This is a genomic window from Ralstonia sp. 1138 (assembly GCF_040544795.1).
Taxonomy (GTDB): Bacteria; Pseudomonadota; Gammaproteobacteria; order Burkholderiales; family Burkholderiaceae; genus Ralstonia; species Ralstonia flatus.
Genome location: NZ_JBEPKQ010000004.1, coordinates 508398 through 621092, shown reverse-complemented (window position 1 = coordinate 621092; position 112695 = coordinate 508398). Strand labels below are relative to the sequence as shown.

Sequence of the window (112695 nt, the reverse complement as noted above, 5' to 3'; positions counted from 1 at the left end):
GGCATGGTCTGTGCCGCTTGCGTCCATGCGGGCATGGTGGATTCTGCGAAGGCGACGGCGGTTTGACGCGCCGATGCGTTGGCAGCCACAGCGCCCGCAGAGGCGACGATCAGAACGCCTGCCGCCAGGGGGCGAAGCAATGCGCGGATCGGCATGGCTATCTCCTGTCGGGCAAGGATTCGAAAGCGCCACGCGCTGCGTGCTTTTGGCAGTTGCAAGAGAGATCGACAGCGCGTGTTCATGCCTGTCAATGTAAGGCTTCACTCAGCGGGCATCCACTGTCCGAACGTTACCCATGTAACGAGATGTTTCGTGCACGCTTTGCCTGGGCGTTAGGCGACGTAGAGGTCATTTCCCGGTGTAGTGGATGCGATACACCGCCCCAGCCAAGTCGTCGGAGACCAGCAGGCTGCCGTCGGGCGCCACGAGCACATCCGCGGGGCGACCCCAGGCTTGTTCGCCTTGCAACCAGCCTTGGGCGAATGATTCCTGCCTCGTCACATTGCCCGCCGCGTCCAATACGACGCGCATGACGCGGTAGCCGACCTTCGCTGATCGGTTCCACGACCCGTGCTCGGCGATGAAGATGTTGTTCCGGTACGCCGACGGAAAGCTGCTGCCTGCATAAAATCGCATACCCAACGCGGCTACGTGGGCCCCAAGTTTTGCGGCGGGCGGCACGTAGTCGCCGCACGGATGCCCGGCGCCGAATTCCGGGTCCGGAACGTCGCCAGCGTGGCAGAACGGGTAGCCGAAGTGCGGATTGGGCTTGGTGATGCGGTTCAGTTCGTCGTCTGGCACGTCGTCACCCATGAGATCGCGGCCGTTGTCCGTGAACCACAATTCGTGCGTGCTCGGATGCCAGTCGAAGCCGACCGTGTTGCGGATGCCGCGCGCCACCAGTTCCAGTCTGCTGCCGTCTGCGTTCATGCGCATGAGGTTGGCGTACCGGTTTTCATCGGGGCGGCAGATGTTGCAGGGTGCGCCTACCGGCACATACAACCTGCCGTCCGGGCCGAACGCGATGAATTTCCACCCGTGATGGGTTTCCGTCGGCAGCTTGTCGGTGATGACAACGGGCTGCGGCGGATTGTCGAGCCGGTGGTCGATGCCGTCGAGCCTGAGCACACGCGAAACGGCCGACACATACAGATTGCCGTCACGCCATGCAACGCCGACGGGCAGTTGCAGGCCGGACGCCACCACGCGGACAGGCGCACCCGGCGTCCGCAACGACATCGCGTAAACTTTGCCAGCCCGGCTGCCGACATAAAGAATGCCGGCCGGGGAGAGGGCCATTTCACGTGCCGCCGGCATCGCGTCGGTGAGCACTTCGACATGGAAGCCGGGCGGTACTTGCACTGACTCGACGGGCAGCCTGGCAAGCGCTGCGGGCACAGCCGCAAGCCAAGCGGCGAGCATAACCGCCAGCCTTGCGTATCGCCCGTGCCACGAGCGCGGCCAGCCACATCGCTTCGTCACGCCTAAGTGTTTGTTTGGTCGGAGAAATTGCGCTATACTTGCGTGTTTCTCTGTACGCATACCCAGTTTTTCAAGGAAAAGATCCATGGTCGTGATCCGTCTGGCCCGCGGTGGCTCCAAGAAGCGCCCGTTCTTCAATATCGTTGCGACCGACTCGCGTAACCGCCGTGATGGCCGTTTCATCGAGCGCGTCGGTTTCTACAACCCGCTCGCCGGTGAAGGCGAAGAAGGTCTGCGCATCGTGCAAGACCGCCTGACCTACTGGGAAGGCGTGGGCGCACAACTGTCGCCGACGGTTGCCCGTCTGGTGAAGCAAAGCGCCAAGAAGGCTGCTGCCTAAGTTTTAGCATGGGTCGATCGACGGTGCCGTCCGAGCACATCCTGCTGTGACGCGCGCTGGATCGACACGGCCCGGTCCTGTGGCTGTTGCAACGCAGGCAATCTCACAAAAGGTTGCCGAGCGGTTGCAAGCCATGCGCCCGGGTACGGGCTCCAATCCGACCCTCCCCGACGATCTCATCGAGGTGGGCTATGTGGGTGGGGCCTACGGTATTCGTGGCTGGATCAAGGTCCAGTTGCACGGCGACGCCGATGCGCTGCTGAATGCCCGCACCTGGTGGCTCAAGCCTGCTTCCGGGCCAGCGGCGTCGGCGGACTGGCGGGTGTTTCCCGTCGGCACGTCGCGTGAGCACAGCGGTACGGTGGTGGCGGGTTCGCCTGCCGCGCCGGATCGGAATGTCGCGGAAGCACTGCGCGGCTATACCGTGTGGGTCAGCCGGGCCGACTTTCCTGAGCCTGAAGATGACGAGTTTTACTGGGTCGATCTGATCGGCGCCACGGTCGTCAACGAGCAGCAGGAAACGCTTGGCACGGTGAGCGGCCTGATCGACAACGGTGCGCATCAAATCCTGCGTATCGTTGGTGAAGGCGAGGTCGAGCGACTGGTGCCGTTTGTCGAGGTTTACGTGAAGTCGGTGGATGTGGCAGGCAAGCGCATCGTCGTCGACTGGGGTCTGGATTACTGAACATGCGGCCGGAGAATTCGGCGATGCAGTTCGACGTCGTCTCGCTGTTTCCGGACATGTTTCGGGCGCTGACGGACTGGGGTATCACCAGCCGCGCAGCCAAACAGCAGGTGTACACGTTACGCACCTGGAACCCGCGCGATTTCACGACGGACAACTACCGCACCGTGGACGATCGCCCTTACGGCGGCGGCCCAGGCATGGTGATGTTGGCCAAGCCGCTGGAAGCTGCACTGGACGCGATTCATGAGGCGCAAGCCCCGGCGGCGTCGCATGTGGTGCTGCTGTCGCCGCAGGGCAAGCCGCTGACGCACAAGCGGGTGATGGAGCTGGCGCAGTTGCCGGCGCTCACGTTGCTGTGCGGGCGCTACGAAGCGATTGATCAACGTCTGGTCGACCGTCGCGTGGATGAGGAAATCAGCCTTGGCGATTTCGTCCTGTCCGGCGGCGAAATTGCGGCGATGGCGATCATCGACGCAGTGGTGCGGCAGTTGCCGGGTGTGCTGGGCGATGCGCAGTCGGCGGTGCAGGACAGTTTCGTCAACGGCTTGCTCGACTGCCCGCATTACACGCGGCCCGAAGAGTACGAAGGTGTGCGTGTGCCCGATGTCTTGCTGGGTGGCCATCACGCCGAAATCGAGAAGTGGCGCCGCCAGCAGGCGCTGTTGAACACGATGCGCAAGCGGCCCGATCTGATCGAGGCGGCGCGCAAGCAGGGTTTGTTGTCCCGCAGCGATGAGGTTTTCCTCGCTGCCGCGGCGATAACGGCAAAGGGGTCAGAGGCTTCCAGTCCGGAAGGCTCGGCCAAGTGAAGTTCCCATCCTCTACCGGGGCCGCGGTCTACCGACTGGGCAAAACGCCGGCATGATGGTCAAGGAGAAAAAGATGAATCTCATCGAGCAAATCGAGCAGGAAGAAATCAAGCGCCTGACGGCCAACAAGACGATCCCTCCGTTCGCCCCTGGCGACACCGTGATCGTCAACGTGAACGTCGTTGAAGGCACCCGCAAGCGTGTGCAGGCGTATGAAGGCGTCGTGATTGCCAAGCGCAATCGTGGCCTGAACTCGTCCTTCATCGTTCGCAAGATCTCTTCGGGCGAAGGCGTGGAGCGTACGTTCCAGCTGTACTCGCCGCTGCTGGCCAGCATCGAAGTGAAGCGTCGCGGTGATGTGCGCCGTGCGAAGCTGTACTACCTGCGCGAACGCTCGGGCAAGTCGGCACGCATCAAGGAGAAGCTGACCTTCAAGCGCAAGGAAGCCGCTGCGGAGTAATCTGCGCGCGTTGCGAAAAGGCACCTTCGGGTGCCTTTTTTCTCTTTTGCGGCAGAAGATTGACCACATGTATGTCTTCCGCCCACAACCTTCATTCCCATCCGATGCGCCGTCCCGTGTTCGATCCTGAGCAGTTGCCGGTGGTGCCGACCGAGGCATCGTTGCCGGCGCTTGAGGGCTCGCGGCTGACGGCGGAGTTCGTGCGCGAGCGGTTGCAGAAGCAGCCCGACTGGCACCCGGAGCAGACGGATGAATCCCGCCTGATCGATGCGTCGCTTAAGCTGCGCGAGGCGGCGGTGCTCGTACCGCTCGTGCAGCGCGAGGCGGGGCTCACGGTGCTGCTGACGCAGCGCAATGCGTCGCTTAGCCAACATGCCGGCCAGGTCAGCTTCCCGGGCGGCGGACGCGAAGAGTTTGACCGCGACATGGTCGACACGGCGCTGCGCGAGACGATGGAAGAGGTTGGCATCAGTGCCGATCACATCGAAGTCATCGGTCGCTTGCCGGACTACATCACCGGAACGGGTTTTCACGTGAGCCCGATTGTCGGATTGCTCGCGCCCGATTTCACCCTGCAGCCGGACCCCAGTGAAGTCGCCGAAGTGTTTGAAGTGCCGCTGGCCTTTTTGATGGATCCGGCCAACCACCAAGTGCGGGAGCTGCGATGGGAAGACCGGGTGCGTCGTTTCTATGCGATGCCTTATCGACGGTCTGGACGATCCGACCACGCACCTGACGCCGGCCATCATTTCATCTGGGGTGCGACGGCCGGCATGCTGCGCAACCTCTATCACCTGCTGGCAGCGTAGCGTCGGCGCGAATATGGGCTTCCTGTGCGCTGTTGCGCGCACGCTGTGTGCTATCGTCTTGCACATCGCATTCACGGCGTAATCCGCGCCTTCGCAACGCCCTTCCAATGACTTTTTTCTCCGTACTCTGCGCGCTGATTCTCGAACAGTTCCGTGCGCTCAGCCGGGACAACCCGATCTACGACGTCGTGCGCGCACTGGCAGCGCGGGCAGAAGAATGGTTCGATACCGGCCATCGTCGCGATGCCGTGCTCGCCTGGTGCGTGGTCACGCTGCCGGCCGTGGTGGTCGTGGCGCTGGTGCACTACCTGCTGTCGTCGATCAGTCTCGGGCTGGCGTTCCTGTGGAACGTGCTGATGGTGTACTTGACGCTCGGCTTCCGCCAGTTCAGCCACTACTTCACCGATATCCACGAGGCGTTGCGCAGCGATGACGTTGTCACCGCGCGCCTGCTGCTCAACGAATGGTCGGGACGCGACACGACAGACATGCCGGTCAATGAGATCGTCCGCCATACGCTCGAATGCGCGATCGTGGCGGCGCATCGTCACGTGTTTGGCGTGTTCTTCTGGTTCCTGGTGCCGATTGGGCCGGCGGGTGTGGTGCTGTACCGCGGCGCTGAATACCTCGCTCGCCACTGGAGCGATACGTCGACGGAACGCAGTCCCGCGCTTGGTCTGTTCGCCCGTCAGGCGTTTTTCGTCATCGACTACATCCCCGCGCGCTTGACTGCGATCGGCTTCTCCATCGTCGGCAACTTTGAGGATGCCGTGTACGCGTGGCGCAACCGTGCGGCCAAGTGGAACGACGAAGTGAACGGCATCCTGCTGGCAGCGGGTGGCGGCGCGCTCGGCGTGCGTCTTGGTACGCCCATTCCGCAACGCGATTCGGCCGATAGCATTGCCGATGAGGACGGCGCTTATCCGATGGAAGTAGGGCAGGAGCCGAACGTGCGCACGCTGCAGTCAGCGGTGGGCTTGGTGTGGCGCGCGGTGGTGCTGTGGATGCTGCTGCTGGCCATGCTGTCGATTGCCGTCTGGCTTGGCTGATGGGGCACGGCAGCTAGCCGCTGAAGAATCGATCAATCACGCCGCGTTCTCGCGGTCTTTGCCGCAGCGCCAGCACTGGGCGAACTGCGGTTCATGACTCTCTCCACAATAGGCGCAACGCCATGCGGGGCCGGTCGGCGGGTGCTGCGCCTGCTCGAGCAGTACGCGGGCCTGCGCTTCCTGCGCGGGGTTCACCAGCCAGACCTGCGCTGCGCAATCCTGCGGCGGGACGTCGCCCGCCACACTGCTCAAGTAGATGTTGCGCAGCTCGGTGCGAATGCCGGCGGCGGACAGGACGTTCTGCCAGTGCGCCGCCATGCCGAGCGATGGACTGCTGATCAGCAACTTCATCCCACCCTCCACGAGCTTATGACGAAGCCGTTACCAAGGCTTCTGCTGTTCCGATTCGTGCAGCAATTGCGCGTAAAGCTGGTGACGGCGTGGATCGATCTTGCCCTCGGCCATCGCGCCGAGAATGCCACAGCCGGGTTCCTGCAGGTGCCGGCAGTTATAAAAGCGGCACTCGGTCAGGCGCGGACGGAACTCCGGGAAGGCGCGTTCCAGCATCCCTTCGCTGAGGTGATGCAGGCCGAATTCCTGGAAGCCCGGCGAATCGATCAGCACGCCGCCCTGGCCCCAATCTGCGGGTAGGTGATAGAGCCGCGTAAACGTGGTGGTGTGCTTGCCGGAGTCGAGCTTTTCGGAGATCTCGCGCGTTTGCGCGTCCACGCCGGGAATCAGCAGATTCAGCAGCGACGACTTGCCCATGCCAGATTGCCCGATCAGGATCGAAGCGCGCCTCGCCACGTGCGGTTCAAGCGCGGCATGCGCGGCTTCCGGCGCGCCGTGCACGGTCAGTTCGACGATGGTATAGCCCAGGTCTCGATAGAGCGCCAGGCGTGAGCGAGCCGTCTCCAGTCGCGCGGTCAGGTCGATCTTGTTGAGCAGGATCAGCGGGGTGATGCCGAGGGATTCTGCGGCGACGAGCGCGCGGCCGAGCAGGTCTTCCGAAAAACTCGGCTCGGTGCCCAGCATGATGATGACCTGATCCAGATTCGCGGCCAGCACCTTCGATTTGAACTGATCGGAGCGGTAGAGCAGGTTGCGGCGCTCGTCCACACGGACCACGACGCCTTGATCGACGGCGGTGGCTTCATAGACCACCCGATCGCCCACGGCGCATTCGCTGCGTTTGCCCCGCGGGAAGCATTGCAGGAAACCGCCCCCTTGGCGTTCGACTAGGTAATGGCGCCCGTGCGCGGCGATGACGAGCCCATGTTCGCCAGTGGCAGCCTGCTTATGGGCGCGGCCCGGTTTGCCGCGCGTCATGCCGCGCGGGCCTGCACGAGGCGCTCCACGCGCTGCGATGCAGTCGGGTGCGAATAGTAGAACGTTGAGTAAACCGGGTCTGGCGTGAGCGTCGATGCGTTGTCCTGGAACAGCTTGACCAGCGCCGAGACAAGTTGATTGGCGTCGGCGTGCTCGGCGGCAAAGGCGTCCGCTTCGTATTCGTCCTTGCGTGACGACAGGCTCGCCAGCGGCGAGATGAAGAACGTGAATACGGGCAGCACCAGGAAAAACAGCATCAGCGCCAGCGCATGGTTGTCGGAGAACAGATTGGGCGCCACGCCCAGACCGAGGTAGAACCACGTGCGCGTCATGAGCCAGCCGAGCAGCGCCAGCGCACCGAGGCTCAGCACGAAAGTCACGGCAATGCGCTTGGTGATGTGATGACGCTTGAAATGCCCAAGTTCATGGGCGAGCACGGCTTCCATCTCGGACGGATTCAGCCGGGCGAGCAGCGTGTCGAAGAAGACGATGCGCTTGGTTGCGCCAAAGCCGCTGAAATAGGCGTTGCCGTGGGCGCTGCGGCGGCTGCCGTCCATCACGAAGAGGCCCTTGCTGGCGAAGCCGCAGCGCTTGAGCAGGCTTTCGATGCGCGAGCGCATCTCTTCGTCCTGCAGCGGGGTGAACTTGTTGTAGAGCGGCGCGATGACGTTGGGGTAGATGGCCTGCACAAACAGCATGAACGCCATCCACACGACCCAGGTGTACAGCCACCAGTGCGCGCCCATCTTGTCCATCAGCCAGAGCACTGCCAGCAACAGCGGCAGACCCAGCACGGTCCCGATGGCCAGGCCCTTGAGGTTGTCGGCCAGCCAGAGCTTGAACGTCATGCGGTTGAAGCCGAAACGCTCCTCGACGACAAACTGCGCATACAGCGAAAACGGCAACTCGACCACGCTGCTGATCGCGATGACCGACGCGATGAGCGCCACGCCATACGCGTAGCCGGGGCCAAACACCCCCAGCCAGGCCTGGTTGATCCAGTTCAGCCCGCCGAGCAGCGTCAGCGCGATCAGGAGGGCTGCCTGAACCGGCACTTCCAGCATCGCCAGGCGCGTGCGGGCGATGGTGTAGTCGGCGGCCTTGCGGTGCATGTCCAGTGTGATCGACTCGGCAAACTGCGCGGGCACGGCATCGCGGTGACGCGCGACGTGACGGACTTGCCGCGCGGCCAGCCACAGGCGCGTGGCGGACATCAGGACAAGGGCGATCAGGAAGACAGCGGTAAAGGCGGGCATATGGGGAAACACCTATCAGATATGCGAAAATTATAGCCTTCAGTCATTTTCTCAAGGCCCTTGAGTGAGCACCCCAGTGAGTACCCCTGTTTCCCCGTCCGCCGCATCCCCCTCGACTCCGAACCGTGTTGCTGCCAAGAGCGACAACAACCTGGTCTGGCTCGACATGGAGATGACCGGCCTGAGCCCTGAGAACGACCGCATCATCGAAGTGGCCGTGGTGGTGACGGATTCGGAGCTGAACATCCTGGCTGAAGGCCCCGTGCTGGTGATCCATCAATCCGACGAGCTGCTCGACGGCATGGACGCGTGGAACAAGGGCACGCATGGCCGTTCGGGCCTGATCGACAAGGTCAAGGCATCGACCACGACCGAAGCGGAAGCGGAAGCGGAACTCCTGGCATTCCTCAAGAAGTGGGTGCCGAAGAGCAAGTCGCCGATGTGCGGCAACTCCATCTGCCAGGACCGCCGCTTCATGGCGCGCTACATGCCCAAGCTGGAGGAGTACTTCCATTACCGCAACCTGGACGTCTCCACGCTGAAGGAACTCTGCAAGCGCTGGCAGCCGGCCATTGCCAAGGGCTTTACGAAACACCAGCGGCACACGGCGTTCGCAGACATCATCGAGTCGATCGAAGAGCTGCGCTATTACCGCGAGCACTTCATCCGCGACGTGCCGCAAACGCCGGACGCTGAGGCGCTGGCGTCTTCCGTCGCCCCGTAATCAGACCTGCAGCGGTTTTGCGCGCACAGCGTGCTTGGGGCGCCAAGCCTTGACCACGCTGTCATGCGTCTCGATGTACGGGCCGCCGATCAGGTCGATGCAGTAAGGCACGGCCGCAAAGATGCCCGGCACCGTGGCGCGGCCCTCCACATCCTTCAAGCCCTCGAGCGTTTCCTTGATGGCGCGCGGCTGACCCGGCAGGTTGATGATCAGCGCAGCACGTGAGGGCGTCTCGCGGATCACCGCCACCTGGCGCGACAAGATCGCCGTCGGAACGAAATGCAGGCTGATCTGGCGCATCTGCTCGCCAAAGCCCGGCATTTCCTTGGTGGCGACGGCCAGCGTGGCCTCAGGCGTCACATCGCGGCGCGTCGGGCCGGTGCCGCCCGTAGTGAGCACCAGATCGCAGCCGGCATGGTCGACGAGGTCGATCAGCGTTTCGGCAATCGTGGCCTGGTCGTCCGGAATCAGGCGTTCCACCCCTTGCCACGGCGAAGACAGCACGGCGCCAAACCAGTCGCGCAGCGCCGGAATCCCTTCATCCTGATACGTGCCGGCCGAGGCGCGGTCCGAAATCGACACAAAACCGACGATCAGCTCGTCGGCGTGGCGGCGTGTGATCGGCGCGGAGGGGGCAGGGGCTGTCATGCTTCGTCGTCTTCGGCTTCGGGTTGATCGGCATCGTCTTCGTCGCGGTCGTTGCCGGACAGGGCCTGCTTGACCATCTGGAACAGTTCGCGCGACGACTTGGGCGGCTTGGCCAGCTGCGCTTCCTTGCGTGCATTGCGCACGAGCGTACGCAGGGCCTGCACGTCGGCATCCGGGTGCGCTGCAATGAACTCGGTGATGGCGTCGTCGCTGGCGATCAGGCGATCGCGCCAACGTTCGATGGCATGCAGGCGTGCAGTCTCGGCCTTGGAGGCGCCGACGAAGGTGGCGAGGACGCGGCGGATGGCCTCGACTTCCTCGTCGGTCAGCGCGCGCATCAGCTTGCCGATGTACTGCATCTGGCGGCGCTTGCCTTCATGCGCAGTGGTGCGTTTGGCCTCGCGCAGGGCGTCGACCAGCTTTTCAGGCAGCGGCACCTTGGCGAGTTTGTCCTTGGGCAGCGCTTCCAGGGCGGCGCCCAGGTCTTGCAAGGCGTTGACCTCGCGCTTGCGCTGCGATTTGCTCTTGGGCGTATCCGGATCGTCCTCGTCACCGATGTCGGTGCGCACGACGGGTTGCAGATACGTGGGGTTATGTCGGGATGCTCGGCTCATGGCGCGCATTGTATCTTGCTATGATGGGCGTTTCCGCCAGTTCTTGCCCGCTTTTGGCAAAATCGCGGCACCCGTTTCTCCCCTCCATTGCCTATGTCTCAAACGCTCGATTCCAAGACCGCCCCAGTGTTTGCCTACCGCCGCGAACAACTCGAAGAGATGGCCACCGATGTGCTGCGCATTGCACGCGAACTCGGCGCCTCCGATGCCGCGACGGAAATCTCCGAAGGCCAGGGCCTGTCGGTCACGGTGCGCAAGGGCGAGGTCGAGACCATCGAGCAGAACCGCGACAAGGTCGTTGGCGTGACGGTCATGCTGGGCAAGAAGCGCGGCAACGCCAGCACGTCGGATTTCTCGCCAGCGGCATTGCGATCCACCGTCGAGGCCGCCTACAACATCGCGCGTTTCACCGCCGACGATGACTGCGCCGGCCTGGCAGAAGAAGAACTGCTGGAGAAGCACCCGCAAGACCTGCAGCTGTATCACCCGTGGATGATCGATGCCGAGGCCGCCGTGGAGATCGCACGCGCCGCGGAAGCCGCTGCCTTTGCCGTGAGCCCGAAAATCCGCAACAGCGATGGCTCGAGCATCTCGGCGCAGCATTCGCACTTCGTGCTGGCCACGTCGCGCGGTTTCATGGGCGGCTACCCATATTCGCGTCACTTCATTTCGGCCGCGCCGATCGCCGGTTCGGGCGCGCATATGCAGCGCGACGACTGGTACTCGTCGAAGCGCTCACCGGACGATCTGGCCGCGCCGGAAGCGATCGGCAAATACGCCGCGGAACGCGCGCTGGCACGTCTGGGCGCGCGCCGCCTGACCACCCGCAAGTGCCCGGTGTTGTTCGAGGCGCCGCTCGCGGCAGGTTTGCTGGGCGCGTTCGTGCAGGCAGTGTCGGGTGGCGCGTTGTACCGCAAGTCGACGTTCCTGCTCGATACGCTCGGCAAGGAAGTCTTCGCACCGCATGTGCAGATCAAGGAAGACCCACATGTCCTCAACGGGATGGGCAGCGCGCCCTTCGACGAGGAAGGCGTACGTACGCAGCGCCGCGATGTGGTGAAGAACGGCGTGGTGGAGGGCTACTTCCTGTCGACGTATTCCGCGCGCAAGCTCGGCATGCAGACCACCGGCAATGCGGGCGGCTCGCACAACCTGACGCTGTTCTCCGACAAGACAACGCCCCAGGATGATTTTGCCGGCATGCTGCGCCGTATGGGTACCGGCCTGCTGGTGACCGAACTGATGGGCCAGGGCGTGAACTACGTGACCGGCGACTATTCGCGCGGCGCGTCGGGCTACTGGGTCGAGAACGGCGTGATCCAGTATCCGGTGGAGGAGATCACGATTGCCGGCAACCTGGGCGAGATGTTCCGCCAGATCGTCGCCATCGGCGCGGATGCGCTGGTGCGCGGTACGAAGGAAACGGGCTCGATCCTCATCGAACAGATGACGATTGCCGGCGAATAAATCGCCCCAGCCGAAATGAAAAACGCGCTCGAAACTGAGCGCGTTTTTTATTGCCTGCTGGCGTTACTGCTCGTCCGATGGCGGACGTTCATAGGTCACGAACGCGTAGTCGAAATCGTTGGGTGCTGCCGCGTGGTGCGTCTCGCGGGAGACTTCGCGCCAGATCTTGGGGTCCGGCGCGGGAAAGTGCGCATCGCCTTCAAAATCGGCGTCGATCTCGGTCACGATCAGGCGATCCGCGCTCGGCAGGGCATCCGCATACAGTTGCGCGCCGCCGATCAGGAAAATCTGCTCGGCGCCCACACACAGGCGCTGCGCGTCTTCCATCGAATACGCGATTTCGCAGCCGGGCAGTTCGAGCTTGGCATTGCGCGTAACGACAATGTTGCGACGGCCCGGCAGCGGACGGCCGATCGAGTCGTACGTCTTGCGGCCCATCACGATGGGCGCGCCCATGGTCGTGCGCTTGAAGTGCGCGAGATCTTCGGGGAGGCGCCAGGGCAGGGTGTTGTTGCGGCCGATCACGCCATTGCGGGCGCGGGCGACGATGAGCGTGAGGATGGTCATACGGTTACACGGCCACCGGCGCTTTGATCGCGGGGTGGCTCTGGTAGCCGACGATCTCGAAGTCTTCGTACTGATAATCGAAGATGCTCTCGGGCTTGCGTTTGATGATCAGCTTCGGCAGCGGCAGCGGTTCGCGCGCGAGTTGCGTCTCCACCTGTTCGAAGTGGTTGTTGTAGAGATGGCAGTCGCCGCCGGTCCAGACGAAATCGCCCACATCGAGGCCGGTCTGCTGTGCAACCATGTGCACGAGCAGCGCGTAGCTCGCAATGTTGAATGGCACGCCGAGGAAGATATCGGCGCTGCGCTGGTAGAGCTGGCACGACAGCTTGCCGTCGGCCACATAGAACTGGAAGAACGCGTGGCAGGGCGGCAGCTTCATGCGCGGGATGTCCGCCACGTTCCAGGCAGAGACGATCAGCCGGCGCGAATCGGGGTTGCGCTTGATCTGCGCGATCAGCTCGGCGATCTGGTCGATGTGTTCGCCGTTGGGCGTCGGCCACGAGCGCCATTGCGAGCCGTAGACGGGGCCCAGTTCGCCGTCGGCATCAGCCCATTCGTCCCAGATCGTTACGCCGTTGTCTTGCAGCCAGCGCACGTTGGTCGAGCCCTGGAGGAACCACAGCAGCTCATAGACGATGGACTTGATGTGCACCTTCTTGGTGGTGACCAGCGGAAAGCCGTCCTGAAGGTTGAAGCGCATCTGGTGGCCGAATACGGAGCGCGTGCCGGTGCCGGTGCGGTCGGCTTTGTCGGTGCCATGTTCGTAGACATGGCGCATCAGGTCGAGATAGGGCTTCATGCGAGCGCGGGCGAAGAGGCGGGGCGTCTGAAATCGTGAGCCGCATTGTAACGTGACCGGCGCGGCGTCGACTGTACCGGCAGTGTCAGGAAACTGGCCCGGTCGAATGAACGGCACAGCTGGGCTGACAAAGCGGGGAATTGTCGATGTTGCCAGACGCGCGGGGAGGGCAAGATGGCCCTATCGCGTCAACTGTCAGCTGGAGAAACCATGTCGCTCACTGCTACCTCTGCGTCGCTGGACTGGGCCGCCGAATTGCGACATCTGCGCGCGGCGGCCGGCGTGGTTCATGCGGTGATTTCGCCGACCCCGCAATATTGCTGGCCGTTGCTCTCGCAAGCCATGGGCGCAGCGGTGTGGGTGAAGCATGAGAACCACACCGAAGTGGGTGCGTTCAAGCTTCGGGGCGGGCTGACCTATCTGCATGCCCTGCGCCAACGCGAGCCTCACGTGCGCGGTGTGATCGCCGCGACGCGTGGCAATCATGGCCAGTCGATTGCATGGGCGGCGCGTCGCAACGGCATTGCGGTGACCATCGTTGTGCCGCATGGCAATAGCGTGGAGAAGAACGCGGCCATGCGCGCGCTCGGCGCAGAGTTGATCGAAGCGGGCGACGACTTCCAGGCCAGCCGCGAGGCGGCCGATCAACTGGCCGCTGAACGCTGTTTGCACTTTGTCCCTTCGTATCACGACGATCTGGTCGTCGGGGTGGCGAGCTATTGGCTCGAGTTTCTGGAGGCCACACCGTTGGATGTGGTCTACGTGCCGATCGGCATGGGTTCCGGGATTTGCGCGGCGGTACGGGCGCGCGATGCGTTGGGGCTGTCGACACGCATTGTCGGCGTCGCGTCGGCACATGCACGATGCTACGAGCAGTCGTTCAAAAGCGGTACGGCGGTGTCGGCGCCAGTGTCGACGCTGCTGGCCGACGGGCTGGCGTGCCGCACGCCGGACGCGAACGCGCTTGAGGTCATCCGTGCCGGTGTCGACGAGATCATTGCGGTGACGGACGACGAAGTGGCGGAGGCGATTCGCCTGTATTTCTCGACCACCCACAACGTGGCCGAGGGCGCTGCCGCCGCAGCCCTGGCGGGGGCATGGCAGCAGCGCGAGCAGGTGGCCGGCCAGCGCGTCGGCCTGCCGCTGACCGGCGGAAACATCGACCGCGCCAAGCTGGCGCGCGTGCTTGCCGGTCAGCCGATCCTGCCTTAGGCAGGCTGTTGGCGGCGACGTTGCACCAGCCAACCGCCGCCCAGCACGATCAGGAACACCACCACATACACGGCCCACTTGAGCGGCGGCTGCGCGGCAAAGAACGCCTTGAGAACCGGTTCGGCCACGATCATGTGCGCCGCCGTATAAGCCAGCACCGCAGCGCCGCCATAGATGATGATCGGGAAGCGCTCGATCAGGCGCAGTACCACGCCGCTGCCCCACACCACGACCGGTACGCTGATCAGCAGGCCCAGCACCACCAGCAGGAAGCTGCCGTGCGACGCACCGGCAATGGCGAGTACGTTGTCGATGCCCATCACCGCATCGGCGATGATGATGGTCTTCATGGCGCCCATCAGCGTGGTGCTGCCCGCGCCGTGTTCATCGCCGCCCTGGCCGTCGTCAGCGAGAAGCTTCCACGCAATCCACACCAGCGCCAGACCGCCGACGAGCATCAGGCCTGGAATCTTCAGCAGCCACACCACTGCCAGCGTCATCAAGGCGCGCACGACGATGGCACCCGCGGCGCCCCACATGATGGCTTTCTTCTGCAGCTCGGGGGGCAGGTTGCGCGCAGCCAGCGCGATGAGGATGGCGTTATCGCCCGCCAGCACAAGGTCGATCACAATGATCGATGCCAGCGCGGCAGCAAACTGCATGGTGAAAATGTCAGACAACCATTCCATGGTGGCTCCAAGTCAAACAACAATAAAAATCGGTTGACCGAACTGCATGGAGTGCTGGGGCGAGACGCTTTGCAGACCATGAAATCCGGTTGCAAAGGTCTTGCTCGACACGCACAGGTTGGGAACCTGCTGGTGCCGGCACGACCGGAAGCGTGCGCTTCGTCATGACGATCGTGCCTGGGGCTGAAGAACCCCCGAGCTACTCCCCTTTGAGGAAGTCCGCATTATATCGCAGCAGGCCGATTGTGCGCTGCAAAAACGCAACATTGGCATGCGTGCGCGTTGTGCGCGGTTTTTTCAGCGGCGTGGGTGATTTTTACGAACGGCGAGATGGTGCGTTGTGGCCGCCTCCGGCGAAAGAACGGTGGCGCTGTCACAAAGCGGCGTCTACGCTGCAATTTCATCCGCGCGCCACGGGCCTGCGGTGATGGCATGGGCGCGATGGCACATTTCTCGCTGTCGAAGGCCTTCATGACCATGCAGCACCGCGCCGTTCCACCCACACCGGGAGACACCATGCAGGCCACCAAGCCGTCCGCCGATGCCTATGCCCGCCGCGCGCTGGCCCGTTTGATCCAGCCGCAGCCCACGGTCGACGCCGTTGGCGCGGGCTTGACCTTCTACCAGCTCTTTACGGAAGACGACGCTGCGCTGCGTGCTGAGGCGGAGGCGGGCCTGCTCGCCTCTGCGGCCAGCATCAGCCCGAAGTTCTTCTACGACGCCCTCGGTTCGCGACTGTTCGAAGCGATTACCGATCTGCCCGAGTACTACCCGACGCGCACCGAAGCCGCCATCTTCAGCCTGCATGCGGCCGAGATCGCGCTGCGTGTGGGGCGCGGTGCCACGTTGATCGACCTGGGCGCCGGCAACTGCGAAAAGGCCGCGCGCCTGTTCCGCACGCTGGCACCGTCGCGGTATGTGGCGATCGATATCTCGGCAGATTTCCTCCGCGATACGCTGCGTGGGCTTGCGCGTCAGCATCCGCAATTGCCGATGGTCGGCATTGGCGCCGATCTGTGTGCGCCGCTGGTGCTGCCCGATGCCGTCGGCGACGGGCGCCGCGTTTGGTTTTACCCCGGTTCGAGCCTCGGCAACTTCACGCCGGAAGAGGCGGGGGCATTTCTGTCGCGCCTGCACGACGCTTCGGCTCCGGGCGACAGCGTGCTGATCGGCATCGACCTCATCAAGGACGCGCAACGGCTCGAAGCCGCTTACGACGATCCGCTCGGCGTGACGGCGGCCTTCAACCTGAACGTGCTGCGCAACCTGAATCGCCTCCTGGGTGCGAATTTCGACGTGCGGGATTGGCGCCATGTCGCGCTGTACCGGGCAGAGGCGCACCGCGTTGAGATGCATCTGGAAGCGCGTCGCGACGTCACGGTGCGGTGGGGCAAGCACGCGCGCGCCTTCGTCGCGGGTGAACGCATGCACACCGAGAACTCCGTCAAATACGACCTGCCGAGCCTGCACGCGATGTTTGCCGACGCCGGCTTCGAAGACCTGCATGCCTGGACTGATGTCAGCGGCGACTTTGCCGTCTGCCACGCGAGCGTGGGCCGCTAGGCCGGGCGGCAGAACACCAGGCGGGCCGGTGCGATAATGGATCGATTCCCGCCCGAGGTGTGCCGCGATGGCTGAATTCTTCATGCTCCCCGATCCGACGTTCATCGGATCGCTTCCCGACTGGACCGACGGCCGGCGCCTGCCGCGCCAGGGCATCGCGCACAGCCTTGTCGACGCGCGCAATCGCACGCTGGCGTTGTTGTCCGCGTTTGGCGACACGCAGCGCGGCTGGCAGATCGAACGCGTGGAGCATCACGCCCCGCCGCTGTGGACGCTGGGCCAGCTCGCCTGGTTTGCCGAATTCTGGTGCCTGCGCGAGCCGCGTCGCAACGGCAGCGACACCATCGAAGACGGCGCCGGAACGGAGTGGGACCTGGCGCGTTGGCAAGCCACGCTGCCGGCCGCGCTCGACGGTGCCGATACGTTCTTCGACATGGACCGCATGCCGCCGGAGGCCTGCTGGGAGCTGACGCTGCCGGGCATCGCCGCGATCAAGCAGTACGCGCATGACGTGCTCGACCGCGTGCTACGCAAGCTCGCCACGCTCGGCACCGACGACGATGCGGCGCTGGAGCCGTTTCGCTGGGCGGTGTTTCACGAAGACCTGCGCGCCGAACATCTGCACGGCCTGCTGCAGGTGTTAGGCCTGCAACCCGCCGGGCAACCGCCGCTGGCCGCCGTGGCCGTGCCGGCTGCGCAGACATTGTCGTTGCCCGGTGGTCGCTTCCAGATGGGCTGGCCCGATGCCGACGGGTTCTTCTTCGACAACGAATGTCCGCCGTACCGTACCTATGTGCCCGCGTTCGAGATCGATGCGCAACCCGTCACGAATGGCCAATTCCTCGAGTTCATCGAAGACCGTGGTTACGACCATCCGCAGTGGTGGTCGCCGGCCGGCATGGAGTGGCTGATGATGCAAGAGCGTTCGGCGCCCCAAGGCTGGCAGCGGGATCCCGCCACGCGCACCTGGCAGGCACTGCGCTATGGTCAGGCGCGCACGATCAACCGAGATGAAGCCGTGCGCCATGTGAGCCTGTATGAAGCGCAGGCATGGTGCCGCTGGGCGGGCCGTCGCTTACCGACGGAAGACGAATGGGAGATGGCGGCGGTGCAGGGGCGCGCCGGTTTCCATTGGGGGCAGGTATGGGAGTGGACGTCGTCGCCGTTCGAGCCGTATCCGGATTTCGTGCCGGGCATGCCGCGCGGCCGGGTGGCAAGCTTGTCGGCGCCGCACTTCCAAACGATGCAGACGGTGCGCGGTGCTGCTGTCCATACGCCGCAGCGCGCGCGTCATCCGCGTTTCCGGGGCTTTTTGCTGCCGGAGCGGGATGACGTCTTTGTTGGCTTCCGAAGCTGTGCGCTTTGACGGAAGCTTGTTGGACAGGATAGGCAAGTCGAATACGCAAACAAAAACCCCACGCTGTTAGACGTGGGGTTTTTTGTTGGCTGTCTGCGGAGGGCATCCAGAGAGGATAGCCCTTCATCGATCAACGATCGAAGTCGCGCGAACGGCCCTTGCTGCCGTAGCTGTCACGGTTGCCGTCGCGATTGCCATAGCTGCGACGCTGCGCGCCGTTGCCGCCGTCGCCGAAGCGGCTGCCGCCGTTGTTGTCGCCGAAGCGACGCGGGGCGCCTTCGCGGTTGCCGTAGCTTTCGCGGTTGCCGTCACGATTGCCATAACCGCCGCCGTTGCCGCCGGTGCTGTTGCCGTAACCACGGTTGCCGTCTTGCGTACGGGCGGGGCGCTGTTGCCAGTCGCCACGGTTTTGCTGGCCTTGGCCGTACGACTGACGCGGAGCGCGGTCGTCGCGGTTCCATTCACGTTGGCCACCTTGGTAGCCGCCGCCGTTACCGTTGCGATCGTCGCGGCGCGGAGCAAAGCCGTCGCGGTCGCCGCCGAAGCTGCGCTGGAAGCGGCCTTCGCTGTTGCCGCCATTGCCACCTTGGCGCGCGCCGTAGCCTTCGCGCTGGCCGCGATAACCGCCGCCATTGCCACCGTTTCCACGGTAGCCGCCACGGTCGCCACCGGCACGCGGGCCGCCGGTACGCGGCTTGGGCGAGCGCTTCGGCTCCAGGCCTTCCACCACGGAGGCGTCGATGCGGCGATCGACGAAGCGCTCGATGCGGCGCCATTGGAACGTGTCGTTGTGGTTCACCAGGTTGATGGCGATACCGCTGCGACCGGCACGGCCCGTACGGCCGATGCGGTGCACGTAGTCTTCAGCTTGCTTGGGCAGGTCGAAGTTGACCACGTGCGTGATGTCCGGCACGTCGATGCCGCGGGCGGCCACGTCGGTGGCCACCAGCACGCGCAACTGGCCGCGGCGCAGTGCCGTCAGCGTGCGGTTACGCGCGCCCTGGTGCATGTCGCCATGCAAGGCACCGGCGGAGAAACCGTGCTCGGTCAGGCGCTCGGCCAGCGAGTCGGCATCACGCTTGGTGGCCGTGAAGACGATGGCTTGCTTGAGCGATGCATCGCGCAGCAAGTGATCCAGCAGCTGCTGCTTGTGCGACATGTCGTCGGTGAAGTGCAGGCGCTCTTCGATGTGGCTCTGGTCGACCTTGGCTGCGGCGATTTCGATACGCTGCGGCTCGCGCATCATGCGCTCGGCCAGTTGCTCGATGCGGCGGTCCATCGTTGCCGAGAACATCAACATCTGACGCGTGGCCGGCGTGGCCCCGACGATGGCTTCGATGTCATCCGAGAAGCCCATGTCGAGCATGCGGTCGGCTTCGTCAAAGACGAGCATGTCGAGTGCCGACAGGTCGATGCGGCCCGAGTCGATGTGGTCGAGCAGGCGGCCCGGCGTAGCGATGATGATGTCCGGCATGCGTGCCAGCATGTCGAGCTGCTTCGGGTAGGGCATGCCGCCCAGGATGCTCGCGCAGACGATGCGGCGCAGATGGCGGCCGTATTGTGCGGTGGCGGTGGTCACTTGCAGGGCCAGTTCACGCGTGGGCGTGAGCACCAGCAGCGACGGCTTGGCCGGCGCCGGGCGGGGGCGGCGACCCTTCATGCGTTGCGGCGGGCCGTCCATGCGCGGACGCTGCGGCTCAGGCTGCTCGCTGATGCGCTGGATGGCCGGCAGGATGAACGCGGCGGTCTTGCCCGAACCGGTCTGGCTCGTGACCAGCAGGTCGCGGCCCGACAGGCAGGCCGGAATGGCTTGGGCCTGCACCGGCGTCGGTGTGGTGTAGTTGACTTCGCCCAGCGCGCGGACGATGCGGTCGTCCAGGCCCAGTGCAGCAAAGGCGCTGGCACGGGTCGCGGCTTCGGCGATCAGGTTTTCGGTATTGGTGTTGATGGTTTCAGCGTGCGCAATGGCGCCGCTGCCGTCTTGAGGCTGCGTCATGTCGAATAGGTAGTAAGGCTGCCGCGCCGCTACATCAACGGATGCAGACGACGGAAATGGGATACGGCGACCGGTTAATCACGGGCGTCGGCGCCAATCGGATAAGGCCGGTTCGACAGACGGGCTGCAGAACGGACAAGGCGGGGGAGTGGGCCGGCCTCAAGCTGAACAGGTCAGCGAGGTGGGGCGGCGGTCCCTTCGGCGTGATGTGAATCCACGCGGGAGATCGGAGACGATGCCAAGCACAATGGCAATCGGCTGCGCATGCATGCAACGGGCGGGGATTCAGACGATGCGCGCCGGTCGGAACCAGCACATCGGCCAACCGCGGACCGAAAAATACGGCAGTAAGCAGCCAAGCCACGGACTATAGCACGAATTTTTGCACTGCGCAAAAATTCCGCTGGCGCGGCGTGTGTCAGCGCCGTCGCTTGCCGGATCGAACGTGCGGCCTATACTCCAGAGACCGGCCACGCTTGGCCGGAAAGGGGCGGATGATGGAATTCCCGATGGCCTTCTCCAACCTATATCTGTTGCTCGCCGTTTGCGTTGCGGGCGTGATTGGACTGGCGTCTGCGCCACTGGTGATTCGAGGCGCGCGAGTAGGGATTCGCGTGCTGCTGACGATCATCGGGGTGTTGATCGGCCTGCTCGTGCTCGAAGCGTTGCCGGTGCTGACCTAGATCGCCCGGGGCCATCCGCAGCCATAGGCCCGCCCGCGTGTGGCGGGCCTCGTCGTTTTGTGCGGCTCAGAAATCAAAAGCCAGGCGTGCTGCCTGGCTTTGTCGTATCTGCTGGTCCCGCCGACAGGAATCGAACCTGTATCTCACGCTTAGGAGGCGCGTGCACTATCCATTGTGCTACGGCGAGTGACCGACCCCCGGGTGACGCGAAGGGCCGCCCGAGCGAGCCGCGATTCTACGCAATTTGCGGGACCAAGACCAGAGAACCACGGGGCCGGGCGTCACACGCGCAGCCAGTACCGGCGCCATATGAAACGATGATGACGCCATGGTTTTTGTAGGTTGCCGCCCACAGTTCAAGCGCTCTTGTGATGAAGCAAACGCTAAAGCGAACGAACGATCGGTCAAAGAATCAGATTTAAGTATTACGAACTTTCCACGATTGTTCACGGAAGTTATGCTTCATCACCCCTTTTCAGAAACCCCTAGGCGACCAACATGCTGACATCCGAAGAACGGGACGATCCGTGGACGGTGGAGCCGTCGCTGGAAAGCCTGCTCCCCAAGCATCGGCCCGGGACGATCGATCGGCCGATCTATTTCCGTCACACCGATACGCCCGACGGCCACGTCATCAAGCAGTTTCCCGACGGCTCCCGCCAGCTCGTGCGCTTTGTCGGCCTGGAAGAGCAGGTCGTCAAACACTTTCTTTGAATTCCCCTCCCCGGCAGGCAAGCACTTCCGGCACATCGCGCACGACATAATGCGTTGTGTTTCGTGACGATGCACTGAAGTGGTGAGCGTCCTATCATTCGCAAGTCTTACGTAAGCGATTGATAAGTTCATGGGAAGTATGCAAGCGTTTTCGCCCGCCACGCCGGCGGCGCGCAACCACCATTCCGAAGAGCGAACCCTCGCGACGCCGCCAGCCATCGACATGGTTGTGCCGTGGCCGGTGTGCGACTGGTTACCCACGGTGAAGGCGGATGAGGCCGCCGCCATGCGGTGCGCGCTGGAGCGCGGTAATGTGCTGCATTTTCCAGCGCTCGTCTTTCCACTTGAGGCGCCTGAGCGGCGCTTTCTGGATGCGCGCTGGTCGGACGGCAAAACGAAGAACATCAATCTGCGGGCAGACGAGGCCAACGTGCGCGGCGCCGTCGGTCCGCTGGCCGATCTGCGCGATCTGACGGCGCTGATCCGGCGTTACGCCGATGCTGCCGAGCGTCTCGTGCTGACGCTGTTTCCCGACTATGCCCCGCACCTAAAGCGGGCCGGCACTTCGTTGCGGCCGGCCGAGATTGCGGGGCGGCCGGTCAGTTGGCGCAAGGACGACACGCGCCTGCACGTCGATGCATTTCCGTCGAACCCACTGCACGGCCAGCGCCTCTTGCGGGTGTTCCACAACGTCGATCCGGATGCCTCGCGCGTCTGGCGCATCGGAGAGCCCTTTGCCGACTTCGCCCAGCGGTTTGTGCCAAAAACGCGCGGCATGCTCCCGGGGCAATCGTGGCTGATGCACAAGCTGCATATCACCAAGCGCCCGCGCTCCGAATACGATCACCGCATGCTGCAGTTGCATGATCTCGCGAAAGCGGATCTGGTCTATCAGCGCCGGGCTCCACAGCAGACGTTCGAATTCGCGCCGGGGGCGACGTGGATCGTCTTCAGCGATCAAGCCCTGCATGCGGCGATGCGCGGCCGGGCGATGATGGAGCAGACTTTTTATCTTGATCCAACGGCCATTGCCGATCGCACCCATGCGCCCGAAGCCGTCCTGTCCCGCATGCTCAACAAGCCCATGCTCGGGCCCCAGCGCTGACTGCACAAACAACAACGCCGCCGTGCATCACGGCGGCGTTGATGCTGCGCGCTGATCCGTTTAATCAGCGACCTTGTCGCTCGGATATTTGAACGAGTCGCGCAGCAAAAAGCTCATCGGGATATCCAGCTTGGCACTGTGCGGCGGAATCGGTTGCTGGAACCACTTCTTGTAGAGCTTCTCAGCGTCATAGTCGAGGATGATGTTCGTCATCGCGCGGTCTACCAGGCGCTTGAACTCGGCGTCGTCCTTGCTCAGCATGATCGCGTAGGGCTCGACCGTCAGCATGTCGCCGACGACGGCGTAGTCGCCCGGGGTCTTGGCGTTGGCGCGAAAGCCGTAGAGCAGCACGTCGTCCATGGCGAAGGCATCGGCCTTGCCGGCCTCGACCATCGCGAAGGCCTCGGCGTGGTCCTTCGCCTCGATGATGTTCATGCCCAGCACGCGCGCGTCGTTCACCTTGCGCAACTCGGTGATGTTGGTGGTGCCCTTGGTCGAAACCACGGTCTTGCCGCGCAGGTCGTCCCATTTGCGGATGCCTGACGAAGTCTTGACGATCATCCGGCTGCCCGCGATGTAGTGCGGGATGGTGAACGCCACCTTCTCCCGGCGCTCGCGCGTGTTGGTGGTCGAGCCGCACTCGAGTTCGGCCTTGCCTTCGGCAATGGTCGGGATGCGCGACGACGACGTCACCATCACGTATTGCACCTTCAGATCGGGCCGCTTGAGTTCGGTGCGCAGCTTATCGACCACGCGCAGGCAAAGATCCATCGCATAGCCGATGGGCTTTTTGTCGGCGTCGTAGAACGAGAAGGGCACGGAGCTTTCGCGATGGGCGATGCGCACGACGCCGGTGTCGCGGATGCGGTCAAGCACCGGCGTGGAGGAGGCCAGGACAGGGCCCGGCGCAAAACTGGACAGCGAAGCGAAGAGTAGCGCTGCAGCTGGCAGCGCACGCCTGAAGAACGGCATGGTTGTATCCCCCGGGAAAGAATCGGCGGCCCACGTTATCGTTATGCCCGGCTCGTGACCGGAGGGCCTGCCGCATGATACGGCGCGGCGCTGCAACCTGCAGGCCCGCGCCTTTCTGGTGTTGTAAGCAGGCTGCACGACTGGATTTCGGCCTCTAAAAGACAGCGGCCGTGAGTGCCTTGCAGTGGTGCGTCGCGCACACCGGGTGGGCGTAGCGCACCGGCCACACTGCTTCATCGGTGCAGTGAACTTGCCCGCGGTGCATGGTTGACGCAGCATGCGTTGCTGCGGTGCGAAGCCGCACTGGGCTTGGCGTTACGCGTTTTTCCCTACCGGGTTTGTCCTGACTGCCCGAGACTGACCAGGGGCGCTATGCTGCGGCCATGTCTTGTTCGCAAGGCATCGAGGAGAGACTCTTCCGGCCCGCCGAAAGCGGGCCGTTTTTCTTTGGCGCTCGCATGTTTCTGCGTGGATCAATTCTGATTCGGCAGCACGTTGCCCGGCTGAGACGCCTGCCGCGGCCAGTTCGAGAACGCGAAAATCCACAGCGCTATCAGGTTCACCACCGGCACCAGCACCAGCAGGGCCCACCACGGTGAGAATCCGGTCCGCAGCAAGATCTGCCGCACCGGAATGCCTGCCACGATCAAGATGATCAACACCCCGAAGAGTCCGCGCATCGTCATTCCCCCTTTCGTAACGGTATGGATGGCGCGGCCGGAAAAGGCGAGTCCGGCGGCACAAGCGTTATAGCACCAGCATCTGCAAGCGCAATCCCGCCGGTGGGCGACGCGCGGGGCGACTACAATACGCGCCTTCCGGCCGTACGCGGCCCGCACCTTTTTCACTCCAGCATGGCCCTGTTTTCCATTACCGATGCGCAACTGGCGTTCGGCCACGTGGCGCTGCTCGACCACACTGATTTCTCGCTGGAGGCCGGCGAGCGCGTTGGCCTGATCGGCCGCAACGGCACCGGCAAGTCGTCGCTGCTCAAGATCGTGGCGGGGACGACGTCGCCGGATGACGGCCTGATCGCCCGCCAGAGCGGCGTGACCTCAGCCTATGTGCCGCAAGAGCCAGAATTCGACCCCGAACAGACCGTGGCCGAAGCCGTGGCGATGGGTGTGCCGCATGCCGCCGGCCTCCTGGCTGAATACGAGGCGCTGATCACGTCGATGGGCGATTCCCACGATGAAGACGCGCTGCACAGGCTGCAGGCGCTGCAATCCCAGTTGGAAGCGGCAGACGCGTGGCAGCTGCGCACGCGCGTCGAAACGACCATCGCCCAGCTGGGCCTGCAGCCCGGCGCGCGCATCGGTTCGCTTTCGGGTGGCCTGACCAAGCGTGTGGCGCTCGCCCAGGCGCTGGTGGGCGCGCCCGACATTCTCCTGCTGGACGAGCCTACCAACCACCTCGACTACGACTCCATCCGCTGGCTCGAAGACTTGCTGTTGGCTTTCCGCGGCAGCGTGTTGTTCATCACGCACGACCGGGCGTTTCTTGACCGTGTGGCCACGCGCATCATCGAACTCGATCGCGGCAAGCTGCGCTCGTACCCCGGCAACTTCACGGCGTATCAGACGCGTAAGGCGCAGGAACTGGAAGCCGAAGCGCTGGAAAATGCCCGCTTCGACAAGCTGCTCGCGCAGGAAGAAGTGTGGATCCGCAAGGGTGTGGAAGCTCGCCGTACTCGCAGCGTCGGCCGTGTGGCGCGGCTGGAGCAGATGCGTGTGGAGCGTCAGGCGCGCCGCGACGTGCAGGGCAACGTGAAGCTGGAGGTTTCGCAGGGCGACCGCTCGGGCAAGATCGTCGCCGAGCTGATCGACGTGACCAAGCGCTATGGCGACAAGACCGTCGTCGACAACTTCACGGCCACCATCATGCGCGGCGACAAGGTGGGCATTCTCGGCGCCAACGGCGTCGGCAAGACCACGCTGCTGAAGTTGATCCTGGGCGAACTGGCGCCCGATTCGGGCACGGTGCGCAACGGCACCAACCTGCAGGTCGCGTACTTCGACCAGATGCGCGCGCAACTGGACCTGAACCGCTCGCTTGCCGACACCATCAGCCCGGGCAGCGACTGGATCGAAGTCAATGGCCAGCGCAAGCACGTGATGAGCTACCTGGGCGATTTCCTCTTCCCGCCCGAGCGCGCGCGTTCGCCGGTGGCCTCGCTCTCGGGCGGCGAGCGCAACCGGCTGCTGCTGGCTCGCCTGTTTGCCCGTCCGGCCAACGTGCTGGTGCTCGACGAGCCGACCAACGATCTGGACATCGACACGCTCGAACTGCTGGAAGAACTGCTGCAGGAATATAGCGGCACCGTTTTCCTGGTTTCGCACGATCGCGCCTTCGTCGACAACGTCGTGACTTCGGTGATTGCGGCTGAGGGCGAGGGCCGCTGGCGTGAATACGTGGGTGGGTTCTCGGACTGGAAGACGCAATCGGCACGCGCGGCGCAGATGGCGCAAGCCGCCAAGCCCGTCGCCGAAGAGAAGAAGCCCGAAGCCGCCAAGCCGCGCGAGCGCGCCACGGTCAAACTGAGCTACAAGGAACAGCGCGAATTGGACGCGCTGCCCGCCACCATCGAAGCGCTGGAGGCGGAACAGAAGCAGGTCGGCGGCGAACTGGAAGACGGCACGATCTACGGCCGCGACCCGGAGCGTGCGCAAAAGCTGGCCGAGCGCCACGAGGCTATCGAATTGGAGCTGCTGGAAGCGCTGGAGCGCTGGGAAGCCCTCGAAGCCAAGCGCGCCGGCACGGTGTGACGCTGCAATAACCACGCAATATGTCAGCGGGATGTCGGGCGAATGTGAGTTTTCGCGCGCATCCCGACGCTGACGATCCCTCCGCATTGTTCAGGACAGCTTCCTTTACAATGCGCGCTGCATTCCCGGTGCTTGGCGACAGACCCAAGCCTGGTCAGTTTTTCCGCCTTCCATGAGCAAAACCTCCCAATACAGCGAATCGTCGATCAAGGTCCTCAAGGGCCTGGAACCGGTCAAGCAACGGCCGGGCATGTACACGCGCACCGACAATCCCCTGCACATCATGCAGGAGGTCATCGACAACTCCGCTGACGAAGCGTTGGGCGGCTACGGCAAGTTGATCGCCGTGACGCTGCACAAGGACGGCAGCATGAGCGTCGAAGACGATGCGCGCGGCATTCCTGTCGGCATCCACCCCGAAGAGGGCGTGCCGGTGGTCGAGATCGTCTACACGCGCCTGCATGCCGGCGGCAAGTTCGACAAGGGCCGCGGCGGCGCATACGCGTTCTCCGGCGGCTTGCACGGCGTGGGCGTGTCGGTCACGAACGCGCTGTCGACGCGGCTGGAAGTGACGGTCTGGCGTGACGGCAATGTGTCGACGCTCGCGTTCTCCGGCGGCGATGTCATCGAGCCCCTGACCACCCGCAAGGCCGAACGCGGCGAGAAGAAGAGCGGCACACGCGTGCGCGCGTGGCCGGACCCCAAGTATTTCGATTCCGAGAACATCCCGCAGGCCGAACTGCAGCGTCTGCTGCGCAGCAAGGCCGTGCTGCTGCCGGGCGTGAAGGTCACCCTCACGCTGGAAAAAACCGGCGAGACGCTCGAGTGGCAATACGACCAGGGCCTGCGCGGCTATCTGATCGAATCGCTTGCGCAGGGCAGCGCTCAGGGGCCAACTCGCGAGCCGGTGATCCCGCTGTTCGAAGGCGAGCACTTTGCCGACCCCGACAAGCCGGGCGAAGAAGGCTTTGCCTTCGGTGAAGGCGCGTCGTGGGTGGTGGCCTGGACGGAAGAGGGCTCGCCGGTGCGCGAGTCGTACGTCAACCTGATCCCCACGCCCGCGGGCGGTACGCACGAATCCGGGTTGCGCGAAGGCCTGTTCCAGGCCGTGAAGAGCTTTGTCGAGATGCACGCGCTGCTGCCCAAGGGCGTCAAGCTGATGCCCGAAGATGTGTTTGCGCGCGCTTCGTTCGTGCTGTCGGCCAAGGTGCTCGACCCGCAATTCCAGGGGCAGATCAAGGAACGCCTGAACAGCCGCGATGCGGTGCGGCTGGTGTCGACCTTCAGCCGCCCGGCGCTGGAGCTGTGGCTGAACCAGCACGTCGATCACGGCAAGAAGCTGGCCGAACTCGTCATCAAGCAGGCGCAGGCGCGCACGCGTGCCGCACAGAAGGTCGAGAAGAAGAAGGGCTCCGGCGTGGCCGTGCTGCCCGGCAAGCTGACCGATTGCGAATCCGACGACGTCACCCGCAACGAACTCTTCCTGGTGGAAGGGGACTCCGCCGGCGGCTCGGCCAAGATGGGCCGCGACAAGGAATTCCAGGCCATCCTGCCGTTGCGCGGCAAGGTGCTGAACACCTGGGAAACCGAGCGCGACCGCCTGTTCGCCAACAACGAAGTGCACGACATTGCAGTCGCCATCGGCGTGGACCCGCACGGTCCGAACGATACGGTCGACCTGTCGGGCCTGCGCTACGGCAAGATCTGCATCCTGTCCGATGCTGACGTGGACGGCGCGCACATCCAGGTGCTGCTGCTCACGTTGTTCTTCAAGCACTTCCCGCAATTGATCGATCGGGGGCACGTGTGCGTGGCCCGTCCGCCGCTGTATCGTGTCGATGCCCCGGCGCGTGGCAAGAAACCCGCGCAGAAGCTCTACGCGCTGGACGACGGCGAGCTGGAAGCCATTGAAGACAAGCTGCGCAAGGACGGCGTGAAGGAAGGCGCTTGGCAGATTTCCCGCTTCAAGGGCCTGGGCGAAATGAGCGCCGAGCAGCTCTGGGAAACCACCATGAACCCCGACACGCGCCGCCTGCTGCCTGTGGCGCTAGGCGAACTGGGCCAAGACCAGACCATCAACATGATGAACATGCTGATGGGCAAGGGCGAAGCCGGTGCACGCCGCACGTGGCTGGAAGCGCGCGGCAACGAAGTCGAAGCCGATATCTGACCGCAAACCGACAACGATGAAGCTTTCCGTACGTTTCGCATTCGCATTGACGGCGCTGGCCCTGGTGGCCAGCCAGCCGGCGCGCGCGGACGTCTACGGCTACATCGATGAAAACGGTCTCGCGCATTTCGCTGCCGAACGGCTGGACGATCGCTACGTGCTGTTCATGAAAGGCGCGGCGGTGGCGAGCAAGGGCGACGACAAGGCCAAGGACGACAGCGCCATCGCCCTGCCGGCCACTGAGCTGCCCGACGCCGACGCCTATCTCAATGCCAGCAAGCGCGATGCACTCGACAATGCCGCCGGCATGCGCCAGCGCCTGGTGCGCGCGGTGCTGCAGCATCCGAACTTGCCGACGGTGGAACCGCTGATCCGCCAGGCCGCGAGCAAGCACGGTATCGACCCCGCGCTGGTGAAGGCCGTGATTGCCGCCGAATCGGGTTTCAACCCGCAGGCCGTGTCGCCCAAGGGCGCGATCGGGCTGATGCAGGTGATTCCGGACACCGGCGCGCGCTACGGCGTGACAGGCGACGCCCGCCGCTCGGCCGCCCAGAAGCTGGCCGACCCGAAGACCAATATCACCACCGGCGTGCGTTACCTGAGCGATCTGCTGCGCATGTTCTCGGGCAACCTGGAACTTGTGCTGGCCGCCTACAACGCGGGCGAGGGCGCGGTGCAGAAGCACGGCAATGACATTCCGCCGTACGCCGAGACCCAGAACTACGTGAAGACGGTGCTGCAGTTCTATCGCTACTACAACCCGGTCGCCGCCATGCCCGGGTTGATGAACGTGAGCGGCAACGGCGTCATCGCCACGCGCAAGCCGGGCCGCACGGGCCGGCCCGCACGCATCGAACTCGTATTGGACCCGGCCACCGGCGTGGCCACGAACGTACCTCAACATTGATCCCGGCGGCGCCGCCACGTTGAAGCGCGCCGCTTTCGCTTGAGCCTCCATGGAACAACAAGACATCCTCTTCGACCCCAGCGAGCCGGCCGAAGCGCTCACGCTTGGCGCCTATGCCGAGCGCGCTTACCTCGACTACGCCATCAGCGTGGTCAAGGGCCGCGCACTGCCCGAGGTGGCCGATGGCCAGAAGCCGGTGCAGCGCCGCATCCTGTTCGCAATGCACGAGATGGGCCTGCGCGCTGATGCCAAGCCCGTCAAATCGGCGCGTGTGGTGGGCGACGTGCTCGGTAAATATCACCCGCACGGCGATCAGTCCGCCTACGACGCGCTCGTGCGCCTGGCGCAGGATTTCTCGTTGCGTTACCCGCTGATCGACGGCCAGGGCAACTTCGGCTCGCGCGACGGCGACGGTGCGGCGGCGATGCGCTACACCGAAGCGCGCCTCACGCCCATCTCGCGCTTGCTGCTCGAAGAGCTGGACCAGGGCACGGTCGATTTCATCCCCAACTACGACGGCTCGATGGAAGAGCCGAAGCTCCTGCCGGCGCGCCTGCCGTTCGTGCTGCTCAACGGCGCATCGGGCATCGCGGTGGGGATGGCGACGGAAATCCCGTCGCACAACCTGCGCGAAGTGGCAAATGCCACCGTGGCGCTCATCCGCGACGACAAGCTCACCAGCACCGACCTGATGCAGTACATGCCGGGCCCGGACTTCCCGGGCGGCGGCCAGATCATCTCGTCCGCAGCCGACATTGCGCAGGTGTACGAGAGCGGTCGCGGCAGCCTGAAGGTGCGTGCGCGCTGGAAGATCGAAGAACTCGCGCGCGGCCAGTGGCAACTGGTAGTGAACGAATTGCCGCCCAACACCTCGTCGCAGAAGGTGCTGGAAGAGATTGAAGAGCTGACGAACCCGAAGGTCCGCACGGGCAAGAAGTCGCTGTCGCCGGATCAGCTCACCATGAAGCAGACCATGCTGGGCCTGCTCGATGCCGTGCGCGACGAGTCCGGCAAGGACGCCCCGGTGCGCCTCGTGTTCGAGCCCAAGAGCAAGAACATCGACCAGCAGGAATTTGCCAACGCGCTGCTGGCGCACACATCGCTGGAATCGGGCGCGGCCATCAACCTGGTGATGATCGGCACGGACGGCCGTCCGCGTCAGAAGGGCCTGGCCGAGATCCTGCGCGAATGGATCGCCTACCGCTTCGCCACGGTCACGCGCCGCACGCGCCATCGTCTGGGCAAGGTCGAAGACCGCATCCACATCCTCGAAGGCCGGCAGTTGGTGCTGCTGCGCATTGAGGACGTGATCCGCATCATCCGCGAGAGCGAGGAGCCCAAGGCCGCGCTGATCCAGGTCTTCAACCTGAGCGATCGTCAGGCCGAAGACATCCTGGAAATCCGCCTGCGCCAGCTGGCTCGCCTGGAAGCCATCAAGATCGAGCAGGAGCTGAAGAACCTGCGCGAAGAGCAGGGCGAGCTGGACGTGCTGCTGAAGTCCGAGACCATGATGCGCCGTCGCATCATCAAGGAGATCGAGACCGACGCGAAGCAATACGGCGACGACCGCCGCACCTTCATCCAGGAAGAGCGCCGCGCCGCTGCCGAAGTGAAGGTCGTCGACGAACCTGTCACGGTGATCGTCTCGCAGAAGGGCTGGGTGCGTACGCGCCAGGGCCATGGCCACGACGCCACGCAATTCGCCTTCAAGGCGGGCGACACGCTGTACGACACGTTTGAATGCCGCACCACCGATGCGCTGCTGATCTTCGGCACGCGCGACGACAAGGGCACGGGTCGCGTCTATTCCGTGGCCGTGGCGAACCTGCCGGGCGGTCGTGGCGACGGCGTGCCGCTGACGACGCTGATCGAACTCGCGCCGGGCACGCACATCGCCCACACGTTCGCGGGCCATGCCGAACAGAGCCTGGTGATCTCCACGCGTGGCGGCAACGGCTTCCTGGCCAAGGTGGGCGACATGGTCGGCCGCCAGAAGGCCGGCAAGGCGTTCCTGACGCTGGACGAGGGCGACCAGCCGAACAAGCCGGCACCGGTGCCGGCGGACGCTTACGGCGTGGCGTGCCTGTCCGAAGGCGGCCGCATGCTGCTGTTCCAGATCAGCGAGTTGAAGACGCTCGCCAGCGGTGGCCGTGGCGTGATCCTGATGGAGCTGGAGAAGAACGAAACGCTGCTTCAGGCGGTGGCCTTTGGTGCAGCGGGCTTTGTGCTCTCGGGCACCGGTCCGCGCGGCGGCAAGGCAGTCGAGCAGACCCTGACGACGCGCGCCCAAGAGCCGTACGCCGGCAAGCGCGCACGCAAGGGCAAGACGCTGGAGCCCAAGCTGCGCGATCCGAAGCTCTCGTTGCCCAAGCCCGCGCCGGACGCCGCTTGAACCCATGAGCGATCCGACCGCCGCGCCTGAAGCCAACATCGCAGCAAACATCCCGTCCTGCAGCAAGCTCTTCACCGAGTTTGCGCGGATGGGCCTGTCGGGCTTCGGTGGCGTGCTGCCGTTTGCGCGCGCCGGCATTGTCGATCGCAACCGCTGGCTCTCCAACACCGAATTTGCCGAGCTGCTGAGCCTGGGCCAAGTGTTGCCCGGTCCGAATGTGGTCAACCTCTCGGTCATGCTCGGCTACCGCTTTCACGGGGTGCGCGGCGCCGCTGCCGCCATGGCCGGCCTGGTGCTGACGCCCGCGGTGCTGCTGTTGCTGATCGTCATGCTGTACGACCACTTCAGCGCGCTGTCGGTGGTGCAGAACCTGCTCAAGGGCATGGCGGCGGTGGCAGCGGGGCTGGTGCTCTCAACGGCGGTCAAGCTGGCGCAGGGCCAGTCGCGCACCTGGCGCGCGCTCGGCATCGGCCTGGCGGTTTTCCTGACGATTGGCGTCCTGCAGTGGCCGTTGCTCCCGGTCATGCTGGTACTGATCCCGCTCGCGCTCGTGCTCGAATGGTGGGCAATGCGATGAGTTATCTCACCACCGTCTTCGACCTGTTCTGGCACTTTCTCGTGCTGTCGTTTCTCGCCATCGGCGGGGCCAGTTCGACGCTGCCCGACATGCACCGTTTCCTGGTCGACACGCGGCATTACATGACAAGCGAGCAGTTGAGCGCCATGTATGCCATCTCGCAGGCGGCGCCGGGCCCCAATGTGCTGTTCGTGGAGTTGTTCGGCTGGCAGGCGGCGGGCCTCGGTGGAGCGATTGCGTCGCTGGTCGGCATCTGCGGGCCATCGTGCGTGATTGCTGCCGTCATCGCGCGCGTCATGGACCGCAAGCCCGACGCACAGTGGATTGCACTGGTCCGCCGTGGCCTGGCACCGCTGACGATCGGCCTGCTGTTCTCCACCGGCTGGGTGCTCGCACGCGCCGCAGACAGCAGCTTCAGCACCATCGCGCTGACCGTGGCGACGGTCGTGGCGTGCTCCTTCACCCGTGTCCACCCGCTCGTGCTGGTTGGGTTAGGGGCATTGGTCGGCGGCATGGGTTGGGTGTAGCGCTCGTGCCGCACGGCCAGCGAAATCCAAGGCGGACGCATGTCCGCCTTTTTTCTTGACCCGCTCGCCAACGAGAGGGCACCACGGCCCTCGGGAATACCCCAATGCCGTTCATGATGTATATACAACAACATATCGATCAAAGCGATGTTGTCTGTATGTGAATTCCGGTCCGCTTAGCGCATGCGTCGAGCCCCGATCTGCGCGGACAGCCTCGCCGACATAAAGAGGAGACAGTTTGGAACACCTTCAACGCAACCTGCGCGCGCGGCATATCCGCTTTCTCGCGCTCGGTTCGGCCATCGGCACGGGCCTTTTCTACGGCTCGGCGTCGGCCATCCAGCTGGCCGGGCCGGCCGTGATCCTCGCGTACATCATCGGCGGCGCAGCCGTCTACATGGTCATGCGCGCGCTCGGCGAGATGGCGGTGCGCCAGCCGGTTTCCGGCTCGTTCGGGCGCTATGCGCGCGACAACCTCGGCCCGCTCGCCGGCTTTCTCACCGGCTGGACGTACATCCTCGAAATGGTGATCGTCTGCCTGGCCGACGTGACCGCCTTCGGCATCTACATGGGCTTCTGGTTTCCCGAGGTCCCGCAATGGATCTGGGTGCTGGGCATCGTCATGCTCATCTGCGGCCTGAACCTCTGCAACGTCAAGGTGTTCGGCGAGATGGAATTCTGGCTCGCGCTGATCAAGATCGTGGCGATCGGCGCCATGATCGTCGGCGGCACGGTCATCCTGTTCCTCGGCGTGAAGATGAACGGCGAGCACGCGTCGGGCCTGAGCAATCTCTGGTCGCACGGCGGTTTCCTGCCGCACGGCGTAGGCGGCCTCGTGGCGTCGTTTGCCGTGGTGATGTTTGCGTATGGCGGCGTCGAGATCATCGGCATCACTGGCGGCGAGGCGCAGAACCCCGACAAGGTCATCCCCAAGGCCATCAACGCCGTGCCGGCGCGCATCCTGTTGTTCTACGTGCTGACCATGTGCGTGCTGATGGCGATCTTCCCGTGGACGGGCATCGACGGCCAGGGCAGCCCGTTCGTGCAGATCTTCTCGGGACTGGGCATCCAGTCTGCGGCGGCAATCCTGAACCTCATCGTCATTTCGGCAGCCATCTCGGCCATCAACAGCAACATCTTCGGCGCGGGCCGGATGATGTACGGCATGGCCGAGCAGGGCCAGGCGCCGCGCATCTTTGCGGCCACGTCGCGCCACGGTGTGCCCTGGGTGACGGTGCTGTTCATGGCCGGCGCGCTGCTGTGCGGCGTGGTGCTGAACTACCTGATTCCCGAGAACGTCTTCGTGATCATCGCGTCGATCGCCACGTTCGCCACCGTGTGGGTCTGGCTGATGATCCTGCTCTCGCAGGTGGCGATGCGCCGTCGCCTGTCGGCCGAAGAAGTGCGTGCGCTTAAGTTCAAGGTGCCGCTGTGGCCCGTCGGGCCGGCACTCGCCATCGCGTTCATGCTGTTCGTGATTGGCGTGCTGGGCACCATGGAAGACACGCGCGTGGCGCTGTACGTTGGCGCAGGCTGGGTGCTGCTCATGTCGGCCGCGTGGTATCTGCGCGTGAAGCCCAACGCAGCAGCCGTTCTGGCGGAAGAGGCCAGCGGGGCGTGAGCCCGGCCCGCCCCCGCAAATAAGAAGACGAGTTTCGGAGACAACCCATGTCGAACCACACTTCTGCGCCGTCGTACGCCGGCCGCGCCGGCGCGCAGGCGACCGTCCACACGCAACCGCTGTCGCGCACGCGCGCCATCGCCGCCATCACCATCGGCAACGGCCTCGAGTTCTATGACTTCGTGGTCTACAGCTTCTTCGCCACGCTGATCGGCCGGCTGTACTTTCCCGTCGGCAACGCGACCGGCCAGTTGCTGATGTCGTTCGCCACGTTTGGCGTAGGTTTCCTGATGCGTCCGCTCGGCGGTCTGCTGATCGGCATGTACGCCGATCGCGCAGGCCGCAAGCCCGCCGTGGCGCTCACGCTGTGGCTGATGGGCCTGTCGTCGCTCGTCTTTGTCGTCACGCCCACCTACGCCCAGATCGGCATCCTCGCGCCCATGCTCGTCGTGCTGGCGCGGTTGGTGCAGGGCTTTGCCATCGGCGGCGAGATGGGTGCTTCGACTGCGCTGCTGCTGGAATACGCCGACGACCGCTCGCGCGGCTTCTATACGAGCTGGCAGCCGTTCAGCCAGGGGCTGGCCGCGCTGTTCGGTGCGCTGGTCGGCCTGCTGCTGAGCAACGTGCTGGCGCCCGCAGCGCTGGAGTCGTGGGGCTGGCGCCTGGCGTTCGTCATCGGCATTCTCGTCATCCCGGTCGGCCTGATCATCCGCCGCCGTCTGGAAGAAACCGCCGCACCGCCCAGCACGCGCGAAGCCGACGCCACGCTGCCGTTGCTGCGCGAACACCGTCGTGCGCTGGTCGCCAGCATCCTGCTGATGATCGGCGTGGCGTCGTCCACGTACATCATCGTCTACTACCTCAGCAACTACGCCGTGAGCGTGCTGCACATGCCGCTGTCGCTGGGCATCTGGGCGGCGTGCATTGCGGCGCTGGTGCAGGTGGTGCTGTCGCCGTTCGCGGGGCGGCTGGCCGACCGCGTCGGGCGCCGCAAGGTCGTGCTGTGGTCGCGCGTTGCACTGCTCGCGATGATCTATCCGGCCTTCGCACTCATCAACGCAGACCCATCGCTCGCCCGGTTGCTGATCGTGGTCGGCTGCCTGTCGGTGCCGATGTCGATGACCTCGCCGGCGTCCATGGTGCTCGTGAGCGAGGTGCTGCCGCAGCGGCTGCGCGCCACGGGGCTGTCGATCGCCTACTGCGTAGCCATTGCCATCTTTGGAGGCTTTGCGCAGTTCTTCTCGACCGAGCTGATCCACCTCACGGGCAACGCCAACGCGCCGGCGTTCTACGTGATCGGCTGCGGCCTCGTCTCCCTGATCGGGCTGGCGATGGTGCCCGAGACGCTCGGCCGCCGCCTGTCGTAGCGCTCAGTCCACCCCAACGAAACCGCCGGTCTGATGCGCCCACAGCCGCGCATACAGGCCGCCGTGTTCCAGCAGTTCCGCGTGCGTGCCGCTCTCGACAATGCGCCCGCCATCGAGCACAACCAGCCGGTCCATGCGCGCGATGGTCGAGAGCCGGTGCGCGATGGCAATCACGGTCTTGCCCTGCATCAGCGTTTCCAGGCTCTCCTGGATGGCCGCTTCCACTTCCGAATCCAGCGCTGACGTGGCTTCGTCCAGGATCAGGATCGGCGCGTCCTTGAGCAGCACGCGCGCAATCGCGATGCGCTGCCGCTGACCGCCCGACAGCTTCACCCCGCGTTCACCCACCAGCGCATCAAAGCCGCGTCGCCCTTGCACATCGGATAGCTGCGGGATGAACTCGTCGGCGCGGGCCCGACGCACCGCTTGCATCAACTCGGCCTCGGTGCTGTCGGGTTTGCCGTAGCGCAGGTTGTCGCGAATGGACCGGTGCAGCAGCGACGTGTCCTGCGTGACCATGCCGATCTGCTCGCGCAGGCTCTCTTGCGTCACGGCCGCAATGTCCTGACCGTCCACCAGAATGCGGCCGCGCTCCACGTCGTACAGGCGCAGCAGCAGATTCACCAGCGTCGATTTGCCCGCACCCGACGGGCCAACCAGGCCGATCCGTTCACCCGGGCGCACCACGAGATCCAGCCCTTCGATCACGCCGCTGCCCTTGCCGTAGTGAAAGCCGACGTGCTCGAAGCGCACTTCGCCGCGCGTCACGTGCAGCGGCTTGGCATCGGGCTGGTCGATCACGGCGCGCGGCAGCGCGATGGTCTGCATGCCGTCCTGCACCTGTCCGACGTTTTCAAAGATGCCGTTGACCACCCACATGATCCAGCCCGACATGTTGTTGATGCGGATCACCAGCCCCGTGGTCAGCGCGATGGTGCCGGCACTCACCCGGCCCTCGCTCCACAGCCACAGCGCGAGCGCCGACGTGCCAACGATCAGCAGGCCGTTCATGGCCGTAATGGTGAAATCCATGCCGCTGATCATGCGGCCGGACAGCCGGGTCTTGTCCGTCTGCTCGGCCATGGCGTCTCGCGCGTAGCTTTCTTCGTGCTGCGTATGCGCGAACAGCTTGAGCGTGGTGATGTTGGTGTAGCCGTCAACGATGCGGCCCATCAGCTTGGAGCGCGACTCCGTGGCGATGACCGATCGCGCCTTCACGCGCGGCACGAAATAGCTCAGGGCCGCAATGTAGCAGCCGATCCACACCAGCAGCGGCACCACGAGCCACCAGTCGGCCCGGGCGAACAGCACCATCGCACTGATCGCGTAGATCACCACATGCCAGAGCGCATCCACGGACTGCACGGCGGAATCGCGCAGTGAAAAACCGGTCTGCATGATGCGCTGGGCAATGCGGCCCGCGAAGTCGTTCTGGAAGAACGTCAGGCTCTGCTTGAGCACGTAGCGGTGGTTTTGCCAGCGGATCAGGTTCGACAGGTTCGGGTTGATGACCTGATGCACGAGCACGTCGTGCAGCCCGAAGATGACCGGCCGCGCGATCAGCGCCACAAAGGCCATCCACAGCAGCTCGTTACGGTGGCGGCCAAAGAACGCGGGGCCGGGTGTCGCCTGGATCATGTCGACGATGCGGCCCAGGAAGTCGAACAGCGCGACTTCAATCAGCGCACCCAGCAGCCCCACGATCAGCAGGAACGCAAAGACGCCGCGCACTTCGCGCAGGAAGTAGGCGTAGAAGCGCCAGACATTGGCCGGAGGCTGTGTGTCGGGCAGGGGACGGAACGGATCGATGAGCTTTTCCAGGCGGCGCAGCAGCATGTCGGGTCAGGGGGAAGAGGAGACCGACGCCCCAGGGCGGGACGTGCGCGGAAGCGCTGCCCATGATACGCGCGTGAAAGTGCCCTTGTTGGCGGGGTGGCTTACGGCGTGCAGGGCTCGACGATCGGGGTTCAGAACGCCGTGCCTGAGGTTTTGAACTCCACCATTGAGGTTCCGAACGCCACACGTGGGGTTGTTGAACTTGGCGATTGGGGTTCAGAACGCGACGTGTGAGGTTTTGAACCCGGCGGTTGGGGTTCAGAACGCGACGCGTGAGGTTGTCGAACCCGGCGATTGGGGTTCGAAACTCGACACGTGGGATTTTGAACTGTGCTGCTGGAGTTCGGAACCCGACGTGCGAGGCTTTTCGCTCGGCCGTCGGAGCTCAGAGCTCGGTGCGTGAGGCTTTTTGCTCGGCGAGTGGAGCTGGGAGCTCGACGCGTGAGGCTTTTTGCTCGGCGAGTGGAGCTCGGAGCTCGGCGCGCGAGGCTTTTTGCTCGGCGAGTGGAGCTCAGAGCTCGACATATGATGCTTTTTGCTCGGCGAGTGGAGCTCGGAGCTCGACGCTTGAGGCTTTTTGCTCCGCCGTTGGAGTTCGGAACCCGACTTGCGAGGCTTTTCGCTCGACGTGTCGGCTTTGCATGAAAAAAGCCGCTCGGTTGAGCGGCTTTCGGGTTCCGTCGGAGCGGGGGCTCAGTGCACCACCATCCGCGTGAACGGCTCCACATAGGCCTGCAGGGTAATCATCAGCCCGACCAGGAAGGCCAGCGCCAGCGAGTGGAAGAACACGTAGCGCAGGATGTCGCCCTCGTGGCCGTACCACTTGGTGGCGGTGGACGCCACGACGATGGACTGCGCGTCGATCATCTTGCCCATCACGCCGCCCGAGCTGTTGGCTGCCGACATGAGGATCGGCGACAGGCCAAGCTGTTCGGCCGTGGTCTTCTGCAGGCCGCCGAACAGCACGTTCGATGCCGTGTCCGAGCCGGTGAGCGCCACGCCCAGCCAGCCGAGCATCGTGCCGAACAGCGGGTACAGCACGCCCGTGTGGGCAAAGGCCAGGCCCAGCGTCGCGTCCAGACCGGAGTAGCGCGTCAGGTAACCGATGCCGAACATCGCGCAGATCGTCAGCAGCGAATAGCGCGTGAGCTTGATGGTGTTCCAGTACTCCTTCGCCATGCGCGGCAGCGAGTAGCCCATCAGCAGCCCGCCGACGAGGGCCGATACCAGGATGCCCGTGCCCGCCATCGAGAGGACGTTGAAGTTGAAGACCGCGCCTTCGGCAATCACCTTGGGTACCACCGGCGGGCCCTTGAGCACCATCTTGTCGAGGCCCGGGATGGCGAACTTGAAGGCCCACAGGCCGTCGGCAAACGCCTTGAACTGCGGTACGCCCCAGATGAAGACGAACACCGTCAGGATCACCCACGGCAGCCATGCCTGCACGCGCGTGATCTTGCCGTTGGTGGCCGTGGTGGCTTCGCGGGCTTCGGCAGCGGCTTCGGGGTCGACGCGGGAGTTGTCTTCGCGGTTGCGCAGGGCGGTCGACGTCCAGATCGTCTTGGGCTTCCACACCTTCAGGAACAGCGTGAGCGTGCCCATCGACACCAGCGCCGCAATCACGTCCACCAGCCACGGGCCGTGGAAGTTCGATACCAGGAACTGCGGAATGGCAAACGACACGCCCGCCACCAGGATCGCCGGCCAGATCTGCAGCATGCCGCGGAAGCCCGCGAACGCCCAGATCAGCCAGAACGGCACCAGCACCGAGAAGAACGGCAGCTGGCGGCCGACCATGGCCGAGAGCTGCAGCAAGTCCAGCCCCGTAACGGAAGCCAGCCCGATGAGCGGTGCGCCCAGCGCGCCGTAGGCCACCGGCGCGGTATTGGCAATCAGCGCCAGGCCCGACGCGGCCAGCGGCGAAAAGCCCAGGCCGATCAGGATGGCGCCCGTGACAGCCACCGGCGTGCCGAAGCCCGCTGCGCCCTCAAAGAAGGCACCAAAGCTGAACGCCACCAGCAGCAGTTGCAGGCGGCGGTCTTCGGTAATGCCGGAAATCGAGCTCTGTAAGACCTTGAACGACCCGTTCAAGGTGGTGAGCCGATGCAGGAAGATGATGTTGAGAACGATCCAGCCGATCGGGAACAGGCCGGAGACGATGCCCAGGCCTGCGGCCTTGCCGGCCATCGCGGTCGGCATGCCGAACACGAACGAGGCGATCCCCACCCCGACAATCAGCGCCAGGCCCGCGGCCAGATGCGCCTGCATATGGAAGAACGCCAGCGAGCACAGCAGCACCGCCACCGGTATCCCGGCTGCGATGGTCGACCACACGGCGCTGCCGAGCGGGTCATAGACTTGATTCCACATCTTGATCTCCTCCTGTTTGGGCGTTTCAGTTCTTCTCGATACCGAACGTCTTCTGTCGCCCCTTTTTTAAGGGGCAACCGCGGATTGTAGGAACAAGCGTGCCCGGGTCCCGGCAATATTCTGTCACTTTCGACCTGAAAAGTATTCATCGGCGCCGGTGCGTGGTATGGCGCGGCGCAAGCAATTGCACCGGGTAAATCCGGGTTGTGGAATCATTGCGCCTGCAGCGCTGCCTACCCACCCCCGACCCACTCCAATTCGCCCTCCATCCATGGCTTTTCTGACGGCCTTCCTGCTTCGCCGCCACGGCTGCCGATTGGCGTCCGCCGTGGTCACCGTGTTTGTGGCATTGGCGACGCTGTCGCCTGCCGTGCATGGCCAGACCGCGGCAGCGCCATCGCAGGCGAACACCGAATCGACGCGGCCGCGTATCGGCCTGGTGCTGTCGGGCGGCGGGGCGCGCGGCTATGCGCATATTGGCGTGCTGAAGATGCTGGAGCGCCTGCGCATTCCCGTGGACGTGATTGCCGCCACGAGCATGGGCGCCGTGGTGGGCGGCCTGTACGCCAGCGGCATGCGTGCGGACGCGCTGGAGCAGAAGCTCTCGCAGGTGGACCTGAGCGACATCGCCTTCGATCGCAACGATCGGGCCAAGCTGCCGCAGTCGCTGCGCGAGGATGACTTCCAGTATCCGATCGGGCTGTCCGCCGGCTATGGCGACGGCAGGCTCAAGCTGCCGGCCGGGCTGGTACAGGGCAACCGCCTGTTGGCGCTGCTCAAGAACTGGACGGCGCAGTGGCCCGACAACATCGAGTTCTCGCGCCTGCCGATTCCGTTCAAGGCCATGGCGACGGATCTGGCCACGGGCGACGGGGTGATTCTCGACCACGGCTCGCTGCCGCTGGCCATGCGCGCCAGCATGGCGGTGCCGGGCCTGTTCGCCCCCATCGAGGTGGGCGGGCGCACGCTGGTGGATGGCGGCCTCGTGAGCAACCTGCCTGTGCAGCTCGCGCGCGACATGGGCGCGGACATCATCATCGCCGTCAATATCGGGTCGGACTTGCAGCGGCCGGAAGACCTGGCCTCGCCGGCAGCGGTGACGCAGCAGATGATCACCATCCTCGTCGGCCAGAACGTGCGGGCGCAAAAGGCGCTGCTGCGCGGCAAGGATGTGCTGATCGAGCCGCAGCTCTCGGAGCTTTCGTTCACCGATTTCGCCAAGGGCCCGCAGGGGGTGCTGCAGGGGGAGCGCGCGGCGCAGGGCGTCGAGGCGAAGCTGGCGGCGTTGTCGCTGTCGCCGCAGGCGTATGCCGCGTACCGCACCGCCCATGAGCCGCAGGGCACGTTGGTGGCGGGCGCGCGCATCGACGCCATCGACGTGACCACCAGCGGCCGTGTGCCGCCCGCGCGGGTGCGTCAGTTGATCAAGGTGCGCGAAGGCGACGCGTATGACGCCGAGGCGCTGAATCGCGAGCTGTCAGCGCTGGCCACCACGGGCGACTTCGAAACCGTCACGCAGCAGCTGGTGGAACAGAACGGCGTGCATACGCTGAAGATCGACGCGCACGAAAAGTCCTGGGGCAACCAGTTCTTCCTGTTCGGGCTGGGTATGTCGACCAACTTCGACGGGCGCGGCGCGTTCAACGTCAACCTCGGCCATCGGTATCCGTGGCTCACGCAGAGCGGGCTGGAGTGGCGCAACGACATCGTGCTCGGCAGCAACCGGGCGAGCATCCATACCGAGCTGCGCCAGCCGCTGTGGCAGGCGCGCGGGTTCTACGTGGCGCCGTATGCCGAGTACTCGCGCCGCCGCTCCGATCTCTACTTTGACGACGAGGCACCCACCAAGGAGGCCAAGCCGTTCAACAGCATCACCATGGAAACCGCGCGTGCCGGCGTCGACCTCGGCATTCCGCTCGGCCGCAAGGGCGAACTGCGGCTGGGCGTGAACTACATGAGCAAGAGCGCGGCGTTCAACTATCTGGCGTTGACGGAGGAAGGGGCGCTCGATCTGCCGACACTGCGCGCCAAGCAGCCGGCCTTTCGCGCCCAGCTGACCCTGGATCAACTGGATGACCCGCTGTTTCCGCGCAGCGGCTATTACTTCTACAGCAGCGTGGAAGCGGGCTTCGGTTCGCTCGACAAGAAGTTCAACACCGCGCAGGCCAAGGGCCTGTGGGCCACGAGCTATGGCCGCCACACCTTCAATGTGGCGCTGGAAGGGGCGGGCCAGTTTGGCGTCAACAGCCCGACGCGGGAGAACGGCGGCAACACGGGCAACGGCGCCAACGAAGGCTTCTTCCTGGGCGGCTTCCAGCACCTGTCGGCCTACGCGCAGGATCAGTTCAACGGTCAGTACATGCTGTACGGCCGCCTGACGTATCTGTACGACCTGCGCGTCGACGATCTGCTCGGCCTGCGCGCGCCGGTGTTCGGCGCCAGCGCGGAGGCCGGCAACGTCTGGCAGCTGCGCAACAACTTCGGCACCGGCCCTTACCTGAAGAGCGGCAGCGTATTCGTCGGCGGCAACAGCCCGATCGGGCCGCTGTACTTCGGTTTTGCGGTGGCGCCGCAGGGCGTGTGGAACGTGTACCTGCAGCTGGGTCGCGTCTTCTGAGCTGACGTTCCGAAACGGCATCAGGCGACTGCGGTCTTGCGCGCTTCGTAAGGTCTTGATCAGACTGGGAAATCAATCGGTCAGGTCGCGGCGGATGTGCGTGCTAGCCTTCCGCTTCGCTTCGTTCAAGACCTCGGGCGCGGTCGCGCCCAGCCCCCTTTCTCATGATGTTCTCCGTGTTGTTCCGTCGTTACCGTTCGTCCCGGTGGTTGTTGTGCGCGTGCGCCCTGGCTGTGTTGCAGGCGTGCGGCAAGCATGCGGATGAGGCCGCCAAGCCCGCTGGTCCGCCGGAGGTCGAGTTTGCCGTTGCACAGCGCTCCGATGCGCCGTTGGTGACCGAATTGCCGGGCCGGCTTGAGCCATATCGCACGGCGGAAGTGCGTGCGCGCGTCGACGGCATCGTCCTCAAGCGCGCCTACGAAGAAGGCCAGGTGGTCAAGGCCGGCCAGGTGCTGTTCCGCATCGACCCCGCGCCGCTCAAGGCGCAGGTGGACGCCGCGCAAGGCGCGCTCGCCCGTGCGCAGGCGCAACTCGCCATCGCCCGCGACAAGGCGGCGCGCTACAAGGGACTGGCCGCCACGCGCGCCGTGAGCGAGCTGGAATACGCCGAAGCGCAAGCCACCGAACGTCAGGCCGCCGCAGACGTGGTCTCCAGCCGTGCCGCGTTGGAAACCGCCCAGCTGCGCTTGGGCTATGCCACCGTCACGGCCCCGATTGCCGGCCGCTCGCGCCGCGCGCAGGTCACCGAAGGTGCGCTGGTCAAGGAAGACGCTGCCACGCCGCTCACCACCGTCGAGCAGATCGATCCGATCTACGTGGATTTTGCGCAGCCCGCTGCCGAAGTGCTGGCCTTGCAGCGCGCGCTCAAGAAGGGCCAGGCCGCCGCATTGAGCGGTCAGGACATCGGCGTGCAGGTCATTCTGAGCGACGGCGTGGCCTACGAGCGCCCGGGCAGGCTGCTGTTCTCCGACTTGGCGGTGGACCGTGCGACGGACAACGTCTCGATGCGCGCCGTGCTGCCCAACCCCGACGGCCTGCTGCTGCCCGGCATGTACGTGCGCGTGAAGCTTTCGCACGCCGTGCAGCAGGGCGCGGTGACGGTGCCGAAGGGCGCGTTGCAGCGCGACCGCCAGGGGGCATCCGTGTTTGTGGTGCAGGCCGACAATACGCTGGCCGTGCGTCCCGTGGCTGCGCAAACGTTGGCCGGTGACCAATGGCTGGTGACGAGCGGCCTGTCCGGCGGAGAGCGCCTCGCCATTCCGGGCATGCAGACGCTGGAAGCAGGCATGGCCGTCAAGCCGGTGCCCGTTGCACCGAGCGCCGACACGAAGCCGAAGAAGGGCTGACCATGGCGCGCTTCTTTATCGACCGCCCGGTCTTTGCCTGGGTGATTGCGCTGGCCATCATCCTGGCCGGGGTTCTTGCGCTGCCCAAGCTGCCCGTGGCGCAGTACCCGAACATTGCACCGCCCAACGTCAGTATCTCGGCCAACTATCCGGGCGCGTCGGCGCGCACCGTGGAGAGTGCCGTCACCGCCATCATCGAGCGCGAGATGAACGGTGCGCCTGGGCTGCTGTACATGTCGTCGTCGTCCGATGCGGCGGGCAATGTGTCGATCAACCTGTCGTTCACGCAGGGCACGAGCCCCGATCTTGCCGCGGTGGAGGTGCAGAACCGGCTGAAGATCGTCGAGGAACGCCTGCCCGAGGTCGTGCGCCGCAATGGCATCCGCATCGAGAAGGCGGCCGAGAACTACATGATGTATCTGTCGCTGACGGCCGAGCGTGGCCGCTTTGACGGCATCGACCTGGGCGACCTTGCTTCGTCGGATCTGATTCCGCAGTTGCGCCGCGTGCCAGGCGTGGGCACCGCGCAGTTGTTCGATGCGGAATACGCCATGCGCATCTGGCCCGATGCCGACAAGTTGACCGCATTGGGCCTGACCGCCGGCGACCTGAGCGACGCCGTGCGCCGCTACAACGCGCGCATCACCGTGGGCGAGATCGGCAGCGGCGCCGTGCCGGGCAGCGCGCCCATCAACGCGAGCGTCACCGGTGACGATGGGCTGACCACGCCGGACGCATTCGGCCAGATCCCGCTGCGTGCGGACGCGCAGGGCCGCATGGTGCTGCTGCGCGATGTGGCGCGCGTGGAGCTGGGCGGCAGCGACTACCTCTACCTCTCGCGCATGAACGGCAAGCCGGCTACGACCATCGGCATCAAGCTTGCCCCTGGCGCCAACGCCGTGGGAGTGGCCAAGCGCGTGCGTGCGGTGCTGGACGAAGCGCAGGCGCATTTCCCGCCCGGTGTGCGCTACGAGGTGGCGTACGACAGCTCACGCTTTGTCGGCATCGCCATCGAGCAGGTGGTCAAGACGCTGCTCGAAGCCGTGGTGCTGGTGTTCCTGGTGATGATGCTGTTCATGCAGAACCTGCGCGCGACGCTCATCCCGACGCTGGTGGTGCCGATCGCGCTGCTGGGCACGTTTGCGGTGATGCTGCCGATGGGTTTTTCCATCAACGTGCTGACGCTGTTCGGCCTGGTGCTGGCCATCGGCATCCTTGTCGACGATGCCATCGTGGTGGTGGAAAACGTCGAACGCGTGATGCACGAAGAGGGGCTTTCGCCGCGCGAGGCAACGGCCAAGGCGATGCGGCAGATCAGCGGGGCCATCGTCGGCATTTCGCTGGTGCTGACGGCGGTGTTCGTGCCGATGGCGTTCTTTGGTGGCGCGGTGGGCAATATCTACCGGCAGTTTTCGCTGTCGCTGGCGGTGTCGATGGTGTTCTCGGCATTCCTGGCATTGACACTGACGCCGGCGCTTTGCGCAACGCTGCTCAAGCCGGTGCAGACCGGCCACGGTGCCGAGCGCAAGGGCTTCTTTGGCGCATTCAACCGGGGCTTCGCGCGGTTGACGGCACGCTACCAAGGCGGTGTTGCCAAGCTGCTGAACCGCACGGGCCGCGCGCTGATTGCGTACGGCGCCGTCATCGGCGTGGTGGTGCTGCTGTTCACGCAACTGCCAACGGCCTTCCTGCCGGAAGAGGACACCGGCGAGTTCATGACCGTCGTCATGCTGCCGACCGGCGCCACGCAGGCGCAGACGCTCGAGGTCGTGCAGCAGGCCGAGCAGCACTTCATGACGCAGGAGCCGGCGGTGGCGTCGACGCTGGCCATCACCGGCTTCAGCCTGTACGGCAACGGGCAGAACGCGGCCATGCTGTTCCTGACGCTCAAGGACTGGAAGCAACGCAAGGGCGCTGACCAGCACGTCGATGCCGTGGTGGAGCGTGCCAACGCGGCGTTCGGCAAGATCAAGGGCGCCATGGTCATGGCGATGAACTCGCCCGCGCTGCCGGAACTGGGCAGCAAGCCCGGCTTCGACCTGCGTCTGCAGGATCGCGGCGGCGCCGGCTACGAGCGCCTCGCGCAGGCACGCGACCGCGTGCTCGCCGAAGCCGCGAAGCATCCGGCGCTGTCGGAAGTCACGTTTGCGGGCCAGGGCGATGCCCCGCAGGTGCTGATCGATGTGGACCGCAAGAAGGCGCTGTCGATGGGCGTGTCGATTGAGGACATCAACCGCACGCTGGCCGTGATGTTCGGCTCCGACTATGCGGGCGATTTCGTCTACCGCAACCAGGTGCGCCGCGTGATCGTGCAGGCAGACGGCAAGCAGCGCGTCTCGGTCGAGCAGCTCGGCCGCATGCATGTGCGCAACGCAGCCGGCGCCATGGTGCCGCTCTCAGCCTTCACCACGACGAAGTGGATCGTCGGGCCGCTGAAGCTGGATCGCTACAACGGTTTTCCGGCCATGACGATCACCGGCTCGCCCGCGCCGGGTCACAGCTCAGGCGAGGCGATGGCGGCGATGGAGTCGATTGCGCGCGGTCTGCCCGAAGGCTTCGGCTACGAGTGGACAGGGCAGTCGTTCGAGGAACGGCTGTCGGGCGCGCAGGCGCCGGCGCTGTTTGCGTTGTCGATCCTCGTCGTGTTTCTGTGCCTCGCAGCGCTGTACGAGAGCTGGTCGATTCCGCTGGCGGTCATGCTGGTGGTGCCGCTCGGCGTGCTGGGCGCGCTGCTGGGTGCAACGCTGCGCTTCCTGCCCAACGACATCTACTTCAAGGTCGGGCTCATTGCCACCATTGGCCTGTCGGCCAAGAACGCGATCCTGATCATCGAAGTGGCCAAGGACATGGTGGCGCAAGGCATGGGCCTGATCGAAGCCACGCTGGAGGCCGCGCGGCTGCGCTTCCGGCCGATCGTGATGACGTCGCTGGCATTTGCCTTTGGCGTCGTGCCGCTGGCGATTGCGACCGGCGCTGCATCGGCCAGCCAGCGCGCCATCGGCACGGGTGTGCTGGGCGGGATCATCGCGGCGACGGTGCTGGCAGTGTTCCTGGTGCCGGTGTTCTTTGTGGTGGTGCGGCGCGTGTTCAAGGGCAGCGAGCGGCAGCGCCGGCTGGACGCAGCGCACGAGCACGAGACTGCAGGGCCGGCCGCCTGATCGGCCTCGTCATCAATCTGCGGCGGCTGGGCCCTTGCGCCTGGCCGCTGCCGGGTCGAAACCGAAAAAGCCGAGGACCTCGGCGGCGACCTGATCGCGGTCGTTGTCTACGCAGATCATGTGGTAGCTGTTTTCCAGCACCACGCTGCGCGCATGCGGCAGCGTGGCCTGCAGTGTTTGGGCCGAGCGCAGGCTGGTGAGTTCGTCTTCGCGGGAATGGATCACCAGCGTCTGGCACTGCGTCTCGGGCGCGCCGGACAGCGCCCAGCGTCGCAGCCGGTCCACCTGCCGAATGCACGCGAGCGGCACCCACGGATAGTGGAAGCTGTCGCCGCGGGCGAGCTTCGCCTTGATGATCCGCCGCAACAGCGGGTTCTTGATGCCGAACGGCTCGTCTTCTTCCACGCGCATGCGCGCCGCCATGCCCGGGATGCGATAGACCACGTAGCGCAGATCCCGATACCACGGCGTCGACCAGCCATCGATATGGATCGGCGTGGCGAGCAGCGCCAGCCTGTCCTGTGGGCGCGCAATGCCATGCCGAACCCGGTGCGCCAGCACCAGCGCGAGCAATGCGCCCATGCACATCCCAGCGATATGCACGGTGTCGTGCTCGGCGGCGAGCTGCTCATACGTTTGCGTGAGCGTTTCAAGCCACGCCTCGGCGGGCATGTGGATCAGGTCTTCGGGGCGCGTGCCGTGGCCAGGCAAGGTTGGCACGTGCGTGACCGCGCCGGCGTTGCGCAGCGCTTTCTGCAGCACGCCCACGTCGTAGGCCGTGCCGCCCAGACCATGGATCAGCAGCACAGCCGTGCTGCCGGACGCCCATGCCGTCACAGTGCGGTCTCGATCGACCAAGTACCAGTGACGAGCGCCATGTTGCCCACGGCGTCCATCAGCGGGCCACCGGTATCCACCACGGTGTGCAGCGTGCCGTCGCGTGCTGTGATGCGCAGCGTCTGGCGGCGCGCGGGCATGGCGGCTCCGTCGTCCAGCGAGGTCTCCCCGAGCCAACGTGCACGCAGCGCGTCGCGATCATCCGGATGCACCAGTTGCAGTACGGTCGAGATCGACGCCATGCTCGCCGCGTCATGCCCGAAGACGAGGACCACGTCGCCGCCCCAGTCGATGCGGCCGCTGGCCGGGTCGATGGTGTAGACGAGCTGCCCCGATGTTGCCAACGCCAGTTCCACGCGGTTCTGCCATTGCGCGCTCTGCTCGTGCAGTTGTTCGCGCGTGGTTTTGAGCGCACTCACCAGCAGCACCAGCAGCGCGGCAATGCCCAGGTACAGCTGCGCTTCCAGCAGCGACTGGCCATAGTGGTGATCGAGCACGGCGAACGGGCCGTCGCCCTCGGCGGTTTGCGTCAGCGCCACGAGGGTGAGCAGCAGCACGGCCATGGAGCCGCCGCGGCCGCCCCACAGCAGGGCCACCACCACGGCAAAGAACAGCGGGACGTAGGTCAGCGCAAAGCCGATGCCGTCGCCAAACTTGGCATCGCTGTTGCCATCGAAGATGACGTACGCCGACAGCGCCAGCGCAATCGCGGCCGCCAGGCCCAGCAGGAAATCCGTGCGGTCTGTGCCGCCCGAGCGGAATGCGCGAAAGCGCGACCACGCCGCCAACACCGGCGTGACGATCAGCACGCCCAGGAAATCCGACGCCGCCCAGATGCGCAGCACGTGGCCGAACGCGCCGCCCTGCGACCACGCAAACCATGCCGCCCCGAACAGGGCCCCGAGCAGCGCGCTGACCGCGCCCGCCACCAGCATCGCGCGCACGAAGTACAAGCCTTCGAGCGGTACGCGCGCGAGCCTCACCAGCGCCACGGCCAGGGCCGCGCTCCCAGCTTCGTCGAGCACGAACAACATGGCGTGCGCGGGGTTGGTGCGTTCAATCGCGGCCAGCGCCAGCTGCGCCACGGCAAACGCAGCGCCCAGCCCCGGCCATTCGCGGTACGGCCGCAGCATGAACGCCGCCATGGTCACGCCTGCCGGCAGCCAGATGTATCCCGTCATGTCGACCGGGCCATTCAGCCGGTGCGACACGATGGCGGCAACCAGGTAAAGCGCGCCCCAGAGAATCGTGGCGACGGTGGTGGAAGGTCGGTTCAATGGCATCCGGGTTTCCCTCGGTGAAAACAAAAAACCGCGCCGGCTTGGGTGCCGTGCGCGGTTGGTGATGCTACCGCAACCGGTTTCGGGCGGGCTTAGACGACAGGCAGCGCCAGGACTTCCCGCGCGGCGCGGCGGTCGCGCAACTCGGCCATCCAGCGCTCGAGGTTGGGGCGCGCCGGGCGGTCCATCGGCAGGCCGAGCCAGCGGTGTGTGGCGCAGCCGCAGACGATGTCGGCCATGGTGAAGCGGCGGCCGGCCACGTAGGGCTGCTTGGCCAGCACGGCTTCGAGGACGGCGGTGCTGCGCTCCGCGGCCTGGCGCGAGCGTTCGATGCGCGCGGCGTCGCGCTGGTCTTCCGGCGTGCGCACGAGCTGCATGAAGGCATCCACCATCGACGGGCTGTACGACGTGGTCTGCCAGTCCATCCACCGGTCGGCATCGGCGCGCTCGTGAAGCTCGAGCGGGTAGAGGTTGCCCGGGCCGTAGCGTGCCGAGAGATAGCGCACGATGGCGTTGGACTCCCACAGCACGAAGCGCGTATCGCCGGCATCGTTCAGGCCGTCTTCGATGACGGGGATCATCCCGTTCGGGTTCATCGCCTTGAATTCCGGCGTGTCGACGCCGCCGAAGGCGCCGCCGACGTCGATGCGCTCATGGTCCAGCGACAGCTCGCGCGCGCACCAGACCACTTTCTGAACGTTGACCGAAGAGAGTCTTCCCCAGATCCGCAGCATCGACGACGGCTCCTTTCTCGAATGGATGAATGGACAGTTAGGTAATTTAGGCGGCCTTGGGCGTGAGCGCAGCGATTTCTGCGCGGATCAGCTCGCCCAGCACGGCAATGCCTTGCTCGATGCGCTCCGGCGCCACCGTCACGAACGCCAGGCGCAGGGTATTGCGGCGCGGCGCATTGGCATAGAAGGGTGCGCCCGGCACGAACGCCACATTGCGCGCGACGGCCTTTTCCAGCAGCGACATCGTGTCGATGCCTTCCGGCACTTCCACCCAGATGAACATGCCGCCTTCCGGGCGGTTCCAGTGCACGCCGGCCGGCATATGGCGCGTGAGCGAGTCGAGCATCGCTTCGCATTGCTTGCCGTAGAGGTTCCGGATGCTGGGGATGTGCGTGTCGAGCAGCCCGGTCTTCAGCACCTCGTACGCCACGCGCTGCGTGAAGCTCGGCGTGTGCAAGTCCGATGCCTGCTTGGCCTGCACGAGTTTGAAGTGGATATGTTCGGGCGCGATGATGTAGCCCAGGCGCATGCCCGGTGCCAGGATCTTCGAGAACGAGCCCATGTAGACCACGCCGTCCGGATTCAGCGAGCGCAGCGAGGGCAGGGCGTCGCCGGTGTAGCTGAGTTCGCCGTACGGATCGTCTTCAACGAGGAGCACGCCGAGTTCCTTCGCGCGGGCCACCAGGGCCTGGCGGCGGTCCAGCGGCAGGCGGCGGCCGGTCGGGTTCTGGAAGTTCGGGATCGTGTAGAAGAAGCGTGCGCCGGCAGCCAGTTCGGGCGTCAACGCGTCGGGCATCAGGCCCTTATCGTCGGTAGCGATGGACGTATAGCTCGGCTCGAACAGCGAGAACGCCTGCAGCGCGCCGAGGTACGTCGGCGTTTCGACCAGCACCTTGCTTTGCGGGTCGATGAAGATCTTGCCGAGCAGGTCCAGGCCCTGCTGCGAGCCCGTGGTGATCAGCACACGCGAGGCGGTTGTGCCATGACGCTGGGCGATCCACTCGCGCAGCACCGACAGGCCTTCGGTCGGGGTGTACTGCAGCGAGGCCTGCGGGTTGTCGGCAAACATGCGGGCGCACGCCGCCTGAATCGCTTCGACCGGGAAGGTGACCGGGGCGGGCAGGCCGCCGGCAAACGAAATGACCTCAGGACGTTCGGTGATCTTGAGGATTTCCCGGATCGCCGAGCTGGTGAGTTTCTGAGCGCGGCTGGAGAAGGTACAGGCGGTGTGGTCCATGGTGTGGTCCTAGTGTTGCGGCGCCCACCTCGTGAGCGGGCGCCGTGGGTGGGCAAGACGGTGAGAATAGCAGGCAACCGGCCCGTCTAACACTGGCCGGCTGCCGGTAACACAGCAGGAAAAAGCGTCGCTCAGGCGACTTCGGCAATCAGTTCGATCTCGACGCACGCGCCGAACGGAATCTGGGCGACGCCGAAGGCGCTGCGGGCGTGCTTGCCGGCGTCGCCGAATACCTCGACGAACAGTTCCGATGCGCCGTTGGTCACCAGGTGCTGCTCGGTGAACTCCTGGGTGGAGTTGACCAGGCTCATCACCTTGACGATGCGCTTGACGCGGCCAAGGTCACCGCCCAGGTGCGTGTTCAACGTGGCGATCAGGTCGATGGCGATGGCGCGTGCAGCCGCCTTGCCTTGCTCGGTGGTCATGTCGGCGCCCAGCTTGCCCACCCACGGCTTGCCGTCTTTCTTGGCGATGTGGCCGGACAGGAAGACCTGGTTGCCGGTTTGCGCGGCCATGACGTAGGCGGCAGCGGGTGCGCCGGCGGCGGGCAGTTCGATGCCGAGTTGCTTGAGCTTGGCCTGAGCGTCGTGCGAGGCGGTCATGAAGACTCCTTGGTAAGTGCGGTCAACAAAAAAGGGAAGACGTTGCTATCGGCGGACCGAGGTGCGCCGGCCGATGCCGACCACGGCAATCACCGCCAGTGCAAACAGCACGGTCGGCGCATCGAGCGATTCGCCTAGCAGCAGCCAGCCGCCGATCAACGTCATGAAAGGTTGCAGCAATTGTATCTGGCCGACCCGCGCAACACCGCCCGCTGCCAGGCCGGAATACCAGAACAGGAAGCCGATGAACATGGAAAAGGCCGATACATAGGCCAGCCCCATCCAGGCCCGGGACGACGCATGGGCCAGTGCCTCGGCCTGATGTGTGGACGGCAGCCATGCCAGCGCGCCTACGAGCGGCAGCAGCACGGGCAGGGAGACGACCAGCGCCCAGGCAATCGTCTGCATGCCGCCCAGATCGCGCGCGAGCCTGCCGCCGGTGGCATAGCCGAGGGCGCCCGTCACCATGGCGGCGAAGAGGAGCCAATCGGCGCGGTGGAGGGCGCCCGCACCCTGCAGCAGTGCAAATGAAACAACGAGCACGCTGCCAATGACCGCGCACAGCCAGAACCCGGCGGACGGCCGCTCGCGCCCGAACCACGCGGCAAAGATGGCGGTCGCAAGCGGCAGCAGGCCCGTGATGATGGCGCCATGGGCGGCCGGCACATCGCGCATCGCCAGCGATGAGAACAGCGGGAAGCCGACCACCACGCCCATCGCCGTCACCGCCAATTGCCACCATTGATTGCCCCGCGGGCGCTTGCCGCCCGAGAACGCGCCCGTGGCTGCCAGCAGCACGAGCGCCAGAACGCTTGCCAGCACCGCGCGCGCCAGCGCTACGAAGGTGGCATCCAGTTCGGCGACGGCCATGCGCGTGAACGGTAGCGTCTGGCTGAAGATGGCCACGCCGATAAAGCCCAGCAGCAGGCCGCGGCGTTCAGCGTGGTCAATGTGTGGTGCGGGCAGGGTGACGGACTTGTTCATGGCGGCCGCTCAATCGGCAAACGCCACGGCGACGCGTCGGTTCTGGCGGCTTTTCTTTTCGATCTTGGTGACGACTACGCGGCCGATTTCACCGGTGGCCCGCACATGGGTGCCGCCGCACGGTTGGCGGTCGATGCCGTCAATGTGGATGATGCGGATGGCCGAGGCGCCCGCCGGCGGCGCCGCGCCGATGGTGCGCACGAGTTCGGGCTGCGCGACCAGTTCTTCCGGCGTGATCAGGTCGATGCGCACCGGCGTGTTGCGGCCGATGAGTTCGTTCAGCTGCGTGGTCAGCGTGTCGCGGTCGAGCGTCGATTCCGGCAGGTCGAAGTCGACGCGGCCGGCGTCCGGGGAGATACCGCAACCCGTGACCGGCACCGGAATCAGCGAACCCAGCAGGTGCAGGCACGTATGCAGCCGCATCAGGCGGTGCCGGCGCTCCCAGTCGATGGTGGCCGTGACCGGCGTGCCGGGCGTGAGCGGGGAGAGGTCTGCGCTGTCGGCAGGCACATGCAGAACGGTCTGGCGATCGGCGCTGTAGACGGTGTCGGCAACCGTAATGGTGTGCCCATCGGCCAGGACCAGCGTGCCGGTGTCGCCTGCCTGGCCGCCGCTGCGGGCGTAGAACACCGTGGCGTCCAGTTCGATGCCCTCCGGGTGCACGGCGACGACGGTGGCGTCGCAGGTGGCACGGTAGGCGTCTTCATCAAAGCGTTTCAACGTTGGCATCGGGGGCGTCTCCGGGTTCGCTGGGGGCGGAATTCTGACCTTGATCCTACCGAACTGCGTCTGTACAGTACCTGTACACTTTGTCGTGGCGCTTTCTGTACAGTTTTCGGCTCGCTTTCGCCTACCTCGTCATGAATTCCACCTCCCACATCATCAGCCTGGATGCCCGCCGCGCGGCCGCCCGCCCGGCGGCGGAGCAGTTGCCCGACCCGATTCCGTCGGCGCAGATGACGCTGGTGGATCAGCTCACCGAATGGGCGCGCATGCGCATCGACGAGCGCGTCTTCCGCGCCGGCATGCGGATGCCGTCGATCCGGCAACTGGCGCAGGAGAAGAGCATTTCGCGCTTCACCGTGGTGGAGGCGTACGAGCGGCTGGTGGCGCAGGGGTATCTGGAATCGCGCCGCGGATCGGGCTTCTACGTCAAGGAGCGCCAGGCGCCATTGCCCGAAGAGCCAGTCGCGCCGCCGCCCACCGCCGCCCGCAAGATCGACGTGACGTGGCTGCTGCGGAACATGTTCCATTCCGCCGAGCCACGCAAGGCGCCGGGCATCGGCTTTCTGCCCAACGGCTGGCTTGACGGCGAACTGATCGCCAACGCGCTACGCACGCTCGGCCGGCAGAACGGCAACCAGTTTCTGGCGTGGGGATCGCCGCAGGGCTTCTTGCCGCTGCGCCAGCAGTTGCAGACGCGGTTGGCGGAGCTGGAGATCGGCGCGCGGCCGGACCAGATCGTCATGACGTCGGGCATCACCTCGTCGCTCGACCTGATCGCGCGCCAGTACGTGCAACCCGGCGATACGGTGCTGGTGGGCGACCCGGCGTGGTTCCTGATGTTCGGTCGCTTTGCCGCGCAAGGGGCGCAGGTGATCGGCGTGCCGTACACCGCCGAGGGGCCCGACCTGGTGGCGCTGGAGGGGCTGGTGCAGGTGCGCCGGCCCAAGCTGCTGATCATCAACTCGATCCTGCATAACCCGACCGGCACGTCGCTGTCGGCGGCCAAGGCGTTTCAGTTGCTGCGGCTGGCCGAGCAGTACGGTTTCCTGATCGTCGAAGACGATATCTACGGCGACCTCGCCCCGCCCGGACACCCCGGCACGCGGCTGGCCAGCCTCGACCAGCTGCGCCGTGTGATCTACCTGAGCAGCTTTTCCAAGACGCTCGCGGCCAACCTGCGCGTGGGGTTCATTGCCTGCCACCCCGAGCTGGCCAAGAACCTCGTCGACGGCAAGCTGCTGACGGGCCTCGTCACGCCCGAGATCAACGAGCGCGTGCTCTACAAGATCCTGACCGAAGGCCATTACCGCAAGCATGTCGAACGCATACGCGCCCGTCTGGACCGCGCCCGCGACGGCGTGCAGCGCAGCCTGGAGCGCATGGGCCTGAAGCTGTTTGCGCAGCAGGGCGCGGGCATGTTTCTCTGGGCCGATACCGGTCAGGACACCAACGCCATTGCCCGCGCCGGGCACGAACAAGGCTATGTGTTTGCGCCGGGGAGCCTGTTTTCCCCGTCGCAGATGCCGTCGACATGGATGCGCTTCAACATTGCCACCAGCGCCGATCCGGAGTTGCTGCGGTTTCTGGCCGAGCAGCTCGATCGCGGGGCTTGAAAAACGGCCGCCACGCCTTATCTAGCCTCACAAATTCATGCGGGCGCACGCGCAAGGTGTAGCCCGCTTCTCTTTCCACTTTCCAGACTTTTTATGCACACCATGAGCGCACCGCACGAGAAGATGGCTTTCCAGGCAGAAGTGAAGCAGCTTCTGCATCTGATGATCCACTCGCTGTACAGCAACAAGGAAATCTTCCTGCGGGAGTTGGTTTCCAATGCGTCGGATGCGGTCGACAAGCTGCGCTTCGAGGGCATCGCCGATCCGTCGCTGCTGGAAGGCGGCGGGGAGCTGGGTATCCGCATCGGCTTTGACGCTGCCGCGCGCACCATCACCATTGCCGACAACGGCATCGGCATGAGCCGCGACGAGGCGATCCGCAACCTCGGCACCATCGCCCGCTCGGGCACGCGCGAGTTCTTCAGCCAGCTGTCGGGCGACCAGCAGAAGGATGCCGCGCTCATCGGGCAGTTTGGCGTGGGCTTCTACTCGGCGTTCATCGTGGCCGACCGCGTAACGGTGGAATCGCGCCGCGCCGGCGTGGCCGCCGAAGAAGGCGTGCGCTGGGAAAGCACGGGCGACGGCGAATTCACCGTCGACACCATCGAACGCGCCGAGCGCGGCACCACCATCACGCTGCACCTGCGCGAGGGCGAGGACGATTTCCTCTCCGCCTGGCGCGTCAAGTCGGTCGTGCAGAAGTATTCGGACCATATCTCCCTGCCGATCCAGATGCGCAAGGAAGCTTGGGACGAAGAGAAAAAAGCGATGGTCGCCCAGGACGAATGGGAAACCATCAACCAGGGCAGCGCCCTGTGGGCACGCCCGCGCGCAGACGTGACCGACGATCAGTACATCGCCTTCTACCAGCACATCGCGCACGAAAACGGCAAGCCGCTGGCCTGGACGCACAATCGCGTGGAAGGCCGCAGCGAATACACGCAGCTGCTGTACATCCCGACCAACGCGCCATTCGACCTGTGGGACCGCGAGCGCCGCAGCGGCCTGAAGCTGTACGTCAAGCGCGTTTTCATCATGGACGACGCCGAGCAACTGCTGCCGGGCTACCTGCGCTTCGTGAAGGGCGTGATCGATTCGACGGACTTGCCGCTGAATGTGTCGCGCGAAATCCTGCAGGAAAGCCGCGACGTGAAGGCCATCCGCGAAGGTTCCACCAAGCGCGTGCTGGGCATGCTGGAGTCGATGGCCGAGTCGGATGACGCCGCCGAGAAGGAAAAGTACGCCACGTTCTGGCAGAACTTCGGCCAGGTGCTCAAGGAAGGCATCGGCGAAGACCACGCGAACAAGGACCGCATTTCCAAGCTGCTGCGCTTTGCTTCCACGCACAACGAAGACAGCGCACAGACCGTCTCGCTGGCGGATTACATCGGCCGCATGAAGGAAGGCCAGGACAAGATCTACTACGTGACCGCCGAAAACTGGACGGCCGCCAAGTCGAGCCCGCATCTGGAAATCTTCCGCAAGAAGGGCGTGGAAGTGCTGCTGCTGACCGACCGCGTGGACGAGTGGATGCTCTCGTTCCTGCACGACTTCGAAGAGAAGGAACTGGTGTCGGTAGCGCGTGGCGATCTGGACCTGGGCGCCTTGGAAGACGAAGCCGAGAAGGCCGAGCACGCCAAGGTGGAAGGCGAGTTCAAGCCGCTGGTCGAGCGCGCCAAGGCGGTGCTGGGCGACAAGGCCAAGGACGTGCGGATCACGCATCGCCTGACCGATTCGCCGTCGTGTCTGGTGGCCGATGAAGGCGATATCAGCGGCACGCTGGCCCGTCTGCTGAAGCAGGCCGGCCAACAGGCGCCCGACAGCAAGCCGGTCCTGGAGCTGAACCCGACGCATCCGCTCGTGCGCAAGCTCGCGCTGCTGGAAACCGTGACCGGCAACGAAGCCGACCGCGCCGCGTTCGAGGATCGCGTTCACGTGCTGTTCGATCAGGCACTGCTGGCTGAAGGCGGCGCTTTGACCGACCCGGCGGCTTACGTCCAACGCGTGAACCGTCTGCTGGCCTGACGACGAGCGTGACGCTCAAGCGATGCTTTCCGCCTGTGGTCGACGCGCGCACGCGCGTGCTGATCCTGGGCAGCCTGCCCGGCGAAGCATCGCTTGCGCAATCGCAGTACTACGCCTACAAGCACAACCAGTTCTGGCGCCTGGCCGGCGAGGTGGTCGGCGAGGACTTGCCGAGCATGGAATACGCCGCGCGCCTGCAGGCGCTGCTCGCGCATCGCATCGGCTTGTGGGACGTGGTGGCTGAAGCCAAGCGCGAAGGCAGTCTCGACAGCAAGATCCGCGACCTTGCCGGGAATGACCTCGCGGGCTTGATCGCTTCATTGCCGGAACTGGCCGTCATTGCCTTCAACGGCGGTACCGCCGCGCGCATCGGCATGAAGGCGCTGGGCAATATTGGCGACCGCCACACCATCCTCAAACTTCCTTCCAGCAGTCCGGCCTATGCAGCCGTGCCGTATGCCCAGAAGCTGGCGGCGTGGCAGGTGCTGCGTGAGTGGCTGTCGTAGCGCGCGACCTGGCCAGCCGTTGTACTGGATAGTCGCGTCAGGTGGCGTGCAGCCGCGCCCTGCGCCGGCCGAATCGCTGGCCTACACTGTGCCCTGCGCGGGAAAGCGCGGCGCCGACGGATCGTTCGCTGCCACAACAACGGATACCAAGGAAATCAGCTCCATGACCACACCTTCGATGTACGAGTTTCTCGTTCCGACCGCCAACCGCATGCTTGGCAACCTGTCGGCGCTGCTCGACAAGGCAGCCGCCCACGCGGAAGCGAAGAAGTTCGACCCGGCCAACCTGATGACCGCGCGCCTGGCGCCGGACATGCATCCGTTCACGCGGCAGGTGCAGATTGCCTGCGATCAGGCCAAGGGCGGTGCGGCGCGGCTGTCGGGCAACGAGGTGCCGTCGTATCCGGATGTGGAGACGACCATTCCGGAGCTGAAAGCGCGCATTGCCAAGACGCTGGAGTTCGTCAACAGCATCGACCCCGCCGCATTTGCCGGCAGTGAAGATCGCCAGATCACGCTCAAGAGCCCGACGCGCGAGCTGCAGTTCACGGGGATCGACTACCTGCGCGGTTTTGTGCTGCCGAACCTGTATTTCCATGTCACCACGGCCTACGCGCTGCTGCGCCATAACGGCGTGGATATCGGCAAGATGGATTTTCTCGGGCGCCCCTGAGAAGCGCCGCAGAACCACGCCGGCCGCGTGATGGCAGGCGCCGGCGTGCATTGCCGAACGCGCGGTCCAACCGCGGCTCCATCCGGATTCCGGGCCGTCAATGCGCAAACGTTAAGGGCCTGACACACCCGCCCCGCAGCGCATCTGTCACAATCGCGCCCGAGGCCGACGCGGGGGGCGTCGGTGCATTTCACTACCGGGCCTTCACATGCCGTTTCTTGGAATCGGGTTTCACGTCATCGTCGCGCTGTTTTTTGCGGTGCACGTCGTGCGCAACAACCAGAACATGTACTGGTTGTTCATCCTGTTTGCGTTTCCGTTGCTGGGCAGCGTGGTGTATTTCTTCGCGATCTATCTTCCGGAGATGCGCCACTCGCGCGGCGCCCGCGTTGCCAGCCGCGCTGTGACACAACTGATCGATCCGAACCGCGCCGTGCGCGAAGCCCGCAACGATTTCGACCGTGCGCCGACCGTGCAGCACCGCCTGCGTCTGGGCGAAGCACTGCTGGAAGCCGGCGATGCGAAGGAAGCGCGCCAGCACTTCGAGCAGGCGGCGACCGGCCCGTTTGCTGCCGACCCGGCCGTGCTGCTCGGCCTGGCGCGCGCGCAGTTCGCCACGGGCGATGCGGCACTCGCCAAGGACACGCTCGACACACTGTTCGAAGCGCATCGCGTGACACGCCAGCAACCCGACCCCACATTGCTGTACGCACGTGCATTGGCCGCGACGAACGCGCCGAATACGCGCGAAGCGTTCGAACAGGCCTTGACCTGCGCGAACGATGCCGCGGCCCGTTGCCTCTTCGGCGAATGGCTGCTCGCCCAGAACAACGATGCCGACAAGCAGCGCGCACAGGCCCTGTTTGAAGAAATCCTGCGCGACGCCAAGCACTGGACGCGCTACGCCAAAGACCACAATCGCGAATGGCTGCAGCGTGCCGCGGCCGCTCAGTCTTCTTCCCGTTGATCCGCTTTATGACGCTGTTGAAACGTAAATCCATCGAGGCCGTCGCCTCGCGCCGTCCGGCCCGTGCCAAGCGCGAAGACCGCCACAGCCACGATGACGAACCGAAACGCATGGCCCCGCGCTTTGCGCCCGTCACGTTCTCTGAACTGGCGGGGGTCCGCTATCTGCACTTCGGTACCGAATGGGTGCAGGGCGCCATGCGGCTGTCCAAGCCCGATGCCATCGAGCTGGAATATGCGCAGCAGATGATGGCGTGGCTGCTGTTTCTCGACCCGGCTGCGCGAGCGGACTTCCACGTCGTGCAACTGGGTCTCGGCGCTGCCGCGCTCACCAAGTTCTGCCACCGTCATCTCGCGCCCGCGCAGGTGACGGCGGTGGAGCTGAACCCGTCCGTGATCGTCGCAGCGCGCAGCATGTTCGGCCTGCCGTTTGACGACGCGCGGTTGAGCGTGCTCGAACAGGACGCCTATGACTGGGTGACGGACGCCGGCCACCACGGCACCGTCGATGCATTGCAGATCGATCTGTACGACGCCACCGCGCGTGGCCCGGTGCTCGATACGCCGGCGTTCTACAAGGCGTGCCGCCAGGTGCTGCGCTCGCCGGGTGTCATGACGATCAACCTGTTTGGCGATCACACCAGCTTTCCGCGCAATATCGAGCGCATCTGCGATGCATTCGACAATCGCGTGCTGGTCTTCCCCGAGGTGCACGACGGTAACGTGATTGCGCTCGCTTTCAATGGTCCGCCGCTGCACGTGAGCTGGGAAGATGTGCAGGCGCGCGCCGCCGCGCTGCAGGCCTCGCTCAAGCTGCCGACCAAGGGTTGGGCTGACGGTTTGCGCAGTGCCAACGCCGGCCAGGAAGACGCGCTGTCTATCTGATCGCTGCCGCGTGCCGCCCATGCAAAACGCCCCGACTTTCGGGGCGTTTGCTTTTGTGCGGGGCGCTCAGGCGGCGTCGCCCATGCCCGGCATCTGGTCGATGAAGCCGGTCACTGTCTGCATGCGGTCGCCTTCGATGCGTACGAAATCGGTGCCCTTGACCAGCGCCTGCCCCTCGGGGCCGAGCGTCCAGCGGAAGCGGATCGTGTCCTGCACGACATCCGCGGCGCCGTCGCGCGCAAAGCGGAAACCGGGGAACTTGGCCTGCACGCCCGCAATGAGCGCTTCGATGCCGTCATGGCCGGCGCCCTGCATCAGCGGATCGACATACGTGGCGCTTTCAGTCCAGGTTTGCGCGACGAGGGCGCGGCGTTGTGCAGCGTCTGTTGCGTTCCACGCGGCGATGTAACGGTCGACCAGCGTATCGGCGAGCGTGTCGTTGGCGGCGAGTTGGGTGGCGGTCATGACGTTTCTCCGTTCGAAGTGGGAAGCTTGCCCAGCGCGGTGATGGGTCATGCGCTGGATGGCTTCATCTTCGGCGGCAGCGTGGATGGTGTCGATTACGCGTCAGGTAATCACCGTGTCCACGCCCGGAGACACGCTCGGAAGCGCGTTACTTCGATAACAGCCGCATCGCGGATTCCAACCCGGCAATCGTCACCGGATACATCCGCGTTTTCATGATCTGGTTGATGACCGAGATGGACTGCCGGTATTCCCACAGGCCCTCCGGCTCGGGGTTGAGCCAGACAAATTTCGGGAACTGTTCGATCAGCCGCTTGAGCCACGTGGCGCCGGCTTCGGCGTTGTTGTATTCCACCGAGCCGCCGGCCTGCAGGATTTCATACGGGCTCATGGTCGCGTCGCCCACGAAGATGAGCTTGTAGTCGGGCGGGTATTTGCGGATGACGTCCCAGGTGGAGAAGCGTTCTGCGTGGCGGCGCCGGTTGTTCTTCCACAGCCATTCGTAGACGCAGTTGTGGAAGTAGTAATACTCGAGGTGCTTGAACTCGGTCTTGGCGGCGGAGAAGAGTTCTTCCACGCGCTTGATGTGGTCGTCCATCGAGCCGCCCACATCCATCAGCATCAGCACCTTGACGTTGTTGTGCCGCTCGGGGCGCATCTTGATGTCGAGCATGCCGGCGTTGGCGGCGGTGGAGTGGATGGTGTCGTCCAGATCCAGTTCGATGTCGGCACCGTCACGCGCGAACTTGCGCAGGCGGCGCAGCGCCACCTTGATGTTGCGCGTGCCGAGTTCGACCGTGTCGTCGTAGTCTTTGTACGCGCGTGCTTCCCACACCTTGACCGCGGTGCGGTTGCCCTTCGATGGCCCGCCGATGCGAATGCCTTCCGGGTTGTAGCCTCCGTGCCCGAACGGTGACGTGCCACCCGTGCCGATCCACTTGTTGCCGCCTTCGTGACGCTCGTGCTGCTCGTTCAGCAGTTCTTTCAGCCGCTCCATCAGTTTGTCGAGGCCGCCCATGGCTTCGATCTTGGCCTTCTCCTCGGGCGAGAGTTCGCGCTCCAGCTTCTTGGTGAGCCAATCCAGCGGAATGTCCGCGCGCCAATCGACCGCGCCTTCCACGCCCTTGAAGTAGGCGCCAAATGCTTGGTCAAACTTGTCGAAGTGCTTTTCGTCCTTCACCAGCGTCATGCGCGCGAGGAAGTAGAACTCGTCGAGCGACGGCGCGATGACCTGCTGCTTGAGTCCTTCGAGCAGCGTCAGGTATTCCTTGACCGAGACCGGCAGCTTGGCGTGCCGCAGCGTGAAGAAGAAATCGATGAGCATGGTGGTCCTCCGGCGCTCAGGCGCGCGGTTGCTCGAGCTTGTATTGCAGATGGCGTTTCACGGTCAGCCACTCCGATTCAATGATCGAAAACACGACCGTGTCGCGGAAGCTGCCGTCCGGCATGCGTTGATGGTTGCGCAGCACGCCGTCCTGCTTGGCGCCCAGGCGGGCGATGGCGGCGCGGCTCTGGTGGTTCATCCAGTGCGTGCGGAATTCCACGGCAATGCAGCGCAGGGTTTCGAACGCATGCGTGAGCAGCAGCAACTTGCATTCCGTGTTGACGGCCGTGCGCTGTACGGATTTGGCGTACCACGTGTGGCCGATTTCGAGCCGGCGGTTGGCTTCGTCGACGTTGAAGAGGCGCGTCGCACCGACCACCTTGCCGGGCTGTCCGTCACGCATCTCGCGCACGACAAACGGCATCGCGCCGAGGCGTTCCCGCATGTCCAGCGCAATGGCCAGCCACTCGCCGGTCTTGTCGGGCGACGGGACGGACGTGTACCAAAGCTTCCACAGCTCGCCATCAGCGGCCGCGGCGCGCACTTCGTCCTCGTGCTCGGGGCCGAGCGGCTCCAGCCAGGCGTGCTGGCCGGACAGCGTGACGGGCTCGATCAGGCGCGGCATGGCGGGGCTCGCTCAGCGATTGGCGCGGTTCATGAACACCAGGCGCTCGAACAGGTGCACATCCTGTTCGTTCTTGAGCAGCGCCCCGTGCAGCGGTGGAATCGCGGCGTTCTTGTCCTGGCTGCGCAGCGATTCCGGCGGAATGTCTTCGGCCAGCAGCAGCTTGAGCCAGTCGATCAGTTCGGACGTCGACGGCTTCTTCTTCAGCCCCGGCAGATTGCGCATCTCGTAGAACGCATCCAGCGCGGCCTTGACCAGCGCGGGTTTGATGCCCGGGTAGTGCACATCGACGATGGCCTGCATCGTCTCGGCATCCGGAAACTTGATGTAGTGGAAGAAGCAGCGGCGCAGGAACGCGTCGGGCAATTCCTTCTCGTTGTTCGACGTGATGATCACCAGCGGGCGATGCTTGGCGCGGATGGTTTCGCGCGTTTCGTACACGTAGAACTCCATGCGATCCAGCTCGCGCAGCAGGTCGTTCGGGAACTCGATGTCGGCCTTGTCGATCTCGTCGATCAGCAGTACGACCGGTTCATCCGCCTCGAAGGCCTGCCACAGCACGCCCTTGACGATGTAGTTGCGGATGTCGTGCACCTTGTCATCGCCGAGCTGCGAGTCGCGCAGGCGCGAGACGGCGTCGTATTCGTACAGGCCCTGCTGGGCCTTGGTGGTCGACTTCACGTGCCACTGCAGCAGCGGCATGCCCAGCGCGGCGGCCACTTCCTCAGCCAGCATGGTCTTGCCCGTGCCCGGCTCGCCCTTGATGAGCAGCGGGCGCTGCAGCGTCATCGACGCATTGACGGCGAGCTTGAGGTCATCGGTGGCGACGTACTGGTCGGAGCCTTCGAAGCGGGTGCGCTGGTCGGATGGGGCAGGCGAGGTGGTGGTGTTCATCGTGCAAGCCTACTGGGCGGTAAAAGATTTGGAAACGGCCAGTATAAGAGCATTTGGGTGTTTGACGCCGGGCGTGAGCGGGGGCGGGTTGAGGGCGCCGCGCCGTGCCATTCCTTGCTGTCAAGTCACGGGAGCCCTAACTGGACTGGCAAAAAAACGGTGCGGTACAATGCGCCGGTTTGACGCACCTCAAATGACCGTCTTCTGGCTTGTTGCCAACGGCGGGTGAATGCGCCCAGCGAGACAGCCGGCTGAGACGAGCCAAGCCGGCAGGGCGAGCAGGATTCTGAAACTCCACGCTTAAGAACGAGATGAAAAAGATCCTCACCATGGTGGCCGCCTTGGGCACTTTAGGCGCACTGGCCGCCGCCAACAGCGCCGCCGCTGCCGACGTTCAGGGCAACGCTGCCGCCGCCGAAAACAAGGTCGCCATGTGCATCGGCTGCCATGCCATCCCCGACTACAAGACGTCGTTCCCCGAGGTGTATCGCGTGCCCTATCTGGGCGGCCAAAACGCCAAGTACATCGAAAGCGCGCTGCATGCGTACCAGAAGGGTGACCGCAAGCACCCGACGATGCGCGCCATCGCCGGCTCGCTGACGGATCAGGACATCGCCAACCTGGCCGCCTACTACGCAGCGCAGACGCCTGCCACCCAAAACAATCCCCAGAAGTGACGAGGAAGAATATGAAGAAGATCTCGCTCGCAATCTCGTTCAATCTGGGCGCGCTGATGCTGGCTGCCGCCGTGTCGGCGCAGGCTGCTGATCTGGAAAAGGGCAAGCAACTGGTGGAGAAGGGCGCCTGTGCGGCTTGCCACGGTGCTGGCCTGAATGCCCCGATCTCGCCGGACTATCCGAAGCTCGCTGGCCAGCACGGCGACTTCATCTATCACGCGCTGCTGGCCTACCAGACCAGCAGCAACCCGCTGGTGGGCCGCAGCAACGCCATCATGGCCGGCCAGGTCAACAGCAACCCTGCAACGATCGGTGCCGACGGCAAGCCGCGTCCGTTCACGCAGGCTGAGCTGAAGGACATTGCCGCGTACATCGAATCCCTGCCGGGCTCGCTGGTGCTCAAGAAGTAATGCGGCATCGCCGGTAAATAAAAACCGCTCTTCGGAGCGGTTTTTTGTTGGCGTCAGAGCGTCAGATTCAGCGGGCCGTGGCGCGTTTGCGCACGCATTCGATGTAGGCATCGCCGTCGGGCGGCAGGCCGGTGCGTTGCGCCGTCCACAGCATCTGGCCCAGGCATTCCATCACCTGGTGCTGGGCTTCGTGCGGGGAGTCGAGCCGCTGCGCCAGCGCCTCATAAGCGGCGCGAATGCCGCGCGGTTGATCCACCGACACCTGCTCGCTGATCGACAGGTGCATCGAGAGGTGGAGAAACGGGTTGCTCTGGCCGCTTTCTGGCGTGTAGTCGCGGGCGAGCGCTTCTTCGCCGGCTTCCAGGGTGTCGTGGTACTCGGGATGCTGCAGCATCCAGTCGAGCGCCATGGCTTCGAGCGGCGTGAGGATTTCTGCCTGGCGGTGCTTGCGCCACGCGCCGCAGAAGAATTGACGGACTTCGTCGCGGGAGGGATTGAACATGATCCCGGCATTGTACCGGCGCGCCTCGATGCCTGCCGGGCAGCTTCGCGAGACGGCAACGCTACAATGGCGGCCGCTCCCGCAGAGGTCGATTCCAACAAAAACGCCGCCCCTCATGAGACAAGCCGCCGATTCCCCCCTCGCAGCACGCGCCGGTGACAAGCTCCTCGGCGTGCTGCTGATCGCCGTGTCCGCCGCATCCTTCGGCGCGATGGCCATCTTCACGCATTACGCCTATGCGAGTGGCGCCAATGTGGTCGGTCTGCTGATCGTGCGCTTTGTGATCGCGGCCGCGGCGCTGATGGTCGTGATGCGTGTCCGCCGCATCGGCATACCGCCGTGGTCGCGCGTGGCGGGGCTGGCGGCCATGGGCGGCATCGGCTATGCGGGGCAGTCGTTCGCGTTTTTCACGGCGTTGAACTACGCACCGGCCAGCCTGGTCGCGTTGCTGCTGTATCTGTATCCGATGTTCGTGACGGTGCTGGCGGCGATTTTCCTGCGCGAGCGGCTGACCACCACGGCGATCATCGCGCTGGTGCTGTGCTCGGTCGGGGCGGGGCTGACGGTGGGCGGTGCGGGCCTGTCGGGCGGCAGCCTCCTGGGCATCGGGCTGGGTGTGGCCTCGGCGGTCATTTACTCGATCTACATCACGGTCGGTGCACGGGTCACGCGCGGGCTCGATCCACTGGCGTGCACGACCGTCATCTGTACCGCTGCGGCCGTCGTGTACACCGGGATGGCGTTGCTCGGTGCGCCGGCGCATCTGCCGGGCACGTTCAGCGGCTGGGCCGCGGCGCTGGCCATTGCCGGCTTGTCGACGGTGGTGGCCATCCTGACGTTCTTTGCTGGCTTGCAGAAGTTGGGGGCCGCGCAGGCGTCGATGCTGTCGACGCTGGAGCCGGTGGTGACGGTGCTGCTGGCGGCATTGCTGCTCGGCGAGTCGATCGCGCCCATGCAGATGACCGGCGGCGCATTGATTCTGGCGGGCGTGCTGTGGCTCACACGTGCAGATGCGAAACCCGCCGGCCACGGTGCAGACGACATGGCCTGAAGCCGAATCCACAGTCCAACCAACAAAAAACCGCCCAGCGTGAACTGGGCGGTTTTGCTTTCTGCCTGAGGCGATTACTTCTTGGGCCCGCTCGGCAGGCGTTGCAGGCTCTGCACCCGCATCAGGGCCGGACGATCGGCCATCACGCCATCGTAGAACGAAGCCAGGTCACCCTTGAGCGCGGTGCGCGACGCATCGTTCAGATAGATCATGTGGCCCGACGGGTAATTCTTGATCGTCAGGTTCTTCGCCTTCAGCGTCGGGTCGAGCGGCATTTGCGCCAGCGTCAGCTCGGTCTGGTGGAACGGCGTGACGGCGTCGAAATAGCCGCTGGCCTGCAGCACCTTCAGGTCGGGGTTCAGGCTCATCGTCGAGGCGAGGTCGCCAGCGGTGTACAGCGTGTTGCCGCCGCCCTTGTTGGCGCCCGTCGGGTCGATGTGGCTGAAGTCCCAGTTGTTGAACACGGCGTCGTTCAGGTCCACGAACGACGAGGTCGACGTGTACTTGAGCTGCGTGTTCAGGTAGCTGTTCCACAGCACCGTGTACGCGCCGCCGATGTTCGAGATCGACGGATCGTTGCTGCCCGAGTTCGGCAGGATGAACGGCGCGATGCCCTGGCCCGTGTAGTTGGCGCGGCCGTCATACTGGCCGATCTGGATACCCGGGTTGAGCGTCAGGAAGAACGTGTACGGCGGGTTGTTGTTCTGCGACGGCACGTTCCCCAGCGCCGCCGGATTGCCGAACGTCTGGATCAGCGAGACCGGATCGGTGCCGATGTACGAGCCCATCGTCTGCGCCGTAGACAGGTTCAGGTTCAGGCGCACGTTGACGAAGCCGCCGTCTGCGGCGCTCGGGGCCTGCGCCAGCGGTGCGAGCGTGTTGTCGGCGTAGTTGCGGGCCTGGACCATGTAGCTGTCGAGGTCGGTCGGCGCGGGGTTGAGCGTCGTCTTCTTCCAGTAGAAGGCATCTGCGGCCAGCGTCGGGAAGGTGCCGACGGCCGAGAGCGCATTCGCGTAGTCGAGGATCGACGATTGCAGCGTGATCCCGTTCAACTCGATGCCATCCTCATGCAGCACCCACGACAGCACCGCACTGCGCGCCGTACCGTACGACTCGCCATACAGGAACTTGGGCGAGTTCCAACGCGAGTTCTTCGTCAGGTAGCGCTGGATGAAGCGGTCGATGGAGCGCGCGTCCTGGTCGGTGCCCCAGAAGTCTTTGTTCTTGGCCGGTGCGATGGCCGCCGAGTATCCGGTGCCCACGGGGTTGATGAACACGAGATCGGAGCGGTCGAGCAGGCTGTCCGGGTTGTCGGGCAGTTTGTACGGCGCGGGCGGGGTGAAGTTCGGGAACGACGACTGCAGTCGCTTCGGCCCAAACGAGCCCAGCAGCAGGAACACCGACGACGAGCCCGGGCCGCCGTTATAGAAGAATGTCACCGGACGCGGTTTTGCCGGATCGGGGTTGTCCTGCGTGTACGCCACGTAGAACATCGTCGCGTTGGATTGGGACGTGACGGGGTCGATGGTCGTCAGGTGGCCGGCTGTGGCCGTGTAGGCGATGCTCTTGCCGCCGATCGTCACCGTGTGGTGCGTGATGGCCGCGCTTTCGCCCGGATCGGCAGCAAGCGCGTCATTGGGCCCGGTGCCGTAGACGTTCGGGTCGACGTAAGGCTGGTCGGGCGGCACGGCGGCCGTCACCGGTTGCGTGGTTGCGTTGCCGGCGTTGGTGGCAACGCCGCTCGGGTTTGCCGCGGCGGACGAGTCGCCACCGCCGCAACCTGCCAGCAGCACCGCGGATAGCGCTGCGGCCGCAAACGATACACCGAGGGTCCGGGACAATCCTGCAAAATCACTGGTCGATAACCTGGATTTTTTCATGGCGATAATGGCCTTTTTCAGGGTGACGAACGCCATCACTTAAAACGTGTGGTTTTAAGTGGGCTCCATATTCGATTTGCGTTTTGTAATTTCTGTGCGACGCGAAACGAATATTCTGATTTCCCGCCTTGTCTGCGGAAATTAATGCAATCGGTTTTTGTTTGGTAAAAGAAGCCCCTGAAATCCGATCGGATTTCAAAAATAGAACGGCTCTGGAGTCAAGCCCGCAGCGCGTTTGCGCAAAGTCTGTAACGGTCCATGCAAAAGCGTCGGGATGAATGCGGCTACGCGCCTGCTTTAACTCGGGCGCGAATCCGATACGTACAACTCTGCGGGTAATGCAATGACGAACGAAAAAGTAGTTCGTAAGGAAACCGTTGTAAAGGGCTGTTTTTTATCGTGTGCGATGCACTGTAAAAATGACCATGTTGATGCAGATGCATCGCGGCGGATGCGATTAAATACAAAGAAGGCATGCCGTTTCTTCTAAAGCCACCGGGCTGCCGATGGAAGGCAGGGCGCCCATCCGGAGCGTGCGGGTGTCCGGCGCGCGCGGATACGGCGCATTACAATGCGCTCCTCAACTTTTTCCGGAGCACCTTGCAATGCCGATGCTTGAACCGTCCGCGCTGGACCAACTGTTCCACGCAGCCCGTACGCATAACGTGTGGCTGGACAAGCCGGTCGATGACGAACTGCTGCACACGTTGTACGACACCGTGAAGTACGGCCCGACCGCCGCCAACAGCACGCCGGCCCGCTTCGTGTTCGTCAAGAGCGCTGCCGCCAAGGAGCGCCTGATTCCGTGCATGTCGGCCGGCAACCAGGAAAAGACCCGCCAGGCGCCCGTGGCCGTGATCGTTGCGTATGACACCCAATTCCACGAGCAACTGCCCAAGCTGTTCCCGCACACCGATGCGCGTTCGTGGTACGCCGGCGACCAGGCCAAGATCAACGCGGCCGCGCTGATGAACGGCTCGCTGCAGGGGGGCTATCTGGTGCTTGCTGCCCGTGCGCTCGGCCTGGACTGCGGCCCGATGGCCGGCTTCGATGCCGACAAGGTGAACGAGACGTTCTTCCCCGATGGCCAGTGGAAGGTCAACTTCATCATGAACATCGGCTACGGTGACGCCGAGAAGCTGCACCCGCGCAACCCGCGTCTGTCGTTCGAAGAGGCGTGCAAGATCATTTAAGCCACGATCCGTCACGCAAGGAAAACGGGGACGCGCATCAGACGGTGCGGTCCCCGTTTTTCATTCCTTCGGCGCCGGCGTCTTCGGCCTGAATTCACACAGTGGCTCGATGGCGCAGTGCCAGCATTCGGGCTTGCGGGCCTTGCACACATAGCGCCCATGCAGGATCAGCCAGTGGTGCGCGTCCTGCCGAAACTCTTCCGGCACCACCTTCAGCAGCTTCAGCTCCACCTCAAGGACGTTCTTGCCGGGGGCCAGCCCCGTGCGATTGGCGACACGGAAAATGTGCGTGTCGACCGCGATTGTCGGCTCCCCAAAGGCCGTGTTCATCACCACGTTGGCCGTCTTGCGGCCCACGCCCGGCAGCTCTTCGAGCGCGGCGCGGTCACGCGGCACTTCACCGCCGTATTGGTCGAGCAGGATGCGGCACGTCTGCAGGATGTGCTTGCACTTGGTGCGATACAGCCCGATGGTCTTGATGTATTCGGTGATGCCTTCCTCGCCGAGCGCCAGCATCTTGGCAGGCGTATTGGCCACCGGAAACAGCTTGCGCGTCGCCTTGTTCACGCCCACGTCCGTTGCCTGTGCGGACAGCAGCACCGCAATCAGCAGCTCGAACGGCGTGGTGTATTCCAGCTCGGTGGTCGGCGTCGGGTTGTTTTCGCGCAGTGTCTCGAAGATGGCGCGGCGCTTGGCGGGATTCATCGTCGGGGCCGGGGTCAGGGTTTGTCTGCGTCGGGTTTGGCGCTGCGTTCGATCTGGCTCGCGATGCGCTTGCGGCGCGCTTCGGCCTCGTCGATCTGCGCTTGCACATCCGCCGACACGTTGGTCACGTTGCGCGGACCTTGCCCGCGCGCGGCCATCTCGGCCTGCTTCTGGCGCGCCCGTTCGATCGCAGCCTGAATGATCGCCTTCTTGCGTGCCTGGGCCGCGAGTTCAGCGTCATCGGCCGGTTGCTCGGCGCTCACCGCTGCGAGTTTGGCCGCGGCCTTGGCGGCGAGGCGCGCTTCGTTCTCGGCTTGTTCGCGCTTCAGGCGTGCGTTGCGGAAGACGTAGCGGTCTCGTGCGACATCGGCCTGTTGCTGGCTCCAGGCATCCCAGCCTGTGCGGTCGCCGGTGACGGGGCGCATGTCGATGCAATCGACAGGGCAGGGCGGCACGCAGAGGTCGCAACCGGTGCACCAGTCTTCGAGCACCGTGTGCATTGCCTTGGGCGCACCCACGATGGCGTCGACCGGGCACGCCTGAATGCACAGCGTGCAGCCGATGCAGCGTTCCGGGTCGATGACGGCGATGGCGCGGGGCTGTTCGATGCCGTTGGACGGGTCCAGCGGCAGCAGATTGCCCGTGCGGCCAAGTGCGTCGGACAGCCGGCGAATACCTTCCGCGCCGCCCGGTGGGCAGCGGTTGGGCAGCGCCTCGCCGCTGGCCATGGCTTCAGCGTAGGGGCGGCAGCCGTTGTAGCCGCACTTGGTGCATTGCGTTTGCGGCAGGAGATTTTCGAGCCGGTCGGCCAAGGTTGCGGCCACAGCGGGGACCAAGGAAACCACGATGGGACTGATCGTTTGAATAGCCTGCCATTATCGCCGATTTGCCGCCCGCGCAAGCGGTGCATGCCCTGACATGCCATGCCGCGGGCATGTCTTAACCCTATGACATAATTCCTGCGTTCTAAACGGACCGAGGTGCCATGCCGTCTCACCCAGCCGCGCCGCTTGTCGACATCGAAGCCGATGCTCATGGCGAATCCGCCGCACCCCGCACGCGTCGCGACCCCGCCGGCACGCGCCGACGCATCCTTGCTGCTGCAATCGAGGAGTTTGCGCGCGGTGGATTTGCCGGCGCGCGCGTCGACGCCATCGCCCGTCGCGCCGAGACCAACGAGCGCATGCTGTATTACTACTACGGCAGCAAGGAAAAGCTCTTCCTCACCGTGCTCGAGCACATGTATTTCCGCTTCAAGGAGGCGGAAGAGCAGGTGCAGATCGAGTCGTCAGACCCGCGTGAAGCGGTCATCCAGCTTGCACGGTTCGTCTGGGATTTCTATTACGAGAACCCCGAGTTCATCCGTCTGCTCAACAGCGAAAACCTGCATGAGGCGCGGCACCTGAAGACGTCACCGCACCTGGTCGAGTTGGTGAACCCGGTCATCGAGGTATTGCGCGGTGTAGTGGAGCGCGGCCAGCGGGCCGGCACCTTTCGCGATGACGTCGATGTGTCGCGTCTGTATCTGACGATCTCGGCGCTGGGCTATTACGTGCTGTCCAACCGTTACACGATCAGCGCCGTGGTGGGTCGCGACATTGCCTCCGCCGACGAGCACGAAGCTTTCGCGCAACTGCATATCAAGATGCTGCTGGCGTATCTCGACCGGCCCAGGGGTTGATGGACCGTGCCCAGGCAGAGTCGTCGCCCAACAAAAAAGCCTCGCAGTTGCGAGGCTTTTTCTTGGGTGGCTCAGGCTCAGGCGACGGCCTTGATGCGCGGTGTGCTTTCTTCGTAGCGGCGGATGAAATCGCGCAACTGCGGATACACCTGCTCGCGCCAGCGGCGGCCGGAGAAGATGCCGTAGTGGCCGCACTTCGGTGCCGTCAGGTGCTGCTTGCGCGCATTCGGAATGCCGGTGCACAAGCCATGTGCGGCTTCGGTCTGGCCGCTGCCGGAGATGTCGTCCAATTCGCCTTCGATGGTGAAGAGCGCGGTGCTCTTGATGTCCTGCGGGCGCACCGGCTTGCCTTCCACCACCCACGTACCGTTGGCCAGGTGGAATTCCTGGAACACGTCGCGGATGGTCTCGAGGTAATACTCGGCGGCCATGTCGAGCACGGCGTTGTACTCGTCGTAGAAACGCACGTGGGCTTCGGCGTCTTCCGTGTCGCCTTCGACCAGGTTCAGGTAGTAATCGTAGTGCGATGACAGGTGGCGGTCCGGGTTCATCGCCACAAAGCCGGCGTGTTGCAGGAAGCCCGGATAGACCTTGCGGCCGTGGCCCGGATAGTTGGCCGGCACCGTGTAGATCACGTTGTTCTCGAACCAGCTGTGCGACTTGTTCGTCGCCAGGGAGTTGACGGCGGTCGGGCTCTTGCGGGCGTCGATGGGGCCGCCCATCATGGTCATCGTGCGCGGCGTCTTCTCGCCGTCCGAGGCCATCAGCGAGATGGCGGCCAGCACCGGCACCGTCGGCTGGCACACCGAAATCACGTGCAGCTTGTCGGCGCCAATGTAGTTGATGAACTCGCGGATGTAGTTGATGTAGTCCGACAGGTGAAACGCACCTTCTTCGACCGGCACCATGCGCGCATCGATCCAGTCGGTCACGTAGACTTTGTGATCCTGCAGCAGCGTGCGCACGGTGTCGCGCAGCAGCGTGGAGTGGTGGCCCGACAGCGGTGCGCACACCAGCACGACCGGCTCATCCTTGAGCAGCTTGATGGTCTCGGCGTCGTCGGCGTAGCGCTTGAAGCGGATCAGGCGGCAGAACGGCTTCTCGATGATGGTCTGCTCGACGATCGGAATGTCGCGGCCGTTGGACTTGACGGAGCGGATGCCGAATTCCGGCTTCTCGTACTCCTTGCCCAGGCGATACAGCAGCTCGTAGCCCGCAGCGTAGCGTTGCGCGCCGGGCATCAGGGACAGCGGACTCAGGGGGTTGGTGAAGGTCTTGGCAGTTGCCTGGGCCCAAGCCGTCATGGGGCTGAGCAGGGCGCGCTGGAATTCGTGAAGCTGGTAAAGCATGGCTGGACCGATCTCTGGTGGCGAAGGCGACGCAAACGATTATGCACCTGGGTGCAGGTTACTGCGATGCAGCATAAACCCTGATAACGGAGTGTTGCGCTGCTTCTATGATGCGCCCGTGTCAGTCTAGTCCGATGCAGCAAAAAAGCGGCCGAAGCCGCTTTTCTTTTTGCAATTGCCCGTGAGGCGTGACGCCTACCGCACCTTACAGGACATCAGCGATGGCATTCACCACGGCGTCGATGTTGTGCGTATTGAGCGCGGCCACGCAAATGCGGCCGGTCGACACGGCGTAGATGCCGTGCTCGGTACGCAGGCGATCCACTTGCGCCGAGGTCAGGCCCGAGTACGAGAACATGCCGCGCTGGGCCTTCACGAACGAGAAGTCGGTCTTCACGCCCTTGGCGGCCAGCTTGTCGACGAGCGCGTTGCGCATCGACTTGATGCGGTCGCGCATTTCGCCCAGCTCCTGCTCCCACATCGCGCGCAGCTCGGGGCTCGTCAGCACGCTGGCGACGATCGTGCCGCCGTGCGTCGGCGGGTTCGAGTAGTTCGTGCGGATCACGCGCTTGACTTGCGACAGCACGCGGGTGGCTTCGTCCTTGCTGGTCGTCACGATCGACAGCGCGCCGACGCGCTCGCCGTACAGCGAGAACGACTTCGAGAACGAGCTGGAGACGAAGAACGGCAGGCCCGATTCGGCAAACAGACGCACGGCCAGGCCGTCTTGCTGGATGCCGTCGGCAAAGCCCTGGTAGGCCATGTCGAGGAACGGGATCAGGTTCTTGGCCTTGATGACTTCCACGACCTGCTTCCACTGCTCGGTGGTCATGTCCACGCCGGTCGGGTTGTGGCAGCAGGCGTGCAGCACGACGATCGTATTCGGCGCGTAGCTGTTCAGCGACTCCATCATGCCGGCGAAGTTCAGGCCGTGCGACGGGGCATCGTAGTAGGCATAGTTGACCACTTCGAAGCCGGCCGACTCGAACAGCGCGCGGTGGTTTTCCCAGCTCGGGTCGGAAATCGCGACCTTGGCGTTCGGGTACAGACGCTTGAGGAAGTCGGCGCCGATCTTCAGCGCGCCGGTGCCGCCCAGGGCCTGCGCGGTGACCACGCGGCCTTCGGCGATCAGGGGCGATTCAGCGCCGAACAATAGCTTCTGCACGGCTTGGTCGTAGGCGGCAATGCCTTCGATCGGCAGGTAGCCGCGCGGGGCGGCGGCGGCCAGGCGGGCCTTTTCGGCTTCCTGCACGGCGCGCAGCACCGGAATTTTCCCTTCGTCGGTGAAGTACACGCCCACGCCCAGATTCACTTTGGTGCTGCGGGTATCGGCGTTGAAAGCTTCATTCAGGCCCAGGATGGGGTCGCGCGGGGCCAGTTCGACGGCAGAGAAAAGCGACATGAGATGTCTCGATCGGTTGGTTCGGAATTCGGTGGGATTTTGCAGGCGGTGCGGCGCAGACTCCGGGGCGGCTCGCCCGGCGCCGGATGTACAACGAGGCGCGCACGAAGATGGATTGTACCGAATACACGCTCTAATCGCCCGAAAAATCCTTGCAGAACAGGTGCCTAAAGCGTTTTCACGGGCGGTACAGATGCGTCCCGCCGCGGTGTCCAAACGATTGCCCGGGCCGCACGCTACACTAGACGATTGGTTGCAATTGCCGCTGCCGTCCTCATTTGCTGAGGACGTGCAAGTCACTTTGTCGACTTCCCGCGCTGCCATCCCACCCGCTGCCATGACCGATCTGAGCCAAGTCCCCAGCCCGCACGATGAGTCGAAGTTCGTGACTTTCGAGGGCTCGCCGTTCCAGTTGTACCAGCCGTATCCGCCGGCCGGCGACCAGCCGGAGGCGATCCGCCAGCTCGTCGAGAACATCGAAGACGGCCTGTCGTACCAGACACTGCTGGGCGTGACGGGCTCGGGCAAGACCTTCACCATGGCCAATGTGATCGCGCAGGTGGGGCGTCCGGCGATTGTGTTTGCGCCGAACAAGACGCTGGCGGCGCAGCTGTATTCGGAGTTCCGCGAGTTCTTCCCGCGCAATGCAGTCGAATACTTCGTCTCGTACTACGACTACTACCAGCCTGAGGCCTATGTGCCACAGCGCGACCTGTTCATCGAGAAGGATTCGTCGATCAACGAGCACATCGAGCAGATGCGGCTCTCCGCGACGAAGAGCCTGCTGGAGCGCCGCGATGTGGTGATCGTGGCCACCGTCTCGGCCATCTACGGTATCGGCAACCCGAGCGAATACCACCAGATGATCCTGACACTGCGCGCGGGCGACAAGGTCAGCCAGCGCGACGTGATCGCACGCCTGATCGCCATGCAGTACACGCGCAACGAGACGGATTTCCAGCGCGGCACCTTCCGCGTGCGCGGCGACACGGTCGACATCTTCCCCGCCGAACATGCGGAGATGGCGGTGCGCCTGGAGCTGTTCGACGACGAAGTCGAATCGCTGCAGTTGTTCGATCCGCTGACGGGCCGTGTGCGGCAAAAGATTCCGCGCTTCACGGTGTACCCGTCGAGCCACTACGTGACGCCGCGCGAGACCGTGCTGCGGGCCATCGAGACCATCAAGGCCGAACTGCGCGAGCGGCTCGATTTCTTCTACAAGGAAAACAAGCTGGTGGAAGCGCAGCGGCTGGAGCAGCGCACGCGCTTCGATCTGGAGATGCTGCAGGAGCTGGGCTTCTGCAAGGGCATCGAAAACTATTCGCGGCACCTGTCCGGCTCTGCGCCGGGCGAGCCGCCGCCGACGCTGGTCGACTACCTGCCGCCGGATGCGCTGATGTTCCTGGATGAGTCGCACGTGCTGATCGGCCAGCTCAACGGCATGTACAACGGTGACCGCGCGCGCAAGGAAACGCTGGCCGAATACGGTTTCCGCTTGCCTTCCGCGCTCGACAACCGGCCGCTGAAGTTCGCCGAATTCGAGACCAAGATGCGGCAGGTGACGTTCGTGTCCGCCACGCCGGGGGATTACGAAAAGAAGACCGCGGGCACGGAAGTCGTCGAGCAGGTCGTGCGTCCCACGGGCCTTGTCGACCCGATCATCGAGGTGCGCCCGGCCACGACGCAGGTCGACGATCTGCTGTCTGAGATCCATGTGCGCGTCGAGGCTGGCGAGCGTGTGCTGGTAACGACGCTCACCAAGCGCATGGCCGAGCAGTTGACCGAGTTTCTGTCGGAGAACGGCATCAAGGTCCGCTACCTGCATTCGGACATCGACACCGTCGAGCGCGTGGAGATCATCCGCGACCTGCGACTGGGCACCTTCGACGTGCTGGTCGGCATCAACCTGCTGCGCGAGGGGCTGGACATTCCCGAGGTATCGCTCGTGGCGATCCTGGATGCGGACAAGGAAGGTTTCCTGCGCGCCGAGCGCTCGCTCATCCAGACCATCGGCCGCGCCGCGCGCAACGTGAACGGTACCGCCATCCTGTATGCGGATCGCATGACCGATTCAATGAAGAAGGCGATTGACGAAACCGAGCGCCGCCGTGCCAAGCAGATCGCCCACAACGAGGCGCACGGCATCACACCGCGCGGCGTGGTCAAACGCATCAAGGACATCATCGACGGCGTGTACAACGTCGACGATGCGCGCGCGGAACTGAAGGCCGCGCAAGAGGCCGCCAAGTACGAAGACATGAGCGAGAAGCAGGCGTCCAAGGAAATCAAGCGCCTGGAAAAACAGATGCTCGACCACGCCAAGAATCTCGAATTCGAAAAGGCGGCGGCGGTGCGCGATCAGCTTGCCAAGCTCAAGTCGCAGCTCTTTGGGGCGAGCGGCGAAGACCACATCGTTCCGGCCGCCTGAACCGCGCGGTCGCCGCTTGAAACCCCGCCACCTCGTTGCAGGTGGCAGGGGTTGCTGTTGACGTCATTTCAGATCAAATTCGGGCCGTGCGCGTCGCCTGACTGGGGAGCCGGCACCTGCTGCAGCGCCTGCTGCACGCGTCTGCCATCAAGGGAGTTCGATGTTCAATTTTTTGCTTAACCCGTGGCGCAAGTGGCGCGCGTCCCGGCACGCCAGCCATCAACTCGATGCCATCCTGGCGCAGTTCGAGCCCACGCGCAGTCTGGCCGAGCGCAACGAATGGCTGATCGAGCTGGCCTATTGGTTGCGTCGTGCGGATCGGCCAGCGGGGGCCGCGTCGGAATCCTGGCGTTATGCCCGCCTGCGTTATCTGCTGCAGGTGCTGGAGAACAATCCGGCGGTGGCTGAACGCGTCGGGCGGACACTGCGCAGCATCGTGCAGGACAACGATCCGGTGTCGCTGCTGTGCGATACGGGGTTGTCGTCCCGCGCAGGCTTCTGGAGCGAGTTGCTTGACCGCTGGCAGGCGCGCCTGCTGCCGCCGGCACCGAACCAGCCCCAGCTGGCGACGCTGTTTGCGCTGATGTTTGTCGGGCCGACCGACGCGCAGTGGGTCGATGGCCTCGACGACGAACTCGTCACGCGCCTCTACGCGCTGTTCCGTGCGGGGATGACCGATGACGAGCACGCGGCGGGCCAGACACGGTTGGAGCGCAGCCTTGGCATCGGCATCCAGATCCTGGTCAGCCAGGTGCGCGCGGCGGGGCTGTCGCGCGGCATTCGCAGCCGCATGGACTATGCGGAGCTGACCGACTCGCCGTTCTACCTGTTGGCTGACGCAGCCAACGCGATCTTCCTTGAGCGGCCCAACGCCGCGCTGGCGAGCCCCGAGCGGTTCCTGCAGGAACTCAACTATTTCCGCGCCGTGCTGGACCGTTGCCGAACGGCGACGGCCAGCGTGTATCAGCATCTGGATGAGAACGGCGTCTCGGTGGAAGTTGTCTTCCAGGTCGAGCGGATGAAGGCTTGGCTGGGCCGAATCGATTTGCTACTTACCGCGTGGGCGGACACGCAGGGCTCACGCCGCTTCGTGCATATGACGGCCGAGCTGGTGTCGGCCAGCCAACACCGCCGCAGCGTTGGCTATCTGATCCGCTCCACGTTTGCCGATCTGGCGCGCAAGGTGGTCGAGCGGTCTGCTGAGAGCGGCGAGCACTACATTACGCGCGACGGCAAGGAATACGGCGCGATGGTGAAGGCGGCGGCCGGCGGCGGCGTCATCACGGCGGCCACCGTGTACATCAAGTTCTTCATCACCGGAGCGCACCTGTCGCGCTTTACCGAAGGGCTGCTCGCGTCGATCAACTATGCCGTCAGCTTTCTCGGCATCCATTTCGCGCATTTCACGCTGGCGACCAAGCAGCCCGCCATGACGGCGCCCGCGCTGGCGCACCGGCTCGACCAGGTGAGCCGTCCGGAAGGGCTCGACCGCTTTGTCGACGATACCGTCGCCATGATCCGTTCGAACGCGGCAGCGATTGCGGGCAACTTGGTGGCAGTGGCGCCGGTGGCTTTTGTGGTGCAGTGGCTGGCCGGGCGGTTCTTCCATGCGGATCTGATTTCGGCGGCGAAGGCGATGGCGACCATCGATTCGTTTTCCATTCTTGGACCGACGCCGCTGTACGCCATCTTCACGGGCGTACTGCTGTGGGCATCAAGCCTGGCGGCAGGTTGGGCCGACAACTGGTTTGCGCTGCACCGCGTGCACGACGTGATTGCCTACCACCGGCGCCTGCGGTTCATGGTCGGCACGCAGGGTGCGCAGCGTATTGCGAGCTTCTGGAAGCGCAATCTATCGGGCATTGTCGCTAACGTCTCGCTGGGCTTCATGCTGGGGTTGGGCCCCGAGATCCTGTCGTTTTTCGGCCCGCACATGGAGGTGCGTCACGTCACGCTGTCGACCGGCGCGGTGGCCACCGCCGTGGGCGTGCTGGGCCCGAGCGTCATGCATACCACGGCGTTCTGGCTGGCCGTGGCCGGCATTGCGCTGATGGGCGTGCTGAACGTCCTGGTCTCGTTTGCGCTGGCTTTCAACATGGCGATGCGCTCGCGCAACCTGCGCGGGGTCGACCGCAAGCGCGTGACGGGCGCCGTGTGGCGCCGCATCCTGCGGGATCCGCTGTGCCTGCTCGTGCCGCGTGCCCCGACTGCGAGCACGCCGCCGAGCGCCAGCACGCCGGTCTAGTGGGCTGCGGGCGCGACAGGTGCGCCCAACTCGCTGCGGAACGGAATGGAGGGCTGCGCGCCAAGCCGCGTGACCGACACGGCCGCCGCAGCCTGCCCAAACGCGATGGCGGCACTGGGCGCTGCGCCCTCTGCCAGAACCGCGGCCAGTGCGCCGACAAACGTATCGCCGGCAGCGGTGGTGTCGATGGCCTGTGCAACGGGCGCGGGCATCAGCAAGCGCGAATCGCCATCCACGTAAGCAACGCCGCGCGCGCCCAGCGTGACGATCACGCGCCGCGCACCCTGCGCGTGGAGATCCGCGGCGGCATCCAGCGCGCCTTCTGGCGAATCCACCGGCCGGGCCGTGAGCAACGCGGCTTCGGTTTCATTCGGGATGAGGTAATCGCAGGCAGCGATCCACGGGGTCGGCAATGGGCCGGTCGCGGGTGCCGGATTCAGGATGACCGTCTTGCCGAGCCGCTGGCCCAGCTTGAGCGCGCATTCCACCGCATCCGGTGGGGACTCCAACTGACAGACGATCACGCGCGCGCGCTCGAATGCGGCACGCTGCGCTTCGATCATGGCGGGCGTCAGCAACTCGTTGGCGCCGGCCACGATGACGATGGTGTTCTGGCCGCTGTTGGCCACGGTCACGCACGCGATGCCGGTGGCCGCCCCGGCGTGCACCGACACCATCGATGTGTCGACGCCTTCGCGGCGCAGGCCGTCGCGCAACGCGGTGCCGTACGCGTCATCCCCCACGCAGCCGAGCATGGCGACGCGGGCCCCCAGGCGGGCGGCTGCCACGGCCTGATTGGCGCCCTTGCCGCCTGGGATGGTTTCCAGCGCAGGGGCTGCAACCGTTTGCCCGGGACGCGGCAAGCGGGGCGTGCGGATCACGAGATCCATGTTCAGGCTGCCGACGATCAGCACGTCGGCAGCGGGGTGCGCGGAAGAGGCGGAAGGGCGCTTGGCCACCATGTCGGGACTACGTTGAAAGCGTGAAAGGAATGCGGAATCAGGCGGCGCGTGCCGGGCGCTCAGGCTCGGCGGTCGACTCGCGCAGAGACAGGCGCGGCGGCAGTACGATGCGGCGCGCACGCGGCTCCTCCACAGGATGCCGCAGGGCGTTGTCGCCGAGATGCTCGAGCAGCGTCTGCGCAGTGGTCTCGCCGAGTTGGCGGATCGATTGGCCGACGGTGGACAGCGCCGGGTAGACGTAGCGGCTCAGTTCGATGTCGTCAAAGCCGATCACCGACAGCGTTTTCGGAACGGGAATGCCCAATTCGGCAGCGGCGCGCAGTGCCCCGATGCCCATCAGGTCGTTGCCGGCAAAGATCGCGGTGGGCATCTCGCCTTCAGTTAGCAGTTGGCGCGCGGCGCGGTAGCCACCGGGGCTGGTGAAATCGCCTTCGGCAATGCGGGCAGAGGCTTCCGGCACGCCGGCTTCGCGCAGCGCGCGGTGGAAACCGGCCAGACGCTCTGCCGTCACACTCAGCGACGACGGCCCGCTGATGCAGGCGATGCGGCGGTGGCCGAGTTCCAGCAGATGCTTGGTCGCAATATAGGCGCCTTCTTCGTGGTCGACCTGCACCTGATCGGCCTGGATGCCTTCGGTGGGGCGGTCGACCATCACGATGGGCAGGGCGGATTCGCCAAGCGCTTCGATCAATGCCGTGTCGGGCCCTGCGCTGCTGACGATGATGCCGTCGACGCGTTTTTCCATCAGCACGCGCAGGTAGTCGCGCTGCTTGCGGGGGTCGTCGTCGGAGTTGCAGAGGATGACGCTGTAGCCGGCAGCGGCGCACACGTCTTCAATGCCCCGCGCCAGCTCCGCAAAGTACGGGTTGGTGGCGGTGGGCACCAGCACGCCGATCGTGCGCGTGGTGCGGTGTTTGAGCGAGCGTGCCACGGCGCTGGGCACATAGCGCGTGGCCCGGATGGCTTCTTCCACGCGCTTGCGCGTTTCGGCATTGACCGGCCTTGTGTTGTTGATGACGTGCGAGACGGTGGTGAACGAAACTCCGGCCAGTGCGGCCACGTCCTTGATGGTTGCCATGACGATCTCCTCTGTCTCTTAATGGTGCTTGCTGCGGTTGCGCTTGCTGCGATAGGTATCCATGACCACGGCCGCGACGATGACCGCGCCCGTGATGATGCGTTTGGTGGGCTCGGAGGCGCCGATCTGCGCAAGGCCCGATTCGAGCACCGAGATGATCAGCACGCCGAACAGCGTGCGCACGACCGAGCCACGCCCGCCCATCAGGCTCGTGCCGCCGATCACCACGGCCGCGATCACCTGCAGCTCCATGCCCACGCCGGCGTTCGGATCGGCGGCTTCCAGGCGTGATACCTGGAACAGTGCAGCCAGGCCGGAGAGCAGCCCCATCAGCGCGAACACCGCAATCTTGTAGGGGCGGGGGTTCACGCCCGCCAGCCGCACGGCTTCTTCATTGGTGCCGATGGCCACCAGGTAGCGGCCGAACACGGTGCGCACCAGTACGATCTGGCCAACTACCGTGATCGCAATCGCAATCAGGAACGACGGCGCAATGCCCAGCGCGATGGGGTTGGCCAGCCAGTCGACCGCGCTGCCGATGTACACCGTGCGCGAATCGGTGAGGCTGTAGGCGAGGCCGCGCGCCATTTCCAGCACGCCCAGTGACACGATGAACGACGGAATGCCCCAGTGGACCGTGACCGCGCCGGTCAGCATGCCGGCCGCCGTGGCCAGCGTCACGCCCGCCAGCGCTGCGGGCAGCAAGCTCCACCCGAACTTGGTCATGGCCACGGACAGCACCGAAGCCGACAGCGCCAGCACCGAGCCCACCGACAAATCAATGCCGCCGATCATCAGGATGAACGTCATGCCCACCGCCATCACCAGCAGGTCGGGGATCTCGTTGGCGATGGTTGTGAACGTGGGCAGCGAGAAGAACGTCGGCGACAGCGTGCCGAACAGCACCAGCATGGCGACCAGCGCAGCGAGCAACCCGCCGATGGTGCCAAGCGACATGCCGAGCGCCGCGCGCGTGCCGGCGGTCCCTGCGGGCGGTGCCGGGGGCAGGGTGGAATCAGAGCGCATCAGCGGTCTCCGAGGGGGATTGGGGTGCAGGTGACTCGGCTTCTTCCGATTCACCGAAGGCGGCGGCGAGCAGGGCGTCCTGGCTCCAGCCACCGCGTTGGAAGATGTGGGTGAGCCGCCCGGCGCGCATGACGCCGATGCGGTCACACAACTGCATGAGTTCGCGCAGATCGCTCGACACCACGACCAGCGCCTTGCCTCGCGCCGCCAGCGCCTCGAGCAGCGTGTAGATGTCGAACTTGGCGCCCACGTCCACACCTCGCGTGGGCTCATCGAACAGCAGCACGGGCGTGTCGCGCTCCAGCCAGCGGGCGATGGCCACCTTCTGCTGATTGCCGCCGGACAGTTCACCCACCGGCTGCTCCGGACCCGCGCACCGGACTCGCAGGGCGCCGATGTGCCGCTGCGCCAGCGCACGCTCTTGCGCGGGTTGCAGCCAGCCGCGCTTCGTGACGCCAGGCATGTTGCCCAGCGCGATGTTGGTGGCGATGGGCAGGCTCAGCATCAGCCCTTCGTCCTTGCGGTCTTCGGTGAGCAGGCTGATGCCGTGGCGTACCGCATCGCCGGGCGAGCGGATGCGCGCAGGTGCCAGCGGCGAGCCCACTTCGACGGTGCCCGCGTCTGCGCGATCCGCACCGAAGATCAACCGCAGCAGTTCCGTGCGCCCCGCGCCGACCAGCCCCGCGATGCCAAAGATTTCCCCCGGCGCGACGTCAAAGCTCACATCGCGCACGGCCGGCGCACGCGTGAGGCCGGTCACCCGCAACGCCGGTGAGCCGTCACCGGGCCACGGCGCGCGCGCGGTGCGTTCTGTTTCGGATGCGGCGGCCATGTCGCGACCGACCATCGCCTGGATCAGCGCATCCTGCGTGACGGTCGCAGCCGGCGCATCGGTCACGAGCTTGCCGTCACGCAGCACGACGATGCGATCCGCAATGCGCGCGAGTTCGTCCAGGCGGTGAGAGATGTAGATGATCGCCACGCCTTCGCGGCGCAGCGCGTCGATGCGCTCGAACAGCGTGGCGCTCTCGTGCGCGCTCAGCATTGCCGTCGGCTCGTCGAGGATCAGCACACGGCATGCGCTCGCCAGCGCGCGGGCAATCTCGATCATCTGCCGGTGGCCGATGCCCAGCGTCTGGACGGGCGTCCACGGGTCGAGGTCGAGGCCGACGCGAGCGAGCGCCTGTTCGGCCCGATGGCGCAATGTGGAGCGGTCCACAAAACCAAGCCGGCGGGGCAGGTCGCCCAGGAACAGGTTCTCGGCCACCGTCAGCGTCGGCACCATGCTCAGTTCCTGCAGCACCATGCGTACGCCCAGCGCTTCGGCTGCGTTGCGTGACTCGGGTGCGTACAGCGCGCCGGCCAGCGTCATCGACCCGGAAGTCGCCGTCTCCAGCCCGCAGAGGATCTTGGAGAGCGTGCTCTTGCCGGCGCCGTTCTCTCCCGTGAGCGCAAGCACCTCGCCCGCGTGCACGTCGAGATCGATATCTCGCAGCACGGGGGCGGCGTAGTGCTTGCTGAGCGCGGAGACGCGCAGCAGCGGCGTGCGCGGTTCGTAAGCGGCAGACATGGCTGGCGGCGGCTGGCCGGTCTGTAGGATCAGGAACGCGTGACGAGGTTGACCGGTGTCTCGACGACACCTGACAGCTTCGCCTGCGGCGTCTTGGAGGCCAATGCCTTCAGGGCGGTCTCGATGCCATAGACGGCTTGCTGATCGGCGTGCTGATCGGCCGTCGCAATCACACGCCCGTCAGCCAGCATGGCCTTGATGGCGTCGATGTTGTCATAGCCGCCAATCAGCACCTTGCCCAGCTTGCCGGCCGCGCGCACCGCCGATACGGCGCCGATCGCCATGTTGTCGTTGCCGCACAGCAGCGCCTTCAGGTTGGGCTCGGAGCGCAGCATGGCGGCCGCCACTTTGTTGCCCTTGTCGATTTCCCACTCGCCCGACTGCACGCCGGCGATCTTCAGCTTGGCGGCTTCGGCCGCATCCTTGAAGCCGGCGGTGCGCTGCTGGGCATTGGTGGTGGTCGGAATGCCCTCGATGATGCCCACGGCATCGCCCGGCTTGAGCGACTTGGCAACAAAGTCGCCCACCAGTCGCGCACCCTTGCGGTTGTCCGGCCCCACGAAAGGCACGTTAAGGCCCTTTTCCTTGAGCGCCGCCGGGTCGAGCCGGTTGTCGATGTTGATGACGAGAATGCCCGCGTCCACGGCCTTCTTGACGACCGGCACCAACGCCTTGGAGTCGGCCGGCGCCAGCACCAGCGCGTCCACACGCGCGACGAGCATCTGCTCGACCAGGCGAATTTGCCCGGCGGTGTCGGTTTCGTCGCGAATGCCGTTGGTCAGCAGCGTGTACTCCGACGCGTGGTCCTTCTGATGCTTGCGCGCGCCGTTCTCCATGGTCAGGAAGAACTCGTTGGCGAGCGATTTCATGACCAGCGCCACTTTGGGCGGCTGGTTGGCCGCGTACGCGAGCGAAAACGGGAACGGCAGAGCAGCAGCGACGGCAGAGCCCGCGCCAAGTTGCAGGGCGCGGCGACGGCGGATATCCATGGTGTCTCCTCCAGGAAGAGGCCTGTCTGGGGCGGGTGGGTGCGGGCGTCGCTGCCGTGTCACGCCGTAAGGCATTCCTAAGGGCAATCGCGCCTCGCTCTTCGCAAACGTTTGCGTATCTGACAGTCTCGGCTACCGCGTAACAGAAGTCAATGAAATTGCGCTTTTCACCGCATAAGGAAAAACCCGCAGTGACGCGGCGTTCGAGACGGATATCCAAGTTGCGTTGCGGGAGTGGCTGGATAGCCCTATCGGACGTGGTTGATTGTTTTAGTCCACAATACGGCCTGCCGCGTAGCCACCCCGTTTTTCGGGCTCTGCAAATCCCCTTGCTGCGACGCGGAATCCCCCGACACCTTAGTTGACCGATTTTGTCGGGTTCCTTTATACTTGAGCAAAACGATCAGGTATTTCCCCGACGCCATGAGATTGACCACCAAAGGCCGCTTCGCGGTCACCGCCATGATTGACTTGGCGCTACGCCAGGAGCAGGGCCCGGTCACGCTGGCTGGCATCAGCCAGCGTCAGAAAATTTCGCTGTCGTATCTGGAGCAGCTGTTCGGCAAACTGCGCCGCCACGAAATCGTGGAAAGCGTGCGTGGTCCCGGCGGCGGCTACAGCCTCGCGCGCCGTGCCGACGACGTGACCGTTGCCGACATCATCATTGCCGTGGATGAGCCGCTCGATGCGACCCAATGCGGCGGCAAGGGCAACTGCGGCGGCGAAGAGCATGTCGGCGGCCATACGGGCCGGTGCATGACGCACGACCTGTGGGCCACCCTCAATCAGAAGATGGTCGAGTATCTCGATTCGGTGTCGCTGCAGAACCTGGTGGATCAGCAACGCGAGCGTCAGCCCGAAGTGATCCAGGACATGCGTGAAGCGCGTCCGGCTCGCCGCGAACGTGCCCCGGCACGCGCGCGCACCGTCGACACGCCGGCCGCCGCCTCGGTCGCCGCCGAACCGGTCAAGCGCGCCCCGCTGGTCAACTCCGTTTTCAGTCTGGCGCAGTCGTAATTGCGCCAGCGTGAGGCTGGCCACGACGCCGGCGCCACACAAGAACATCGCCCCCCACATAAGGCAGACAAGATATGAGCACCCTGCAGCTTCCCATCTACATGGACTATTCCGCGACGACGCCGGTGGATCCGCGCGTGGTCGACAAGATGATCCCGTATCTGCGCGAGAGTTTCGGCAATCCGGCCTCGCGTAGCCACCCGTTTGGTTGGGAAGCCGAAAAGGCGGTCGAGACTGCGCGCGAGCAGGTTGCCGCGCTGGTGAATGCCGACCCGCGTGAAATCGTCTGGACGTCCGGTGCCACCGAGTCCGACAACCTGGCCATCAAGGGCGCTGCCAACTTCTACAGCAGCAAGGGCAAGCACATCATCACCGTCAAGACCGAGCACAAGGCTGTGCTGGACACGACGCGTGAGCTTGAGCGCCAAGGCTTCGAAGTGACGTACCTGGACGTGAAGGACAACGGCCTGATCGACATCGAAGTCTTCAAGCAAGCGATCCGCCCCGACACCATCCTCGCCTCGGTAATGATGGTGAACAACGAGATCGGCGTCATTCAAGACATCGAAACGCTGGGCGAAATCTGCCGCGAGAAGGGCGTGATCTTCCACGTCGACGCTGCGCAGGCCACGGGCAAGGTGGAAATCGACCTGCAGAAACTGAAGGTCGACCTGATGTCGTTCTCGGCGCACAAGACGTATGGGCCGAAGGGCATCGGTGCCCTGTACGTGCGCCGCAAGCCGCGTATCCGCATCGAAGCGCAGATGCACGGTGGTGGCCACGAGCGCGGCATGCGTTCGGGCACGCTGGCCACGCACCAGATCGTCGGCATGGGTGAGGCTTTCCGCATCGCCAAGGAGGAAATGGCGACCGAGAACGAGCGCATCCGCATGCTGCGCGATCGCCTGTACCGCGGCCTGAACACGATGGAAGAGGTGTACGTGAACGGCGACATGGAAGCCCGTGTGCCGCACAACCTGAACATCAGCTTCAACTTTGTCGAAGGCGAGTCGCTGATCATGGCAATCAAGGATGTCGCCGTGTCGTCGGGCTCGGCTTGCACCTCGGCCTCTCTGGAGCCGTCGTACGTGCTGCGCGCCCTGGGCCGCAACGACGAACTGGCACACAGCTCGATCCGCTTCACGGTGGGCCGCTTCACGACCGAAGAAGAAGTCGATTACGTGGTCGAGCTGCTCAAGAGCAAGATCGGCAAGCTGCGCGACCTGTCTCCGCTGTGGGAGATGTACAAGGACGGCGTGGATCTGAACAGCATTCAATGGGCGGCGCACTGAGCGCGGCGTTTGACGAATAACGGGCGCCCCCGCGCCAGCCAACGATTGAAAGAGGTGTGAAATGTCTTACAGCAACCAAGTTCTGGACCATTACGAAAACCCGCGCAACGTCGGTTCGTTCGAGAAGGGCGACGACACGGTCGGTACCGGCATGGTCGGCGCGCCGGCTTGCGGCGACGTGATGAAGCTGCAGATCAAGGTCAACGAGCAGGGCGTGATCGAAGACGCAAAGTTCAAGACCTATGGCTGCGGTTCGGCCATCGCTTCGTCGTCGCTGGTGACGGAATGGGTGAAGGGCAAGACCCTGGACCAAGCGCTGGAGATCCGCAACACGGCCATCGCTGAAGAACTGGCACTGCCGCCGGTGAAGATCCACTGCTCGATCCTGGCTGAAGACGCCATCAAGGCGGCCGTTGCCGACTACAAGGAAAAGCACGGTTCGGCCGAGCAGAAGGCTGCTTGAGCCCGTTTGGATAGAAAGGACGCAGCATGATCACCCTGACCGACAAGGCCGCGCAGCACGTTTCCCGCTACCTGACCCGCCGTGGCAAGGGCGTGGGCCTGCGCGTGGGCGTGAAGACCACGGGCTGTTCGGGCCTCGCCTACAAGCTCGAATATGCAGATGAGATTGCCGCCGAAGACCAGGTCTTCGAATCCAACGGCGTCAAGGTGATCGTCGATCCGAAGAGCCTGCCGTACATCGACGGCACCGAGCTGGACTACGCACGTGAAGGGCTGAACGAAGGTTTCCGCTTCAACAACCCGAACGTGAAGGACGAGTGCGGCTGCGGCGAGTCGTTCCGCGTGTGAGCGGGGCACATTGAAGCAAGCGATTGTCGGTTTCGAGCGGGACGAGGAGGGCCACTGGGTCGCCCGTCTCGCTTGCGGACATGGGCAGCACATGCGTCACGATCCGCCCTGGCAGCTGCGGCCCTGGACGGAAACCGACGCCGGGCGGGCCGGCAAGATCGGCGCGGTGGTGGAGTGCCTGAAGTGCGATCGGGGTGAGCCGGTCGAATAAGGAACACGAAGGAACACGAGGCGGCGCGGCCGCTTTTTTTATTCATGAATTCCGGTTTGTCCGCAAACGCCACGCATTTTTCCCTCTTCGGCCTGCCCGAACACTTCGAGGTCGACGAAGACGCGCTGAACGCTGCCTATCGCACCGTGCAGTCGCAGGCGCATCCCGATCGTTACGCCCACGCCGGCGACGCCGAACGCCGCGTCGCCATGCAATGGGCCACGCGCGCCAACGAGGCGTATCAGACGCTGCGTGATCCGCTCAAACGGGCGACGTATCTGCTGCATTTGCGCGGTATCGATGTGCAGGCCGAGAACAACACGGCCATGCTGCCTGCGTTTCTGATGCAGCAAATGGAATGGCGCGAAACGCTCGGCGACGCCAAGGCCGAGCGCAACGTGGATGCGCTGGACGATTTGCTGAGCATGCTGCGCAAGGAAAAACGTACGCGTTATCAGGCGCTGTCCGGCCTGCTCGGTGGCGATGGCAATACCGCAGCGGCAGCCGATGCCGTGCGCCAACTGATGTTCATCGAGAAGATCGAACGCGACACCGCCGAGGCTATCGACCGGCTGGACGACTAGAACCCAGAATTTGCGACAATGTTGGGTTTGCCCCGGCAGGCAGCCCATCCGCGCAATCGAGACATCCCCATGGCTTTACTGCAGATTTCCGAACCCGGCGAATCGCCCGCACCGCACCAGCGCCGTCTGGCGGTCGGCATCGACCTGGGCACGACCAACTCGCTGGTGGCCTCCGTGCGCAGCAGCGTGCCGGAAGTGTTGCCCGACGATCAGGGGCGCCCGCTGTTGCCCTCCGTGGTGCGCTATCTGCCCACGGGCGGCGCCCACATCGGCTACAAGGCGCAGGCCGAAGCCGTGCGCGACCCGAAAAACACCATCATCTCGGTCAAGCGTTTCATGGGGCGCGGCCTGAAGGATGTCGCCCACATCGAGAACACGCCGTACGACTTTGTCGACGCGCCTGGCATGGTGCAGCTGAAGACCGTGGCCGGCGTGAAAAGCCCGGTGGAAGTGTCGGCGGAGATTCTCGCCACGCTGCGTCAGCGCGCGGAAGATACGCTCGGCGATGAGCTTGTCGGCGCCGTCATCACCGTGCCGGCGTACTTTGACGATGCGCAGCGCCAAGCCACCAAGGACGCCGCCAAGCTGGCCGGCCTGAACGTGCTGCGTCTGCTGAATGAGCCGACCGCGGCTGCCATCGCCTACGGCCTCGACAACGCCGCCGAAGGCATTTACGCCGTCTATGACCTGGGGGGCGGGACGTTCGACATCTCGGTGCTCAAGCTCACCAAGGGCGTGTTCGAGGTGATGTCGACGGGCGGCGACTCCGCGCTCGGCGGTGACGATTTCGACCAGCGCGTCGTGTGCTGGATCGTCGAACAAGCCGGCCTGCAACCGCTCTCGGCCGAAGACACGCGCCTGCTGCTGAACAAGGCGCGCGCCGCCAAGGAGTGGCTCTCGACCGCTGACAGCACCGAGATTGACGCGATGCTCTCCACCGGCGAGACCGTGCACCTCGTGCTGACCGCCGAGACCTTCGCCGAACTGACTGCCAACCTCGTGCAAAAGACGCTGTCGCCGGTGCGCCGCGCGTTGCGCGATGCAGGCGTGACAGTGGAAGACGTGAAGGGCGTCGTGCTGGTGGGCGGCGCCACGCGTATGCCGATCATCCGTCGTGCCGTGGGGCAGCTGTTTGGCCGCACGCCGCTCACGAACCTCGATCCGGACCAGGTGGTCGCCATTGGTGCTGCCATGCAGGCCAACCTGCTGGCCGGCAACCGTGCGCCGGGCGAAGACTGGTTGTTGCTCGACGTGATCCCGCTGTCGCTCGGCGTCGAGACGATGGGCGGCCTGGTCGAGAAGATCATCCCGCGCAACAGCACGATTCCCGTCGCGCGCGCGCAGGAATTCACCACGTTCAAGGACGGCCAGACGGCCATGGCGATCCACGTGCTGCAAGGCGAGCGTGAACTGGCGAGCGATTGCCGTTCGCTGGCGCGCTTCGAGTTGCGCGGCATCCCGCCGATGGTGGCCGGTGCCGCTCGCATCCGGGTGACGTATCAGGTCGATGCCGACGGGTTGTTGTCGGTGTCCGCACGCGAAACGGTGTCGGGCGTGGAAGCGTCGATCACTGTCAAGCCGTCGTACGGTCTGGCCGATGACGATGTCGCGCGCATGCTGCAGGAAGGTTTCCAGTCCGCCGAAGACGACATGCGCCGTCGAGCGCTGGCAGAAGAGCGTGTTGAAGGCGAGCGCCTGTTGGAGGCGCTGTCGCAGGCGCTGGCCGCCGATGGCGATTTGCTGTCGCCCGAGGAGCGTGCCGCCATCGACGCCGAAATCGCCGCGCTGCGCACCACCATGCAGGGCGAAGACCACCGCGCGATCAAGGACGCCGTGGATGCCCTCTCGCATGGCACCGACGAATTCGCCGCACGCCGCATGGACCGCGGCATTCGCAAGGCGCTCGCCGGCAAACGTATCGAGGAGCTCGGCTGATCGCCGATCGCATCTCCGCAAACACACTTATCGAACGAGTTTCTTCATGCCACACATCGTCGTCCTTCCTCACGTCGAATACTGCCCGGACGGGGCCGTGATCGAAGCCAAGCCCGGCACGACCATCTGCGATGCGCTGCTGGGCGCTGACATCGAGATCGAGCATGCATGCGAGAAGTCGTGTGCCTGCACGACCTGCCACGTGATCGTGCGCGAGGGCTTCAATTCGCTGGATGAGGCGACCGAGAAGGAAGAGGACCTGCTCGACAAGGCCTGGGGCCTGGAGCCGAACTCGCGCCTGTCCTGCCAGGCCAAGGTGGCGGAGACGGACCTGACCGTCGAGATTCCGAAGTACACGATCAACCACGCCAAGGAAAACCACTGAGCCGACCGGCCAGCGGAGGAGGGAGCCCATCATGAAATGGAACGATATCCAGCAGATTGCCGAAGCGCTGTACGACAAATACCCTGACGTCGATCCGACGCGCCTGAACTTTGTCGACCTGCACAACAAGGTCGTCACCCTGGAAGGCTTTGACGATGACCACAAGCGTGGCGGCGAGAAATTCCTCGAAGCCATCCAGCAAGCCTGGATCGACGAAGCGGAATAAGCGCGTAGCCTCAAACGCGTGCGCATGAAAAAACCGGCCCGAAGGCCGGTTTTTCTTTTTGGGCGAAGGCGACGCCGGATTAACCGGCCACCAGCGTCCCGTTCTCGACATGGACACGTTCGCCTGCCTGGAAGCCCGGGGCAGCCTTGTACATGAAGCTGCGCGTCGTGCCGTTGTCCATGCGGACGTTCACGCGGTATTGGGTGTCGCGGCGGTAGTAGTTTTCCGCCACATGGCCACCGTAGCCGCCTGCCACCGCGCCGCCGACCGTCGCCAGCGTACGGCCATTGCCGCGGCCAATCTGGTTACCCAGCAGCCCGCCCACCACTGCGCCACCGATCATGCCGAGGCCGGTTTCCTTGCCTTGCGTGGTGATCGGGGTGACCGACGTCACGTGACCGGCATAGGGGCTGGCCGACTGGCGCGGCTGGGTTTGCGCATAGCTCGGGTTGGCCGGCGGCGTGCGCTCCGCGTACGACGGCTCACGGGTGCGCGCCGGAGCGGGCGCGACGTTTTGTGCCGGATACGGAGCAGCCTGGTTCGGTTGCGTCGTCTGGCCCGGTGCAGCCAGCGCCATCGGTGCCGAAGCGCCCGGCATGGCCGCTGCCGACTGGGCTGCCACATTCGGGTCCGTGCTGCCCTGCGTCGCCTTCGAGGTGGGCAGCACGCCGGTAATGGCGGCCACCGCCGTCAGGCTGGCGATGATTACGGCAACAGCGGCCGTCGTCATCAGCGGATGCATGCGTCGCGACGACGACGGGACTTGACCCGGCGACGTGCCACCGTATTGCTGACCTTGGTTCGGTTGGATGTTGTTGTTCATCTTCGTTCTCCTGCGGCCCGTGATTGGTTCATGTTGCGGCCTTTCGATGATCACAGTGTGGTTCATCGCCCAAACGGATGCCGTTTTAATTTGTAAGCATCTGTACCGAGGTTTTTCCTTTGAAAATCAAGTATTTGGCGCGGTTTGATACATATTGTGGAAACGAGGCGATGTTACAAATAGCGGGGTGGGCGCAGGTTTTGCGCATCCGCAGGCAACAAAAAACGCCCCCGAGGGGGCGTCTTTCGAAGGCGATCGACCGAACCGATCAGTCTTCCCGGCGCAGGTGCGGGAAAAGGATCACGTCGCGGATGTTCGGGCTGTCGGTGAGCAGCATCACCAGACGGTCGATGCCGATGCCGCAGCCACCGGTCGGGGGCATGCCGTATTCCAGGGCGCGGATGTAGTCGGCGTCATAGAACATGGCTTCTTCGTCGCCGGCGTCTTTCTGTTCGACCTGCTTGCGGAAGCGTTCGGCCTGGTCTTCCGGGTCATTCAGCTCGGAGAAGCCGTTGGCGATTTCGCGGCCCGTGATGAACAGCTCGAAGCGCTCGGTGATGCCGGGCAGCGTGTCGGAGCCGCGTGCCAGCGGCGACACTTCGACCGGGTAGTCGATGATGAACGTCGGCTCCCACAGTTGCGACTCGGCGGTTTCTTCAAACAGCACAAGCTGCAGGGTACCCACGCCGGCGTTCAGGAATTGCGGCGCGTTGGTGTCGATCTTGAACTTCTTCAGCTCGGCGCGGAGGAAGTCGACATCCGCCAGTTGCGCGTCGGTGTATTGCGGCGCGTACTTCTGGATTGCCTGGCAGATGGTCAGGCGATGGAACGGCTTGGCCAGATCCAGCTCGCGGCCCTGGTAAGTGAGCGTGGCGGTGCCCGAGGCGTCGATGGCAGCCTGGCGGATCAGCTGCTCGGTGAAGTCCATCAGCCAGCGGTAGTCCGTGTAGGCCGCGTAGAACTCCATCATCGTGAACTCGGGGTTGTGTCGCGGCGACACGCCCTCGTTACGGAAGTTGCGGTTGATCTCGTAGACGCGTTCGAAGCCGCCGACGATCAGGCGCTTGAGGTACAGCTCGGGCGCGATGCGCAGGAACATCTGCATGTCCAGCGCGTTGTGATGCGTGATGAACGGCTTGGCTGCCGCGCCGCCTGGAATCGGGTGCAGCATCGGCGTCTCGACTTCCATGAAACCGTTGCCGGCCATGAAGTTGCGCAGCGAAGCCATGGCCTTGGTGCGGGCGCGGAACGTGTCGCGCGTTTCCTTCGAGACGATCAGGTCGACGTAGCGCTGGCGGTACTTCTGTTCCTGGTCGGCCAGGCCGTAGTAGTCGCCCGGCAGCGGGCGCAGGCTCTTCGAGAGCAGGCGCAGCTCGGTCACCGCCACCGACAGTTCGCCGGTCTTCGTCTTCATCAGCGTGCCGCGTGCGGCCACGATATCGCCCAAGTCCCACTTCTTGAAGCTGGCGTAGACGTCTTCGCCCACGGCGTCGCGGCTGATGTAGAACTGGATGCGGTCGGTGCTGTCCTGCACGGTGGCAAAGCTCGCCTTGCCCATCACACGCTTGAGCATCATGCGGCCGGCGATGGCCACCTGCACCGGTTCGGCTTCCAGGGCAGCCTGCTCCAGCTCGCGGTACTTGGCTTGCAGATCACCGGCATGGTGCGTCGGGCGGAAATCGTTCGGGAACGCGACGCCTTGCTGGCGGATCTCTGCGAGCTTCTCACGGCGTTCGGCGATGATCTTGTTGTCGTCCTGCGCCGGCACGGCGGCCGCGGTATTCGATTCGGCCGGGTTGTTCTGTTCGGTCATGATGGTGATGAGAGGAATGTCGGTTCAGGCGATGTTGCGCAGGTCGTCCAGCTCGGTCGCACCAAAGTCGGGGCGGACGAGGTAGGCGGCGATGCGCGCTGCGGCGTCTTGCGGCGAGACCAGCTCGCCATGCGCATGCAGATCGCGGAAGCGCTGCACGCCGGCAAAGTCGGCGCCACGGATGGTGCGTTGCATGTCGGTATCAATCACGCCGGGGGCCAGCGCCACGGCGCGCACGCTGGCGTCGCCATCGGCGTTGATGGCGCGCACGAACATGTCGAGCCCCGCCTTGCCGGTGCAATACGCCGCCCAGCCGGCGATCGGCCGGCGTGCTGCGCCCGACGAGATCGCCAGCACACGGCGCTGCGCATTCCACGTGGCGGTGCCGCGCAGCAGGGCAGCGGTCAGCGCCATCGGGCCGGCCAGGTTCAGCTGCAGGTGCGGCAGCAGCGTATCGGCGCGCAGCGTATCGATGGTGCCGATCGGCTCGACCGCGCCGGCGTTGAGCACCAGCGTCACGTTGGCAAAAGCGGGCAGGGCGGCAAGCGTCTTGGTCATCCAGGCCTCGGCGGCATGCGCGTCGGACAGGTCGACCTGGTGCCAGTCGAGGGTCACGCCGGCGGCTGCCGCCTGCGCGCGCAACTCGGCGTTATCGCCGCGTGCCACGCAGATGAGTCGGTGGCCGGGTTGCATGAGCGCCTGGGCCAGCGCGGCGCCCAAGCCGCGCGAGGCACCGGTCAGAATGAACAGGGACGTGTCAGACATGGCAGTCGCTCAGGTTGGGCGCGGATCAGACGCCCTGTTTCAGGCTGGCCTGAATAAACGGGTCGAGGTCGCCGTCCAGCACCTTCTGCGTGTTGGAGATTTCCACGTTGGTGCGCAGGTCCTTGATGCGGCTTTGGTCCAGCACATACGAGCGGATCTGATGGCCCCAGCCCACGTCCGTCTTGGCGGCCTCCTGCGCGTCGGCAGCAGCCTGGCGCTTGCGCAGCTCGTGCTCGTACAGGCGCGACTTCAGCATCGTCATCGCCTCGGCGCGGTTGCGGTGCTGCGAGCGGTCGTTCTGGCACTGCACGACGATGCCGGTCGGGATGTGCGTGATCCGCACGGCCGAATCCGTCTTGTTGATGTGCTGACCGCCCGCGCCCGAAGCGCGGTACGTATCGACACGCAGATCGGCCGGGTTGACCTCGATCTCGATCGAATCATCGACTTCCGGATACACGAAGATCGACGAGAACGACGTGTGGCGCCCGCCTGCCGAGTCGAACGGCGACTTGCGCACCAGGCGGTGCACGCCTGTTTCGGTGCGCAGGAAGCCAAAGGCGTATTCGCCCTCGACCTTGATCGATGCGCTCTTGATGCCGGCCACGTCGCCTTCGGACTCTTCCAGCACTTCGGTCTTGAAGCCCTTGCGCTCGCAGTACTTCAGGTACTGGCGCAGCAGCATCGACGCCCAGTCGCACGCTTCGGTGCCGCCGGCGCCAGCCTGGATGTCGATAAAGCAGTTGGCTGCATCCATCGGGCCAGAGAACATGCGGCGGAATTCCATGTCTTCGACAATGGCGCGCATGCCCGCGGTGTCAGCCTCGATGGCTTCGATGGTGTCGTCGTCGCCCTCTTCGCGGGCCAGCTCGAACAGCTCGGCGCCGCCGGTGAGGTCTTCGTCGAGCTTGGTCAGCGCCAGCACGACGGTTTCAAGCGACTTCTTCTCGCGACCCAGCTCCTGGGCGCGTTTGGGATCGTTCCAGACCTCGGGGTTTTCGAGTTCTTTGTCGACTTCAACTAGACGTTCAGATTTGACGTCGTAGTCAAAGATACCTCCGAAGGTCGTCGGCGCGCGACTTCAGGTCGGCCAACGTGTTCTGGACGGCATTGAGGCGTTCTGCTTCCATGGTGCAAAAATCCGGTCGGAAACCCGAAATTATAGCGGAATCAAGGGGTTTCCCGTCCGGTTGGAACCCCAAAACGGCCATTTTCGGGGCCGTGGACCGGGATTTGTGTCAGTGCCGCAGGCGTACCGCGTGGCTTCGGTTAGCATGACGGCCAGTTCATATGGCTTTTGGCGCTGTCCGATGATCGTCCGCTCGCTGCTCGATACCGACCTGTACAAATTCACGATGATGCAGGTGGTGCTGCATCACTTTCCTGGCGCGCACGTCGAATACCGCTTCAAGTGCCGCAACGCGGGCGTCGATCTGGTGCCGTTCATTGACGAGATTCGCGCGGAAATCCGTCACCTGTGCACCCTGCGCTTTACCGATGCAGAGCTCGAATACCTGCGCGGCATGCGCTTCATCAAGAGCGATTTCGTCGATTTTCTCGGCCTGTTCCATCTCAACGAGAAGTACATCGACGTGCGCCCGGCTGCAAGCAACGACGGGCAGATCGAGATCGTCATCGCGGGGCCCTGGCTGCACACGATCATGTTTGAAGTGCCGGTCCTGGCCATCGTCAACGAGGTGTTCTTCAGCCGCACGCAGACGCACCCGCAATGGGAGGAGGGCAAGCGCCGCCTGACCGACAAGCTGGCGTCGCTCAAGCGCCCCGGCCTGGAAGAATGCCGCATTGCCGACTACGGCACCCGCCGCCGCTTCTCACACACCTGGCACGAGCATGTGCTGCTGGAGACGCGTGCGCAGCTCGGCGCCCAATACGCGGGCACCAGCAACGTCTACTTCGCCATGAAGCACGGTATGACCCCGCTGGGCACCATGGCGCACGAATACCTGCAGGCCTGTCAGGCACTCGGTCCGCGCCTGCGCGATTCCCAGACCTTTGCGCTGGAAACCTGGGCCAAGGAATATCGCGGCGACCTCGGCATCGCGCTGTCGGATACCTACGGCTTTGATGCCTTCCTGCGCGATTTCGACATGTTCTTCTGCAAGCTCTTCGACGGCGTTCGGCACGATTCCGGCGATCCGTTCGAGTGGGGCGAGCGCATGCTTAAACATTACGAGGACATGCGCGCGGAGCCGAAGTCCAAGGCGCTGATCTTCTCCGACAGTCTCGATATGCCCAAGGTCATCGGCCTGTATGAGCGCTTCCACGGTCGCTGCAAGCTGGCGTTTGGCGTGGGGACCAATCTGACAAACGACCTGGGCTACACGCCGCTGCAGATCGTCATCAAGATGGTCCGCTGCAACGGCCAGCCGGTGGCCAAACTGTCGGATGCGCCTGAGAAGACCATGTGCGACGATCCGGCCTACCTCACGTATCTGAAGCAAGTGTTTGGTGTGCAATAAGGCTCACGCCCGCGCCGAATAAGTTTCAACGGCGTAGGCGGATCATGCTGAAAGTGGCTCGTATAATCGACCGATCTTTCGGAGCCGCCATGGAATCACAACCGGACACCCCCGTCGATCCGCTCGACACCAGCCGCGCACGCGATGCCATCTTTGCGCGCATCCGCAATGCGCAGCATCGTCCCGCGAAACCGACGCAGGGTGAGCGCGACGCCGTGGCGGACTACCTCGCGCGCCATCCCGCCGGCCCACGCCCGCCAATGCCGGAGGATCTCGCCGCGCATTTCGCCGAGCAGGCACTGAAGATGGCCTCGACGCTGGATACGGTGGACGCGCTATCCGACGTGCCGGGCGCTGTGGCTCGCTATCTGGCCGGCCTTAGTCTCAAGCCTCAGGCGGTGGCCTGGACCACCTTGCAATCGCTGGACTGGGCGGCTGCGGGCATCGACATCGAATTCCGTCCGCCCGTGCGTGAGGCGCAAGCCGATCTGGAACACGGCGATCTCGTTGGCATTACGGGTTGCTTCTGCGCGATTGCCGAGACGGGCTCGCTGATGCTGCTGTCGGGGCCGGAGAACGTCGCCTCCACGGCGCTGCTGCCCGAGACGCATATCGCCGTGGTGCCGCAGTCGCGCATCGTCGCGAATCTGGAAGACGCCTATACGCTGATGCGTGCGGAGCGGGGCGAGCTGCCGCGCGCCACCAACGTCATCAGCGGCCCATCGCGCACGGGCGATATTGAGCAGACCATCGTGCTCGGCGCACACGGCCCGTATCGCGTGCACGTGATTGTGGTGACGGCTGCCTGAGACAGCTTTCGGGGCTCCTTGCTGCATCAAACCTCTGTGGATGTTTAGGGGCCGACAGACCTCTGGCGTTTACACTGGCGTCTTTGTTTGTGTGGCGCGGCCGCATTTGCGGTGTGCGCCCGCGATTAGGAGAACGCCTACGTGAAACGCCTCTGGCCCCTTGTCTTCCTGTTTGTCTGTGGCCTGGCGCGCGCCGCTGATGTGAACGGCGCGGAATTGTCCCTGCTCTGGGGTGTGCCATTCGCGGGCATCCTGCTCTCGATTGCGATCGCACCGCTCCTCGCGCCAAAGCTGTGGCACGACCATTACGGCAAGATCGCAGCGGCCTGGGCGTTGGCGCTTCTGGTGCCGTTTGGGATCGCGTTTAGCACGGAGGCGGCCATCGCTTCCGTCAATCACGCGGCCCTTGCCGAGTACATTCCCTTCATCGCGCTGATCGCCGCGCTGTACGTTGTTGCGGGCGGTATCTGCATTCGCGGCAATCTGCATGGCACGCCAAAGCTGAATACGGGGTTGATCGCGCTTGGCACGGCGCTGGCGAGCATCATGGGGACGACCGGCGCCGCGATGCTGTTGATCCGGCCTCTGCTGCGCGCCAATGAGGCACGCCGGCATCGCGCGCACGTGGTCGTGTTCTTCATCTTCCTGGTGGCCAATGCCGGTGGGGCGCTTACGCCGCTGGGCGATCCGCCGCTGTTCCTCGGCTTCCTGCAAGGTGTCGATTTCTTCTGGACCACGCAGCATCTGTGGCGCCAGACGCTGACGATGTGGGTGTTGCTTCTGGCGATCTTCTTCGTCATCGACAGCTATTTCCATCACACGGGCAAGGAAGAACTTCCCAACATCACTGACGCCACACCGGACGACGCGGGCCCGCTGCGCTTCGAGGGCAACGTCAACTTTGTACTGCTGGCAGGCATTCTGAGCCTTGTGCTGATGAGTGGGCTGTGGAAGCCCGGCATCGTCTTCTACGTGATGGGCACGGAGGTGCTGCTGCAGAACGTGGTGCGCGACGTCGGGCTGGTCGCCATCGCGCTGCTTTCGCTGTGGCTCACCCCGGCAAGCGCACGCGCCGGCAACGAATTCAACTGGGAGCCCATCCTGGAGGTCGCCAAGCTGTTTGCCGGCATCTTCATTACCATCGGGCCGGTCATTGCCATGCTCAAGGCCGGCGTGGACGGCCCGTTCGCAGGCATCGTCCATCTCGTCAACGACAGCGCAGGCCAGCCGAACAACGCCATGTACTTCTGGGCGACGGGGCTGCTGTCGTCGTTCCTCGACAATGCGCCGACGTATCTGGTGTTCTTCAACACCGCCGGCGGCGACGCCTCCATGCTGATGAGCGAGGGCGCGTCCACGCTGGCCGCGATTTCCGCCGCGGCCGTGTTCATGGGCGCCAACACCTACATCGGCAACGCGCCCAACCTGATGGTCAAGGCCATCGCCGAAAGCCGCGGTCTGCAGATGCCGAGCTTCTTTGGCTACATGCTGTGGTCCGTGTGCATTCTCTTGCCGATTTTCGTTCTGATGACCCTCGTCTTCTTCCGCTAACCGAACGTGTACTGAACGTATGAAACCCGGAATCCTTGTCACCCGCGCGATGTTTCCCGAAGTGCTCGAGCGCTTGCGCGAGACCTTCGACGTGATCGACAACCAGGCGGACATCGAGTATCCGCCCGAAGCGCTGGCCGAGCGGCTGCAAGGCCGCGTGGGCCTGCTGTCCAACGCCGCCGACACCATCAACGCCGAGTTGATCAGCCGCGTGCCGACGCTGCGTGCGGTGTGCAATATGGCCGTCGGCTACAACAATTTCGATCTTGCCGCGATGACGCGCGCGGGCATCCTGGCCACCAACACGCCGGACATCCTGACCGAGACCACCGCCGATTTCGGCTGGGCCCTCCTGATGGCCGCCGCACGCCGCGTGTCCGAGTCAGAGCGCTGGCTGCGTTCGGGACAATGGAAGCGGTGGACGTACGACATGTTCCTCGGCGCGGAGGTGTATGGCAGCACGCTGGGCATTCTTGGTATGGGCCGCATTGGCCAGGCGCTGGCACGGCGCGCGAGCGGCTTCTCGATGCGCGTGATCTATCACAACCGCAGCCGGCTTTCGCCCGAACTCGAGCAGGAAACGCGCGCCACCTATGTCAGCAAGGACGAGTTGCTGAAGCAGGCGGACCACCTCGTGCTGGTGCTGCCGTATTCCAAGGAAAGCCACCACGCCATCGGTGCGGCCGAGTTGGCACAGATGAAGCCGACCGCCACGCTGGTCAATCTCGCGCGCGGCGGCATCGTGGATGACGCCGCATTGGCGCAGGCGCTGGCGGACAAGCGCATCTTTGCGGCCGGCCTGGACGTCTACGAAGGTGAGCCTAAGGTGCATCCGGCGTTGCTGGACGCCGAGCACGTCGCGCTCACGCCGCACATTGCCAGTGCCACCTTGGGCACGCGCCTCGGCATGGCCAACCTGGCGGCCGACAACCTCATCGCGGCGCTGGGCTTCGGCCCGCGCGCGGGGCAGCCGCCCAACTTGTTGAACCCGGATGCGCTGGCGCAGCGCGCATCCTCCTGACCGAACGCTGATATGGACTGGTTGGCTTTATTGACGTTGCTGGGCGTGGCTGTGGTGGCTGCGCTGTGCGTGCTGATCTGGCGCGGCGTGTCTCGCCCGGCGCAGAGCGATGTATCGCCGATGCTGGCGGCGCTGCAAGACGGGCTCATGCGGGAACTCACGCGCGGCAACGAACGCATCGAACGCGAACTGCGCGGCGAAATTGCCGAGACGGCGCGTATCGGCCGCAGCGACGTCACGCAACAACTGGGGCAATTCCAGCAGGTGCTGGCCACGCAGCTGACCAGCGTCGCCACGCTGCAGAACAACCAGATCGACACGTTCGCCCAGCAGCTCACCAAGCTGACCGAGACGAACACACAGCAGCTCGAGGCCGTGCGTCAGAACCTGCAGCAGCAAGCCCAGCAGGCACGCGAAGAGCAGGGCAACGCGCTGCGCCGCTTCGGCGAGACGATGCAGCAGCAGCTCGCCCAACTGGGCGAGGGCAACGAGCGCCGTCTGGCCGAGGTACGCGCGACGCTGGAGCAAAAGCTCAAGGACATCGAGGCGAACAACGCGACCAAGCTCGACGAGATGCGCCGCACGGTCGACGAAAAGCTGCACGCCACGCTGGAGCAGCGCCTGGGCGAATCGTTCAAGCTGGTGTCGGATCGGCTTGAACAGGTGCATCGCGGTCTGGGCGAAATGCAGGCGCTGGCCCAGGGCGTGGGCGACCTGAAGAAGGTGCTGACCAACGTGAAGACGCGCGGCACCTGGGGCGAAGTCCAGCTTGAGATGCTGCTGGAGCAGATGCTGACGCCCGAGCAGTACGACAAGAACGTCGAGACCGTGCACGGTACGGGTGCGCGCGTGGAATTTGCCATCCGCCTGCCCGGCAAGACCGATGCCGATCACGATGCCACCGTCTGGCTGCCGATCGATGCCAAGTTCCCGAAAGAGCAGTACGAGCGCCTGCTCGACGCGCAGGAACGTGCCGATGCCGAAGCCGCTGCCAGCGCGAGCCGCGAGCTGGAAGTCGCGGTGCGCAAGGAGGCGCAGACCATCCACGAGAAGTACATTGCGCCGCCGGCCACGACCGACTTCGCCATCTTGTTTCTGCCGACGGAAGGCCTTTACGCTGAAGTGCTGCGCCGTCCGGGCCTGACGGACGAACTGCAGCGCAAGTTCCGCGTGACGGTGGCGGGCCCGACCACGCTGACCGCGATCCTCAACAGCCTGCAGATGGGCTTCCGCACGCTGGCGCTGGAAAAGCGCTCCAGCGAAGTCTGGCAAGTGCTCGGTGCCGTGAAGAGCGAGTTCGGAAAGTTTGGCGACGTGCTGGCCGCGACGAAGAAAACGCTGGAGCGCGCCGTCAGCAACATCGAGCAGGCCGAGGTGCGTACGCGACAGATGAATCGCAAGCTCAAGGCCGTGGAGGCGTTGCCGAGCGATTCTGCGCAGAGCGTGCTTGGGCTGGAGACCGCCGTGCCGCCGGACGAGGAAATCGAGGCCGATTAAGGCCGGTCTGACCGGGCCATCAGCAAAAGAAAAGGGGCGGATATTCCGCCCCTTCTTCGTGGACCTCGGAAGCGATCAGGCTTCTTCCGGCACGTCGCGCAGCAGGATCTCGATGCCGCCAAAGCGCTCGGCGACCCAGTTGTAGGCATGGCAGGCGAGCCACAGCGCGCCAAAACCGACCAAAGCATTGAGAATCAGGCCGCTGAGCACGACGATCGTCGGCAGTTCACCGTAGCGGACAAAGCCGACGAAGAAGAACAGCCCCACGACCGGCAGCGAGAAACAGAGATACACCAGTACCAGCGCGCGGGCGGTATGGGCCGGGTGAAGATACGCAATCTCCTTGGTCATCATGGCAGTGCTCAGGCTCAAATCCGAAACAATCAAACTGGCGCAGAGTGTAGCGAATCGACCGGTGCGCCGATACCCGCAGCCCGGAGGTGACGCAAAAAACCGACAGCATGCGGTGTTGCTGTCGGCACAAAAGCCGCTGTCGCCACGCCGCCTAGACGAGACCGTCGAATAGCAGGACCTGCACGCTGTCGCCGGCGTTGACCTGGCCCTGTTCGTGGGCGAGCACGACGAAGCAATTGGCTTCGCTCATGGAACGCAGCACGCCGGAGCCCTGCTGGCCGGTCAGGCGGACTTCGAGCTGGCCGCGATCGTTCAGGGCGGCGATTGCACGCTGATATTCCGTGCGCCCGGGTCGTTTGCGGATGGGGGCGGCGCTCACGGCCGGCACCAGCGGGGCGCCGGCGTCGGTGGCGCCCATCATGCGTAGCAGCGCGCCGCGCACGAAGTGATAGAACGTCACCATCACCGCCACCGGGTTGCCGGGCAAGCCAAAGAGGAACGCGCTGCGGCCATTTGACGCGATGCGTCCGAACGCCATCGGGCGGCCCGGGCGCATGGCGATCTTCCAGAATGTCACGTCGCCGAGCTTGGCCATCATCTGTTTGGTGAAGTCCGCTTCGCCGACGGAGACCCCGCCCGAAGTGATGATCGCATCGGCGTTTTCGGCGGCGATGCGGAAGGCGGTTTCGAGCGCCGCCGGGTCGTCGCGCACGACGCCCATGTCGAGCAATTCCACGCCCAGGCGCGAAAGCATGCCGTGCAGCGTGTAGCGGTTGGAGTCGTACACGCAGCCGGCGTCGAGCGGTTCGCCAATGGAGCGCAGCTCGTCGCCGGTCGAGAAGAATGCCACGCGCAGCTTGCGGCGCACCGACACCTCGGCAATGCCGAGCGAGGCCAGCAGACCGATATCGGCCGGGCGCAGTGTTCGGCCGGCGGACAGCGCGGCGCTGCCACGCGCGAGATCTTCGCCACGCAGACGGCGGTTGTCGCCGGCGCGCACTGCATCGCGGGCAAAGCGGACGGTGTCGGCATCGCCTTGCGTGAACTCCTGCGGGATGACCGTATCGCAGCCCGCCGGCATGACGGCGCCGGTCATGACGCGCACGGCTTCGCCAGTGCTGGGCGCGCCGTCAAAGGCGACACCCGCGTATGCCGTGCCGATCACGCGCAATGAGACTTCGCCTGCGTCGCCGGCCAGTTCCGCGCTGGCAAAGGCGAAGCCGTCCATCGCCGAGTTGTCGTGCGAAGGCACGTCGATGGACGACAGCACGTCTTCAGCCAGCACGCGATCGAGCGCGCTGCGAATGGGCACGCGGGCAACGCCGGTCACGGGCTGCACGAAGTCGCGCATGATGGCTTGCGCTTGCGCGACGGGCAGCGCATTCGGATCGTAATCGGACAGACACGAAACGACGGAGGCGAGGGTGGTCATGACGTCGATGAGGGATCGGTGGCGTTGGCGCTCTAGCGGCGCTCGGCCAGCTGGCGCAGTTCTTCCAGCGTGTTGATGTTGGCGAAGGCGGCGCTGTCGTCGAACACGACGTCGACCGTCGGATGGCGCGCCGTCCATGTTTCGATCTTGCGGCCCCCGCCTTGCAGATAGACGATCAGGTCGTCGGCCAGCAGCGCATCGATCAGACAGAAGACCGGCTGCACCTGCCGGCGCGGTACCCCTTGCGCATCCGGCTCCATCGTCACCGGCATGGCGATGCGCGCATTGGCTTCTTCCATTGCCTGCGAGAGCTTGGCGGCCAAGTCGGTCGGCACGAAAGGCGAATCGCACGGCGCGGTCAGCAGGTAACGCGTCTGGCATTGCTCCAGCCCGGCCAGGATGCCCGCCAAGGGGCCGGCAAAGTCCGGCACCGAATCCGCCACCACCGGCACGCCAAACGATTCGTACGCCGCGAGGTTGCGATTGGCGTTGATCAGCAGGTGGCCGACCTGCGGCGACAGGCGCATCAGCGTGTGCATCGCCATCGGCGCGCCGCGAAACGTCTGCAGGCCCTTGTCGACGCCGCCCATGCGGCTGCCCCGGCCGCCGGCCAGGATCAGGCCGGTGATGTCGGATGTCGGAATCATGTCGTTGAACGCTGGCGGATTCACCCGCCGATGTAGGACATTTCGATGCGCCGGCCGGCCGGTTGGGCCTTGCCGCTCGCACGCAATTCGGAATAGCGGTCGGCGCGGCCCTGCCAGACAGAGCGGATCGCGTTGGAGAGTTCCAGATCGGTCGCGCCGCCGCGCAATAGCGCGCGCAGGTCGAAGCCTTCGGTGGCGAACAGGCAGAGATACAGCTTGCCTTCGGTCGACAATCGCGCGCGGGTGCAATCGTGGCAGAACGCCTGGGTCACGCTGGAGATCACGCCCACCTCGCCGGCGCCGTCGACATAGCGCCAGCGCTCGGCCGTTTCGCCGCTGTAATTTGCCGACGCCGGCTCGAGCGCAAACTCGGACGAAAGACGCTTGATCACTTCGGCCGACGGCACGACGGAACGCATGTCCCAATGGTTGGTCGTGCCCACATCCATGTATTCGATAAAGCGCACGATGATGCCGCTGCCGCGGAAGTGGCGCGCCATCGGCACGATCTGGTCTTCGTTGTCGCCTTTCTTGACGACCATGTTGACCTTCAGCGGCGCCAAGCCCACGTTCTGCGCGACTTCGATACCGTGCAGCACCTCGCTCACAGCGAAGTCGACGTCGTTCATGCGGCGGAAGGTCGCATCGTCGATGCCATCGAGGCTCACCGTCACGCGGCTCAGGCCCGCGTCTTTGAGCGATTGCGCCTTGCGGGCGAGCAGGGCGCCGTTGGTCGTGAGCGTGAGGTCCAGCGGCTTGCCTTCGGCGGTGGTGAGGCGCGCGAGCATTTCGACCAGACGCTCGATGTCTTTGCGCAGCAGCGGTTCGCCGCCGGTCAGGCGAATCTTCTCGACGCCGTGCTCGATGAACAGCCGCGCCATCCGCTCGATCTCTTCGAACGACAGCAACTCGGAATGCCGCAGGAAGCGGTAATCCTTGTCGAATACGTCCTTGGGCATGCAGTACACGCAGCGGAAGTTGCAGCGGTCCGTCACGGAGATACGCAGATCGTGCAGCCGACGGCCGCGCGTATCCGTCAGCCTCCCCTCTGCGGGGACGAGCACATGGGGCACGGTGGGCACCGTGGCGCGATGGTGCTGGCCATCACGCAGATCGTAGAGGGGGATGACGGTTTCAGTCATGGTGTGGTGCGGCGCGTCAATCCACAGGAGAGGTCGATCGCGCTCGATACAAGGACGAGTGTAGCGCAGCCCCTGTTTGATGCGGGGAGCACAGTTCAGCCCCTGCGTGTCCCGCACAGGAAAAAGGGCGGCCGAAGCCGCCCCTCAGGCAAGGCATCGCGGCGGGTGTGGGTTACCCGCCGCCGATGTGATGCTTATTGCTGGTCTGCGCCACCCGCCGGGCGGTTGGTTTCGACCAGGATCATCGGGCCGTGCTGGATCGGCGGCAGCGGCTTGCGCTCGCGGGGCACGCGCGGGGCTGCGACAGTGCGCGCAGCTTCTTCCTGCGATGCACGCAGCTTCTGGCTGTCGGTGTGGACCCACGTCATGCCGGCGTTATCCAGCACGCTCTGCAGCGTCTCAATCGGCAGCGGCGAAGCCTGGGCAATCGTGCTGACCGGGGCCGGCACTTCGGCAAAGGCCGTCACGATGGCTTCTTGAGGCGCCGCCACTGCCACTGCCGCTTCCGGCGCGGGCGCTGCTGCGGTAGCCGTGGCCAGCGCGGGCTCCGTCGGCTGCACTTGCGGCAGGGCCGACACAGGCGCCACGGCTTCTGCGGCATGCACCGGCTCGTGTACCACCGGAGCCGGGTTCTCAACCGGGGCAAGCGACGTCGTCTGCACAGGTTCCGTCACGGTTGCCGGCAGCACCGGCTCGGCATGCATTTCGGCGACGGCTTCGTCTGCGGTTTCGGCGCCTTCGTTCTCGCCTTCACCTTCGGCGCGGACGCCTTCCGCACCCTCGCGGTCACGGCGATAACGGTTACGGCCACGACGACCACGGCGACGGCGCTCTTCACCTTCTCCGTTGCCTTCCGCGCCCGGCGTCACGCCTTCGCCCGCGATGCCTTCTGCCGGAGCCGCAGTGTCGAGCAACGGTTGCGGCATTTGCGACGCAGCGGCCTGATCCATCAGGGCTTCGGCGGCCACAGCGGCGGCTTCCTTGGCCTGTTGATCGCGTTCGCCACGGTTTTCGCGCGGCTCACGGCTTTCACGTGGCTCGCGCGGCTCACGCGGCTCGCGACCCTCGCGGGCTTCACGGCCCTCACGCGGTTGGCGCTCGCGACGTTCCTGATTGCGCTCGCGGCGACCTTGGCCCTGATTCTGGCCTTCGGCGCGCACATCCTGACCTTGCTGCGGCTGACGGGCTTCAGCCGTCTCGCGAACAGCGCCCTCGACCTGCGCCGGCTGGCGGTTGCGATCACGGTTGCCGCGCTGACCGTCACGTTGACCTTCGCGCTGGCCCTGTTGCTGACCTTCGCGAGCTTCGTTGCGGTCACGGCCCTGGCGGTTGCCATCACGGCCGTTCTGGCCTTGACCTTGACCTTGGCGCTCGCCACGTTCGCCGCGCTGGCCACGGCCACCACGGTCCTGGCGGTTGCCACGCCCTTGGCGGTTGCCTTCTTCAGCACGTTGCTTCGGCGTTTCTACGGGCGCAGCCACCACCGGCTCGGCCGGTTTGGCGCCAAACAGCGATTTCAGCCACGAAACAAAACCACCCTGGGCAGGCACCGGAGCCGGCGCCTGCGGTGCGGGAGCGGCTTCGGCACGCGCCGGGCGCTCAGCGCGCGGCACCGACACGGGCGCCGGTTGGTCCGGCGTGATGCCCTTGACGGCGGCTTCCTGGCGCGGCTTGGCCGCTTCCTTGCGCGTGCTGTAAGCGGTATCGGCTTCCAGTTCCTTGGCGGCCTCTTCGGCCATCTTGTAGCTGGCCTTGTCGTCGTCCAGACGCGGATCGTCGTGGCGCAGACGCTCCAGCTTGTAGTGCGGAGTCTCCAGATGCTTGTTCGGGATCAGCAGCACATTCACCTTGAAGCGCGTCTCGATCAGGTTGATGTCCGGACGCTTCTCGTTGAGCAGGAAGGCAGCGACTTCCACCGGCACCTGGCAGTGAATCGCGGCGGTGTTTTCCTTCATCGCCTCTTCCTGGATGATGCGCAACACCTGCAGGGCGGACGATTCGGTATCGCGGATGTGGCCCGTGCCGTTACAGCGCGGGCAAGTGACGTGCGAGCCTTCCGACAGCGACGGGCGCAGGCGCTGGCGCGACAGTTCCATCAGGCCGAAGCGGCTGATCTTGCCCATCTGAACGCGGGCGCGGTCGTGGCGCAGCGCGTCTTTCAGGCGGGTTTCGACGTCCTTCTGTGCCTTGCTCGACTCCATGTCGATGAAGTCGATCACGATCAGGCCGCCCAGGTCGCGCAGGCGGAGCTGGCGGGCGATTTCATCGGCGGCTTCGAGGTTGGTACGGGCAGCGGTTTCCTCGATATCTGCGCCCTTGGTGGCGCGCGCCGAGTTCACGTCAATGGCGACGAGCGCCTCGGTGTGGTCGATCACGATGGCGCCGCCCGACGGCAACATCACCATGCGCGAGTACGCCGATTCAATCTGGTGTTCGATCTGGAAACGCGAGAACAGGGGAACGTCGTCGCGGTACTTCTTCACCCGATTCATGTTGTCGGGCATCACCACGCTCATGAAAGCGCGGGCCTGATCGTAGATATCGTCCGTATCGATCAGGATTTCGCCGATATCCGGCTGGAAGTAATCGCGAATCGCCCGGATCACCAGGCTGGATTCGAGATAGATCAGCAGCGGGGCCTTGTTGTCGACGGCAGCGCCGTCAACGGCCTTCCACAGCTGCATCAGGTAGTTCAAGTCCCACTGCAGCTCTTCAGCCGAGCGGCCGATGCCGGCGGTGCGGGCGATGATGCTCATGCCGTCCGGCACTTCCAGTTGCGCCATGGTTTCGCGCAATTCCTGACGGTCTTCGCCCTCGATGCGGCGCGACACGCCGCCGCCGCGCGGGTTGTTCGGCATCAGGACCAGGTAACGGCCAGCCAGCGAGATGAAGGTGGTCAGGGCCGCGCCCTTGTTGCCGCGCTCTTCCTTCTCGACCTGGACGATCAGCTCCTGGCCTTCGCGCAGTGCATCCTGGATGCGCGCATTGCGCACGTCCACACCGTCCTTGAAATAGGCGCGGGCGACTTCCTTGAACGGGAGAAAACCGTGCCGCTCTTCACCGTAATTGACGAAGCACGCTTCCAGCGACGGTTCGATGCGGGTGATGACACCCTTATAGATATTGCCTTTGCGCTGTTCGCGCCCGGCGGTTTCGATGTCGATGTCGATCAGTTTCTGACCATCGACAATGGCGACGCGCAATTCTTCTTGCTGCGTCGCATTGAACAACATGCGTTTCATTGCAACCTCACTCCAATGCCGTGCAAGCACGGCGCTTCATGGAGCACGCAAAGGCGGAGCGGGTGGTCAACGAATTGCCGAAGTGTCGGCCAACAAAAAGGCGCGACGGGGCACGAGCGAAAGAAATGAGGGCATTCCACGCGTCATCATGGATGGCAGGGCGGAGTCCGCGGACGCGGTTGGCGTCCAGTTGCGCGTCCTGTCACTCGTGCCGCGGGCCCGTTGCATCTGCAGGCGGGCCGGCGGCGGCGAGTCGCGTGAAGCGACCACAAAGAGCGAATTGACGGACGGCCTGTCCGGACGAAACCCGCGGCGGGGCGAATCGGGCGGCGTGCTGCTTTTTAGAGTTTTGCCGCCGGACCGCCATGGCAACGCGGTAACCGGATATTCAGCCGGCCGGCACCAGTCTGGTGCGGCAAGGGCTTCTTTCACCAAGCGGGCGCCGTATGGATGAACCATGTGGCGCCCGCCTTTGAATTCTGTTCTACCAGCTGCTCGTTCTACGCTGGCCGACGTTGCCGACGTGATCTTTGGTTCACGTCTTGCGCGATGGGACAGCGGTGCGTGCTGCTTTCGTGCCGATGCATCCGGCCACGTGATTAGCTTTGTAACACAAGTGGGCGATTGATCGGCACGTTCCGGACCGAAACGGTGGCTGTGTACAATACCTGTTGTTTCGTTCCGACCGGCTGTTGCTGGCGCCTAAACGACTGTCCAGCGAGAAAATTATATTGAAAATGAATGAGTTACGCCATCCATTTGATGGCCGCATTCAACAGGCCGGACGTGGCACACTCGGCGATGCGCTCGACGGCAAGTCAGTCGCCTATGTTGAAATCGGTGAAGACGCCGAAGGGCAGCGCATCGACAATTTCCTGATGCGCGTGGCCAAGGGCGTGCCCAAAAGCCATATTTATCGCATCCTGCGTTCCGGCGAGGTGCGGGTCAACAAGGGCCGCATCGACGCGGAATACCGCCTGAAACTCGGTGATCTGGTGCGCATTCCCCCGCTGCGGATTGCCCAGCAGGCCGACGCGCCGCGCGCGGTGCCGGCGGCAGAATTCACGATCCTTCACGAAGATACGCACCTTTTGGTGATCGATAAGCCCGCCGGGGTGGCCGTGCACGGCGGCTCGGGGGTAGCGTTCGGGGTGATTGAACAACTGCGCCAGTCGCGCCCGGAGGCCAAGTTCCTTGAACTGGTGCACCGCCTCGATCGCGAAACGTCGGGCGTGCTGCTGCTTGCCAAAAGGCGCTCTGCGCTGGTGGCGTTACACGAGCAGATTCGCGAAGGCCAGTTGGACAAGCGGTACTTTGCGGCGGTAAAGGGCGTCTGGCCCCACAAGCGTCAACATATCAAGTCACCGCTGCACAAATACACCACACCGGAAGGCGAGCGCCGCGTGCGCGTCCAGGCCGATGGGCAAGCGTCGCACACGATCTTCAACAAGGTCGGCGTGTTTGGCCCCTACACGTTGCTGGAGGCCGAACTGAAGACGGGGCGCACGCACCAGATTCGGGTGCATCTGGCTCACGCCGGTTTTCCGATCCTGGGCGACGACAAATATGGCGATTTCGCCCTGAACAAGGCGCTGTCGCGCGCGAATGCTTCGCCACGGCTGGCGCGGATGTTCCTGCATGCGCATCGTCTGCAGCTGACGCATCCGCAAAGCGGCGAAATCGTCACGTTCACTGCGCCGTTGCCCGCAGAGTGCGCCGACTTCCTTAACGCTTTCCAGGGTCCCGATTCCGATGCCGCAGCAGCGCTTTGATCTGATCGTCTTCGATTGGGATGGCACGTTGATGGATTCGACGTCGGCCATCACCCGATCGATCCAGCTTGCGTGCCGGGATCTCAATCTGCCAGTGCCTGACGACGCACGTGCCAGCCACGTGATCGGGCTGGGTTTGCGGGACGCGCTCGAATATGCCGTCCCGACGCTCGATCCGGCCGACTACGGCAAGCTGGCTGACCGGTATCGCTTCCATTACCTGAGCCGCGACGCGCATCTCGTGCTGTTTCCGGGGGTACGTGAAATGCTGGAAGCGCTGCGCCGCCAGAATTATCTGCTGGCCGTGGCGACGGGCAAGTCCCGCGTAGGCCTGCAACGTGCGATGGAAGCCACGAATCTGACGGGCGTGTTCGATAACACCCGCTGCGCCGATGAGACCTTCTCCAAGCCGCACCCCGCGATGCTGCTCGAACTGACGCGCGACCTCGGCATGGAAGTCGAGCGCACGTTGATGATCGGCGACACGACGCACGATCTGCAGATGGCAGCCAATGCGGGTGCCGCTGGCGTGGCCGTCACGTACGGTGCGCACCCGGCCGATGTGTTGGACTCGCTTGCGCCGCTGTATTCCGCCAAGTCCGTCCCCGATTTGCACGATTGGCTGACGAAGCATGCCTGACATGGTCGAACCCGTTCGTGTATGTGAAAGCTCGGCATTGGAAGACGGCGGCTTGGGTGTCCGGTTTCAGGTGGAGGTGCGAGGGCGGCTCGTCAGTGCGTTCGTCGTCCGCTACGCGGGCGAGGTCCATGGTTATCTGAACCAGTGCGCGCATGTGCCGATGGAAATGGACTGGCAGGAAGGCCAGTTTTTTGAAAGCTCGGGCCTGTATTTGATGTGCGCTACGCATGGCGCCATTTACGAGCCGGATACTGGCCGGTGCGTCGGCGGGCCGTGCCGAGGTTCGCATTTATCCAAGCTGGAGATTGCCGAGCGAGACGGGGCAGTCTGGTGGCAACCGGATGCGTTATTCCGCGCACCGGCTCCCGCACCAGCGCCAACACCGTCTGCCTAGTCGCGCAGTTCTTCATCTCGATCGTTTTTTCTTGTCTATGACCGACTCGATTCCGCCGAAAGGCCCCGAAGACGTGCCCAACGAGGGTGCAGGCAAACCAGAAGCGCTGGAGGTCACTCAGCACGCGGATCATCCGCTCGAAGCTGAATTGCGCAACCCGGCAGCAGGCAAGCCCGGGTCAGCCTCTGCATCAGCAGCCTCTGCGCAGCCTGGAGGCTGGGAGCGTGAGGTACTCGAAAAAGTCTTGTTGGCCACCATCCGCGAGCAACGGGCAGCGCGCCGCTGGCGCATCTTTTTCCGCTTCGTGACGCTCGGCCTGATCGGGATCCTCATTTATGCGTTCGCCAGCCTCGAAGGCGAAACCGTCAGCACGGGCCGTCACACGGCCGTTGTCACGCTCGACGGCGAAATTGCGGCCAACACAAATGCCAGCGCGGAAAACATCAATGCGTCGTTGCAAGCCGCGTTTGCGGACGACAACACGGTCGGCGTGATCCTGAAGATCAATTCGCCGGGCGGCTCGCCGGTGCAGGCGGGCATGATCAATGATGAAATCCGCCGTCTGCGTGCCAAGTACAAGAAGATTCCGTTGTACGTGGTGGTGGAGGAGATGTGCGCGTCGGGCGGCTACTACGTGGCCGCGGCTGCAGACAAAATTTATGTCGACAAGGCCAGCATCGTGGGGTCGATCGGCGTGCTGATGGACGGCTTCGGCTTTACCGGTCTGATGGACAAGGTGGGTGTGGAGCGCCGCCTGCTCACGGCCGGTTCGAACAAGGGGATGCTTGATCCGTTTTCGCCGGTGTCGCCGCAGCAGAAGCAATACGCGCAGGAGATGCTGGACCAGGTGCACCAGCAGTTCATCGACGTGGTGAAGCAGGGGCGCGGCAACCGTCTGAAGGATGATCCGACGCTATTCACCGGCCTGTTCTGGACGGGCACCAAGGCTGTCGATCTTGGGCTGGCTGACGCGATCGGCAGTGCAGACTTTGTCGCGCGCAGCGTCATCAAGGCACCGGACGTGGTCGACTACACCGTCAAGGAAAATTTCGCCTCGCGCGTGGCACGCAAGCTCGGTACGGCAATGGGCGCCGGCGCGGTAAAGGCGCTGGCCGCGACGGGCCAGCTTAAGCTCTTGATGAAGGAATAAGCGCGCTATCGCGCCAGCAGCGAGAAAATCGCCGGCCGCTTGTGCAGGTTCATGCGGTCGGCGCGCCAGTCGCTCACGGGCAGCGTAACAACCTGCTCGCTGGGCAGCGTCAGATCCACTGCAATCGACAGCAGCGTACTCGGCGAGCAACCGGCCTGGATGGCCTCGAGCAACGCACCATTGCGGTAGGGCGT

104 protein-coding genes, 1 tRNA gene and 2 pseudogenes (2 of these 107 running past the window's edge) are annotated in these 112695 nt (G+C 64.6%); 58 read left to right on the top strand and 49 right to left on the bottom strand.

Features of this window, described 5'->3' with window-relative positions; genetic code table 11:
• A protein-coding gene (locus ABIC76_RS20530) for a hypothetical protein (protein WP_024973149.1) crosses the window boundary here: on the bottom strand, positions 1-155 show its beginning. It extends 235 nt beyond the left edge of the window; 155 of the gene's 390 nt are visible here — the first part of the coding sequence; the start codon lies at positions 153-155; the stop codon falls past the left edge of the window.
• Between the two features lie 193 nt (positions 156-348).
• Positions 349-1422: a PQQ-dependent sugar dehydrogenase gene (locus tag ABIC76_RS20525; protein ID WP_354535051.1), complete on the bottom strand. Its 1074-nt coding sequence runs from the start codon at positions 1420-1422 to the stop codon at positions 349-351.
• Positions 1423-1567: 145 nt separating this feature from the next.
• Between ABIC76_RS20525 and rpsP the strand changes: the two genes are divergently transcribed.
• The 6 genes from rpsP to ABIC76_RS20495 all read left to right on the top strand — a co-directional run bounded on the left by rpsP (position 1568) and on the right by ABIC76_RS20495 (position 5637).
• Positions 1568-1822, top strand: coding sequence for a 30S ribosomal protein S16 (rpsP, locus tag ABIC76_RS20520; protein ID WP_012761578.1), 255 nt, complete (start codon positions 1568-1570; stop codon positions 1820-1822).
• A gap of 133 nt (positions 1823-1955) precedes the next feature.
• Entirely contained in the window at positions 1956-2507 is a 552-nt protein-coding gene (gene rimM / locus ABIC76_RS20515; protein ID WP_354535050.1) for a ribosome maturation factor RimM, read from the top strand.
• A gap of 23 nt (positions 2508-2530) precedes the next feature.
• Positions 2531-3319 (top strand): tRNA (guanosine(37)-N1)-methyltransferase TrmD, encoded by a 789-nt coding sequence (gene trmD / locus ABIC76_RS20510; protein ID WP_027677853.1) that lies wholly within the window; start codon positions 2531-2533, stop codon positions 3317-3319.
• Between the two features lie 73 nt (positions 3320-3392).
• A complete protein-coding gene (gene rplS / locus ABIC76_RS20505) occupies positions 3393-3779 on the top strand; it encodes a 50S ribosomal protein L19 (RefSeq protein ID WP_012761581.1) in 387 nt (128 codons plus the stop codon).
• Between the two features lie 104 nt (positions 3780-3883).
• Positions 3884-4588 carry a CoA pyrophosphatase gene (locus ABIC76_RS20500; protein ID WP_102064803.1) on the top strand — a complete coding sequence of 235 codons (705 nt, stop codon included), beginning with the start codon at positions 3884-3886 and terminating at the stop codon, positions 4586-4588.
• A gap of 107 nt (positions 4589-4695) precedes the next feature.
• A complete protein-coding gene (locus tag ABIC76_RS20495) occupies positions 4696-5637 on the top strand; it encodes a CobD/CbiB family protein (RefSeq protein ID WP_027677851.1) in 942 nt (313 codons plus the stop codon).
• Positions 5638-5673: 36 nt separating this feature from the next.
• On the opposite strand, the gene ABIC76_RS20490 is transcribed toward ABIC76_RS20495, so the two are convergent.
• Genes ABIC76_RS20490 through ABIC76_RS20480 form a run of 3 tightly spaced genes read right to left on the bottom strand, consistent with a single transcriptional unit; the run spans position 5674 to position 8222 of the window.
• Positions 5674-5988 carry a hypothetical protein gene (locus tag ABIC76_RS20490; protein ID WP_102064804.1) on the bottom strand — a complete coding sequence of 105 codons (315 nt, stop codon included), beginning with the start codon at positions 5986-5988 and terminating at the stop codon, positions 5674-5676.
• 30 nt (positions 5989-6018) lie between these two features.
• Positions 6019-6966 carry a ribosome small subunit-dependent GTPase A gene (gene rsgA, locus ABIC76_RS20485; RefSeq protein WP_354535049.1) on the bottom strand — a complete coding sequence of 316 codons (948 nt, stop codon included), beginning with the start codon at positions 6964-6966 and terminating at the stop codon, positions 6019-6021.
• Entirely contained in the window at positions 6963-8222 is a 1260-nt protein-coding gene (locus ABIC76_RS20480) for a M48 family metallopeptidase (RefSeq protein WP_354535048.1), read from the bottom strand. The genes rsgA and ABIC76_RS20480 overlap by 4 nt, the downstream gene beginning before the upstream one ends.
• A gap of 76 nt (positions 8223-8298) precedes the next feature.
• On the opposite strand from ABIC76_RS20480, the gene orn reads away from it, so the two are divergent.
• Positions 8299-8946: an oligoribonuclease gene (orn, locus tag ABIC76_RS20475; protein WP_374220483.1), complete on the top strand. Its 648-nt coding sequence runs from the start codon at positions 8299-8301 to the stop codon at positions 8944-8946.
• Here the strand turns inward: orn and mog are convergent, their stop codons facing one another.
• Together mog and yjgA are read right to left on the bottom strand one after the other, a co-directional pair.
• Positions 8947-9594 carry a molybdopterin adenylyltransferase gene (gene mog / locus ABIC76_RS20470; RefSeq protein WP_354535047.1) on the bottom strand — a complete coding sequence of 216 codons (648 nt, stop codon included), beginning with the start codon at positions 9592-9594 and terminating at the stop codon, positions 8947-8949. It lies immediately after the preceding gene.
• Entirely contained in the window at positions 9591-10208 is a 618-nt protein-coding gene (gene yjgA, locus ABIC76_RS20465) for a ribosome biogenesis factor YjgA (protein ID WP_308217190.1), read from the bottom strand. Before yjgA ends, mog begins: the two co-directional genes overlap by 4 nt.
• Positions 10209-10301: 93 nt before the next feature.
• On the opposite strand from yjgA, the gene pmbA reads away from it, so the two are divergent.
• Entirely contained in the window at positions 10302-11675 is a 1374-nt protein-coding gene (pmbA, locus tag ABIC76_RS20460; protein ID WP_206275577.1) for a metalloprotease PmbA, read from the top strand.
• 63 nt (positions 11676-11738) lie between these two features.
• Here pmbA and ABIC76_RS20455 read toward each other — a convergent pair whose 3' ends face one another.
• Both ABIC76_RS20455 and ABIC76_RS20450 read right to left on the bottom strand, forming a co-directional pair.
• The gene (locus tag ABIC76_RS20455; protein ID WP_354535046.1) at positions 11739-12242 is read right to left on the bottom strand and encodes a dihydrofolate reductase; all 504 of its coding nucleotides are present in this window, start codon (positions 12240-12242) and stop codon (positions 11739-11741) included.
• A 4-nt stretch (positions 12243-12246) separates the two neighbouring features.
• Positions 12247-13041, bottom strand: a complete 795-nt coding sequence (locus ABIC76_RS20450; protein ID WP_206275575.1) for a thymidylate synthase — start codon at positions 13039-13041, stop codon at positions 12247-12249.
• A 210-nt stretch (positions 13042-13251) separates the two neighbouring features.
• Here ABIC76_RS20450 and ABIC76_RS20445 point away from each other — a divergent pair, with 210 nt between their 5' ends.
• Positions 13252-14253 carry a threonine dehydratase gene (locus ABIC76_RS20445; RefSeq protein WP_354535045.1) on the top strand — a complete coding sequence of 334 codons (1002 nt, stop codon included), beginning with the start codon at positions 13252-13254 and terminating at the stop codon, positions 14251-14253.
• On the opposite strand, the gene ABIC76_RS20440 is transcribed toward ABIC76_RS20445, so the two are convergent.
• Positions 14250-14942 (bottom strand): TerC family protein, encoded by a 693-nt coding sequence (locus ABIC76_RS20440; RefSeq protein ID WP_027677840.1) that lies wholly within the window; start codon positions 14940-14942, stop codon positions 14250-14252. The two genes, ABIC76_RS20445 and ABIC76_RS20440, sit on opposite strands and share 4 nt — an antisense overlap.
• A gap of 516 nt (positions 14943-15458) precedes the next feature.
• Between ABIC76_RS20440 and egtD the strand changes: the two genes are divergently transcribed.
• A complete protein-coding gene (gene egtD, locus ABIC76_RS20435) occupies positions 15459-16505 on the top strand; it encodes an L-histidine N(alpha)-methyltransferase (protein ID WP_354535070.1) in 1047 nt (348 codons plus the stop codon).
• Positions 16506-16572: 67 nt separating this feature from the next.
• The gene (locus tag ABIC76_RS20430; protein ID WP_354535044.1) at positions 16573-17871 is read left to right on the top strand and encodes an SUMF1/EgtB/PvdO family nonheme iron enzyme; all 1299 of its coding nucleotides are present in this window, start codon (positions 16573-16575) and stop codon (positions 17869-17871) included.
• Between the two features lie 121 nt (positions 17872-17992).
• On the opposite strand, the gene ABIC76_RS20425 is transcribed toward ABIC76_RS20430, so the two are convergent.
• On the bottom strand, positions 17993-19858 hold the full coding sequence (locus tag ABIC76_RS20425) for a DEAD/DEAH box helicase (protein ID WP_354535043.1): 1866 nt from the start codon (positions 19856-19858) through the stop codon (positions 17993-17995).
• A 494-nt stretch (positions 19859-20352) separates the two neighbouring features.
• Between ABIC76_RS20425 and ABIC76_RS20420 the strand changes: the two genes are divergently transcribed.
• Entirely contained in the window at positions 20353-20541 is a 189-nt protein-coding gene (locus ABIC76_RS20420; protein WP_012435166.1) for a hypothetical protein, read from the top strand.
• Between the two features lie 112 nt (positions 20542-20653).
• Here the strand turns inward: ABIC76_RS20420 and ABIC76_RS20415 are convergent.
• Positions 20654-20728 (bottom strand) — tRNA-Arg (locus ABIC76_RS20415).
• Positions 20729-21039: 311 nt separating this feature from the next.
• Here ABIC76_RS20415 and ABIC76_RS20410 point away from each other — a divergent pair.
• Entirely contained in the window at positions 21040-21255 is a 216-nt protein-coding gene (locus ABIC76_RS20410) for a hypothetical protein (protein WP_024976225.1), read from the top strand.
• 130 nt (positions 21256-21385) lie between these two features.
• On the top strand, positions 21386-22360 hold the full coding sequence (kdoO, locus tag ABIC76_RS20405; protein ID WP_354535042.1) for a Kdo hydroxylase KdoO: 975 nt from the start codon (positions 21386-21388) through the stop codon (positions 22358-22360).
• A gap of 60 nt (positions 22361-22420) precedes the next feature.
• On the opposite strand, the gene ABIC76_RS20400 is transcribed toward kdoO, so the two are convergent.
• Positions 22421-23332: an amino acid ABC transporter substrate-binding protein gene (locus tag ABIC76_RS20400; RefSeq protein ID WP_354535041.1), complete on the bottom strand. Its 912-nt coding sequence runs from the start codon at positions 23330-23332 to the stop codon at positions 22421-22423.
• Between the two features lie 473 nt (positions 23333-23805).
• Positions 23806-24012: a hypothetical protein gene (locus ABIC76_RS20395; protein ID WP_316884672.1), complete on the bottom strand. Its 207-nt coding sequence runs from the start codon at positions 24010-24012 to the stop codon at positions 23806-23808.
• Positions 24013-24036: 24 nt separating this feature from the next.
• Here ABIC76_RS20395 and ABIC76_RS25590 point away from each other — a divergent pair.
• From ABIC76_RS25590 to ABIC76_RS20355, 10 genes and pseudogenes are all read left to right on the top strand, one after another.
• Positions 24037-25020, top strand: a pseudogene (locus tag ABIC76_RS25590) (ABC-F family ATP-binding cassette domain-containing protein); the annotation flags it as partial.
• A 201-nt stretch (positions 25021-25221) separates the two neighbouring features.
• Positions 25222-25533, top strand: a pseudogene (locus ABIC76_RS25585) (ATP-binding cassette domain-containing protein); the annotation flags it as partial.
• A gap of 258 nt (positions 25534-25791) precedes the next feature.
• Positions 25792-26097 (top strand): hypothetical protein, encoded by a 306-nt coding sequence (locus tag ABIC76_RS25580; protein ID WP_410003868.1) that lies wholly within the window; start codon positions 25792-25794, stop codon positions 26095-26097.
• A gap of 172 nt (positions 26098-26269) precedes the next feature.
• Positions 26270-28267 (top strand): DNA topoisomerase IV subunit B, encoded by a 1998-nt coding sequence (locus tag ABIC76_RS20385; RefSeq protein WP_354535039.1) that lies wholly within the window; start codon positions 26270-26272, stop codon positions 28265-28267.
• 16 nt (positions 28268-28283) lie between these two features.
• Positions 28284-29174: a lytic transglycosylase domain-containing protein gene (locus ABIC76_RS20380; protein WP_354535038.1), complete on the top strand. Its 891-nt coding sequence runs from the start codon at positions 28284-28286 to the stop codon at positions 29172-29174.
• Positions 29175-29223: 49 nt separating this feature from the next.
• A complete protein-coding gene (gene parC / locus ABIC76_RS20375; RefSeq protein ID WP_354535037.1) occupies positions 29224-31566 on the top strand; it encodes a DNA topoisomerase IV subunit A in 2343 nt (780 codons plus the stop codon).
• Positions 31567-31570: 4 nt separating this feature from the next.
• Positions 31571-32143, top strand: a complete 573-nt coding sequence (locus tag ABIC76_RS20370) for a chromate transporter (RefSeq protein WP_102064820.1) — start codon at positions 31571-31573, stop codon at positions 32141-32143.
• Positions 32125-32670: a chromate transporter gene (locus ABIC76_RS20365; protein WP_180815167.1), complete on the top strand. Its 546-nt coding sequence runs from the start codon at positions 32125-32127 to the stop codon at positions 32668-32670. Before ABIC76_RS20370 ends, ABIC76_RS20365 begins: the two co-directional genes overlap by 19 nt.
• Positions 32671-32908: 238 nt before the next feature.
• Entirely contained in the window at positions 32909-34291 is a 1383-nt protein-coding gene (locus tag ABIC76_RS20360; protein WP_147214160.1) for an L-histidine transporter HutT, read from the top strand.
• Between the two features lie 47 nt (positions 34292-34338).
• On the top strand, positions 34339-35658 hold the full coding sequence (locus ABIC76_RS20355) for an MFS transporter (protein ID WP_354535036.1): 1320 nt from the start codon (positions 34339-34341) through the stop codon (positions 35656-35658).
• Positions 35659-35661: 3 nt separating this feature from the next.
• Here the strand turns inward: ABIC76_RS20355 and ABIC76_RS20350 are convergent, their stop codons facing one another.
• Positions 35662-37494 carry an ABC transporter ATP-binding protein gene (locus ABIC76_RS20350; protein ID WP_354535035.1) on the bottom strand — a complete coding sequence of 611 codons (1833 nt, stop codon included), beginning with the start codon at positions 37492-37494 and terminating at the stop codon, positions 35662-35664.
• A gap of 693 nt (positions 37495-38187) precedes the next feature.
• Positions 38188-39864, bottom strand: a complete 1677-nt coding sequence (locus ABIC76_RS20345; RefSeq protein ID WP_354535034.1) for an L-lactate permease — start codon at positions 39862-39864, stop codon at positions 38188-38190.
• A 271-nt stretch (positions 39865-40135) separates the two neighbouring features.
• Here ABIC76_RS20345 and ABIC76_RS20340 point away from each other — a divergent pair, with 271 nt between their 5' ends.
• The 3 genes from ABIC76_RS20340 (at position 40136) to ABIC76_RS20330 (ending at position 46985) form a co-directional block, all read left to right on the top strand.
• Positions 40136-42481, top strand: coding sequence for a patatin-like phospholipase family protein (locus ABIC76_RS20340; protein ID WP_354535033.1), 2346 nt, complete (start codon positions 40136-40138; stop codon positions 42479-42481).
• 164 nt (positions 42482-42645) lie between these two features.
• A complete protein-coding gene (locus tag ABIC76_RS20335; RefSeq protein ID WP_502947875.1) occupies positions 42646-43827 on the top strand; it encodes an efflux RND transporter periplasmic adaptor subunit in 1182 nt (393 codons plus the stop codon).
• Between the two features lie 2 nt (positions 43828-43829).
• A complete protein-coding gene (locus ABIC76_RS20330) occupies positions 43830-46985 on the top strand; it encodes a multidrug efflux RND transporter permease subunit (RefSeq protein WP_354535032.1) in 3156 nt (1051 codons plus the stop codon).
• Between the two features lie 12 nt (positions 46986-46997).
• On the opposite strand, the gene ABIC76_RS20325 is transcribed toward ABIC76_RS20330, so the two are convergent.
• The 7 genes from ABIC76_RS20325 to ABIC76_RS20295 form a co-directional block, all read right to left on the bottom strand.
• Positions 46998-47822: an alpha/beta hydrolase gene (locus tag ABIC76_RS20325; protein WP_354535031.1), complete on the bottom strand. Its 825-nt coding sequence runs from the start codon at positions 47820-47822 to the stop codon at positions 46998-47000.
• Positions 47819-49105 (bottom strand): MASE1 domain-containing protein, encoded by a 1287-nt coding sequence (locus ABIC76_RS20320; RefSeq protein ID WP_354535030.1) that lies wholly within the window; start codon positions 49103-49105, stop codon positions 47819-47821. The genes ABIC76_RS20325 and ABIC76_RS20320 overlap by 4 nt, the downstream gene beginning before the upstream one ends.
• Before the next feature lie 89 nt (positions 49106-49194).
• Positions 49195-49836 (bottom strand): glutathione S-transferase family protein, encoded by a 642-nt coding sequence (locus ABIC76_RS20315; protein ID WP_027677818.1) that lies wholly within the window; start codon positions 49834-49836, stop codon positions 49195-49197.
• Between the two features lie 46 nt (positions 49837-49882).
• Positions 49883-51073 carry an aminotransferase-like domain-containing protein gene (locus tag ABIC76_RS20310; RefSeq protein ID WP_354535029.1) on the bottom strand — a complete coding sequence of 397 codons (1191 nt, stop codon included), beginning with the start codon at positions 51071-51073 and terminating at the stop codon, positions 49883-49885.
• A gap of 131 nt (positions 51074-51204) precedes the next feature.
• On the bottom strand, positions 51205-51675 hold the full coding sequence (locus ABIC76_RS20305) for a RidA family protein (protein WP_354535028.1): 471 nt from the start codon (positions 51673-51675) through the stop codon (positions 51205-51207).
• Between the two features lie 45 nt (positions 51676-51720).
• Positions 51721-52659 (bottom strand): DMT family transporter, encoded by a 939-nt coding sequence (locus ABIC76_RS20300; RefSeq protein ID WP_354535027.1) that lies wholly within the window; start codon positions 52657-52659, stop codon positions 51721-51723.
• A 9-nt stretch (positions 52660-52668) separates the two neighbouring features.
• Positions 52669-53388: an alanyl-tRNA editing protein gene (locus ABIC76_RS20295; protein WP_354535026.1), complete on the bottom strand. Its 720-nt coding sequence runs from the start codon at positions 53386-53388 to the stop codon at positions 52669-52671.
• 131 nt (positions 53389-53519) lie between these two features.
• Between ABIC76_RS20295 and ABIC76_RS20290 the strand changes: the two genes are divergently transcribed.
• The 6 genes from ABIC76_RS20290 (at position 53520) to ABIC76_RS20265 (ending at position 60053) form a co-directional block, all read left to right on the top strand.
• A complete protein-coding gene (locus ABIC76_RS20290) occupies positions 53520-54998 on the top strand; it encodes an aminotransferase-like domain-containing protein (RefSeq protein WP_027677814.1) in 1479 nt (492 codons plus the stop codon).
• Positions 54999-55100: 102 nt separating this feature from the next.
• Positions 55101-57023: a molecular chaperone HtpG gene (htpG, locus tag ABIC76_RS20285; protein ID WP_102065154.1), complete on the top strand. Its 1923-nt coding sequence runs from the start codon at positions 55101-55103 to the stop codon at positions 57021-57023.
• 8 nt (positions 57024-57031) lie between these two features.
• The gene (locus ABIC76_RS20280) at positions 57032-57529 is read left to right on the top strand and encodes a DNA-deoxyinosine glycosylase (protein WP_102064832.1); all 498 of its coding nucleotides are present in this window, start codon (positions 57032-57034) and stop codon (positions 57527-57529) included.
• 163 nt (positions 57530-57692) lie between these two features.
• Entirely contained in the window at positions 57693-58202 is a 510-nt protein-coding gene (locus ABIC76_RS20275) for a DUF1993 domain-containing protein (RefSeq protein WP_354535025.1), read from the top strand.
• A 208-nt stretch (positions 58203-58410) separates the two neighbouring features.
• Positions 58411-59169 (top strand): tetratricopeptide repeat protein, encoded by a 759-nt coding sequence (locus ABIC76_RS20270; RefSeq protein WP_354535024.1) that lies wholly within the window; start codon positions 58411-58413, stop codon positions 59167-59169.
• Positions 59170-59177: 8 nt separating this feature from the next.
• Positions 59178-60053 carry a class I SAM-dependent methyltransferase gene (locus tag ABIC76_RS20265; protein ID WP_354535023.1) on the top strand — a complete coding sequence of 292 codons (876 nt, stop codon included), beginning with the start codon at positions 59178-59180 and terminating at the stop codon, positions 60051-60053.
• A 66-nt stretch (positions 60054-60119) separates the two neighbouring features.
• Here ABIC76_RS20265 and ABIC76_RS20260 read toward each other — a convergent pair whose 3' ends face one another.
• From ABIC76_RS20260 to ABIC76_RS20245, 4 genes are all read right to left on the bottom strand, one after another.
• Entirely contained in the window at positions 60120-60518 is a 399-nt protein-coding gene (locus ABIC76_RS20260) for a nuclear transport factor 2 family protein (protein WP_354535022.1), read from the bottom strand.
• Positions 60519-60666: 148 nt separating this feature from the next.
• Positions 60667-61842 (bottom strand): vWA domain-containing protein, encoded by a 1176-nt coding sequence (locus ABIC76_RS20255; protein WP_012761614.1) that lies wholly within the window; start codon positions 61840-61842, stop codon positions 60667-60669.
• 16 nt (positions 61843-61858) lie between these two features.
• Positions 61859-62467 (bottom strand): GNAT family N-acetyltransferase, encoded by a 609-nt coding sequence (locus tag ABIC76_RS20250; RefSeq protein ID WP_316888109.1) that lies wholly within the window; start codon positions 62465-62467, stop codon positions 61859-61861.
• Positions 62468-62479: 12 nt separating this feature from the next.
• Positions 62480-63361, bottom strand: a complete 882-nt coding sequence (locus ABIC76_RS20245; protein ID WP_065857353.1) for an AAA family ATPase — start codon at positions 63359-63361, stop codon at positions 62480-62482.
• 311 nt (positions 63362-63672) lie between these two features.
• Between ABIC76_RS20245 and ABIC76_RS20240 the strand changes: the two genes are divergently transcribed.
• Both ABIC76_RS20240 and ABIC76_RS20235 read left to right on the top strand, forming a co-directional pair.
• Positions 63673-64038 carry a c-type cytochrome gene (locus tag ABIC76_RS20240; protein ID WP_027677805.1) on the top strand — a complete coding sequence of 122 codons (366 nt, stop codon included), beginning with the start codon at positions 63673-63675 and terminating at the stop codon, positions 64036-64038.
• Positions 64039-64049: 11 nt separating this feature from the next.
• A complete protein-coding gene (locus ABIC76_RS20235; protein WP_354535021.1) occupies positions 64050-64448 on the top strand; it encodes a c-type cytochrome in 399 nt (132 codons plus the stop codon).
• A 67-nt stretch (positions 64449-64515) separates the two neighbouring features.
• On the opposite strand, the gene ABIC76_RS20230 is transcribed toward ABIC76_RS20235, so the two are convergent.
• The gene (locus ABIC76_RS20230; protein ID WP_009238576.1) at positions 64516-64950 is read right to left on the bottom strand and encodes a DUF1841 family protein; all 435 of its coding nucleotides are present in this window, start codon (positions 64948-64950) and stop codon (positions 64516-64518) included.
• Positions 64951-65065: 115 nt separating this feature from the next.
• Here ABIC76_RS20230 and ABIC76_RS20225 point away from each other — a divergent pair, with 115 nt between their 5' ends.
• Positions 65066-66001, top strand: a complete 936-nt coding sequence (locus ABIC76_RS20225) for a DMT family transporter (RefSeq protein ID WP_354535020.1) — start codon at positions 65066-65068, stop codon at positions 65999-66001.
• A gap of 74 nt (positions 66002-66075) precedes the next feature.
• On the opposite strand, the gene ABIC76_RS20220 is transcribed toward ABIC76_RS20225, so the two are convergent.
• Together ABIC76_RS20220 and ABIC76_RS20215 are read right to left on the bottom strand one after the other, a co-directional pair.
• A complete protein-coding gene (locus tag ABIC76_RS20220) occupies positions 66076-67881 on the bottom strand; it encodes a S10 family peptidase (protein ID WP_180815169.1) in 1806 nt (601 codons plus the stop codon).
• Complete coding sequence (locus ABIC76_RS20215) at positions 67853-68080, bottom strand: hypothetical protein (RefSeq protein WP_180815198.1); 228 nt, start codon at positions 68078-68080, stop codon at positions 67853-67855. Before ABIC76_RS20215 ends, ABIC76_RS20220 begins: the two co-directional genes overlap by 29 nt.
• 406 nt (positions 68081-68486) lie before the next feature.
• On the opposite strand from ABIC76_RS20215, the gene ABIC76_RS20210 reads away from it, so the two are divergent.
• Positions 68487-69074 carry a malonic semialdehyde reductase gene (locus ABIC76_RS20210; RefSeq protein WP_027677800.1) on the top strand — a complete coding sequence of 196 codons (588 nt, stop codon included), beginning with the start codon at positions 68487-68489 and terminating at the stop codon, positions 69072-69074.
• A gap of 60 nt (positions 69075-69134) precedes the next feature.
• On the opposite strand, the gene nth is transcribed toward ABIC76_RS20210, so the two are convergent.
• Positions 69135-69779 carry an endonuclease III gene (nth, locus tag ABIC76_RS20205; RefSeq protein WP_102064839.1) on the bottom strand — a complete coding sequence of 215 codons (645 nt, stop codon included), beginning with the start codon at positions 69777-69779 and terminating at the stop codon, positions 69135-69137.
• 14 nt (positions 69780-69793) lie between these two features.
• Positions 69794-70624, bottom strand: a complete 831-nt coding sequence (gene rsxB, locus ABIC76_RS20200) for an electron transport complex subunit RsxB (protein ID WP_354535019.1) — start codon at positions 70622-70624, stop codon at positions 69794-69796.
• Between the two features lie 140 nt (positions 70625-70764).
• On the opposite strand from rsxB, the gene ABIC76_RS20195 reads away from it, so the two are divergent.
• Positions 70765-71460: a TetR/AcrR family transcriptional regulator gene (locus ABIC76_RS20195; protein WP_354535018.1), complete on the top strand. Its 696-nt coding sequence runs from the start codon at positions 70765-70767 to the stop codon at positions 71458-71460.
• Positions 71461-71537: 77 nt separating this feature from the next.
• Here ABIC76_RS20195 and ABIC76_RS20190 read toward each other — a convergent pair whose 3' ends face one another.
• Both ABIC76_RS20190 and ABIC76_RS20185 read right to left on the bottom strand, forming a co-directional pair.
• The gene (locus ABIC76_RS20190) at positions 71538-72809 is read right to left on the bottom strand and encodes a polyhydroxyalkanoate depolymerase (protein ID WP_027677796.1); all 1272 of its coding nucleotides are present in this window, start codon (positions 72807-72809) and stop codon (positions 71538-71540) included.
• 205 nt (positions 72810-73014) lie between these two features.
• Positions 73015-74211, bottom strand: a complete 1197-nt coding sequence (locus ABIC76_RS20185) for an amino acid aminotransferase (protein ID WP_354535017.1) — start codon at positions 74209-74211, stop codon at positions 73015-73017.
• 337 nt (positions 74212-74548) lie between these two features.
• Between ABIC76_RS20185 and uvrB the strand changes: the two genes are divergently transcribed.
• Positions 74549-76639 carry an excinuclease ABC subunit UvrB gene (gene uvrB / locus ABIC76_RS20180; protein ID WP_027677794.1) on the top strand — a complete coding sequence of 697 codons (2091 nt, stop codon included), beginning with the start codon at positions 74549-74551 and terminating at the stop codon, positions 76637-76639.
• Between the two features lie 160 nt (positions 76640-76799).
• Positions 76800-78884, top strand: a complete 2085-nt coding sequence (locus ABIC76_RS20175; protein ID WP_354535016.1) for a site-specific recombinase — start codon at positions 76800-76802, stop codon at positions 78882-78884.
• On the opposite strand, the gene rbsK is transcribed toward ABIC76_RS20175, so the two are convergent.
• The 5 genes from rbsK to ABIC76_RS20150 are packed head-to-tail and all read right to left on the bottom strand — an operon-like array spanning position 78881 to position 84509.
• On the bottom strand, positions 78881-79846 hold the full coding sequence (gene rbsK, locus ABIC76_RS20170; RefSeq protein ID WP_316884606.1) for a ribokinase: 966 nt from the start codon (positions 79844-79846) through the stop codon (positions 78881-78883). The genes ABIC76_RS20175 and rbsK overlap by 4 nt on opposite strands.
• A 37-nt stretch (positions 79847-79883) precedes the next feature.
• Positions 79884-80924, bottom strand: coding sequence for a LacI family DNA-binding transcriptional regulator (locus ABIC76_RS20165; protein ID WP_102064843.1), 1041 nt, complete (start codon positions 80922-80924; stop codon positions 79884-79886).
• An 18-nt stretch (positions 80925-80942) separates the two neighbouring features.
• On the bottom strand, positions 80943-81950 hold the full coding sequence (locus ABIC76_RS20160; RefSeq protein WP_102064844.1) for an ABC transporter permease: 1008 nt from the start codon (positions 81948-81950) through the stop codon (positions 80943-80945).
• A complete protein-coding gene (locus tag ABIC76_RS20155) occupies positions 81940-83520 on the bottom strand; it encodes a sugar ABC transporter ATP-binding protein (RefSeq protein ID WP_354535015.1) in 1581 nt (526 codons plus the stop codon). Before ABIC76_RS20155 ends, ABIC76_RS20160 begins: the two co-directional genes overlap by 11 nt.
• Before the next feature lie 29 nt (positions 83521-83549).
• Positions 83550-84509, bottom strand: coding sequence for a sugar ABC transporter substrate-binding protein (locus tag ABIC76_RS20150; protein ID WP_354535014.1), 960 nt, complete (start codon positions 84507-84509; stop codon positions 83550-83552).
• Between the two features lie 423 nt (positions 84510-84932).
• Between ABIC76_RS20150 and iscR the strand changes: the two genes are divergently transcribed.
• The 9 genes from iscR to iscX all read left to right on the top strand — a co-directional run bounded on the left by iscR (position 84933) and on the right by iscX (position 90969).
• The gene (gene iscR, locus ABIC76_RS20145) at positions 84933-85526 is read left to right on the top strand and encodes a Fe-S cluster assembly transcriptional regulator IscR (RefSeq protein WP_354535013.1); all 594 of its coding nucleotides are present in this window, start codon (positions 84933-84935) and stop codon (positions 85524-85526) included.
• A 74-nt stretch (positions 85527-85600) separates the two neighbouring features.
• Positions 85601-86818, top strand: coding sequence for an IscS subfamily cysteine desulfurase (locus tag ABIC76_RS20140; RefSeq protein ID WP_027677786.1), 1218 nt, complete (start codon positions 85601-85603; stop codon positions 86816-86818).
• Between the two features lie 61 nt (positions 86819-86879).
• The gene (gene iscU, locus ABIC76_RS20135; protein WP_004635709.1) at positions 86880-87281 is read left to right on the top strand and encodes a Fe-S cluster assembly scaffold IscU; all 402 of its coding nucleotides are present in this window, start codon (positions 86880-86882) and stop codon (positions 87279-87281) included.
• Positions 87282-87307: 26 nt separating this feature from the next.
• A complete protein-coding gene (iscA, locus tag ABIC76_RS20130) occupies positions 87308-87628 on the top strand; it encodes an iron-sulfur cluster assembly protein IscA (RefSeq protein WP_027677785.1) in 321 nt (106 codons plus the stop codon).
• 10 nt (positions 87629-87638) lie between these two features.
• Positions 87639-87839, top strand: a complete 201-nt coding sequence (locus tag ABIC76_RS20125) for a DUF3565 domain-containing protein (RefSeq protein ID WP_102064848.1) — start codon at positions 87639-87641, stop codon at positions 87837-87839.
• Between the two features lie 44 nt (positions 87840-87883).
• Positions 87884-88423 carry a Fe-S protein assembly co-chaperone HscB gene (hscB, locus tag ABIC76_RS20120; RefSeq protein ID WP_354535012.1) on the top strand — a complete coding sequence of 180 codons (540 nt, stop codon included), beginning with the start codon at positions 87884-87886 and terminating at the stop codon, positions 88421-88423.
• A 69-nt stretch (positions 88424-88492) separates the two neighbouring features.
• Positions 88493-90358 (top strand): Fe-S protein assembly chaperone HscA, encoded by a 1866-nt coding sequence (gene hscA, locus ABIC76_RS20115; RefSeq protein WP_354535011.1) that lies wholly within the window; start codon positions 88493-88495, stop codon positions 90356-90358.
• 46 nt (positions 90359-90404) lie between these two features.
• A complete protein-coding gene (fdx, locus tag ABIC76_RS20110; protein WP_354535010.1) occupies positions 90405-90743 on the top strand; it encodes an ISC system 2Fe-2S type ferredoxin in 339 nt (112 codons plus the stop codon).
• A gap of 31 nt (positions 90744-90774) precedes the next feature.
• Positions 90775-90969, top strand: coding sequence for a Fe-S cluster assembly protein IscX (iscX, locus tag ABIC76_RS20105; RefSeq protein ID WP_009238557.1), 195 nt, complete (start codon positions 90775-90777; stop codon positions 90967-90969).
• A 79-nt stretch (positions 90970-91048) separates the two neighbouring features.
• Here the strand turns inward: iscX and ABIC76_RS20100 are convergent, their stop codons facing one another.
• From ABIC76_RS20100 to prfB, 4 genes are all read right to left on the bottom strand, one after another.
• Positions 91049-91792, bottom strand: a complete 744-nt coding sequence (locus ABIC76_RS20100; protein WP_354535009.1) for a glycine zipper 2TM domain-containing protein — start codon at positions 91790-91792, stop codon at positions 91049-91051.
• A gap of 268 nt (positions 91793-92060) precedes the next feature.
• Positions 92061-93605 (bottom strand): lysine--tRNA ligase, encoded by a 1545-nt coding sequence (gene lysS, locus ABIC76_RS20095; protein ID WP_147214205.1) that lies wholly within the window; start codon positions 93603-93605, stop codon positions 92061-92063.
• 24 nt (positions 93606-93629) lie between these two features.
• Positions 93630-94370, bottom strand: a complete 741-nt coding sequence (locus tag ABIC76_RS20090; protein ID WP_354535008.1) for an SDR family oxidoreductase — start codon at positions 94368-94370, stop codon at positions 93630-93632.
• Between the two features lie 25 nt (positions 94371-94395).
• Positions 94396-95500, bottom strand: a protein-coding gene (gene prfB, locus ABIC76_RS20085) for a peptide chain release factor 2 (RefSeq protein ID WP_139219361.1) whose coding sequence is annotated in 2 segments (ribosomal slippage) — positions 94396-95418 and positions 95420-95500 — 1104 coding nt in all. Because the reading frame shifts where the segments join, the coding sequence is not laid out codon by codon here.
• Positions 95501-95680: 180 nt separating this feature from the next.
• Here prfB and pncB point away from each other — a divergent pair.
• The 5 genes from pncB to ABIC76_RS20060 all read left to right on the top strand — a co-directional run bounded on the left by pncB (position 95681) and on the right by ABIC76_RS20060 (position 101728).
• Positions 95681-96850 carry a nicotinate phosphoribosyltransferase gene (gene pncB / locus ABIC76_RS20080; RefSeq protein WP_354535007.1) on the top strand — a complete coding sequence of 390 codons (1170 nt, stop codon included), beginning with the start codon at positions 95681-95683 and terminating at the stop codon, positions 96848-96850.
• Positions 96851-96939: 89 nt separating this feature from the next.
• Entirely contained in the window at positions 96940-97659 is a 720-nt protein-coding gene (locus ABIC76_RS20075; RefSeq protein WP_316868694.1) for a LutC/YkgG family protein, read from the top strand.
• A gap of 141 nt (positions 97660-97800) precedes the next feature.
• On the top strand, positions 97801-99210 hold the full coding sequence (locus ABIC76_RS20070; RefSeq protein WP_354535006.1) for a sodium:proton antiporter: 1410 nt from the start codon (positions 97801-97803) through the stop codon (positions 99208-99210).
• Positions 99211-99229: 19 nt separating this feature from the next.
• Positions 99230-100231 carry a 2-hydroxyacid dehydrogenase gene (locus ABIC76_RS20065; protein ID WP_354535005.1) on the top strand — a complete coding sequence of 334 codons (1002 nt, stop codon included), beginning with the start codon at positions 99230-99232 and terminating at the stop codon, positions 100229-100231.
• A 12-nt stretch (positions 100232-100243) separates the two neighbouring features.
• Positions 100244-101728, top strand: a complete 1485-nt coding sequence (locus ABIC76_RS20060; RefSeq protein WP_354535004.1) for a DNA recombination protein RmuC — start codon at positions 100244-100246, stop codon at positions 101726-101728.
• Positions 101729-101803: 75 nt separating this feature from the next.
• Here the strand turns inward: ABIC76_RS20060 and ABIC76_RS20055 are convergent, their stop codons facing one another.
• The 5 genes from ABIC76_RS20055 to ABIC76_RS20035 form a co-directional block, all read right to left on the bottom strand.
• Positions 101804-102082, bottom strand: a complete 279-nt coding sequence (locus ABIC76_RS20055; protein WP_004635681.1) for a hypothetical protein — start codon at positions 102080-102082, stop codon at positions 101804-101806.
• 151 nt (positions 102083-102233) lie between these two features.
• Entirely contained in the window at positions 102234-103514 is a 1281-nt protein-coding gene (moeA, locus tag ABIC76_RS20050) for a molybdopterin molybdotransferase MoeA (protein WP_354535003.1), read from the bottom strand.
• 32 nt (positions 103515-103546) lie between these two features.
• A complete protein-coding gene (mobA, locus tag ABIC76_RS20045) occupies positions 103547-104161 on the bottom strand; it encodes a molybdenum cofactor guanylyltransferase MobA (protein ID WP_354535002.1) in 615 nt (204 codons plus the stop codon).
• A 20-nt stretch (positions 104162-104181) separates the two neighbouring features.
• Positions 104182-105303, bottom strand: coding sequence for a GTP 3',8-cyclase MoaA (gene moaA, locus ABIC76_RS20040; RefSeq protein ID WP_354535001.1), 1122 nt, complete (start codon positions 105301-105303; stop codon positions 104182-104184).
• Between the two features lie 194 nt (positions 105304-105497).
• Positions 105498-108545: an Rne/Rng family ribonuclease gene (locus ABIC76_RS20035; protein WP_354535000.1), complete on the bottom strand. Its 3048-nt coding sequence runs from the start codon at positions 108543-108545 to the stop codon at positions 105498-105500.
• Between the two features lie 737 nt (positions 108546-109282).
• Between ABIC76_RS20035 and ABIC76_RS20030 the strand changes: the two genes are divergently transcribed.
• From ABIC76_RS20030 to ABIC76_RS20015, 4 genes are read left to right on the top strand one after another with little or no spacing between them, the layout of a single operon-like run.
• The gene (locus tag ABIC76_RS20030) at positions 109283-110317 is read left to right on the top strand and encodes an RluA family pseudouridine synthase (RefSeq protein ID WP_354535068.1); all 1035 of its coding nucleotides are present in this window, start codon (positions 109283-109285) and stop codon (positions 110315-110317) included.
• The gene (locus ABIC76_RS20025; RefSeq protein ID WP_102064866.1) at positions 110298-110957 is read left to right on the top strand and encodes an HAD-IA family hydrolase; all 660 of its coding nucleotides are present in this window, start codon (positions 110298-110300) and stop codon (positions 110955-110957) included. Before ABIC76_RS20030 ends, ABIC76_RS20025 begins: the two co-directional genes overlap by 20 nt.
• Complete coding sequence (locus ABIC76_RS20020; RefSeq protein WP_343550126.1) at positions 110950-111351, top strand: Rieske (2Fe-2S) protein; 402 nt, start codon at positions 110950-110952, stop codon at positions 111349-111351. The genes ABIC76_RS20025 and ABIC76_RS20020 overlap by 8 nt, the downstream gene beginning before the upstream one ends.
• Positions 111352-111388: 37 nt before the next feature.
• Complete coding sequence (locus tag ABIC76_RS20015) at positions 111389-112501, top strand: S49 family peptidase (RefSeq protein WP_354535067.1); 1113 nt, start codon at positions 111389-111391, stop codon at positions 112499-112501.
• A 5-nt stretch (positions 112502-112506) separates the two neighbouring features.
• Here the strand turns inward: ABIC76_RS20015 and ABIC76_RS20010 are convergent, their stop codons facing one another.
• Positions 112507-112695 carry the final stretch of an SAM-dependent methyltransferase gene (locus ABIC76_RS20010; protein WP_354534999.1) on the bottom strand. The gene runs 543 nt beyond the window's last position, so 189 of the gene's 732 nt are visible here — the last part of the coding sequence; the start codon falls outside the window, past its right edge — the gene reads right to left on this strand; its stop codon occupies positions 112507-112509.

Excerpts from the sequence above, each read along its gene's own strand:
- rsgA (WP_354535049.1), bottom strand. The coding sequence starts at position 6,966 with ATGACGCGCGGCAAACCGGGCCGCGCCCATAAGCAGGCTGCCACTGGC.
- ABIC76_RS20455 (WP_354535046.1), bottom strand. The coding sequence starts at position 12,242 with ATGACCATCCTCACGCTCATCGTCGCCCGCGCCCGCAATGGCGTGATC.
- ABIC76_RS20025 (WP_102064866.1), top strand. The coding sequence starts at position 110,298 with ATGCCGCAGCAGCGCTTTGATCTGATCGTCTTCGATTGGGATGGCACG.
- ABIC76_RS20310 (WP_354535029.1), bottom strand. The coding sequence starts at position 51,073 with ATGGACCACACCGCCTGTACCTTCTCCAGCCGCGCTCAGAAACTCACC.
- lysS (WP_147214205.1), bottom strand. The coding sequence starts at position 93,605 with ATGACCGAACAGAACAACCCGGCCGAATCGAATACCGCGGCCGCCGTG.
- ABIC76_RS20270 (WP_354535024.1), top strand. The coding sequence starts at position 58,411 with ATGCCGTTTCTTGGAATCGGGTTTCACGTCATCGTCGCGCTGTTTTTT.
- ABIC76_RS20245 (WP_065857353.1), bottom strand. The coding sequence starts at position 63,361 with ATGAACACCACCACCTCGCCTGCCCCATCCGACCAGCGCACCCGCTTC.
- ABIC76_RS20150 (WP_354535014.1), bottom strand. The coding sequence starts at position 84,509 with ATGGATATCCGCCGTCGCCGCGCCCTGCAACTTGGCGCGGGCTCTGCC.
- ABIC76_RS20450 (WP_206275575.1), bottom strand. The coding sequence starts at position 13,041 with ATGAAGCCCTATCTCGACCTGATGCGCCATGTCTACGAACATGGCACC.
- ABIC76_RS20525 (WP_354535051.1), bottom strand. The coding sequence starts at position 1,422 with ATGCTCGCCGCTTGGCTTGCGGCTGTGCCCGCAGCGCTTGCCAGGCTG.
- ABIC76_RS20430 (WP_354535044.1), top strand. The coding sequence starts at position 16,573 with ATGGCTGAATTCTTCATGCTCCCCGATCCGACGTTCATCGGATCGCTT.
- ABIC76_RS20100 (WP_354535009.1), bottom strand. The coding sequence starts at position 91,792 with ATGAACAACAACATCCAACCGAACCAAGGTCAGCAATACGGTGGCACG.
- mobA (WP_354535002.1), bottom strand. The coding sequence starts at position 104,161 with ATGATTCCGACATCCGACATCACCGGCCTGATCCTGGCCGGCGGCCGG.
- ABIC76_RS20275 (WP_354535025.1), top strand. The coding sequence starts at position 57,693 with ATGACCACACCTTCGATGTACGAGTTTCTCGTTCCGACCGCCAACCGC.
- ABIC76_RS20255 (WP_012761614.1), bottom strand. The coding sequence starts at position 61,842 with ATGCTCATCGATTTCTTCTTCACGCTGCGGCACGCCAAGCTGCCGGTC.
- ABIC76_RS20440 (WP_027677840.1), bottom strand. The coding sequence starts at position 14,942 with ATGGAATGGTTGTCTGACATTTTCACCATGCAGTTTGCTGCCGCGCTG.
- ABIC76_RS20020 (WP_343550126.1), top strand. The coding sequence starts at position 110,950 with ATGCCTGACATGGTCGAACCCGTTCGTGTATGTGAAAGCTCGGCATTG.
- ABIC76_RS20370 (WP_102064820.1), top strand. The coding sequence starts at position 31,571 with ATGAGCGATCCGACCGCCGCGCCTGAAGCCAACATCGCAGCAAACATC.
- iscA (WP_027677785.1), top strand. The coding sequence starts at position 87,308 with ATGATCACCCTGACCGACAAGGCCGCGCAGCACGTTTCCCGCTACCTG.
- uvrB (WP_027677794.1), top strand. The coding sequence starts at position 74,549 with ATGACCGATCTGAGCCAAGTCCCCAGCCCGCACGATGAGTCGAAGTTC.
- fdx (WP_354535010.1), top strand. The coding sequence starts at position 90,405 with ATGCCACACATCGTCGTCCTTCCTCACGTCGAATACTGCCCGGACGGG.
- ABIC76_RS20240 (WP_027677805.1), top strand. The coding sequence starts at position 63,673 with ATGAAAAAGATCCTCACCATGGTGGCCGCCTTGGGCACTTTAGGCGCA.
- kdoO (WP_354535042.1), top strand. The coding sequence starts at position 21,386 with ATGGGAAGTATGCAAGCGTTTTCGCCCGCCACGCCGGCGGCGCGCAAC.
- ABIC76_RS20365 (WP_180815167.1), top strand. The coding sequence starts at position 32,125 with ATGGTGGGCAATGCGATGAGTTATCTCACCACCGTCTTCGACCTGTTC.
- ABIC76_RS20425 (WP_354535043.1), bottom strand. The coding sequence starts at position 19,858 with ATGACGCAGCCTCAAGACGGCAGCGGCGCCATTGCGCACGCTGAAACC.
- htpG (WP_102065154.1), top strand. The coding sequence starts at position 55,101 with ATGAGCGCACCGCACGAGAAGATGGCTTTCCAGGCAGAAGTGAAGCAG.
- ABIC76_RS20075 (WP_316868694.1), top strand. The coding sequence starts at position 96,940 with ATGGAATCACAACCGGACACCCCCGTCGATCCGCTCGACACCAGCCGC.
- egtD (WP_354535070.1), top strand. The coding sequence starts at position 15,459 with ATGCAGGCCACCAAGCCGTCCGCCGATGCCTATGCCCGCCGCGCGCTG.
- ABIC76_RS20335 (WP_502947875.1), top strand. The coding sequence starts at position 42,646 with ATGATGTTCTCCGTGTTGTTCCGTCGTTACCGTTCGTCCCGGTGGTTG.
- ABIC76_RS20355 (WP_354535036.1), top strand. The coding sequence starts at position 34,339 with ATGTCGAACCACACTTCTGCGCCGTCGTACGCCGGCCGCGCCGGCGCG.
- mog (WP_354535047.1), bottom strand. The coding sequence starts at position 9,594 with ATGACAGCCCCTGCCCCCTCCGCGCCGATCACACGCCGCCACGCCGAC.
- rimM (WP_354535050.1), top strand. The coding sequence starts at position 1,956 with ATGCGCCCGGGTACGGGCTCCAATCCGACCCTCCCCGACGATCTCATC.
- rpsP (WP_012761578.1), top strand. The coding sequence starts at position 1,568 with ATGGTCGTGATCCGTCTGGCCCGCGGTGGCTCCAAGAAGCGCCCGTTC.
- pmbA (WP_206275577.1), top strand. The coding sequence starts at position 10,302 with ATGTCTCAAACGCTCGATTCCAAGACCGCCCCAGTGTTTGCCTACCGC.
- ABIC76_RS20400 (WP_354535041.1), bottom strand. The coding sequence starts at position 23,332 with ATGCCGTTCTTCAGGCGTGCGCTGCCAGCTGCAGCGCTACTCTTCGCT.
- ABIC76_RS20315 (WP_027677818.1), bottom strand. The coding sequence starts at position 49,836 with ATGCTGCGGATCTGGGGAAGACTCTCTTCGGTCAACGTTCAGAAAGTG.
- ABIC76_RS20480 (WP_354535048.1), bottom strand. The coding sequence starts at position 8,222 with ATGCCCGCCTTTACCGCTGTCTTCCTGATCGCCCTTGTCCTGATGTCC.
- parC (WP_354535037.1), top strand. The coding sequence starts at position 29,224 with ATGGAACAACAAGACATCCTCTTCGACCCCAGCGAGCCGGCCGAAGCG.
- ABIC76_RS20190 (WP_027677796.1), bottom strand. The coding sequence starts at position 72,809 with ATGCTTTACCAGCTTCACGAATTCCAGCGCGCCCTGCTCAGCCCCATG.
- ABIC76_RS20330 (WP_354535032.1), top strand. The coding sequence starts at position 43,830 with ATGGCGCGCTTCTTTATCGACCGCCCGGTCTTTGCCTGGGTGATTGCG.
- iscU (WP_004635709.1), top strand. The coding sequence starts at position 86,880 with ATGTCTTACAGCAACCAAGTTCTGGACCATTACGAAAACCCGCGCAAC.
- ABIC76_RS20290 (WP_027677814.1), top strand. The coding sequence starts at position 53,520 with ATGAATTCCACCTCCCACATCATCAGCCTGGATGCCCGCCGCGCGGCC.
- ABIC76_RS20055 (WP_004635681.1), bottom strand. The coding sequence starts at position 102,082 with ATGATGACCAAGGAGATTGCGTATCTTCACCCGGCCCATACCGCCCGC.
- ABIC76_RS20140 (WP_027677786.1), top strand. The coding sequence starts at position 85,601 with ATGAGCACCCTGCAGCTTCCCATCTACATGGACTATTCCGCGACGACG.
- ABIC76_RS20155 (WP_354535015.1), bottom strand. The coding sequence starts at position 83,520 with ATGTCTGCCGCTTACGAACCGCGCACGCCGCTGCTGCGCGTCTCCGCG.
- ABIC76_RS20395 (WP_316884672.1), bottom strand. The coding sequence starts at position 24,012 with ATGCGCGGACTCTTCGGGGTGTTGATCATCTTGATCGTGGCAGGCATT.
- ABIC76_RS20230 (WP_009238576.1), bottom strand. The coding sequence starts at position 64,950 with ATGTTCAATCCCTCCCGCGACGAAGTCCGTCAATTCTTCTGCGGCGCG.
- ABIC76_RS20345 (WP_354535034.1), bottom strand. The coding sequence starts at position 39,864 with ATGTGGAATCAAGTCTATGACCCGCTCGGCAGCGCCGTGTGGTCGACC.
- hscA (WP_354535011.1), top strand. The coding sequence starts at position 88,493 with ATGGCTTTACTGCAGATTTCCGAACCCGGCGAATCGCCCGCACCGCAC.
- ABIC76_RS20420 (WP_012435166.1), top strand. The coding sequence starts at position 20,353 with ATGATGGAATTCCCGATGGCCTTCTCCAACCTATATCTGTTGCTCGCC.
- trmD (WP_027677853.1), top strand. The coding sequence starts at position 2,531 with ATGCAGTTCGACGTCGTCTCGCTGTTTCCGGACATGTTTCGGGCGCTG.
- ABIC76_RS20065 (WP_354535005.1), top strand. The coding sequence starts at position 99,230 with ATGAAACCCGGAATCCTTGTCACCCGCGCGATGTTTCCCGAAGTGCTC.
- ABIC76_RS20320 (WP_354535030.1), bottom strand. The coding sequence starts at position 49,105 with ATGCCATTGAACCGACCTTCCACCACCGTCGCCACGATTCTCTGGGGC.
- ABIC76_RS20015 (WP_354535067.1), top strand. The coding sequence starts at position 111,389 with ATGACCGACTCGATTCCGCCGAAAGGCCCCGAAGACGTGCCCAACGAG.
- ABIC76_RS20030 (WP_354535068.1), top strand. The coding sequence starts at position 109,283 with ATGAATGAGTTACGCCATCCATTTGATGGCCGCATTCAACAGGCCGGA.
- ABIC76_RS20195 (WP_354535018.1), top strand. The coding sequence starts at position 70,765 with ATGCCGTCTCACCCAGCCGCGCCGCTTGTCGACATCGAAGCCGATGCT.
- ABIC76_RS20185 (WP_354535017.1), bottom strand. The coding sequence starts at position 74,211 with ATGTCGCTTTTCTCTGCCGTCGAACTGGCCCCGCGCGACCCCATCCTG.
- ABIC76_RS20250 (WP_316888109.1), bottom strand. The coding sequence starts at position 62,467 with ATGCCGCGCCTGATCGAGCCCGTCACGCTGTCCGGCCAGCACGCCTGG.
- moaA (WP_354535001.1), bottom strand. The coding sequence starts at position 105,303 with ATGACTGAAACCGTCATCCCCCTCTACGATCTGCGTGATGGCCAGCAC.
- ABIC76_RS20295 (WP_354535026.1), bottom strand. The coding sequence starts at position 53,388 with ATGCCAACGTTGAAACGCTTTGATGAAGACGCCTACCGTGCCACCTGC.
- ABIC76_RS20060 (WP_354535004.1), top strand. The coding sequence starts at position 100,244 with ATGGACTGGTTGGCTTTATTGACGTTGCTGGGCGTGGCTGTGGTGGCT.
- ABIC76_RS20380 (WP_354535038.1), top strand. The coding sequence starts at position 28,284 with ATGAAGCTTTCCGTACGTTTCGCATTCGCATTGACGGCGCTGGCCCTG.
- moeA (WP_354535003.1), bottom strand. The coding sequence starts at position 103,514 with ATGACCACCCTCGCCTCCGTCGTTTCGTGTCTGTCCGATTACGATCCG.
- ABIC76_RS20350 (WP_354535035.1), bottom strand. The coding sequence starts at position 37,494 with ATGCTGCTGCGCCGCCTGGAAAAGCTCATCGATCCGTTCCGTCCCCTG.
- ABIC76_RS20165 (WP_102064843.1), bottom strand. The coding sequence starts at position 80,924 with ATGGCAACCATCAAGGACGTGGCCGCACTGGCCGGAGTTTCGTTCACC.
- ABIC76_RS20445 (WP_354535045.1), top strand. The coding sequence starts at position 13,252 with ATGTCGCTCACTGCTACCTCTGCGTCGCTGGACTGGGCCGCCGAATTG.
- ABIC76_RS20260 (WP_354535022.1), bottom strand. The coding sequence starts at position 60,518 with ATGACCGCCACCCAACTCGCCGCCAACGACACGCTCGCCGATACGCTG.
- ABIC76_RS20220 (WP_180815169.1), bottom strand. The coding sequence starts at position 67,881 with ATGAAAAAATCCAGGTTATCGACCAGTGATTTTGCAGGATTGTCCCGG.
- iscR (WP_354535013.1), top strand. The coding sequence starts at position 84,933 with ATGAGATTGACCACCAAAGGCCGCTTCGCGGTCACCGCCATGATTGAC.
- ABIC76_RS20035 (WP_354535000.1), bottom strand. The coding sequence starts at position 108,545 with ATGAAACGCATGTTGTTCAATGCGACGCAGCAAGAAGAATTGCGCGTC.
- ABIC76_RS20225 (WP_354535020.1), top strand. The coding sequence starts at position 65,066 with ATGAGACAAGCCGCCGATTCCCCCCTCGCAGCACGCGCCGGTGACAAG.
- rplS (WP_012761581.1), top strand. The coding sequence starts at position 3,393 with ATGAATCTCATCGAGCAAATCGAGCAGGAAGAAATCAAGCGCCTGACG.
- ABIC76_RS20175 (WP_354535016.1), top strand. The coding sequence starts at position 76,800 with ATGTTCAATTTTTTGCTTAACCCGTGGCGCAAGTGGCGCGCGTCCCGG.
- ABIC76_RS20410 (WP_024976225.1), top strand. The coding sequence starts at position 21,040 with ATGCTGACATCCGAAGAACGGGACGATCCGTGGACGGTGGAGCCGTCG.
- ABIC76_RS20210 (WP_027677800.1), top strand. The coding sequence starts at position 68,487 with ATGCCGATGCTTGAACCGTCCGCGCTGGACCAACTGTTCCACGCAGCC.
- nth (WP_102064839.1), bottom strand. The coding sequence starts at position 69,779 with ATGAATCCCGCCAAGCGCCGCGCCATCTTCGAGACACTGCGCGAAAAC.
- ABIC76_RS20235 (WP_354535021.1), top strand. The coding sequence starts at position 64,050 with ATGAAGAAGATCTCGCTCGCAATCTCGTTCAATCTGGGCGCGCTGATG.
- yjgA (WP_308217190.1), bottom strand. The coding sequence starts at position 10,208 with ATGAGCCGAGCATCCCGACATAACCCCACGTATCTGCAACCCGTCGTG.
- rbsK (WP_316884606.1), bottom strand. The coding sequence starts at position 79,846 with ATGGTGGCCAAGCGCCCTTCCGCCTCTTCCGCGCACCCCGCTGCCGAC.
- iscX (WP_009238557.1), top strand. The coding sequence starts at position 90,775 with ATGAAATGGAACGATATCCAGCAGATTGCCGAAGCGCTGTACGACAAA.
- ABIC76_RS20265 (WP_354535023.1), top strand. The coding sequence starts at position 59,178 with ATGACGCTGTTGAAACGTAAATCCATCGAGGCCGTCGCCTCGCGCCGT.
- pncB (WP_354535007.1), top strand. The coding sequence starts at position 95,681 with ATGATCGTCCGCTCGCTGCTCGATACCGACCTGTACAAATTCACGATG.
- ABIC76_RS20090 (WP_354535008.1), bottom strand. The coding sequence starts at position 94,370 with ATGTCTGACACGTCCCTGTTCATTCTGACCGGTGCCTCGCGCGGCTTG.
- ABIC76_RS20385 (WP_354535039.1), top strand. The coding sequence starts at position 26,270 with ATGAGCAAAACCTCCCAATACAGCGAATCGTCGATCAAGGTCCTCAAG.
- ABIC76_RS20500 (WP_102064803.1), top strand. The coding sequence starts at position 3,884 with ATGCGCCGTCCCGTGTTCGATCCTGAGCAGTTGCCGGTGGTGCCGACC.
- ABIC76_RS20300 (WP_354535027.1), bottom strand. The coding sequence starts at position 52,659 with ATGAACAAGTCCGTCACCCTGCCCGCACCACACATTGACCACGCTGAA.
- ABIC76_RS20340 (WP_354535033.1), top strand. The coding sequence starts at position 40,136 with ATGGCTTTTCTGACGGCCTTCCTGCTTCGCCGCCACGGCTGCCGATTG.
- ABIC76_RS20305 (WP_354535028.1), bottom strand. The coding sequence starts at position 51,675 with ATGACCGCCTCGCACGACGCTCAGGCCAAGCTCAAGCAACTCGGCATC.
- ABIC76_RS20490 (WP_102064804.1), bottom strand. The coding sequence starts at position 5,988 with ATGAAGTTGCTGATCAGCAGTCCATCGCTCGGCATGGCGGCGCACTGG.
- ABIC76_RS20160 (WP_102064844.1), bottom strand. The coding sequence starts at position 81,950 with ATGCGCTCTGATTCCACCCTGCCCCCGGCACCGCCCGCAGGGACCGCC.
- ABIC76_RS20495 (WP_027677851.1), top strand. The coding sequence starts at position 4,696 with ATGACTTTTTTCTCCGTACTCTGCGCGCTGATTCTCGAACAGTTCCGT.
- hscB (WP_354535012.1), top strand. The coding sequence starts at position 87,884 with ATGAATTCCGGTTTGTCCGCAAACGCCACGCATTTTTCCCTCTTCGGC.
- ABIC76_RS25580 (WP_410003868.1), top strand. The coding sequence starts at position 25,792 with ATGGCGCAAGCCGCCAAGCCCGTCGCCGAAGAGAAGAAGCCCGAAGCC.